Annotated in this window: 116 protein-coding genes and 4 pseudogenes (2 of these 120 only partly in view); 21 read left to right on the forward strand and 99 right to left on the reverse strand. The window is 42.5% G+C overall.

All coding sequences use genetic code 11. The features are described from left to right. On the forward strand, positions 1–2,336 hold the 3' portion of the coding sequence (locus tag LIT25_24850) for a DEAD/DEAH box helicase (GenBank protein USK33691.1). The gene continues 421 nt to the left of window position 1, outside the view; 2,336 of the gene's 2,757 nt are visible here — the last part of the coding sequence; its start codon lies off the left edge, out of view; its stop codon occupies positions 2,334–2,336. 462 nt (positions 2,337–2,798) lie between these two features. Here the strand turns inward: LIT25_24850 and ssb are convergent, their stop codons facing one another. Then, entirely contained in the window at positions 2,799–3,146 is a 348-nt protein-coding gene (ssb, locus tag LIT25_24855; GenBank protein USK33692.1) for a single-stranded DNA-binding protein, read from the reverse strand. A gap of 157 nt (positions 3,147–3,303) precedes the next feature. Then, positions 3,304–3,702 (reverse strand): hypothetical protein, encoded by a 399-nt coding sequence (locus LIT25_24860; protein ID USK33693.1) that lies wholly within the window; start codon positions 3,700–3,702, stop codon positions 3,304–3,306. Between the two features lie 259 nt (positions 3,703–3,961). On the opposite strand from LIT25_24860, the gene LIT25_24865 reads away from it, so the two are divergent. Continuing rightward, entirely contained in the window at positions 3,962–4,417 is a 456-nt protein-coding gene (locus LIT25_24865) for a YwpF-like family protein (protein USK33694.1), read from the forward strand. A gap of 24 nt (positions 4,418–4,441) precedes the next feature. Here the strand turns inward: LIT25_24865 and LIT25_24870 are convergent, their stop codons facing one another. The 9 genes from LIT25_24870 to LIT25_24910 form a co-directional block, all read right to left on the reverse strand. After that, complete coding sequence (locus tag LIT25_24870; protein ID USK33695.1) at positions 4,442–4,717, reverse strand: hypothetical protein; 276 nt, start codon at positions 4,715–4,717, stop codon at positions 4,442–4,444. A gap of 137 nt (positions 4,718–4,854) precedes the next feature. Beyond that, on the reverse strand, positions 4,855–5,826 hold the full coding sequence (locus tag LIT25_24875; protein USK33696.1) for an NERD domain-containing protein: 972 nt from the start codon (positions 5,824–5,826) through the stop codon (positions 4,855–4,857). A gap of 1,126 nt (positions 5,827–6,952) precedes the next feature. Then, complete coding sequence (gene fabZ / locus LIT25_24880) at positions 6,953–7,387, reverse strand: 3-hydroxyacyl-ACP dehydratase FabZ (GenBank protein ID USK33697.1); 435 nt, start codon at positions 7,385–7,387, stop codon at positions 6,953–6,955. Between the two features lie 66 nt (positions 7,388–7,453). Next, complete coding sequence (locus LIT25_24885) at positions 7,454–7,711, reverse strand: DNA-directed RNA polymerase subunit beta (GenBank protein ID USK33698.1); 258 nt, start codon at positions 7,709–7,711, stop codon at positions 7,454–7,456. Positions 7,712–7,728: 17 nt separating this feature from the next. Further along, positions 7,729–8,520, reverse strand: a complete 792-nt coding sequence (locus tag LIT25_24890) for a flagellar hook-basal body protein (GenBank protein ID USK33699.1) — start codon at positions 8,518–8,520, stop codon at positions 7,729–7,731. Between the two features lie 16 nt (positions 8,521–8,536). Further along, on the reverse strand, positions 8,537–9,355 hold the full coding sequence (locus tag LIT25_24895) for a flagellar hook-basal body protein (protein ID USK33700.1): 819 nt from the start codon (positions 9,353–9,355) through the stop codon (positions 8,537–8,539). 186 nt (positions 9,356–9,541) lie between these two features. Beyond that, complete coding sequence (locus tag LIT25_24900; GenBank protein ID USK33701.1) at positions 9,542–10,543, reverse strand: rod shape-determining protein; 1,002 nt, start codon at positions 10,541–10,543, stop codon at positions 9,542–9,544. A 149-nt stretch (positions 10,544–10,692) separates the two neighbouring features. Continuing rightward, the gene (gene spoIIID, locus LIT25_24905) at positions 10,693–10,968 is read right to left on the reverse strand and encodes a sporulation transcriptional regulator SpoIIID (protein ID USK33702.1); all 276 of its coding nucleotides are present in this window, start codon (positions 10,966–10,968) and stop codon (positions 10,693–10,695) included. A gap of 448 nt (positions 10,969–11,416) precedes the next feature. Then, positions 11,417–12,373 carry a peptidoglycan DD-metalloendopeptidase family protein gene (locus LIT25_24910; protein ID USK33703.1) on the reverse strand — a complete coding sequence of 319 codons (957 nt, stop codon included), beginning with the start codon at positions 12,371–12,373 and terminating at the stop codon, positions 11,417–11,419. A gap of 175 nt (positions 12,374–12,548) precedes the next feature. On the opposite strand from LIT25_24910, the gene LIT25_24915 reads away from it, so the two are divergent. Beyond that, positions 12,549–12,977, forward strand: a complete 429-nt coding sequence (locus tag LIT25_24915) for a VanZ family protein (GenBank protein ID USK33704.1) — start codon at positions 12,549–12,551, stop codon at positions 12,975–12,977. Between the two features lie 6 nt (positions 12,978–12,983). Next, a complete protein-coding gene (locus tag LIT25_24920; GenBank protein ID USK33705.1) occupies positions 12,984–13,481 on the forward strand; it encodes an N-acetyltransferase family protein in 498 nt (165 codons plus the stop codon). Between the two features lie 246 nt (positions 13,482–13,727). Here the strand turns inward: LIT25_24920 and spoIID are convergent, their stop codons facing one another. From spoIID to LIT25_25000, 16 genes are all read right to left on the reverse strand, one after another. Continuing rightward, complete coding sequence (gene spoIID, locus LIT25_24925; protein ID USK33706.1) at positions 13,728–14,747, reverse strand: stage II sporulation protein D; 1,020 nt, start codon at positions 14,745–14,747, stop codon at positions 13,728–13,730. Between the two features lie 124 nt (positions 14,748–14,871). Continuing rightward, positions 14,872–15,309: a VanZ family protein gene (locus tag LIT25_24930; GenBank protein USK33707.1), complete on the reverse strand. Its 438-nt coding sequence runs from the start codon at positions 15,307–15,309 to the stop codon at positions 14,872–14,874. A 329-nt stretch (positions 15,310–15,638) separates the two neighbouring features. Then, positions 15,639–16,943: a UDP-N-acetylglucosamine 1-carboxyvinyltransferase gene (gene murA, locus LIT25_24935; protein ID USK33708.1), complete on the reverse strand. Its 1,305-nt coding sequence runs from the start codon at positions 16,941–16,943 to the stop codon at positions 15,639–15,641. Between the two features lie 32 nt (positions 16,944–16,975). Further along, complete coding sequence (locus LIT25_24940; GenBank protein ID USK33709.1) at positions 16,976–17,716, reverse strand: YwmB family TATA-box binding protein; 741 nt, start codon at positions 17,714–17,716, stop codon at positions 16,976–16,978. Between the two features lie 187 nt (positions 17,717–17,903). Next, positions 17,904–18,134: a DUF1146 family protein gene (locus LIT25_24945; protein USK33710.1), complete on the reverse strand. Its 231-nt coding sequence runs from the start codon at positions 18,132–18,134 to the stop codon at positions 17,904–17,906. A 149-nt stretch (positions 18,135–18,283) separates the two neighbouring features. Beyond that, positions 18,284–19,774, reverse strand: a complete 1,491-nt coding sequence (gene nuoN / locus LIT25_24950) for an NADH-quinone oxidoreductase subunit NuoN (protein USK33711.1) — start codon at positions 19,772–19,774, stop codon at positions 18,284–18,286. Positions 19,775–19,780: 6 nt separating this feature from the next. Next, on the reverse strand, positions 19,781–21,298 hold the full coding sequence (locus LIT25_24955; protein USK33712.1) for an NADH-quinone oxidoreductase subunit M: 1,518 nt from the start codon (positions 21,296–21,298) through the stop codon (positions 19,781–19,783). Next, positions 21,295–23,163, reverse strand: a complete 1,869-nt coding sequence (gene nuoL, locus LIT25_24960) for an NADH-quinone oxidoreductase subunit L (protein USK33713.1) — start codon at positions 23,161–23,163, stop codon at positions 21,295–21,297. The genes LIT25_24955 and nuoL overlap by 4 nt, the downstream gene beginning before the upstream one ends. Before the next feature lie 30 nt (positions 23,164–23,193). Beyond that, positions 23,194–23,508, reverse strand: coding sequence for an NADH-quinone oxidoreductase subunit NuoK (gene nuoK, locus LIT25_24965; protein ID USK33714.1), 315 nt, complete (start codon positions 23,506–23,508; stop codon positions 23,194–23,196). Continuing rightward, positions 23,505–24,017: an NADH-quinone oxidoreductase subunit J gene (locus LIT25_24970; protein ID USK36403.1), complete on the reverse strand. Its 513-nt coding sequence runs from the start codon at positions 24,015–24,017 to the stop codon at positions 23,505–23,507. Before LIT25_24970 ends, nuoK begins: the two co-directional genes overlap by 4 nt. Before the next feature lie 2 nt (positions 24,018–24,019). Beyond that, positions 24,020–24,439, reverse strand: coding sequence for an NADH-quinone oxidoreductase subunit NuoI (nuoI, locus tag LIT25_24975; protein ID USK33715.1), 420 nt, complete (start codon positions 24,437–24,439; stop codon positions 24,020–24,022). Positions 24,440–24,821: 382 nt separating this feature from the next. Further along, positions 24,822–25,826, reverse strand: coding sequence for an NADH-quinone oxidoreductase subunit NuoH (gene nuoH, locus LIT25_24980; protein ID USK33716.1), 1,005 nt, complete (start codon positions 25,824–25,826; stop codon positions 24,822–24,824). Further along, complete coding sequence (locus LIT25_24985; GenBank protein USK33717.1) at positions 25,826–26,926, reverse strand: NADH-quinone oxidoreductase subunit D; 1,101 nt, start codon at positions 26,924–26,926, stop codon at positions 25,826–25,828. Before LIT25_24985 ends, nuoH begins: the two co-directional genes overlap by 1 nt. A gap of 3 nt (positions 26,927–26,929) precedes the next feature. Next, entirely contained in the window at positions 26,930–28,258 is a 1,329-nt protein-coding gene (locus LIT25_24990) for an NADH-quinone oxidoreductase subunit C (protein USK33718.1), read from the reverse strand. Then, complete coding sequence (locus tag LIT25_24995; protein ID USK33719.1) at positions 28,248–28,769, reverse strand: NADH-quinone oxidoreductase subunit B; 522 nt, start codon at positions 28,767–28,769, stop codon at positions 28,248–28,250. The genes LIT25_24990 and LIT25_24995 overlap by 11 nt, the downstream gene beginning before the upstream one ends. After that, a complete protein-coding gene (locus LIT25_25000) occupies positions 28,760–29,134 on the reverse strand; it encodes an NADH-quinone oxidoreductase subunit A (protein ID USK33720.1) in 375 nt (124 codons plus the stop codon). The genes LIT25_24995 and LIT25_25000 overlap by 10 nt, the downstream gene beginning before the upstream one ends. 533 nt (positions 29,135–29,667) lie before the next feature. Between LIT25_25000 and LIT25_25005 the strand changes: the two genes are divergently transcribed. Further along, positions 29,668–30,054, forward strand: a complete 387-nt coding sequence (locus LIT25_25005) for a hypothetical protein (protein ID USK33721.1) — start codon at positions 29,668–29,670, stop codon at positions 30,052–30,054. A 238-nt stretch (positions 30,055–30,292) separates the two neighbouring features. On the opposite strand, the gene LIT25_25010 is transcribed toward LIT25_25005, so the two are convergent. Both LIT25_25010 and LIT25_25015 read right to left on the reverse strand, forming a co-directional pair. Then, on the reverse strand, positions 30,293–30,430 hold the full coding sequence (locus LIT25_25010; protein USK33722.1) for a hypothetical protein: 138 nt from the start codon (positions 30,428–30,430) through the stop codon (positions 30,293–30,295). 178 nt (positions 30,431–30,608) lie between these two features. Beyond that, on the reverse strand, positions 30,609–31,595 hold the full coding sequence (locus LIT25_25015) for a Gfo/Idh/MocA family oxidoreductase (GenBank protein USK33723.1): 987 nt from the start codon (positions 31,593–31,595) through the stop codon (positions 30,609–30,611). A gap of 151 nt (positions 31,596–31,746) precedes the next feature. Between LIT25_25015 and LIT25_25020 the strand changes: the two genes are divergently transcribed. Then, complete coding sequence (locus LIT25_25020; protein ID USK33724.1) at positions 31,747–32,205, forward strand: FAD-binding oxidoreductase; 459 nt, start codon at positions 31,747–31,749, stop codon at positions 32,203–32,205. Here LIT25_25020 and LIT25_25025 read toward each other — a convergent pair. The 17 genes and pseudogenes from LIT25_25025 to LIT25_25105 form a co-directional block, all read right to left on the reverse strand. Continuing rightward, positions 32,155–32,427: a hypothetical protein gene (locus tag LIT25_25025; GenBank protein USK33725.1), complete on the reverse strand. Its 273-nt coding sequence runs from the start codon at positions 32,425–32,427 to the stop codon at positions 32,155–32,157. The two genes, LIT25_25020 and LIT25_25025, sit on opposite strands and share 51 nt — an antisense overlap. A gap of 117 nt (positions 32,428–32,544) precedes the next feature. Next, positions 32,545–32,688 (reverse strand): annotated as a pseudogene (locus LIT25_25030) (sugar ABC transporter permease). An 82-nt stretch (positions 32,689–32,770) separates the two neighbouring features. Next, positions 32,771–33,439 carry a TIGR03943 family protein gene (locus tag LIT25_25035; protein ID USK33726.1) on the reverse strand — a complete coding sequence of 223 codons (669 nt, stop codon included), beginning with the start codon at positions 33,437–33,439 and terminating at the stop codon, positions 32,771–32,773. A 50-nt stretch (positions 33,440–33,489) separates the two neighbouring features. Next, positions 33,490–33,675 carry an AraC family transcriptional regulator gene (locus tag LIT25_25040; GenBank protein ID USK36404.1) on the reverse strand — a complete coding sequence of 62 codons (186 nt, stop codon included), beginning with the start codon at positions 33,673–33,675 and terminating at the stop codon, positions 33,490–33,492. A 269-nt stretch (positions 33,676–33,944) separates the two neighbouring features. Further along, positions 33,945–34,349: a F0F1 ATP synthase subunit epsilon gene (locus tag LIT25_25045; protein ID USK33727.1), complete on the reverse strand. Its 405-nt coding sequence runs from the start codon at positions 34,347–34,349 to the stop codon at positions 33,945–33,947. Between the two features lie 26 nt (positions 34,350–34,375). After that, entirely contained in the window at positions 34,376–35,797 is a 1,422-nt protein-coding gene (gene atpD / locus LIT25_25050) for a F0F1 ATP synthase subunit beta (GenBank protein ID USK33728.1), read from the reverse strand. Between the two features lie 69 nt (positions 35,798–35,866). Further along, positions 35,867–36,724, reverse strand: a complete 858-nt coding sequence (locus tag LIT25_25055) for a F0F1 ATP synthase subunit gamma (protein USK33729.1) — start codon at positions 36,722–36,724, stop codon at positions 35,867–35,869. An 85-nt stretch (positions 36,725–36,809) separates the two neighbouring features. Then, complete coding sequence (atpA, locus tag LIT25_25060) at positions 36,810–38,318, reverse strand: F0F1 ATP synthase subunit alpha (GenBank protein ID USK33730.1); 1,509 nt, start codon at positions 38,316–38,318, stop codon at positions 36,810–36,812. Positions 38,319–38,333: 15 nt separating this feature from the next. Beyond that, the gene (locus tag LIT25_25065; protein ID USK33731.1) at positions 38,334–38,879 is read right to left on the reverse strand and encodes a F0F1 ATP synthase subunit delta; all 546 of its coding nucleotides are present in this window, start codon (positions 38,877–38,879) and stop codon (positions 38,334–38,336) included. Continuing rightward, a complete protein-coding gene (atpF, locus tag LIT25_25070) occupies positions 38,876–39,394 on the reverse strand; it encodes a F0F1 ATP synthase subunit B (protein USK33732.1) in 519 nt (172 codons plus the stop codon). Before atpF ends, LIT25_25065 begins: the two co-directional genes overlap by 4 nt. A 167-nt stretch (positions 39,395–39,561) precedes the next feature. Beyond that, positions 39,562–39,774, reverse strand: coding sequence for a F0F1 ATP synthase subunit C (atpE, locus tag LIT25_25075; GenBank protein USK33733.1), 213 nt, complete (start codon positions 39,772–39,774; stop codon positions 39,562–39,564). 67 nt (positions 39,775–39,841) lie between these two features. After that, positions 39,842–40,552 (reverse strand): F0F1 ATP synthase subunit A, encoded by a 711-nt coding sequence (gene atpB, locus LIT25_25080; GenBank protein ID USK33734.1) that lies wholly within the window; start codon positions 40,550–40,552, stop codon positions 39,842–39,844. Between the two features lie 20 nt (positions 40,553–40,572). After that, positions 40,573–40,941, reverse strand: coding sequence for an ATP synthase subunit I (locus tag LIT25_25085; GenBank protein ID USK33735.1), 369 nt, complete (start codon positions 40,939–40,941; stop codon positions 40,573–40,575). A gap of 7 nt (positions 40,942–40,948) precedes the next feature. Continuing rightward, the gene (locus LIT25_25090; protein USK33736.1) at positions 40,949–41,170 is read right to left on the reverse strand and encodes an AtpZ/AtpI family protein; all 222 of its coding nucleotides are present in this window, start codon (positions 41,168–41,170) and stop codon (positions 40,949–40,951) included. 187 nt (positions 41,171–41,357) lie between these two features. Continuing rightward, positions 41,358–43,472, reverse strand: a complete 2,115-nt coding sequence (locus tag LIT25_25095; protein USK36405.1) for a S8 family serine peptidase — start codon at positions 43,470–43,472, stop codon at positions 41,358–41,360. A gap of 332 nt (positions 43,473–43,804) precedes the next feature. Then, positions 43,805–44,434, reverse strand: coding sequence for a uracil phosphoribosyltransferase (upp, locus tag LIT25_25100; GenBank protein ID USK33737.1), 630 nt, complete (start codon positions 44,432–44,434; stop codon positions 43,805–43,807). Between the two features lie 261 nt (positions 44,435–44,695). Continuing rightward, positions 44,696–46,822, reverse strand: coding sequence for an IPT/TIG domain-containing protein (locus LIT25_25105; protein ID USK33738.1), 2,127 nt, complete (start codon positions 46,820–46,822; stop codon positions 44,696–44,698). 362 nt (positions 46,823–47,184) lie between these two features. On the opposite strand from LIT25_25105, the gene LIT25_25110 reads away from it, so the two are divergent. Next, a complete protein-coding gene (locus tag LIT25_25110; GenBank protein USK33739.1) occupies positions 47,185–48,012 on the forward strand; it encodes an undecaprenyl-diphosphate phosphatase in 828 nt (275 codons plus the stop codon). Positions 48,013–48,091: 79 nt separating this feature from the next. Here the strand turns inward: LIT25_25110 and LIT25_25115 are convergent, their stop codons facing one another. The 8 genes from LIT25_25115 to spoIIR all read right to left on the reverse strand — a co-directional run bounded on the left by LIT25_25115 (position 48,092) and on the right by spoIIR (position 54,348). Then, positions 48,092–49,327, reverse strand: a complete 1,236-nt coding sequence (locus tag LIT25_25115; protein ID USK33740.1) for a serine hydroxymethyltransferase — start codon at positions 49,325–49,327, stop codon at positions 48,092–48,094. 194 nt (positions 49,328–49,521) lie between these two features. After that, positions 49,522–50,094 carry a TIGR01440 family protein gene (locus tag LIT25_25120; protein ID USK33741.1) on the reverse strand — a complete coding sequence of 191 codons (573 nt, stop codon included), beginning with the start codon at positions 50,092–50,094 and terminating at the stop codon, positions 49,522–49,524. A gap of 6 nt (positions 50,095–50,100) precedes the next feature. After that, positions 50,101–50,550 (reverse strand): ribose 5-phosphate isomerase B, encoded by a 450-nt coding sequence (gene rpiB, locus LIT25_25125; protein ID USK33742.1) that lies wholly within the window; start codon positions 50,548–50,550, stop codon positions 50,101–50,103. 21 nt (positions 50,551–50,571) lie between these two features. Then, on the reverse strand, positions 50,572–51,024 hold the full coding sequence (locus tag LIT25_25130; GenBank protein ID USK33743.1) for a low molecular weight protein arginine phosphatase: 453 nt from the start codon (positions 51,022–51,024) through the stop codon (positions 50,572–50,574). Between the two features lie 105 nt (positions 51,025–51,129). Next, positions 51,130–51,684: a manganese efflux pump MntP family protein gene (locus LIT25_25135; GenBank protein ID USK36406.1), complete on the reverse strand. Its 555-nt coding sequence runs from the start codon at positions 51,682–51,684 to the stop codon at positions 51,130–51,132. 81 nt (positions 51,685–51,765) lie between these two features. Continuing rightward, positions 51,766–52,806 carry a threonylcarbamoyl-AMP synthase gene (locus LIT25_25140; protein ID USK33744.1) on the reverse strand — a complete coding sequence of 347 codons (1,041 nt, stop codon included), beginning with the start codon at positions 52,804–52,806 and terminating at the stop codon, positions 51,766–51,768. Between the two features lie 163 nt (positions 52,807–52,969). After that, the gene (locus tag LIT25_25145; GenBank protein ID USK33745.1) at positions 52,970–53,413 is read right to left on the reverse strand and encodes a hypothetical protein; all 444 of its coding nucleotides are present in this window, start codon (positions 53,411–53,413) and stop codon (positions 52,970–52,972) included. Positions 53,414–53,673: 260 nt separating this feature from the next. Then, positions 53,674–54,348 carry a stage II sporulation protein R gene (gene spoIIR, locus LIT25_25150; protein ID USK33746.1) on the reverse strand — a complete coding sequence of 225 codons (675 nt, stop codon included), beginning with the start codon at positions 54,346–54,348 and terminating at the stop codon, positions 53,674–53,676. Positions 54,349–56,088: 1,740 nt separating this feature from the next. Between spoIIR and LIT25_25155 the strand changes: the two genes are divergently transcribed. Beyond that, positions 56,089–57,081, forward strand: coding sequence for an NERD domain-containing protein (locus tag LIT25_25155; GenBank protein USK33747.1), 993 nt, complete (start codon positions 56,089–56,091; stop codon positions 57,079–57,081). Here LIT25_25155 and prmC read toward each other — a convergent pair. Then, positions 57,075–57,941, reverse strand: a complete 867-nt coding sequence (gene prmC, locus LIT25_25160) for a peptide chain release factor N(5)-glutamine methyltransferase (GenBank protein USK36407.1) — start codon at positions 57,939–57,941, stop codon at positions 57,075–57,077. The two genes, LIT25_25155 and prmC, sit on opposite strands and share 7 nt — an antisense overlap. 5 nt (positions 57,942–57,946) lie before the next feature. Then, the gene (gene prfA / locus LIT25_25165; protein USK33748.1) at positions 57,947–59,017 is read right to left on the reverse strand and encodes a peptide chain release factor 1; all 1,071 of its coding nucleotides are present in this window, start codon (positions 59,015–59,017) and stop codon (positions 57,947–57,949) included. A 242-nt stretch (positions 59,018–59,259) separates the two neighbouring features. Between prfA and LIT25_25170 the strand changes: the two genes are divergently transcribed. Then, positions 59,260–59,673, forward strand: coding sequence for a VOC family protein (locus LIT25_25170; protein USK33749.1), 414 nt, complete (start codon positions 59,260–59,262; stop codon positions 59,671–59,673). A gap of 128 nt (positions 59,674–59,801) precedes the next feature. Continuing rightward, positions 59,802–60,320, forward strand: a complete 519-nt coding sequence (locus LIT25_25175; GenBank protein USK33750.1) for a MerR family transcriptional regulator — start codon at positions 59,802–59,804, stop codon at positions 60,318–60,320. A 36-nt stretch (positions 60,321–60,356) separates the two neighbouring features. On the opposite strand, the gene LIT25_25180 is transcribed toward LIT25_25175, so the two are convergent. The 9 genes from LIT25_25180 to LIT25_25220 all read right to left on the reverse strand — a co-directional run bounded on the left by LIT25_25180 (position 60,357) and on the right by LIT25_25220 (position 68,571). Further along, the gene (locus LIT25_25180) at positions 60,357–60,767 is read right to left on the reverse strand and encodes a hypothetical protein (protein ID USK33751.1); all 411 of its coding nucleotides are present in this window, start codon (positions 60,765–60,767) and stop codon (positions 60,357–60,359) included. Between the two features lie 81 nt (positions 60,768–60,848). Further along, the gene (locus LIT25_25185) at positions 60,849–61,472 is read right to left on the reverse strand and encodes a thymidine kinase (protein USK33752.1); all 624 of its coding nucleotides are present in this window, start codon (positions 61,470–61,472) and stop codon (positions 60,849–60,851) included. Positions 61,473–61,700: 228 nt separating this feature from the next. Then, positions 61,701–61,901 (reverse strand): 50S ribosomal protein L31, encoded by a 201-nt coding sequence (gene rpmE, locus LIT25_25190; protein ID USK33753.1) that lies wholly within the window; start codon positions 61,899–61,901, stop codon positions 61,701–61,703. 134 nt (positions 61,902–62,035) lie between these two features. Beyond that, positions 62,036–63,319: a transcription termination factor Rho gene (rho, locus tag LIT25_25195; GenBank protein USK33754.1), complete on the reverse strand. Its 1,284-nt coding sequence runs from the start codon at positions 63,317–63,319 to the stop codon at positions 62,036–62,038. Positions 63,320–63,627: 308 nt separating this feature from the next. Continuing rightward, positions 63,628–64,590 (reverse strand): class II fructose-bisphosphatase, encoded by a 963-nt coding sequence (gene glpX / locus LIT25_25200; protein USK33755.1) that lies wholly within the window; start codon positions 64,588–64,590, stop codon positions 63,628–63,630. 151 nt (positions 64,591–64,741) lie between these two features. Then, positions 64,742–66,031, reverse strand: a complete 1,290-nt coding sequence (locus LIT25_25205) for a UDP-N-acetylglucosamine 1-carboxyvinyltransferase (GenBank protein ID USK33756.1) — start codon at positions 66,029–66,031, stop codon at positions 64,742–64,744. Between the two features lie 355 nt (positions 66,032–66,386). Continuing rightward, complete coding sequence (gene fsa / locus LIT25_25210) at positions 66,387–67,031, reverse strand: fructose-6-phosphate aldolase (protein USK33757.1); 645 nt, start codon at positions 67,029–67,031, stop codon at positions 66,387–66,389. A 121-nt stretch (positions 67,032–67,152) separates the two neighbouring features. Then, positions 67,153–68,010 (reverse strand): fructose-bisphosphate aldolase, encoded by an 858-nt coding sequence (locus LIT25_25215; protein USK33758.1) that lies wholly within the window; start codon positions 68,008–68,010, stop codon positions 67,153–67,155. 189 nt (positions 68,011–68,199) lie between these two features. Beyond that, positions 68,200–68,571 carry a response regulator gene (locus LIT25_25220; GenBank protein USK33759.1) on the reverse strand — a complete coding sequence of 124 codons (372 nt, stop codon included), beginning with the start codon at positions 68,569–68,571 and terminating at the stop codon, positions 68,200–68,202. A gap of 402 nt (positions 68,572–68,973) precedes the next feature. On the opposite strand from LIT25_25220, the gene LIT25_25225 reads away from it, so the two are divergent. After that, positions 68,974–69,507, forward strand: coding sequence for a DUF2529 domain-containing protein (locus LIT25_25225; GenBank protein ID USK33760.1), 534 nt, complete (start codon positions 68,974–68,976; stop codon positions 69,505–69,507). A gap of 660 nt (positions 69,508–70,167) precedes the next feature. On the opposite strand, the gene LIT25_25230 is transcribed toward LIT25_25225, so the two are convergent. The 9 genes and pseudogenes from LIT25_25230 to LIT25_25270 all read right to left on the reverse strand — a co-directional run bounded on the left by LIT25_25230 (position 70,168) and on the right by LIT25_25270 (position 80,665). Continuing rightward, positions 70,168–71,772 (reverse strand): CTP synthase, encoded by a 1,605-nt coding sequence (locus LIT25_25230; protein USK33761.1) that lies wholly within the window; start codon positions 71,770–71,772, stop codon positions 70,168–70,170. A 467-nt stretch (positions 71,773–72,239) separates the two neighbouring features. Continuing rightward, positions 72,240–72,794 carry a DNA-directed RNA polymerase subunit delta gene (rpoE, locus tag LIT25_25235; protein USK33762.1) on the reverse strand — a complete coding sequence of 185 codons (555 nt, stop codon included), beginning with the start codon at positions 72,792–72,794 and terminating at the stop codon, positions 72,240–72,242. A gap of 282 nt (positions 72,795–73,076) precedes the next feature. Beyond that, the gene (locus tag LIT25_25240) at positions 73,077–74,165 is read right to left on the reverse strand and encodes a toxic anion resistance protein (protein USK33763.1); all 1,089 of its coding nucleotides are present in this window, start codon (positions 74,163–74,165) and stop codon (positions 73,077–73,079) included. A gap of 26 nt (positions 74,166–74,191) precedes the next feature. After that, positions 74,192–75,799 carry a YceG family protein gene (locus tag LIT25_25245; GenBank protein ID USK33764.1) on the reverse strand — a complete coding sequence of 536 codons (1,608 nt, stop codon included), beginning with the start codon at positions 75,797–75,799 and terminating at the stop codon, positions 74,192–74,194. Positions 75,800–75,890: 91 nt separating this feature from the next. After that, a pseudogene (locus LIT25_25250) lies at positions 75,891–76,073 on the reverse strand (hypothetical protein). Between the two features lie 129 nt (positions 76,074–76,202). After that, positions 76,203–77,018, reverse strand: coding sequence for a haloacid dehalogenase (locus tag LIT25_25255; protein ID USK33765.1), 816 nt, complete (start codon positions 77,016–77,018; stop codon positions 76,203–76,205). 12 nt (positions 77,019–77,030) lie between these two features. After that, a complete protein-coding gene (locus LIT25_25260) occupies positions 77,031–78,149 on the reverse strand; it encodes a cysteine protease StiP family protein (protein USK33766.1) in 1,119 nt (372 codons plus the stop codon). Beyond that, entirely contained in the window at positions 78,142–79,509 is a 1,368-nt protein-coding gene (locus LIT25_25265) for a phosphoribosyltransferase family protein (GenBank protein ID USK33767.1), read from the reverse strand. Before LIT25_25265 ends, LIT25_25260 begins: the two co-directional genes overlap by 8 nt. Continuing rightward, positions 79,448–80,665, reverse strand: coding sequence for an HpcH/HpaI aldolase/citrate lyase family protein (locus tag LIT25_25270; protein USK33768.1), 1,218 nt, complete (start codon positions 80,663–80,665; stop codon positions 79,448–79,450). The genes LIT25_25265 and LIT25_25270 overlap by 62 nt, the downstream gene beginning before the upstream one ends. Positions 80,666–80,793: 128 nt before the next feature. Here LIT25_25270 and LIT25_25275 point away from each other — a divergent pair, with 128 nt between their 5' ends. After that, the gene (locus tag LIT25_25275; protein USK33769.1) at positions 80,794–80,976 is read left to right on the forward strand and encodes a hypothetical protein; all 183 of its coding nucleotides are present in this window, start codon (positions 80,794–80,796) and stop codon (positions 80,974–80,976) included. A gap of 58 nt (positions 80,977–81,034) precedes the next feature. On the opposite strand, the gene LIT25_25280 is transcribed toward LIT25_25275, so the two are convergent. From LIT25_25280 to LIT25_25325, 10 genes are all read right to left on the reverse strand, one after another. Continuing rightward, complete coding sequence (locus LIT25_25280; GenBank protein USK33770.1) at positions 81,035–81,613, reverse strand: TerD family protein; 579 nt, start codon at positions 81,611–81,613, stop codon at positions 81,035–81,037. Between the two features lie 40 nt (positions 81,614–81,653). Next, positions 81,654–82,262: a TerD family protein gene (locus LIT25_25285; GenBank protein ID USK33771.1), complete on the reverse strand. Its 609-nt coding sequence runs from the start codon at positions 82,260–82,262 to the stop codon at positions 81,654–81,656. 219 nt (positions 82,263–82,481) lie between these two features. Beyond that, positions 82,482–83,495, reverse strand: coding sequence for an ATP-grasp domain-containing protein (locus LIT25_25290; protein ID USK33772.1), 1,014 nt, complete (start codon positions 83,493–83,495; stop codon positions 82,482–82,484). A 278-nt stretch (positions 83,496–83,773) separates the two neighbouring features. Next, the gene (locus LIT25_25295) at positions 83,774–87,037 is read right to left on the reverse strand and encodes a methylmalonyl-CoA mutase family protein (GenBank protein ID USK33773.1); all 3,264 of its coding nucleotides are present in this window, start codon (positions 87,035–87,037) and stop codon (positions 83,774–83,776) included. Between the two features lie 25 nt (positions 87,038–87,062). Beyond that, positions 87,063–87,701: a TetR/AcrR family transcriptional regulator gene (locus tag LIT25_25300; GenBank protein ID USK33774.1), complete on the reverse strand. Its 639-nt coding sequence runs from the start codon at positions 87,699–87,701 to the stop codon at positions 87,063–87,065. A gap of 31 nt (positions 87,702–87,732) precedes the next feature. After that, on the reverse strand, positions 87,733–88,872 hold the full coding sequence (locus tag LIT25_25305) for an acyl-CoA dehydrogenase (protein USK33775.1): 1,140 nt from the start codon (positions 88,870–88,872) through the stop codon (positions 87,733–87,735). Between the two features lie 21 nt (positions 88,873–88,893). Further along, entirely contained in the window at positions 88,894–90,030 is a 1,137-nt protein-coding gene (locus LIT25_25310) for an acyl-CoA dehydrogenase (GenBank protein USK33776.1), read from the reverse strand. 24 nt (positions 90,031–90,054) lie between these two features. Further along, on the reverse strand, positions 90,055–90,909 hold the full coding sequence (locus tag LIT25_25315; GenBank protein ID USK33777.1) for a 3-hydroxybutyryl-CoA dehydrogenase: 855 nt from the start codon (positions 90,907–90,909) through the stop codon (positions 90,055–90,057). Positions 90,910–90,936: 27 nt separating this feature from the next. After that, positions 90,937–92,115 carry an acetyl-CoA C-acetyltransferase gene (locus tag LIT25_25320; GenBank protein USK36408.1) on the reverse strand — a complete coding sequence of 393 codons (1,179 nt, stop codon included), beginning with the start codon at positions 92,113–92,115 and terminating at the stop codon, positions 90,937–90,939. 156 nt (positions 92,116–92,271) lie between these two features. Continuing rightward, the gene (locus LIT25_25325) at positions 92,272–94,383 is read right to left on the reverse strand and encodes a 4Fe-4S dicluster domain-containing protein (GenBank protein USK33778.1); all 2,112 of its coding nucleotides are present in this window, start codon (positions 94,381–94,383) and stop codon (positions 92,272–92,274) included. Positions 94,384–94,596: 213 nt separating this feature from the next. Between LIT25_25325 and cls the strand changes: the two genes are divergently transcribed. Continuing rightward, positions 94,597–95,784: a cardiolipin synthase gene (cls, locus tag LIT25_25330; protein ID USK36409.1), complete on the forward strand. Its 1,188-nt coding sequence runs from the start codon at positions 94,597–94,599 to the stop codon at positions 95,782–95,784. 44 nt (positions 95,785–95,828) lie between these two features. Then, on the forward strand, positions 95,829–96,128 hold the full coding sequence (locus LIT25_25335; protein ID USK33779.1) for a hypothetical protein: 300 nt from the start codon (positions 95,829–95,831) through the stop codon (positions 96,126–96,128). A 1,003-nt stretch (positions 96,129–97,131) separates the two neighbouring features. On the opposite strand, the gene argS is transcribed toward LIT25_25335, so the two are convergent. From argS to speE, 4 genes are all read right to left on the reverse strand, one after another. Beyond that, positions 97,132–98,802: an arginine--tRNA ligase gene (gene argS / locus LIT25_25340; GenBank protein USK33780.1), complete on the reverse strand. Its 1,671-nt coding sequence runs from the start codon at positions 98,800–98,802 to the stop codon at positions 97,132–97,134. Next, a complete protein-coding gene (locus tag LIT25_25345; GenBank protein ID USK33781.1) occupies positions 98,799–99,230 on the reverse strand; it encodes a DUF1934 domain-containing protein in 432 nt (143 codons plus the stop codon). Before LIT25_25345 ends, argS begins: the two co-directional genes overlap by 4 nt. A gap of 184 nt (positions 99,231–99,414) precedes the next feature. After that, positions 99,415–100,296: an agmatinase gene (gene speB / locus LIT25_25350; GenBank protein ID USK33782.1), complete on the reverse strand. Its 882-nt coding sequence runs from the start codon at positions 100,294–100,296 to the stop codon at positions 99,415–99,417. Between the two features lie 16 nt (positions 100,297–100,312). Beyond that, positions 100,313–101,143, reverse strand: a complete 831-nt coding sequence (gene speE / locus LIT25_25355) for a spermidine synthase (GenBank protein USK33783.1) — start codon at positions 101,141–101,143, stop codon at positions 100,313–100,315. Between the two features lie 336 nt (positions 101,144–101,479). Here speE and LIT25_25360 point away from each other — a divergent pair, with 336 nt between their 5' ends. Further along, the gene (locus tag LIT25_25360) at positions 101,480–103,549 is read left to right on the forward strand and encodes a PBP1A family penicillin-binding protein (protein USK33784.1); all 2,070 of its coding nucleotides are present in this window, start codon (positions 101,480–101,482) and stop codon (positions 103,547–103,549) included. A 234-nt stretch (positions 103,550–103,783) separates the two neighbouring features. Here the strand turns inward: LIT25_25360 and LIT25_25365 are convergent, their stop codons facing one another. Further along, positions 103,784–104,299: a YwhD family protein gene (locus LIT25_25365; GenBank protein USK33785.1), complete on the reverse strand. Its 516-nt coding sequence runs from the start codon at positions 104,297–104,299 to the stop codon at positions 103,784–103,786. Positions 104,300–104,311: 12 nt separating this feature from the next. Then, the gene (locus LIT25_25370; protein USK33786.1) at positions 104,312–104,974 is read right to left on the reverse strand and encodes a site-2 protease family protein; all 663 of its coding nucleotides are present in this window, start codon (positions 104,972–104,974) and stop codon (positions 104,312–104,314) included. A gap of 98 nt (positions 104,975–105,072) precedes the next feature. Between LIT25_25370 and LIT25_25375 the strand changes: the two genes are divergently transcribed. Then, on the forward strand, positions 105,073–105,261 hold the full coding sequence (locus LIT25_25375) for a 4-oxalocrotonate tautomerase (GenBank protein USK33787.1): 189 nt from the start codon (positions 105,073–105,075) through the stop codon (positions 105,259–105,261). Positions 105,262–105,671: 410 nt separating this feature from the next. Here LIT25_25375 and LIT25_25380 read toward each other — a convergent pair whose 3' ends face one another. The 3 genes from LIT25_25380 to LIT25_25390 form a co-directional block, all read right to left on the reverse strand. Then, positions 105,672–106,178 (reverse strand): YwgA family protein, encoded by a 507-nt coding sequence (locus tag LIT25_25380; GenBank protein ID USK33788.1) that lies wholly within the window; start codon positions 106,176–106,178, stop codon positions 105,672–105,674. Positions 106,179–106,223: 45 nt separating this feature from the next. After that, a complete protein-coding gene (locus LIT25_25385) occupies positions 106,224–107,528 on the reverse strand; it encodes an HD domain-containing protein (protein USK36410.1) in 1,305 nt (434 codons plus the stop codon). 125 nt (positions 107,529–107,653) lie between these two features. After that, positions 107,654–107,878: a YuzB family protein gene (locus LIT25_25390; protein USK33789.1), complete on the reverse strand. Its 225-nt coding sequence runs from the start codon at positions 107,876–107,878 to the stop codon at positions 107,654–107,656. Positions 107,879–108,235: 357 nt separating this feature from the next. Between LIT25_25390 and LIT25_25395 the strand changes: the two genes are divergently transcribed. Beyond that, positions 108,236–108,982, forward strand: a complete 747-nt coding sequence (locus tag LIT25_25395) for an RsfA family transcriptional regulator (GenBank protein ID USK33790.1) — start codon at positions 108,236–108,238, stop codon at positions 108,980–108,982. 51 nt (positions 108,983–109,033) lie between these two features. On the opposite strand, the gene LIT25_25400 is transcribed toward LIT25_25395, so the two are convergent. After that, the gene (locus LIT25_25400) at positions 109,034–109,876 is read right to left on the reverse strand and encodes a lipoate--protein ligase family protein (GenBank protein ID USK33791.1); all 843 of its coding nucleotides are present in this window, start codon (positions 109,874–109,876) and stop codon (positions 109,034–109,036) included. Between the two features lie 112 nt (positions 109,877–109,988). After that, a complete protein-coding gene (gene pta / locus LIT25_25405) occupies positions 109,989–110,960 on the reverse strand; it encodes a phosphate acetyltransferase (protein USK33792.1) in 972 nt (323 codons plus the stop codon). Positions 110,961–111,209: 249 nt separating this feature from the next. On the opposite strand from pta, the gene LIT25_25410 reads away from it, so the two are divergent. The 3 genes and pseudogenes from LIT25_25410 (at position 111,210) to gerQ (ending at position 113,159) form a co-directional block, all read left to right on the forward strand. Beyond that, the gene (locus LIT25_25410) at positions 111,210–111,953 is read left to right on the forward strand and encodes a heme-dependent peroxidase (protein ID USK33793.1); all 744 of its coding nucleotides are present in this window, start codon (positions 111,210–111,212) and stop codon (positions 111,951–111,953) included. A gap of 339 nt (positions 111,954–112,292) precedes the next feature. Next, a pseudogene (locus LIT25_25415) lies at positions 112,293–112,672 on the forward strand (cell wall hydrolase). A 91-nt stretch (positions 112,673–112,763) separates the two neighbouring features. Beyond that, positions 112,764–113,159 (forward strand): annotated as a pseudogene (gene gerQ, locus LIT25_25420) (spore coat protein GerQ). A 49-nt stretch (positions 113,160–113,208) separates the two neighbouring features. Here gerQ and LIT25_25425 read toward each other — a convergent pair. The 4 genes from LIT25_25425 to LIT25_25440 form a co-directional block, all read right to left on the reverse strand. Continuing rightward, positions 113,209–113,652: a hypothetical protein gene (locus tag LIT25_25425; protein USK33794.1), complete on the reverse strand. Its 444-nt coding sequence runs from the start codon at positions 113,650–113,652 to the stop codon at positions 113,209–113,211. A 261-nt stretch (positions 113,653–113,913) separates the two neighbouring features. After that, entirely contained in the window at positions 113,914–114,285 is a 372-nt protein-coding gene (locus LIT25_25430) for a DUF423 domain-containing protein (GenBank protein ID USK33795.1), read from the reverse strand. A 97-nt stretch (positions 114,286–114,382) separates the two neighbouring features. Continuing rightward, positions 114,383–114,580 carry a hypothetical protein gene (locus tag LIT25_25435; GenBank protein USK33796.1) on the reverse strand — a complete coding sequence of 66 codons (198 nt, stop codon included), beginning with the start codon at positions 114,578–114,580 and terminating at the stop codon, positions 114,383–114,385. 15 nt (positions 114,581–114,595) lie between these two features. Continuing rightward, positions 114,596–114,877 (reverse strand): YwdI family protein, encoded by a 282-nt coding sequence (locus tag LIT25_25440; GenBank protein ID USK33797.1) that lies wholly within the window; start codon positions 114,875–114,877, stop codon positions 114,596–114,598. Positions 114,878–115,229: 352 nt separating this feature from the next. Here LIT25_25440 and LIT25_25445 point away from each other — a divergent pair, with 352 nt between their 5' ends. Then, positions 115,230–115,343, forward strand: the beginning of a protein-coding gene (locus LIT25_25445; GenBank protein ID USK36411.1) for a general stress protein. Its footprint extends 234 nt past the window's final position; 114 of the gene's 348 nt are visible here — the first part of the coding sequence; its start codon is at positions 115,230–115,232; its stop codon lies off the right edge, out of view.

Genomic DNA, 115,343 nt, shown 5'->3' on the forward strand with positions numbered 1-115,343 from the left:
CTGCAGCTGTGAGCGATTTGATTGAGAGGAATCCGGATCTGGGGCGCGCATGGAGTGACATTGTGGAAGCTTACGCCGCTACAGAGAAGTTTGAAGGTCATTTTCTCGATGAGCGCGACTGGTTAGAGAAGATTGGCTTCTTAATAGATGACGCTCCGTTTACGATTGGCCTTCGATTAAATGAGCCTGATTATGATGGCGACGATTGGAAGCTTGAGCTGTTTTTGCGTGACCGCAAGAACCCTGATTCGTTTCATCTTTTTCAGGGACTGAAGGATTTGCCGACTCCATGGAGAGGTTATATGGACCGGATTGAACGTGAGCAGCAGCGGTTTGAGGAAATTGTGCCGTGGCTCTCTTTTCAAAATGGAAACACACATATTACCGAGGATGAGGCGTGGCTCTTTTTAACAAGTGCGAGTGAAACGTTTGTAAATACTGGCGTCGAGATTCTCCTGCCATCATGGTGGCAGGTTGTCCGTGATTCAAAGGTGATGCTGAAGGCGAAGATGTCGTCGGCCCCGCGCGGACAATCCTTTGTCGGTATGAACTCGCTGATTGATTTCAATTGGCGCTTTGCGACGAATGGCGTTGAGATGAGCGAAGAAGAATTCATGGGGATGGTAAATGACAACCGCCGTCTTGTGAATTTTAAAGGACAGTGGATTAAGCTTGACCCTGCTTTTATTAAGCATGTGCAGTCGATTTTGAAAAAAGCAGAAAAAGAAGGGCTCCACTTTTCTGATATTCTCCAGCAGGAGCTGGCTGATGCACGTGATAAGGATGATGAGATTCTTGATTCAAGGGCATTTGCGAATATTCAAATTGAGCTTAGCCGTCAAATGAAGTCGATGCTGCGTCAGCTGACGGAGATAACGGATATTCCTAAGCATGATGTTCCATCGACGTTTCACGGTGATCTGCGCCCTTATCAGCAGCAAGGTGTTGACTGGCTGCTATTTCTCCGGAAATTCCATTTTGGCGCTTGCTTAGCGGATGATATGGGGCTTGGAAAAACGATACAAATGATTGCTTATTTCACGTATGTAGTGGAGCATGAGAAGCGTGAGGCGCCGTTTTTAATTATTGCCCCTACATCTGTACTTGGTAACTGGCAGAAGGAAATTGAGAAGTTTGCCCCTAGCTTGAAGGTTCATCTTCATTACGGTCCAAATCGGGCAAAGGGTGAAGATTTTAATGTATCGCTTGGCGATACGGATATTGTTTTGACGTCTTACGGCCTGTCTCACGCCGATCATGAAGAGATTGCTTCTGTTACGTGGAGCACGATTTGTTTAGATGAGGCACAGAACATTAAAAATGCGCATACGAAGCAGTCCCGTGCGATTCGGAAATTGAAGGGTCTGCATCATATTGCCTTAACAGGGACTCCGATGGAGAATCGCTTAACGGAATTATGGTCGATTTTTGATTTTATCAATACAGGATTTCTTGGCAGCTTGCATAATTTCCATAAGCGATTTGTGCTTCCGATTGAGAAGGATCGGGATCCGGCGATTATCGGAAACTTGCAGCAGATGATTAAGCCGTTCCTGCTGCGCCGGACAAAGCGTGATGAACAGGTTGCGCTGAATCTGCCTGAGAAGCAGGAGCAGAAAGAGTATATCCCGCTTACAGTTGAGCAGGCATCACTTTATGAGCAGCTGGTTAAGGATACATTTGATCAGGTATCACAGCTTGCTGGTATGCAGCGGAAGGCTTTGATTTTGAAGATGCTCGGAAAGCTGAAGCAGATCTGTAATCATCCTGCGCTTTATTTGAAAGAGGAACGTACGGTGTCAGTGACGACACGCTCTCATAAAATTGAGAAGCTGCTTGAGCTTGTGACTGCGATTCGGGAGCAGGATGAAAGCTGTCTGATTTTTACGCAGTATATCGGCATGGGTGAAATGATTCAATCCTTGCTTGAGCGTGAGTTTGGAGAGAAAGTCTTGTTCTTAAACGGCAGTGTGCCAAAAGCAGCACGCGACAAGATGGTAGAGCAGTTCCAGAATAAAGAGTATTCGATTTTGATCCTGTCACTGAAGGCTGGCGGAACTGGTTTGAACTTGACCGCTGCGAACCATGTTGTTCACTATGACCGCTGGTGGAACCCTGCTGTTGAGAACCAGGCAACAGACCGTGCTTACCGCATCGGTCAAAACCGCTTTGTTCATGTTCATAAACTGATTACAACTGGTACAATCGAGGAGAAAATTGATGGCATGCTGGATAAAAAGCAATCCTTGAACGATGAAATCATCCAAAGCGAGAGCTGGATCACAGAGCTGTCCACAGACGAACTGGAAGAGCTCTTCACCCTCTCCATGAGGTAGGAGGCGCGCGACATGAGCAAGAAAAAAGAAGATTTGAAGAAAGAAACAATGAGTGCAGAGTGGAAGAAGCTGTATGAGTTGATTGCTAAGAAGGTTGGAAAATAAGGTTTTGGGGGACCAGTCCGGGTTTGGACTGGTTTTTTTATGTTTGTTTAGTGGTTTTTCTAAATGCAGTTGGGTATTTAAGGTTTTGGAGGTAGCTGTTGGTATGGAAATTCCGTTAGACAGTTGGATTACTTTCCAATATGGGGTTTTTACTTGCCGGAATGGCTCTTTTACTGGCAGGAATCGGACAAATACTTGCCAGTTTGGATTATATACTATCTTTTTTCCAGATACCTCCATCTCTTCAAGCAATTTTTGTCCCTTCACAAGAAAGAACTAGCCGGAGAGGGCCGGCTAGTTAAGTGAGGAAGTGGGGAGTTCGTTGATTCTGTTTCTGTGAGGGGGTTTGAGGGTTTGTTATTTTTCCGTTACTGCAAGTTCACGGGTTTTGCCGCCCATGAAGCGTACGGAGTCAGCGACTACTTCTGTGACATAGACGCGCCTGCCTTCCGAGTTTTCGTAGCTGCGGGTCTGGATGCGTCCGGATACGCCTACGATTGAACCTTTGCGGCAATAGTTGGCTGTGTTTTCTGCCGTTTTTCTCCACAGGGTGCAGTTGACGAAGTCTATGTCCATATCTCCCGCTGCATTTTTAAATGATCGGCTCACTGCGAGTGTGATATTGGCCACAGGCGCCCCTTCTGCTGTGTAGCGCATTTCCGGATCTTTCGTTAAGCGTCCGACCAGCGTGACTGAGTTTATCACCTTATTCCTCCTCTCTTTAGCTTACAAGACTATTGTAGCGGGTATTTGGAATTAGGGAAAATCTTAAAAATGCTGTTTTAAAGTGTTAAAAAGTTATTTTCCTAGCAGAATTTTTGCTTTTTCTAAGAGCATTTATAACGAATTTTTATGTTAGCTGCTATTTTCTATGTATTTGAAATAAATAGGATTGCTGTTCATGGCCTGAAAAAGTGATGCTTTGGAGAATAGCTTGAAATGCTTGTGATGCGATGAGTTCATTTTGAATGGCTGTTTCTTCATAACGCTTGGTTTGATCTGTCCATACGAATGATTTGATGGACATTTCATTTTTTAATAAATCGAATAGGATTCTTACAATTTGAAGCTTGTCTTTAGTCTCGTATAATATTTCTACTGACGCTTCCCTATGCACTTGGAAGTGGTAGTACTTTGTTTTGCCGGCAGCGATCTCCCCTACTTTTAATAATAAAGGTTTATCATCTGATCTTTCCCTCACTATTTCACCTTTTGTTTGCAGATCTTTTACCGAAATTGTTTTTAACTTAATCGTTTCCATTGATCAGCCTCATTTCTTAAAGTTTGCTATTTTACCATAACAAATTTATGAGTTTATGAAAACAACCGAATATAGGCATTTTTACTCATATATTGTCATATTTTGTATTAATCCTTCCTTTTCCTCTTTTTTCCTCTTTTTTTCATCTGTTTAATTGATTCATTCTGCTCATCCCTCCGTTTAGTGCTTCACTCTTTCTGTATGATATAATGTAACAATAACCATACAGGAACGATACACTGGACCAAGGAGGGTATTTATGAAAACGTTTAGACTCGTAGGGCTGACTATTGAAGTGCATGGAGAAAATGGTGCTCGTTTAGAAGAAATCCCCTTATCGGGCGGATTGATCATCAACAAAGAAGACGGGGAAAATCACTGGATGATTGAGGCTCTTTTAACAAAGGAACACCGCTCATACTTTGAAACACTCTCGCAAAAGAATAATGAACTGCGTCTTTATGTGACGATTTCCAAGAAAACCAACAAACCCGCCGAGATCGTGGCGAAGATTAAATCCATCATGGTCCTGGAAGAACATATTTCTGTCTTATTTGAGGGGCGCATGCTCGCGCGAAAAGCAAAGCACGAGCCCGAAAAATTGCTTGATGATCTGCTGACAAAAGGTCTGCACGGTGAAGACTTAAAGCAGGCTTTCATACAAAAGCTAAATGAACAAAGAGAATTAAACGTGAAAAAATCCCCTCAAGTGTGAGGGGATTTTTTTTTATTTATGTGACTATTTGTTTTCGTCTTTCATATCGTTTTCCATGTCATGTTCCATATCTTTCTCGTCTTCTTCCATGTTGTTCTCATCTTCCTGCATGTCTTCTTCCATATCCTGCTCCATGTCCTTCTCTGTTTCTTCCTCAGCAGGAGGCGCATCATCATTTGGCACTTCTTCTTCCATATTGTTATCTTCCGGTGGTGCAGGATCCTGATCGTCCGCACAGCCCGCAATCAGCATAGCTGCTAATAATGTACCTGAAATTTTAAGTAACCACTTCTTATTCATAATCATACTCCTTCCTTAATTGGACCTTTATTCAGCGGTCGTGGTTAGGGTGTCCAGAATGATTAGGTTTATTCGGTAAATTTGTCTAAAATGGGTGCTACAGTATTTATTTACCACACGTCCGAAAATGTAAACGTTTATTTTAAAATGGGGAGCTGGTATTTGCGGTTTTTGTAGGAGCCAGTGTGGTGGAGGTTTAGTACTGTTAATAATTTTGACGCAGAGCTCATGGAGGAGATTCTTAGAAACTGCCTTATTTCTTTATTTGTAATGGTTGGCCCAAGCAACAAAGCGTAATCATTCAAAGAGGCAATATAAGCTTCTTTAGATGTAAACATACATTTTTTGCAAACCCAGCTTCCGCTAACTTTTTTCATCGGGATTGAAAAGCATTTTATGCAATGAACACCCGTTATTAAATCTGACTTTGATAGGTGAAATAGTTGAAGAAGATCTGGGTTATTTGGTGAGTGGTGTTTAATAAGCTGCCTTGACAGCTTATTTAAATCCTTAATTGTTAAAAGCTGGTCTTTATAACGATTATCTAATAAATGAATTTTATCTTGGAGTGAGCCTGCATGTATCACTTTTTTCAACACTGTTTCTGAGTAGTTTGGAATGGTTTTAAGAATCGTTGCGGGATTGCTGATGACGATATAAGAATGTAGTGGCATACTAGGGTAATTGTGTTCAGACAGCCATGTTTGAAGATTTTTCTGTTGGCGCCTCACTTGGAGAATTGGATCAGGAAACGCTTCTTCACGTCCATTTATTGTTCGTATTAGTTGTTTAAATGTTTGATCGAAACATAGTGTTCCACTCATATTTTTCACTTCAAGAATTAGAATATAGGATCTAGTTAAGATAACAATATCTAATTGAAAATAATATTCTTTATTCAGCAGTCGAATATCGTGCAGAACAAGGAACTCTTTCCTTAATAACGGAAGCAAATGATAATCAATAGACTGTTCACCGCGATAGCCTGCCATATTTTTAGCATACTCCTCTTCAATTTTAGCTCTTACTGTATGGTTCTGGGGCAGCCTCCTTAGTAAAGCCTGCAGTTTTTGAATTTTTATTGGTAATTGTTGTTCTTTTTTTATCAAAAAATCACTCCTCTTCTTTTTTAATTTTGTTTATTTCTAGATTTATTAGTAAACTCCTTTGTAGAACGCAAAATAGAATTTTATAATTGAGTTTTGGTTTTTTCTATCGTTTCAAGGGTTTTAAGTTTTGAATGTGATTTGCTGCTCAGATTCAAGGATGAAGGTGATTTACTTTCCAAAATGGGACTTTTACTTGCCGGAATGCCTCTTTTACTAGCGAGAACCTGGGAAATACTAGCCAGTTTGGGTGCAATATTTTCTTTTTTCCAGATACCTCCTAAATAGCGGAGCTGATCTTATTTTCAGGCTCAATTCCTCTATTTCTGCGCTAATATAGACTTTTTTCTAATTGCACTTGGCTATTTAGGCTTTTTCTTTTGATCTGGATGGAATCTGACTGTGGTTTGCCGCTCAGATCTTCTGATGTTTCAGATTTACTTTCCAAAATGGGACTTTTACTTGCCGGAATGCCTCTTTTACTAGCGAGAACCTGGGAAATACTAGCCAGTTTGGGTGCAATACTTTCTTTTTTCCAGATACCTCCTAAATAGCGGAGCTGATCTTATTTTCAGGCTCAATTCTTCTATTTCTGCGCTAATATAGGCTTTTTTCTAATTGCACTTGGCTATTTAGGTTTGTTCTTTTGAAAAGGAGGGAATCTGACTGTGGTTTGCCGCTCAGATCTTCTGATGATTCAGATTTACTTTCCATAATGGGACTTTTACTTGCCGGAATGCCTCTTTTACTAGCGAGAAACAGGTAAATACTAGCCAGTTTAGGTGCAATACTTTCTTTTTTCCAGATACCTCCTAAATAACGAAGCTGATCTTATTTTCAGGCTCAATTTCTCTTTTTCTGCGCTAATATAGGCTTTTTTCTAATTGCACTTGGCTATTCAGGCTTTTTCTTTTTGAACTGGATGGAATCTGACTGTGGTTTGCCTTTCAGATTCAAGGATGATTCAGATTTACTTTCCAAAATGGGACTTTTACTTGCCGGAATGCCTCTTTTACTAGCGAGAACTGGGGAAATACTAGCCAGTTTGAAAGTAATACTTCCCTTTTTCCAGATACCTCCTAAAATCAGCAAAAAAAAAAACGATCCCAACAAGGATCGTCTCAAAAATCTATTCTTTCTTTTCACCCAACGCAAACATCAATTCTGTTTCACATACGACTTCGCCGTTTACTGTAGCGACGCCTTTGCCTTTGCCGAGTGATCCGCGCAGACGGATAATTTCAACTTCGAGGCGGAGCTGGTCGCCTGGTGTTACTTGCTTTTTGAAGCGGCAGTTGTCGATGCCTGCGAAGAAGGCTAGGCGGCCGCGGTTTTCTTCTTTGATCAGCATGGCTACAGCGCCGACTTGGGCGAGTGCTTCAACGATTAAGACGCCTGGCATAACTGGGTATTCTGGGAAATGGCCGTTGAAGAATTCTTCGTTTGCTGTTACGTTTTTTAGCCCGATTGCACGCTTGCCTTCGTCTACTTCAAGGATTTGATCGATGAGCAGGAATGGATAACGGTGCGGAATGATTTCTTTGATTTGTGTGATGTCTAACATTTTAGTACCTCCTCCTAGTACAACCTATTAGTTCTATTATACACAAAAAGGAGGGGTTAGCCCTCCTTATTTTTCGGATTCTTTTTTCACTAGGTCAAAGACGTGCTGCCATGTTTGTTTATCGAAGACGTCTGTTGGCTTTCCATCACCGAGTACACCGTAGCCAATCATCGCACCGCTGATTGCCGCAATGGCCATGAAAAAAAGCAATAAAACAATGCGCAGCCAGATCGGAAATAGCCTGATTCTGATTTTGCTGCTGCTTATTTCTTCTGTTTTTTTCGTTTCTATCACTTCTTCACGAGACTGTTCGTTTGTACTCACTGTAAAAACCCCTTTGCTTATCTGACACTATTGATTAACCCGAGCATTTGATCACCCATGGTGATAGATTTTGAGTTTAATTGATAAGACCTCTGAGCTACCATCAGCTCGGTCATTTCTTTTGATAGATCGACATTTGACATTTCAAGTGCACCTTGCTGAACACCAATTTGATCACGGTTCAAAAACGTGACTGTGCTGTTTGGTGCGTTCTCATTTAAAGCGTACCGATTTCCGCCCTGTTTTTCAAGCATAGATTGCTGATTTACCCCAACTATTCCTAATTGAACGGACTGATTGCCCGGAACTGCCGTTAATCTACCATCAGGTGTTACCTTCAAATTTTCAAACGCAGCATCAAAGAAAATCGGATTTTGATTTTCATCAAGTACAGCGTGGCCTTCAGATGTGACAAGCTGAAGCTGGCCATTCTCTGCTGGATTCAAATATAGAGCCCCATCACGAGTATACTGCACCTCGCCGCCTGCTTCTACTTGCAGGTATTGGCCAGGCTTTGTCAGGGCAAGGTCAAGCTCCCTATCCGTCACCTTGATGCTGCCTTGGGTATACACGGTTTGTCCTGTTACCATCGCGCCGACTCCAGGCCGAACGCCAAGAGCTGTCGACCGCCCAGCAGGGTCGTCCTGAAGTCCGGCATTATTTACCTGCTGATTAAGGAGCTCCGAGAAGCCTGTTTGAGTGCGTTTGTAGCCTTGTGTATCAATGTTTGCCATGTTATTTCCGATCAGATCCAGCTGTTTTTGCAGCTGACCTAATGTATTTGCAGCCGGAATCATCGAACGCAGCATGCTGCTCATCCCCCTATTATCTTACCCTGCCGATTTCATTCACGGCTTTATCCATACTTCTATCGTAAGCCTGCAGCACTTTTTGATTTGCTTCAAAAGCGCGGTAAGCTGTCATCATTTCTGTATACGTTTTGGAAACGTCGACATTTGAGCCTTCCACATAGCCTTGCTTTAGCTGGTAAGAAATTTCAGGATTATTGACCGCAGTCGGCAATCCATTTCCACCCTCTGTCCGGTAAAGACCATTTCCTTCTTTCATCAAGGTTCTTGTGTCACCAGCAAAGACAATTTCGATTTGAGCCTGTTCAACCCCGTCCACTCTAACCGTTCCGTCTGGTGTGATTTCGAATTGATCAGCAGCAATTGAAATGGGCTGGCCGTTTGTTCCTAAAACAGGGTTGTCTGCAAGGGTAAGCTCGCCATTTTCATTTCGTGTAAATTGTCCATTACGTGTATAGCGCAATTCATTAGCTTGAGTCTGCACTGCAAAAAGCAAAGCACCTTTCGCATTCGTCTCCTCATTATAAGGAACAAGCTCTTCAACTAAGGCAACATCGCTTGAGAGACCTGTTTCACGAAGATCACCCTGAGTAAATTGGGGAATCATCTCTTGAAGATACACGCCGGTATTCAGCGTTCCGACAGTCTGCGTGGCAGGAGCAGAAACCTTGCTGCTTTCAACTCTTTTCAGCAGCATTTCCGGGAAGGCCTTTAGCGCTGCCTGATCCGATTTATATCCAGGTGTATTCGCATTGGCTATGTTATTTGACAGCATTTCTGTTCTTCGCTGCTGGGCAAGCATCCCTGCAGTCGCTGTATAAAAACCTCGCAGCATTCTTTCACCTCATAAGAGAGTCATTTTTCATTATATCTAACTATTTGGAACATCACCGTATAAATTTGTAAGCCTCATAAAAAATCGAAGGTACACTCTTAAAATCGGCTTGATTGGCGAAAGGTTTATAGGAAATGAGAAAAAACAAAAAAACACCAGTCCAAAAACTGATGTTTTTCCATACTATTATCCAAGCTTGCGTCTATTAATGCGATCGACGTTATCAAGCATGATGCCTGTGCCGATTGCTACACAGTCCATTGGATTTTCTGCGATTAAGACAGGAACCTTTAATTCTTCTGCCATCAGCTGATCCAGACCGTTCAGGAGGGCTCCGCCGCCAGTTAAGATGACGCCGCGGTCGATGATGTCCGCAGAGAGTTCAGGCGGTGTGCGCTCGAGTACGCTTTTTGCAGTTTGAATGATGAGGGCTACTGATTCACGCAGTGCGCCTTCAACTTCTTCAGAATTAACAGTAATGGTACGGGGCAGGCCTGATACCATGTCTCTGCCGCGAATGGCAATTTCTTCGTTGCGTGCGCCTGGGAACACTGTCGCTACTTGCGTTTTAATATCCTCAGCCGTACGTTCACCAATTAAGAGCTTGTACTCTTTTTTGATGTAATTTAAGATTTCCATGTCGAACTTGTCCCCAGCCAACTTAATAGAAGAGGCGGTGACAATATCGCCCATTGAAAGGACTGCGACATCCGTCGTTCCACCGCCAATATCCACTACCATATTTCCGCTTGGCTGAAAAATGTCCATACCGGCACCAATTGCTGCGACCTTTGGTTCTTCTTCAAGATAAACGTATTTTCCGCCGCTTTTTTCAGCAGCTTCTTTGATGGCTTTTTGCTCAACAGAGGTGATATTCGTCGGACAGCAGATAAGCATCCGCGGTTTCGTGAATAAACCCTTTACATTTAATTTGTTGATAAAATGCTTGAGCATAGCTTCTGTTACTTCAAAATCAGCGATGACTCCGTCTTTTAAAGGACGAATCGCAACAATATTCCCAGGAGTACGCCCTACCATTCTTCTTGCTTCTTCTCCAACAGCAAGAACCTTGCCCGTGTTCTTATTAAGTGCAACTACAGATGGCTCGTTTAAGACGATGCCTTTACCTTTTACGTGAATTAGTACATTTGCAGTACCAAGGTCAATTCCTATATCCCTTGCAAACATTCTTACCATATCCTCCTTGCAATCTGATCCCGGCAATTCCTACTTTGTGCCCTAATTTCATATTGTATCATAAATCACTAAAAAAAGTATGAATTTGTAAAATTTCATGTTGGGATTTGTCGAAATTGCAAGAAAGACAGGTAATTTCTTTATTTTACTGGTTCTTCCTGAAGGATATCCTCCTTCCGATACTTAAGCTTCGTTGCTTCCCCGCCTCTTAAATGGCGTATCGATTTATGATAATCAAGGATTTCTTTCACTTCAATCGCAAGCTCTGGATTAATTTCAGGCAGTCTTTCAGTCAAATCTTTATGGACAGTACTTTTAGAAACGCCAAATTCCTTCGCAATCACGCGAACAGTTTTCCTCGTCTCCACGATATACTTTCCAATCTTGATAGTACGTTCTTTGATGTAATCGTGCACACCACTCGACCTCCCTAAAATGGATGTGAGAAGTGTGAAATGAGACTCGCATACTTAGTTACAGCAGCTATTTTCCGCTTAGCTGAATGTATAATAGCACCATTGCTGCGTTTACGAAAAATATTCACGATCCCTCACCTCATACACTCTCTTTGTTAGGTTTGTAACATTTTATTAGCTTGGGTGAAGATATATGCTAAAAAGTCAAGAGGGACAAGGGATTTGTGCGAATTTTTTTATAAATTGCGGTTTTAGAGGCAGAAAATCGGGTTATTGCATCCAAAAATATGTGGAAAGAAATGAACTTTGGAGAAATTTAAACCAATTAGAATGTTTCATTGCTTTCGTTATTTCCCGAGAAATTTGTCGATTCAGGCCAGGGCACTGAACGTAAAACAAAAAAAATAGTCTATCCCTATTGGATAGACAATCTATATGTTGTAGCTTATTAAGCGTTTTTTGTGCTGATTGAAGCTTCAGATTGGTCTTGTGAATTCCCTTTTTCTGATCCTTCTTTACCAGCGTCTTCTTTTTCTTTTTCTTCTTCAGCACCTTTTTTGTCTTCAGTGCCTTTTTCAGCGTCTTCTTTTTCTTTTTCTTGTTCAGTGCCTTTTTCTTCTTCAGCACCTTTTTCTTCTTCAGCGCCTTTTTCTTCGCCTTCAATACCTTCTTCTTCTTTAACTGGCTGTTCTTTTACAGGCTTAGCTTCTTTTTCAACATTCACGTCGTTTAAAGAAGTAAGTGGTTTGTCCATGAAGTCTAATGGATTGACTGCAACGCCATCTTTGCGGATTTCAAAGTGTACATGTACGCCATCTTCTTCTTGGATCAGGCTTTTTCCGGCTTGTCCGATGATTTCGTTTTGCTCAACTTCGTCACCAGCTGCAACCATCATGCTTGCTAAAGATTGGTAAACAGTTGTCACGCCATCTTTGTGCTCGATTTCAATGACATTTCCAAGTAATGGATCTTTTTCAGCTTTCGTAACAGTTCCGCTTAGTGAAGCTGCAACTTCGAATTCCTTGCCATCTTCTTTTGCCAAGTCAATTCCTTTGCTAGGCTCGTACGTATTATTATAGGAAACGAGTGCTGCTTCTTGCTCTGCTGCTGTTGCATCTTTTTCATAGAACTTACGGATAACTGATACTGCGTCTGAATCAGCTGCCGGCATTGCGAAATTTTCTACAGCTGAGTTCACTTCTTGAGTCGGCTCATCTTGATAAGATGTTCCTTGGTCAATCGGATCATTTGCTGAATCTCCATTGCCTAAAGCCTGATACCATAACACGGCTGTCAAAATCAATGCTGCACTTACTAAGTAGATTGCTGGGAATACCCAACGCTTTCTGAAGAATTGTTGCATTTTCGAGTTTTGAGAAGTACGTTTAGTTTCTTCCTCTCTCATTCTATCATCACCTCAGCAATCATTCTGAACAAAATTCTGAAAATATATACACCTCTCTCAAAAAAAGTTAAAAACTTATTTTCTGCTTCCCTTTATAAAATTATGTATGGATTCTAAAATTTTTATTTCAGTCGTGGTATACTATGTTCCATCAGCAACCTGAAGGAGCACGAAAATGAAGAAACCTTTCCTTAAATGGATGCTGACTCTGGCACCCATCCTTTATATGATTCTCATATGGATTCTATCAAGCTTGCCGGCAGATGCAATTATCAACACGCCTTTTTCATTTGACCACTTAATGAAGGAATCGCTTCACTTGATTGAATTCGGCATACTCTATTGGCTGTTGGCTTTGGCGTTTGCGGCTCATCAAAGCTGGACCATGAAAGCAAGTATCCTTGCAGCCATCGTATCTATTCTATATGGGGCAACAGATGAAATTCATCAATCCTTTGTTCCGTACCGGTCTGCTGCAGTCATTGATTTAGTTAAGGATACTATTGGCGTCCTTGTATCTTTTTATATTATGAAGGTGACGTATTTTGCAAAACGCCATTCTTTTATAACTTCTAGTTTTCAAAAGTTAAATGATGCGGAGTGATCAGCTATGAGTTTACCTATTCGAAAAGCCATGATTGGCGACCTGCCTGCCATCGTTGAGATCTACAACTCTACGATTGAAAGCAGAGCCGTTACGGCAGACTTAACCCCTGTTGCCGTTGAAGACCGCGCGGGCTGGTTTCATCAGCACACAAATCAGCGTCCGCTTTGGGTCATGGAGGACGGAGATCTAATTGTTGCCTGGCTGAGCTTTGAATCCTTCTACGGCAGAGCTGCCTACCAATATACAGCAGAGGTCAGCATTTATATTGATCAGAACGTGCGCGGCAAAGGAATCGGCACCACGTTCATGCAGGCGGCGATTGATGCTTGCCCTAAGCTCGGCATTAAAACGCTGCTTGGCTTTGTCTTTGGCCACAACGAAGCAAGTTTGCGCCTTTTTAAACGCTTCGGCTTTGAGCAGTGGGCGAACATGCCTGGTGTCGCTGAGCTTGATGGGATTGAACGTGATTTGGTGATTGTCGGGAAAAGAGTAGCAGAATAACGCAAAAACGAGCTTCGGCGACTTCAAGCTCGTTTTTTTGCTGCTCCAATCCGTTTATTTTAATGGTGTTTACCGACAATTGCTGATTTACTTTCCAAAAGAAGACTTTTACTTTCCAAAATGCCATTCTTACTGGCGAAAATCGGTAAAATACTTTTCAATTTGAAAGAAACACTTCCCTTTTTCCAATCATTTCCTAAACCAGGATACAAAAAAGCGCAGGCAAAAATCCCCTGCGCTCTCCTTTTAATTCCTAGCCGTAAACTGCGTCACAAACGGCTCAACATTCGCCACTTGTGCTCCCTGGTAGTAGTAGCTGACAATGTCTTTGTATTTTTTTCCGTCCTGTGCCATGAAATTGGCTCCGTATTGGCTCATGCCGACACCGTGGCCGAAGCCTTTTGTGGTGATGAGGACTTGATCGCCTTTAAGCTGCCATGTGAAGTCGCTTGAGCGGAGGCCCAGCTTTTCACGGATTTCTCGGCCATTTAGTTTTTTCCCGTTGATATCGACTTGGGCCACTCGTTTGCCTGAGGTTCGTTCAATGACTTTCCCTACTTCGCCGTCTGAATCGAGCTTCACTCCAAGTTTTTTCTCGAAATCGCTCACTTTGATGGCCATTTGGTCATAGTATTTCGGTGACTTTTCGTCCCATGGACTTTCCACGCTCTTTAAATAAGGCAGGGATGCTGCCCAATAGTCTTCGGAGTTTTCGGTGTATCCGTTGCTGGTTGAGAAAAAGGAGGCTTCGATTGGTTTGTTTTCATATGTTAAGATTTGACCTTGTGTAGTGGCGACTGCATTGTACACCTTTTTGATTTTCCAATCATAATCCTTGCCCCATTGCCTTTTCAGCTCTGCATCACTTTTGAAAACCTGATGAGCTGTCGTGTCACTGACTACTGCACCTGTTGGAACACTTATGGTTTGTTCGCTCATTAATTGCTTTACAATATAAGTCCGGGCTGCCAGTGCCTGGGCTTTCAGCGCTTCGTCTTCAAAATCGGCAGGCATTTCTGAGGCAACGACACCAATGACGTATTCTTCTAATGGAATGTTCTCGATTTTTTCCGCACCGCTGCGATAGACCGGTACATCAATAATTGATTTGGCAAGCATGACTTGTTCATCCTTTTTGGCTTGAAGGTCTTCTGATAGTTCACCTTTGGTCTGGTTCATAAAAGGTGCGACTAACAATGTCGGGATCATTAATATGATGAGAAATAATCCGGCAAGAACTAAAAGTATTGGTTTCAAAGATTTCATCTAAGAGCCTCCATATCCGATATGTCGTTTACCGTCTCTACTCAATACTATGGAGGCGGACAACCATTTATGACTGAAAAGCTCTTAAATCTGAAGAATTCCCTTTTGCTTCCACTGTCTATTTCTACATTTTCCGCCGATTTCCTTCGACAATTTGCACGTGTTTTGAATAAGCTAAAATAATTTTTATTAAAATGATTCCTGCTAATGCCCCTGTCAGGTCGTAAATCATATCCACAATCCTGCCGCTGCGCATAGCATATAGCTGAAGGATTTCTGAGGATACGGCGAGAAATACTGCCCATAAAATCGCTGTACGCATCCGGTACATATAAGTCATGATAAGCGTAAAAAAGCAAAAGAAAAAGGCGTGCCCAATTTTTGTGACAACATAAAACTTACTGTGCAGGGCTATATCATGATAGAGAAACAAGTCGGAAAAATCGGGGTCTCTCCGAATGGTAAGACCGATATAATCTCCCGTCAGCAAAGACAGTAAATCACTCGTAAACGAGAACAATGAAAATGCGATAATCAAAAATAAAGCCGTTAAGAATTTCATGAAAACCCTCCTTCGCATTCATCGTCGTCCATTGCTGGGTATTTTATGCAAAAAACATGATATCTGATGTATAAATCATAGTAGAAACAGCAACACTAATAAAGTATTTTTCTTTTGAAACGAAAAGCGGAAACGCACGTTTAGCTCAGGCATGACAGATAAGAATCCGGCAGAAAAGTCCGGGTTTGACTTTTTTGCCGGATTTGTTCTGGCCGAGGAGTTGGGCGCTTCCGCTTGCCATCAATGCGCAAAATCTAAATACTTTCCTAAAACTAATATAAAAAGAAGCTGGAATCCGAGGACTCCAACTTCTTTAGATGTACGTATGTTTAAGCGTTCATGTCGCTTACAGCCTGCTCGGATTTAATCGTGGTTTCTTCAGTGATGCGTTCGATGTCAGCACCGATTGCAGCAAGTTTGCCGTGGAAGTCAACGTATCCTCGGTCAACGTGCTTAAGCTCAGTTACACGAGTGTAGCCGTCTGCAACTAAACCTGCAAGAACAAGTGCTGCACCAGCGCGCAAGTCTGTTGCTGCCACTTCTGCACCTTGCATATTAACTGGACCATTAATGATAACAGAACGGCCCTCAATCTTAATATCCCCATTCATGCGGCGGAATTCTTCCACGTGCATGAAACGGTTTTCGAAAACTGTTTCCGTGATCATAGAAGTTCCTTCAGCTTTCAACAACAATGCCATCATTTGAGATTGCATATCTGTCGGGAAGCCTGGATGCGGCATTGTCTTGATGTCAATGGATTTCAGTTTTTCTGGTCCGATGACACGAAGTCCGTCTTCTTCTTCAGAAATCTGAACGCCCATTTCTTCCATTTTCGCGATCAAAGAAGTTAAGTGTTCCGGCACAGCGCCGCGAACCAATACATTTCCGCCTGTAATAGCTGCTGCAACCATGAAAGTTCCAGCTTCAATGCGGTCAGGAATGATATGATGCTTAACGCCTTTAAGTGTTTCTACACCTTCAATGCGAATCGTGCCAGTTCCGGCTCCGCGCACTTTGCCGCCCATTGCATTAATGTAATTGGCAAGGTCAACGATTTCCGGTTCTTTTGCTACGTTCTCAAGGACAGATGTGCCTTCTGCAAGAGCCGCAGCCATAATAATATTTTCAGTTGCTCCAACACTTGGGAAATCCAAGTAGATTTTTGCCCCGCGAAGTCTTCCAGAGACTTCAGCGTCGATAAATCCGTTCCCAACCTTAATGGTAGCTCCCATTGCTTCGAAGCCTTTTAAATGTTGGTCAATTGGACGTGATCCAATCGCACAGCCGCCTGGCAATGCCACACGTGCACGGCCATTTCTGGCAAGTAATGGACCCATAACTAAAACAGAAGCACGCATTTTGCGTACATATTCGAAAGGAGCTTCCATATTTAGCTCTTTAGATGCATCTACAAACACTTGATTATTTTCAAAGTGTACTTCTGCACCTAAATGGCGCAGCACTTCATTGATTGTATACACATCGGAGAGCGTAGGCACATCACAAATTATGCTTTTTTGTTCACTGGCTAATAAAGATGCAGCGATTACTGGTAAAACGGCATTTTTAGCACCTTCTACTTTAACAGTACCGTTTAACTTACGACCGCCGCGGACGATGATTTTTTCCAAGGTCTTCCCCTCCGCGTCCCAATTTCTATATATTAATATTCAGACGTTATGATTGGTGTTCCTACTGTAACGCTAGTATTATTGCCCAATCCTGCGCCTCTGAGCGCAATTTGAATATTCATGCTGCCTTCATCTGTTGGAATCAGGTGATCCCAATCTGACGTACGTGCGGACACAGATATGAACGAATCTTCTTTAAGCTGTTCAACTGGCACCGCGTTAAATTGTTTAAGCAAACCATTTACCTTCACTTGCAAAACACTACTCATCTTATCATCAAGCTGTCCATTTACACAAGTGAAAATTGTAGGATTTTCATGGAAAATGTCGAAGCTGCGAGTTTGCGCATACTCATGCAGCTGAATCCAATTTTTCCCTGAACCTTCTCCACTGAGCTCATACAAGATATACGACTGTTTTTGTCCGTTTGTGTCGGTTGACTGAATTTGAAGCTTTTCTGTAAATCCCATCTTCTTGTTAAAAAAGATTCCCGATACTTTATGTATCTTGCCATCCACACTTTCATTCGACCACTTATAATGACGAAATTGAGTTTGTAAAAGTTTCATTATTTCTTTAAAAGACTGATTCTCTGCAGAAATCATTTCCTTTGAAAATAAAGACCACTTTTTAACGTCAATTCCCTGTGCTTCCATGCCTTCTACAATAGTTCCAAGTTCAGCTTCCTTCTTGTCAGACCCAATAGCTTGTGCAACAACCGCACCTGTAAGAAATAATAAAAAGATAATAATTGCCAGACTGACTTTTTTCATCGTAACCCACGTCCTCTCCTTAGTAACATTGTTACCGTTTGAGAGGGGCGTATACGTGGAAAAAGTCGTCATTGTTAGACAATCTCAAGGGTGTTCTGCAGTAATCTGTAGGTCATATTCCCCTGTTCTTTATTAGTTAAACGTTCAAATAACAAAAGCTGATGCCTTTTGCTGACTGAAAAGTTCGTTAAAATAAAAAAGGCAGCTGGCGGGACCATATTAAATAATCAAGAAAAAAGTTGCTTACAGCACCTGAGATGGCGATCGTGAGCAGGATCAGCAGCGCACGCGCTTGCATGATTTTTCCTTTTTTCATGGCCTTTTCAATATGCAGCGCCTGCAGTGCCCACCATGTAACCGGAATGAATACAAGATGTGACAAAAGGCCAAGTAATGCTTGCTGATTAAAATCAAGCATAGGTTTTAACAACTCCTATATGTAGCTATTCTTATAGCAAGCATAGCACTTTTTACGAAAACAAAAAAAGAAGAAGCTTTTACACCTCTTCCATTATATAAAATTCTGCCGGCACTTTGATGTTTTTTTTGTAAAAATTAGTGGCAAATTTATGAAATATTTAAGTTCAGAAAATCAAATGCTGCACCTGGGAAAATTCCAAGCAGCACGGTTGCAATCATACAGATGACCGTCACGATCAGAAGCGGTGCACTCCATTTAAATGGCTCCTCGGTTTCTTTTTTCCTGAAAAAGACCTGTGTGAGAATGCCGAAGTAATAAAAGTACGAGACAACGGTTGTGGCTATCATGATGGATGCAAGAACGATCTGCGGCGTGCTGTTGGTAAATGCATTCATGAAGATGGTTATTTTCCCGATAAAGCCCGCCGTGCCAGGGAGTCCTGCAAGCGATAAGAAAAAGATGGCGACGGCGATTGCCGCAAGCGGTGAACGGTGATACAGACCGGCAAAGGCTGTGACATCCTCTGAGCCTGTTTTTCTTCCGACTGCCTGGACAATCGCAAAAGCGCCGAGATTCATGATGACGTACGATAATAAATAGAACCAGATGGCGTCGAAGTAAAAGTAGCCGCCGAAGGATACAAAACCGACAAGCACATATCCAGCATGTGCAATGGACGAATAGGCAAGCAGGCGTTTGATGTTTTTCTGCCTCAGGGCGACTGTATTGCCGACGATCATCGTAATCGCAGCTAAGATGGCAATAAAGCTTTGATAGACCACCAGTATCGACTCCATGCCGTCTTCATCCGGAATGTTGCCAAAGACAGACAGACATAATCTCAGGATGATAATGAACCCGGCTGTTTTTGATACGGCACTCAGAAAAGCTGTGACAGGTGTCGGTGCCCCCTCGTATACATCCGGTGCCCACATGTGAAAAGGAACCGTTGCGATCTTAAAGGATAAACCGACAAAAATGAGCAGGAAAGAGATTCCGGCGATATAGAGATAGCCTGATTCTGTTAAGGCATTCAGCTGCGGAATCATTTCTGTCAGGCTTGTTGTGCCAGTCAGACCGTAGATATAGCTCATCCCGAATAACGTAATGGCCGTTGAGATCCCGCCGTTGATCACATATTTCAGGGCTGATTCATTTGATTGCAGATTTTTTTTGCGTAAGCCGGCAAGTATATAAGAAGAAATGGACAGCAGCTCAAGCCCGACAAATAAGGTGATTAAATCCCGGCTTGATGCCATCATCATGGCTCCTAGAAGCGCTGCGAGCAGCAAGTAATAGAATTCTCCCCGCTCTTTCAAGCCTTCCTGGGGTTCAAAATCGATTGCCAGCAAGAAAACAATCGCTGCTCCAAGAAGTAGAATGAATTTGAACGCTTTTGCAAAGGAATCCAGTACAAACGTGTCATAAAGAATTACTGCGTCCTTTGCACCGATCATAAAAGCAAGACTTATTACGGCGGCCGCAATACCGGCGAAACCTATCCATCCGAGCCATTTACGGCTTTTGCCATCATCCATAAAAAGATCAATAATTGACAGCAGCAGTGCCGTCCCGAGAATGATGAACTCCGGTGTCATGACACTCCATTTATAGCTGAGCAAGGTTTCCATATCCATTGTTCATCACCCCCCTATCCCTTTCATGATGGTCTCGATTGTCAGCTGCAATGGAACGGAAAGTCCATTCGGATAGACGCCAATCAAAATAATGAAAAACAGCAGCACGATGACCGGGATAATCTCATACCACTTCATATCAACGTGCACATGCTCTGATTTCTTTTCGGCTCCAAAGGTGATCGAAAGAACAGCCCTCAAAAGATAAGCAGCGGTCAAAATGATGCCGATTGCCCCGATTGCCCCAAGCTCCGGATGCTGATCGAAGACCCCCATGAACGCCGTCAGTTCACTGATGAAACCGGACATTCCCGGCAAGCCAAGCGAAGCCATTGCACCAGCTAATAAAAAGCCTGCAGCAAGCGGCATGGCTTTCGATAAGCCTGAAAGCTGATCCAATTGAGTTGTTTGAGTTCGTTCGATTAACACTCCCACTAAAAAGAACAGCAGCGCAGAAATTAGTCCGTGTGAAACGACCTGAAAGATCGCACCCTGTATACCAGCTTCATTTAGTGCACCAAGTCCGATGAGCACGATGCCCATATGTGAAATACTCGAATAGGCAAGCACCATTCTGAATTCATTTTGAATGAGCGCCAGGAAGGCTCCATACAGCAGATTCACAAGCCCAAGCACGATTAAAATGGTGCTTAGCTGTGAAAATTGGTCCGGGAATAAGCCAAGACCGAATTTAATCAAACCGAATGCCCCTATTTTCAGAAGGATACCTGAATGAAGCATGACAATGGGCGGCGGAGCCTGAACATGCACTCTCAGCATCCACGTATGCAGCGGGAAGATTGGAAGCTTCACTCCAAATGCAGCGATGAGGGCAATCAGCAAGCCAAGCTTAAAATCCTCTGAGATTGGCCCGATCAGCTGAACATCTGGCGTATTCAGCATTTGGCTCAGCAGGGCAATATTTGTTGTCCCTGTTTTTGAAAAGAGCAGGATGATCACAATCAGCAAGATCGCCGACCCAAATCCGTTATAGAGCAAAAATTGATACGCTGCTTTTTCACGGGCCATGAAGCCCCATTTTCCAATAAGGAAGAACATCGGAATCAGCGTAATTTCAAAAAAGATGAAGAAAAGAATCAAATTCTGGGCCATGAAGACGCCGAGCATGCCGACTTCAAGAAGGAGCAGCAGCATAAAGTAGCTTTTCCAGTTCTTTTTAATAGAAACAGAGGCCGCTGCAGAAAGAGCCGCAAGAATCGATGTGAGCAGAACCATAATCAGCGAAAAGCCGTCCAGCGCAAGCTCGTAATCAACTGTAAACAAGCCAGGCTGCTTGTCATGGTATTGCCCAAACGCAATCCATTCGCGTTTCTCGGCAAATCGCGCGAGATCATTGCCTATCTGATATTGTGCAAACACGATTCCAGACAAAAGGACGGCAGGCAAGGTCGCCAGAAACCCGACAAGTTTTAACGATGTTTCCTGGTCTTTTTTCATAAAAGCAAGAACGATGATTCCAAGTACAGGCGAGAAAACAAGGGCCGTAAGCAGAATGGATGTCATAAGAAGTTCCCCCCTGTCACTGCATATAGAACAAGTAAAATAGCGAGTCCGACAAAGGCAACGGTTCCATACATCTGCACCTGCCCGTTCTGCATTTTCGAACCGATGGCTCCGGCTGACCGGATAATCCCTGTCACTCCTTTTACAGCACCCTCAACCAGGAATTTTTCGAGGTACTTGCAGAAGACGCTGATTGTGTTCGTGAGCCAGACGATCGTCATTCCATAGAGTTCATCAATGAAATATTTGTTTTTAAGCACTGAATGAATCATCGGCACCCGCGATCTTATTTTTTCAGGAGAGATGGATAGTTTGCTGTACATCATGTAAGCAAGCAAGATGCCAAGCAGAGAGACAGCGGTTGCTGCGAACATAATCCATATTGGTCCTTCAATGTGTCCGTGCCCAAGCTGCGGCGAACCTTCCGTCAGCCAGTCACCAAGAAATGTTCCGAACCAGGGAGTGTTGCTGTAGCCTGAGAAAATGGCGAGCACGGCAAGGATACTCATTGGAATCAGCATATTGGACGGTGATTCTTTTACACTTGAAAGCTCTGTTTTCGGACGTCCAGTAAAAACGAGAAAGAAGAGCCGGAACATATAAAAGGCGGTGAAGAAGGCGGCAATGAGTGCCAGCCAGAAAAGGACAGGATTTCCATGTGTCCACGCCGCTATCAGGATTTCATCTTTACTGAAAAATCCTGAGAAGAGCGGGACTCCGCTTATAGCAAGCGTCCCGATCAGAAACAGCGGTCCCGTGAACTTCAGCTTTTTCCACAAGCCGCCCATCTCATCAATGTTTTGTGTATGAACAGCATGAATCACACTGCCCGCTGCGAGAAACAGCAGGGCTTTAAAAAAGGCATGTGTCATTAAATGAAAAACACCCGCGACATAGCCTGCGGAACCAAGCGCAAGCATCATATAGCCAAGCTGACTGACAGTAGAATACGCAAGCACGCGTTTGATATCTTTTTGCACAAGCCCGATGCTTGCAGCGAAAATAGCCGTGAAGGCTCCAATTGTTGCGACAATTAGAAGGGCCGTTTCACTTGCGGCAAATAGCGGATACATGAGAGCTACTAAATAAACACCGGCCGCTACCATTGTCGCCGCATGAATGAGGGCGGAAACAGGCGTCGGACCTTCCATCGCATCCGGCAGCCAGGAATGGAGCGGAAACTGACCTGATTTTCCAATCGCCCCGATGAAGATTAAGAGGCTGATCATGGTAATCATATCAAGTGATACCTTTCCATCTGCGACACTTGCAAAAATCTGGTCATATTCGAAGCTGCCAGCCTGCCAAAAGAGGAGGAGCATGCCGATGAACAGACCAACGTCCCCGATACGGGTCATAATAAAGGCTTTTTTTGCAGCTGCCTTTGCTTCTTCTTTATAAAAATAGAAACCGATCAATAAGAATGATCCGACTCCGACCAGTTCCCAGAAGATATAGAGCTGAAGCAGGTTTGTCGTCATGACAAGTCCGAGCATGCTGAAGGTAAATAAACCGAGATACGCATAAAAAACGGGAAAGCGTTCGTCTCCATGCATATATCCTTTTGAATAAATATGTACAGCTAAGCTTACAAGCGAAACAATCACAAGCATTAAGGCATTTAATTGGTTGATTTCAAAGCCTGCTGTCAGTTCAAAATCCCCAATTGTGAGCCACACGGTTTCCGCTTTAAAGGTGGGTTGTGTAAACCGCTCAAACAATACAGCTAGCGAACCCGCAAATGCAAGAATCATAAGAGTGCTTCCTACAAAGGCACTGCCCTCCCTCAGGCGTTTGCCGAACAGAAGCAGCACGAGGAATGAGACAAGCGGGAACAGCGGGATCATCCAGGCATATGGCATCATTGTATTCAATCCCCTTCTCGTTTAGAGGTTTTAGTGCTTCATAGAGTTATAGTCATCAATATTGACGGATCTCCGGTTACGGTACAGGGCAAATAGGATGGCAAGTCCCACGGCTGCCTCTGCTGCTGCGATCGTGATCGTAAAAAGAGAAAAAACCTGTCCGGTAATATCCGGAACGACGCCGTATTTGCTGAAGGCAACCAGATTAATGTTGGCAGCATTCAGCATAAGCTCGATCGAAATAAGGACGATGACCGTATTTCGTTTCGTTAGGGCTCCGTATAGACCGATGCAAAAAAGAATCAGCGCGAGAACAAGAAAGGCGGATAATGGAATCGAGCTCATTTTTTGTCCTCCTCATTCTCGTCTTTTTTCGCCAGAATAATGGCTCCGACCAATGCGACAAGCAATAGAACGGATGTTAGCTCAAACGGAATGACAAAATGTGAATAAAGGGAGATTCCGATTTGTTCCGTATTTTTCACATGCAGATTGGCAGTCGGCTCCCCAAGCTTGAGATCATAGATACCAAGATACATAACAAGCGCAAATGCAGCGATTCCGAGAAATGTAATAAGCTTTCTTCCGGTGCCCGCTGCGGACTGCTCCTCGTCCTCATGACGCGTGAGCATAATGCCAAACAGCATGATGATTGTAATCGCACCCGAGTAGATTAAGATTTGGACAGCTGCGACAAATTCCGCGGAGAGAAGAATATATAAACCGGCAATACTCACGAATGTGAACACCAGCGATACGACCATATGAACCACTTTTGTCACATTCAGCATGAGAATGCCGCCCCCGATTGCCACCATTGCGAGTCCGACAAAGGCTACATACTCTCCGGTTATACTCACACCTTATTCTCCTCCCTGATGTTCTCATCATTTTCATCCAGCCACTCAAGATTTTTAAAAAGCTGATCGCGGCTGTACTCCGCAAGCTCAAAGTTATTCGTCATTACGATTGCTTCTGTCGGGCAAACCTCTGTGCAGAGATCGCATAAAATGCAAATTTCAAAGTTGATATCATACGTATCAATGATTTTCCCTTTTTTCGCCGGATCCGGATGCTTCTTCCCTGTCAGTTCAATGCAATCCGTCGGACAAATATTCGCGCACTGATTGCAGACAATGCACTTCTCCGGATAAAACTTCTGAATGCCGCGGAACCTGTCAGGCAGCGCAAGTGCATCGTTCGGGTAATCATACGTCACTTTTTTCTTCGTCAAGTTGTTCAGGGTATACGTTAAACCTTTTGCTAAGCCTCGCATGCTCTCACCCCTTGATTTTGTGAGGATCCTGCCGCTGTGCCGGCTTTAGACCGGGCTGCGGCGGGTGTTTCCTGCTTTTACTTGCCGATTAAGGCTGAATACTGTCCAGAATGCTTCTTTTACTAGCCAAAATCCGGGATTTACTTGCCGATTTTTGGATTTACTTTCTATTTTCCAGCCGCCTCCTAAATCAGCGGATAAAATTCGAAGACGGTTTTGGGTATTTATCTTTAAGATTCACTCTGAATTGGGGTTTGACTAAGATTCCGCAGTTTACTCGCCAATTTCGCCTAAATACTTGCCGGAATGCCTCTTTTACTAGCCAAAATCCTTGATTTATTTGCCGAAATGACGAATTTACTTTCTATTTTCCAGCTGACTCCTATTTGAAGAAAATCTCTTTCACAATCGCCGTTATGAAAATATTCGCGAGTGCGACCGGGAGCAGCACTTTCCATCCGAATTCCATCAGCTGATCGGCGCGGATCCGCGGGAATGTGACACGGAACCAGATGAGCGTGAAGATGACCACACTGAATTTGAGGCCGAACCAGATTGCACCAGGAATGAAATCAAGAAATGCAACCGGATTCCAGCCGCCTAAAAATAAAACAGTTGTTAAGGACGCCATTGCGAAAAAATACACATATTCCGACAGCATGAAGAATGCCCAGCGGAAGCCGGAGTACTCGACATGATATCCGGCAACAAGCTCTGATTCCGCTTCTGGCAAGTCAAACGGGGTCCTGTTTAACTCTGCCACCGATGCAATCAGGAAAATGAGAAACCCGATCGGCTGAAGGAAAATAAACCAGACATCCTCTTGTGCATCTACAATCGTATTTAAGTTCAGGCTCCCGGATAACAGGACAACCCCGATGACCGACATGACAAGAGGGATTTCATAGGAAATCATTTGCGCCGCTGCGCGCATCCCGCCGAGCAGAGAGTATTTGTTATTCGAAGCCCAGCCTCCTGTTACAATGCCAATCGTCGTTAAACCCGATATGGCGATGTAAAAAAGCAGGCCGACACCTAAATCTGCAAACTGGAAGGCGTCAGTAAACGGAATCGTTGATAGAACGATAAACGCCGGAGCAAAAGCGATGACAGGAGCAAGAATAAACAGCGGCCTGTCAGCAAGCTTCGGAATTGTGTCTTCTTTTATCAGAAGCTTTAAAACATCTGCCACCGTCTGCAGCAGACCCCATTTGCCCCCTACCTGGTTAGGGCCGATCCGTCCCTGCATAAATCCCATAACTTTGCGCTCTGCCAGAATCCCGTAGGTGACGAAACCAAGGACGACAAACAGGAAAGCTGTTGCAAGCCCAAAGAATATCGCAAAGTTGCCTATGCCCGGTGATGATTGAAGCAAGCCTTCCACCATTATCCGTCCACCTCCCCAAGGACAATGTCAATGGCACCTAGAATGGTAATGAGGTTTGCCATATTTTCTCCTTCCAAAAGCTTTGGCAGGATCTGCAGATTGTAAAAGGAAGGACGCCTGAACTTCAGACGGTATGGCTCTTTTTTTCCTTCACTTGCAATGTAGCAGCCGATTTCACCGCGTGGAGATTCAATCCGTACATATGCCTCTCCTTTAGGTGCTTTAATGATTTTCGGCACTTTTGCGATGATCGGTCCCTCAGCCGGGAATTGTTCAACAGCCTGCTCTAGTATTTTCAGGGATTCCTCAATCTCTTCCATTCGGCATTCGTAACGTGCGAAAGCATCGCCTTTTGTCCGAACTGGCACGTCAAAATCAAACCGGTCGTAAATCGAGTATGGTTCATCCTTGCGAAGGTCCCATTTTACTCCAGTACAGCGCAGATTTGCCCCGCTTAAGGAGTAAGCAAGCGCCTCTTCTTTAGTGTAAATGCCGACCCCTTTTACACGATTTAAGAAGATTTCATTTCCTGACACGAGATCATGATAGCCCTTCAGCTGCTCTCTCATATAAGGAATGAAATCTGCAACCTTTTCAATCCAGCCCTCAGGCGCATCCCACTTCACACCGCCGACCCTCATGTAATTGAAGGTAAGCCTCGCTCCTGAAAGCTCCGTCAGCAAATTAATGATCATTTCCCGCTCGCGGAAGGCATATAAAAATGGACTTACTGCTCCAATATCAAGCAAATAAGTGCCCCACCAGACGAGATGGCTTGCAACTCTTCCAAGCTCCATCGCAATCACCCTTAAATACTCGCCCCGCTCCGGCACCTGAATGCCTGTCATCGTTTCCACAGCATGACAGATGACATAATTGTTCGTCATGGCAGAAAGATAGTCCATGCGGTCTGTATAAGGAATGATTTGTGTGTATTGAAGGTTTTCTGCAAGCTTTTCGGTGCCTCTATGTAAATAGCCGATAACCGGCGTAGCTTCTTTAATGATTTCTCCGTCAATCTTGATCACCAGCCGGAACACGCCATGTGTGCTTGGATGCTGCGGTCCGACATTCAGGAGCATTTCTTCTGTCCGTATCAAAAGCTACACCTCCACATCATAGGGTTCATAATCTTTGCGAAGAGGATGGCCAACCCAATCATCCGGCATCATAATTCTTGTCAGGTTCGGGTGGCCGGTAAAATGAATGCCAAGCAAATCAAATGCTTCGCGCTCAGGCCAGTCCGCTCCTTTCCAAAGCGGTTCAAGGGAATCAATTTCAGGCTTGTCGCGGTCAAGCTTTACTTTCAGCACAACTGTATGGCGATGGACGTAGGAAAAAAGATAAACGTACATTTCCATATGTGTTTCAAAATCAGTGCCATGCAGTTCAGAGACGTAATCAAATGCCAATTCTTCCTGTTCTTTTAAAAACTTGGCGATGGTAAAATAGGATTCTTTCTTTGCAATAAGTGTCGGAGCATCTTTAGACAGCCTATTAATATAGGATTCTTCCAAAACCTCTTTGCCGAGCTGCTCCTCAATTACTTTTACATACTTCTTTAAAGTGGGCTCATTTGGTGAAGGTTCTTCTTGTTGAGGCTGCTCTTCTGGAGTAAGTTTCTTCGCTTTCGCTACAGCAGCTGCTTTTGCTTTTGCGGCTGCGATGGCCTTTGCCTTTTCTTTAGCCAATTCGTCATCTGAAAGATTTTCACGGGAAGCCTTCGCTTTCGCGGCTGCTGCGGCTTTTGCCTTTGCGACAGCTGCTGCTTTTTGCTTGGCTAACTCATCTGCCGGGGCACCTTCTGATTTTGCTTTTTGCTTCGCGAGGGCTGCCGCCTTTGCTTTTGCAGCTGCGACTGCTTTTTGTTTCGCAAGTGCCAGGCCATCTGCTGATTCATTGCCGGCCCCCTCTTCTGCTTGCCTGGCTTTCTGTTTTGCCAGTGCGGCGGCTTTTGCTTTTGCGGCTGCAACTGCTTTTTGTTTCGCAAGTGCCAGGTCATCTGCTGATTCGCTGCCGGCCCCCTCCGCTTGCTTCGCTTTCTGTTTTGCAAGTGCGGCGGCTTTCGCTTTTGCGGCTGCTGCCGCTTTCTGTTTCGCGAGAGCTGTCTCATCTGCCGGTTCAGCTGTTTCCTTTGCCTTTTGCTTTGCAAGTGCAGCGGCTTTCGCTTTTGCAGCAGCTGCTGCTTTTTGCTTCGCGAGGTTAGCGTCATCTATCGTTTCATTCGCTTTAGCTTCCTGCGCTTTTTGTTTCGCAAGTGCCGCGGCCTTTGCTTTTGCAGCAGCTGCCGCCTTCTGTTTCGCAATCCCTGTGCTGTCTGTAGGTATGTTTTCTTGATTTGCCTGCTTTTCAGCCAGCTTTTTCAGGGCAGCTTCCTTTGCTTTTTGAGCGGCTTCACGTTTTAGCTGCTGGATGTCTTTCTCATCGCTCATGGATTATTTCACTCCCTGTTTTCGCCTCATAACGGATTTTTTCTTTCAGCTTGTTAATTCCGTAGATAAGAGCGGCAGGATTAGGAGGACATCCAGGAATGTACACATCAACCGGCACGATCTGGTCGACTCCTTTTACAACTGCGTAGGATTTAATATAGGGACCTCCTGCTGTTGCACAAGAGCCCATGGCAATGACCCATTTCGGTTCAGGCATTTGATCGTAGAGGCGCTTTAGAACCGGAGCCATTTTTTTCGTCACTGTTCCAGAGACGATCATGACATCGGACTGGCGGGGTGATGTCCGGAAAAAGGATCCGAAGCGGTCCAAATCGTAGTGGGACGAACCGACACCCATCATTTCAATTGCACAGCAGGCAAGCCCGAAAGTCAGCGGCCACAGGGAATTGCTTCTCGCCCAGCCCTTCAGCTCTTCAAGCGTTGTTAAAAAGACGCTGCGCTTCAGTTCTTCCATTTCATCCTGAGGAATATTCGTTCCATTTAAGTCCATTTCAGCACCTTCTTCTTCCATGCGTAGACTAGCCCGATGACGAGCATGATGACAAAAATGAGCATTTCAATGAGGGCAAACACGCCTAACTTCTCATATGCGACTGCCCACGGATATAAAAACACGGTTTCAACGTCAAAAATGACAAACAGGAGACCAAACATATAATAGCGGACATTAAACTGCACGCGTGAATCATGGTAGGGATCAATTCCGCTTTCGTATGTGGTTGCTTTTGCCTCGCTCGGTGCGTTCGGCCTCAAAATCCGGCCTATTCCGAGAGCGACAACAGGAAGCAAAATGCCAAGGAGCAGGAAAACGACAACGATTAAGTAATTATTCAAGTATACGTTTAGTGATTCCATCCATTTCCCCCGTTATATTAAAAGTAGTAGAATACTCAAAATATTATAAATGTAACCGCTAACATTATAACATCATTATCCAATTCGTGTATATAATCCGAAATGCGGAACCGCCCGTTTAGCTCCGACAGACAGATAAGGATCCGACAGAAAAAGCCGATTTTGCTTTTACTGGCGGAGCCGTTCTGGCCGAGGAGTTGGGCGGTGGAGCTGGACACCACGAAATGCGGAACCGACTGTTTAACCCAGGCACGGCAGATAAGAATTCACCGGAAAAGTCCGGTTTTGACTTTTTCGGGGAATTTGTTCTGACCGAGGGGTTAGGAGGTGAAGCTGGACACCACGAAATGCGGAACCGCCCGTTTAGCTCAGGCATGGCAGATAAGGATCCGACAGAAAAGGCGCTTTTTTGCCTTTACTGGCGTAGCCGATCTTAATTTACATATCCAAAATCCACCTCCTTTGTAGCTTTAATGTAAGCTGCTCTATTAAAGTCATCAGGATGCTATGAACAAAAGACGCGAGGTGACAGAATGCTAGAATCTTATAATCATCAAATTGAAACAGATTATGGCAGGAATTTGCCTGGCATTGAAAATGAAGAATTGGCCAAAGTGCATTACTATGATCAACGGAAAGAGAACTTGTCTCTATTAGAAGATATATATGCAGAACTCGGCTTAACATTAAACTATTCTGTAAAAAGTTTAATTAAACTAAAAGAAGTGTACTTTTCATTTTTTCAGGAAAATAAGTTTCGTGACTTTCTGCTGTCCATTGGGGACTTGGAAGTATGCATGAGCATTTACTTTGGTGAAGTCGTCACGATACACTTGGATGGTGCTTCATGGATCGTCAAAGAATATTCGTTTACTGAAGGCGCCTATGCAGTGCGGACGCAGGGCGACTTATTTTTCTAACCTTTTTGAATATCACTACATGACTGCAAAAGACGCTTCCGGACAGAAAATGCATCAATTGTATAAGCGATATGAGAGAAAAGCGATGTAAATGGGACCAAACAAATTTTTTGTTTGGTTCCTTTTATTTTATATGATTATGAATATTTAATCTATTTAAGATGATGGATATTTTTCATTATTTTTGAATTTATTGGCAGAAAAAAGAGCCATGAAAAATGATGGCTCCCTCACTTCCTTATTTGTTCCAAACAATTGAAAATGTGTTTCCTTGATCAGAGGTCTCTTTAAGGATGAGGTCAGCAAACCCAGCAAGCAAAGTAAACAGCAGCCTATATTCTTGATCGACATTCGTTAAATCGGAGGTGTTCTGCATCACAACCATCCAGCCCGTTTGGCTCTTCCCTGATTCAATCGGGGAATAATGCGCCTGCTAATGAAAATCCTGCTACTGATTTTTTCATATGACATCCTCATTCCTCTTCTTTTAGTTTGAGGTTAACATTTTGTCAACCTCGTACTATTAATTTAACGGGTGAATAAGTCAGCCAAATTTATACGCTGATCGTTATTCTCCGCTTTTCAGTATTTGACTGAATCGCTGCTTCGTTCACTGCCGTTAACAGCAGGGCATCCTCATTCGAAATAGATGGGGTTTTACCAGACTGGATGGCATCCGCCCATTGTTCCATTGGAATCGGAAGCTCTTTTGGCAGCTGTTCAATCACATGAGTACCTTCGCCATTTCTAAGCTCCACTTTTCCATCCTGAATCAGCAGGCATCCTTCTGTTCCGTATAATTCGAGATAAAACGGGCTTCCATGTGAAACAAACGAGGTTTCGAGCACGCCAGTTACACTGTTCTCATAGGAAATGAGGACAGAAGCCTGATCTTCAACTTCTTTTGAATAAACGCAATCAAAATGAGCGGATACTTCTTTAGGTTTTCCTGCAAGGCGGTTGAGCAAATAGATCGGATGAGCGCCTAGATCTATGAGAGCCCCTCCGCCGCATTGCTCAGCATTGTAGAAGTGCGCCGGCAGCCATCCTTCAGGGTTTTCCGCTGAAGGCACTGAACCGTTATGAGCGACTCGGCATCTTGCCATTTTGAGTTCTCCAATCAAGCCATCCTTCAGTGCTTTTTCAGCATACAGGTAATAGTTTGTGCTCAGCCTGGGCATTGAGACCACAAGAGAAACTCCCGCTTTCCGGACGGCTTCAAAGATTTCTTTGCAATCCGCTGTTGTTAACGCCAGTACTTTTTCTGTAAAAATATGCTTTCCATGCTGCGCTGCTTTTATGATGACTTCCTTGTGCATGTTAGTCGGCGTGTCAACAACCACCCCTTCAATAGCAGGATTGCTTAGAACCTTCTCAAGCTCAGGTTCAAATGAAACATTCAGTTCATTTGCCCACTGCTGCCCTCTTTCTTTGTCCTCATCCCATATATGCGTAATGTTCAATTTAGAACTGTTATGTATATCTCTTTCATAATCAACGGCATGAACGTGCCATTTGCTCAGCATGGCGACTGAAATCATTTTTTTCCCTCCCGAAAGTTTTTTTACTTATAGTAACTTCCTTTTCAAACACCTGATTTCCTTTTCATTTTTTGGAGTATTTTTTATTAGAGAGGTTTTTTCTTTGGATAAAAGAGGGAATATGCCTGTTATATCCTAAGGAGGAAAACGAATGAAGCTTCATAACGGTTCTCTATATTGGCCTCAAACGGTCAGCCATGTTCAGGCATATCCTGAGCTGCAAGATACAATAACATGCGATGTCCTCATCGTTGGAGGGGGAATGTCTGGTGGTTTGTGTGCTCACACCCTTTCAAGGTATGATTTAAATACAATAGCAGTGGAAAAAAGAACCGTCGGCAGCGGCAGTTCAATTGCAAATACAGGGCTCCTGCAGTTTTCAAATGATACGATGCTGCATGAATTCATCAAAAAAATAGGTGAAGAGAAAGCGGTCCGTTTTTATAAAATGTGTTTAAAAGCAGTAGATGAGCTTGAACTTGCAGCTAAAAGCTTATCGAAAGAAGTCGATTTTCAGCAAACAAAAAAACAGCACCGCCATCAGGCAATGCTGCTCTATTTATTTCTTCTTTTCATCATAGTATTGAACGGGATACATGGAGCCCTCTGAGACCATTTTATTATCTTCAACGTCGTGAGGATCTGGATGACCCGCTTTTTCAACAGGAAATGAATCTGTGTTTTTGCGCGCAAAGCAGGGAATCTTGTTTTTGGCGCTCTGAACGAATCCTGTTACCTTTTGACGGTTTGATTTATCCTTTAATAAATAGGATGTCACTCCGACTCCGACTGTTGATAAGGCAATTCCTGAAATTAATGTTTTCTGTCTCATACAAGTTGCTCCTTTCGTATTGAATTTGTTTCTTACTTTTAATTACCCGCTTCTTTCTTTTGCAAAACATAGAAACTTAAAGAATAAAACGCCGCACAAAAGTGCAAGCGTCAAAAGCTATCTTTTCTTCTTTTTGCGGCTGTATATATCAAACCACACAGCTAGGACCAGAATGCTTCCTTTTACAATCAGCTGCCAGTAGGCATCGATATTCATGATGCTCATGCCATTATCAAGACTTGCCATAACAAGGGCTCGGATGCTTCAAAGAGTTATCCGCCATAATTGAACTTTTTTCAGCCGTTTTTCCGATTTTTACAGACAAATTAAAGACGTTTCTTCTTCAATCAGAATGGGTGTCTTCATCTTTTTCCTCATAGACATAGGGCTGTGCCGGAGGTTTTATTTTTGATGACTTTTTAATTAGCAGATAAGGTACCTCAGCTCCGGAATACATACTTGTACTTAACTCTCCTGAGACGTTAACCCACTGTTTATCGTGAAGAGCTTTTCCATTTTCCATCTCAGAAAGAAGACCATATAAGCCATCATGCTCATCCGTACAGCAAGGATCTCCTTTTCTGGCAATAACAAATTGCGTTTCTGAAAAGTCTTTTTCGCGGAATACAAACCCAGTCATTTCAATTTGTTTTCCTGCAAACTCTTTTGGAAACCTATCTAGAACATCCAATATTGAGATGTAATTTTCATTTGAAAGAATGATTTTATCCATTTTCAGTAAATCATTTTTCTGATTTTCATAATATTCATCAGGTTTATCTTCAGCATGATGATCATCTTCATGCTCAGGTTCATATTTTTCATTTAACTTTTCCATATATCCATCAGGATCTTCTAAATACTCTTTAGCATTCGCTAATGGTTCTTCTTTTTCCTGAGATGCTGCTTGTTTTTCAGGTTCTCTCTCTTCCTTTTCTGGCTGCATACTTATGACAAATACAATACTTGCTATGATCAGAAGACCTAAAACTGCCGTTATAAACTTTTTCATATTTGTTAACTCCTACTCCATTGAATTCCCGGGAACTGCCCTCTTCTAGTTTAACAAAAAAAAGGGAAGTTTCGTTCAGAAGAAACTTCCATTAAAAGCATCATTTTTTTTACATGGAGTCCAATACCAAATAGTGAATCCTTATACTGACTTGGAGACTTCTTGCAGACTTTTTTGAACACACGGCTAAAGTAGTTCGGATCGTTGTAGCCGACTTCAAAGGCAAGCTGCAGGATCCTTTTTTATATGCTTGGTTTGAAACAATTTTTTTCGTGTTCGACCTTTTTTGTTGTGGAATATATTTAGTTTGCTGCACTTTTTTAGGTGCTCGACATTTTTTGTTGCAGCATAACTGGGTTTGTTGCACTTTTTTCGGTGTGCTCGGAGTCCATATTCCTGTGTAAATTAAATTAAGAATGTTCTTCTCCCCAAAACCATTATTTCGCCACTCATTCTGCTGCAAACAAAAAAACCCCCAGGAACCAATATCCCAGGGATTTCATTCTTAGATTTTATTCTGTGATACGTTAATTCGATTCATTGCTCGGCGCAAAGCAAGTTCGGCACGCTTGAAATCGATGTCGTCTGTACTTTTGTTCAGACGCTGTTCAGCGCGTTCCTTCGCAGATTGTGCACGAGTTAAATCAATATCTTCTACAGTCTCAGCAGCTTGTGCCAAGATTGTGACTTTGTCAGGCCGTACTTCTAAAAAGCCGCCGCTAACAGCCACGAGTTCCGTGGATTTTCCTGTTTTCAACCGAACTGCTCCGATTTGCAAAGGAGCAACCAACGGAATATGACCTGGCAAGATTCCGAGCTCACCGCTTTGAGCCTTTACGCTTACCATTTCGACGTCTGCATCGTAAACTGGGCCATCGGGAGTAACGACATTGACTTGTACTGTCTTCATACTCTATACCCTCCTGCGTCCCAAAATTATACTTCTACACCCATGTTCTTCGCACTTTCGATAACATCTTCAATGCGTCCCACAAGACGGAATGCATCTTCTGGAAGATGATCGTATTTGCCTTCAAGAATTTCCTTGAAGCCGCGAACTGTTTCTTTAACAGGAACGTAAGAACCTGCTTGACCAGTAAACTGCTCAGCTACGTGGAAGTTTTGGGATAAGAAGAATTGAATACGACGTGCACGGGACACGACTAATTTATCTTCGTCATTAAGCTCATCCATACCAAGGATCGCAATGATATCTTGTAATTCTTTGTAACGCTGCAGTGTTTGCTGTACTTGACGTGCAACAGAATAGTGCTCTTCTCCAACGATTTCAGGAGATAATGCACGAGATGTTGAAGCAAGTGGATCCACCGCTGGGTAAATACCCATTTCAGAAAGTTTACGCTCAAGGTTTGTTGTTGCATCCAAGTGAGCGAAAGTTGTTGCAGGAGCCGGATCCGTATAGTCATCGGCAGGAACGTAGATTGCTTGAATCGACGTTACAGAACCAACGTTTGTAGACGTGATGCGCTCTTGCAATTGACCCATTTCAGTAGCAAGTGTCGGCTGGTAACCAACGGCAGATGGCATACGGCCAAGAAGGGCAGATACCTCTGAACCTGCTTGAGTGAAACGGAAAATGTTATCCATGAAGAAAAGAACGTCTTGTCCTTGATCATCACGGAAGTATTCAGCCATTGTAAGACCTGTAAGAGCTACACGCATACGTGCTCCAGGCGGCTCATTCATTTGACCGAAAACCATCGCTGTTTTCTTGATAACACCAGAATCAGTCATCTCATGGTAAAGGTCATTTCCTTCACGAGTACGCTCTCCAACACCAGCGAATACAGAGATACCGCCATGCTCTTGAGCGATGTTGTTGATAAGTTCTTGGATAAGTACGGTTTTACCAACTCCCGCACCACCGAAAAGACCGATTTTTCCGCCTTTGATGTAAGGTGCAAGAAGGTCTACTACTTTGATTCCCGTTTCAAGAATTTCTACCTCAGTAGAAAGCTGATCGAATTTAGGTGCTAGTCTGTGAATTGGATCACGACGAGATCCAGCAGGAATTGCTTCATCCAAATCAATGTTATCACCTAATACGTTAAATACACGGCCTAGTGTAACATCTCCAACTGGAACTGAGATTGGAGCACCTGTATCTAAAACTTCACTTCCGCGAACAAGGCCATCTGTTGATGCCATCGCTACGGTACGAACCGTGTCGTCACCTAGGTGAAGGGCAACTTCTAATGTTAATTCTGACGCTGCTTCATTTTCGCTTCGTCCTTTGAATGTAACTTTAAGGGCGTTATAGATTTCAGGAAGCTGACCGCTTTGGAACTTTACGTCAACAACCGGACCCATAACTTGAGTAACGCGTCCTTTATTCATCGTTTTCCCTCCTAACTTGCTAGTGCAGAACATTTCTGTCTATGGAACCCATATATTGGGCCTGTTTGTCTATTCTAGTGCCGCAGCTCCGCCGACGATTTCCGTAATTTCCTGTGTAATCGCAGCCTGACGTGCACGGTTATATGAAAGAGTAAGACTGTTGATAAGTTCTTTCGCATTGTCTGTCGCATTTTTCATCGCTGACATACGCGCAGCATGCTCAGAAGCTTTACTGTCTAAAAGTGCTCCGTAGATGAGACTTTCAGCATATTGTGGTAATAACACTTCTAAAATCTCTTCCTCAGAAGGCTCAAATTCGTAAGATGTTTTCTTAGTAGAGCCAGCTAGATCAGAAAGAGGAAGAAGCTTCGTTTCTGTTACGTCCTGCTGAATAACACTTGCGAAATGATTGTAATACACGTAGATTTCGTCAAATGTTCCATCATTGAACATATTAACTGTGTTTGTTGCAATATCTTTAATCTCAGCAAATGATGTGTCATCTGCAATACCAGTCACTTCAAGAGCGATTTGAACACCGCGCTTCTTGAAGAATTCACGTCCAATCTTACCGATTGCAATTACAGCGTACTCATCTTTCGACATGTGGCGCTTTTGCATTGCCTGGTATACGGCACGCAAAACGTTACTGTTAAGGGCACCAGCTAATCCCCGGTCAGACGTGATCACAAGATACGCTGTTTTCTTAACGGGACGGCTGACAAGCATTGGATGAGACACACCCGTACTGCCTAAAGCTATGTTTGCAACCACCTCTTGTATCTTATCCATATAAGGCACAAACGCTTTTGCGTTGTTTTCGGCGCGGTTCAGCTTTGCGGCTGAAACCATCTCCATTGCCTTAGTAATCTGGCTTGTTTTCTTCGTTGAGGTGATTCTTGATTTAATGTCGCGTAATGATGCCAAAGGTTCTCACCACCTTTTTATAAAAATCAACCTGATTCATTATCTTAAGATGAAGTATGAAGGCCGGCCTTCATACTTCACCTCATTATTCAGTAATCGCGAATGTTTTTTTGAATGCAGCAATAGCAGCATTGAAGTCGTTGTCTTCAGGAAGTCCGCCAGTTGTTCGAATATGATCAAGCAATGCTTTATGGTTTTGATCTAAGAATACATAGTACTCTTCTTCAAAGCGTTTAATATCTTCAACTGGGATATCATCAAGGAATCCGCGAGTTAAAGCGTAAAGAATCGCAACTTGCTTTTCAACTGCAAGAGGTTTGTTCAAGCCTTGTTTCAAAACTTCAACCGTACGTGCTCCGCGGTTTAATTTCGCTTGAGTTGCTTTATCAAGGTCAGATCCGAATTGAGCAAATGCTTCTAGCTCACGGTAAGAAGCAAGGTCAAGACGCAGTGTACCTGATACTTTTTTCATTGCTTTGATCTGTGCAGATCCTCCAACACGGGATACAGATAGACCGGCGTTAACCGCTGGACGTACACCTGAGAAGAATAAGTCAGACTGCAAGAAGATTTGTCCATCAGTGATGGAAATTACGTTTGTTGGAATGTATGCAGATACATCTCCAGCTTGTGTCTCAATGAATGGAAGAGCTGTTAATGAACCAGCGCCTTTTGCATCACTAAGCTTTGCAGCGCGCTCAAGAAGGCGTGAATGCAAGTAGAATACGTCACCAGGATATGCTTCGCGGCCTGGAGGACGGCGTAATAATAATGAAAGTTCACGGTAAGCAGATGCTTGTTTTGTTAAATCATCATAAACAACCAAAACGTGCTTGCCGTTGTACATGAAATGCTCACCCATAGTAACACCAGTATAAGGAGCTAAGAATAATAGCGGTGCCGGCTGTGAAGCAGATGCTGTAACAACGATTGTGTAGTCTAATGCGCCATTTTTGCGAAGAGTTTCAACTACGCCGCGGACAGTAGATTCTTTTTGTCCGATTGCAACGTAAATACAGATCATATCTTCGTTCTTTTGGTTTAGGATTGTATCGATGGCAACAGATGTTTTACCTGTTTGACGGTCACCGATAATTAACTCACGCTGGCCGCGGCCAATTGGAATTAGAGAGTCAATCGCTTTAATTCCAGTTTGTAATGGTTCATGAACAGATTTACGATCCATAACGCCTGGAGCCGGGCTCTCAATTGGGCGAGTATGTGTTGTTTCGATTGGACCAAGGCCATCAACAGGCTGTCCTAGAGAGTTTACGACGCGTCCGATTAACGCTTCACCAACCGGAACCTCCATGATGCGTCCAGTACGGCGAACTTCGTCACCTTCACGGATATCAGAGTAAGGTCCAAGGATAATGATACCTACGTTGTTTGACTCAAGGTTTTGAGCCATACCCATTACGCCGTTTGAAAATTCAACAAGCTCTCCAGCCATGACATTGTCGAGGCCATGAGCACGGGCGATACCGTCACCAATCTGGATAACTGTACCTACATCACTAACTTTGATATCAGACTGATAGCTTTCGATTTGCTTTTTAATCAGTGCACTAATTTCTTCTGCTTTGATGCTCATGAGTTTCACCCCTATCTACGATCTTTTTGCAACAAGTTGTCGCTCTATACGTTCAAGCTTTCCGCTTATACTTCCATTATAAATGCGATTGCCGATACGAAGCTTCACTCCGCCGATCAGATTCTGATCAATAACATTTCTTAAACGAAGAGATGTTTTGCCGATTTTTTTGGCAAACGTATCAGACAGCGCTGTTAATTCATCTTGATCCAGCAGTCTGACAGAATAGACAATGGCGTCTTCTGTGCCGCGTTCGTCATTTGCAAGCTTCACAAAATGATCAGCAAGCTCAGGAATCACATTGATTCTTTGACGTTCAATCAAGAGTAAAATTGTACTTAAAACAGGTTGAGATAAAGAAGCAAACGCTTCACTCATCATGGATTTTTTCTTTTCTAGAAGCACTTTTGGATGTGTAAGCACGTTTAATAATTCAGGATTTTCTTTCGTTACCTTCTGGATAACAAGCAATTCCTCTTCGAACTTGTCAATCGTGCGGTTTTCCTTTGCGATTTGAAAAAGAGCCAATGCATAGCGAGCTGCAACTATTTCTTTACTCATCGGCCTTCGCCTACCTCTTTGATATAATCCTGGATAAGCTTCTCTTGTTCTTTTTCGTTTAATTCTTTTTCAATAACCTTCGTAGCAATTAAAATAGATAATGAAGCTACTTGCTCACGAAGAGCGGCAACAGCTTGCTCTTTTTCCTGAGCAATTTCTTTAAATGCAGACTGCTTCAGGCGGTCTGCTTCTGAACGAGCGACTTGGATGATTTCTTCCTTTTGCTTTTCACCAAGCTTCTTCGCACTTTCAACTAATCCCTGTGATTCAATTCTAGCCTGCTTTAATAGTTCACGCTGCTCTTCAGCAAGCTTCTTAGCTTCCGCGTGTTTAGCTTCAGACGCACTGATTTCAGATGCAATGTGCTCTTCGCGCTGTTTCATCATATTCATAACAGGTCCAAGAGCATATTTTCTCAGCAATGCAAGTAAGATTAAGAAAATGACCAGCTGGAATACAATGTCTCCAGTATTTAAAGATAAGCCTGCACCAACTACTAGATTTGACGTTAACATTGCCCGGTTTCACTCCCTTCAAGAGTTCCATGATGGGTTACTATCAAAAAAAAGCACGAGATTGTTCTGTTTGATTCTCGGCCGCATATTTAAATAGAAACATAAAGCAATGGCGAAGAAGGGTAAAAAACGATCTTCGCCATTTATGTAGAGAACCTGTCTCTTTATTAACTTCCTAATACGATAAACGCGATAACTACTCCGATGATAGGAAGTGCCTCAACTAATGCGATACCGATGAACATGATTGTTTGAAGCTTACCTTGTAGTTCAGGCTGACGAGCAACACCTTCTACTGTACGTGAAACGATAAGACCATTACCAATACCAGCACCAAGTGCCGCTAAGCCGATTGCAATTGCAGCTGCGATTAAATTCATTATATAAATCCCCTCTCAAATTATTAAAAAGTTTTTTGATTCTGATGAAACTGTTGAAACATATTAATTAATGGTCGCTGCTCACTTTGTGAGACATATAAACCATTGTTAACATTACAAAGATAAATGCTTGGATGGAACCTACAAAAATACTGAATGCCTGCCATAACATCATTGGCAATGCGGCAGATAAAGCGCCGATTGGACCAGTTACTGCAAGTCCCGCGAGAAGTCCCAAAAGGATTTCACCGGCATAGATGTTACCGTAAAGACGCAAGCCAAGAGTCAGCGTGTTAGCGAACTCTTCAATGATCTTGATTGGGAAAAGGAACGCCATCGGTCGGAAGAAATCCTTCCCATACTCAGCTGTGCCCTTCATTTTCACACCATAATAGTGTGTCAAAGCCACGACCATAACAGCAAGAGTCAGTGTAATCGTTGGATCTGCTGTAGGTGATTTCCACCATAGCTCATGGTTTACAGCAATTGAAAACGGCAGCCCGAGCATATTTGATACAAATATGTACATTAGGAGCGTCACGCCAAGCGTCAAGAATTTCCCGCCTGTATGCCAGTCCATTGAACTGTTGATGATTCCCTTGACGAAATCAACGATCCATTCAAAGAAATTCTGCATCCCTGTCGGCTTCATTGCCAATTTGCGAGTGGCTAGTACCGCTATTAGAAAAACGATAACACTTGCAACAGTGATCATTAAAACATTGGATAAGTTAAAAGTAAGGCCTAAAAACTCTACTATAGGAGCTTCGTGATGCAATAGATTCACCTCTCTTCCGGCTAAGCGCGTGAGTGTTGAAAAACATAATCTATCATAATGACAATATAAACTGTCATTAATCCAATAATGACACTAACCATATTCAGATATTCGGGAAACTTGATCGCGAGCAGGGCAGCTAAACCAGCTGACGCCAATCGGGATGCAGTACCCAATGACCTGACCTTCCTATTCTGCTGAATCGCTTCACCGAACTGAACTTGCTTGCGCACCATTGACCATAAGTTGAACAAACTGAGTGCTGTTCCAAGCGCCAGCCCCAAAAAGACAGACTGATACTCGGTAAATCCCCAGCCTACGGCATAAAAGGACATTAGGTAGAACATATACTTGCGATATCTGTGGTACATCTGGTGCAAATCAAACATGAATGATTCAGTCTCCTGAAAAAAAGTGGTGGACTAGCTTGATCATCGCGGAAATACCTATTCCGAGCCCAATGAGCAGTCCTATGATCATAAAAAGCGGTTCAGTCTGGAAATATCGGTCGAGCCATCTTCCTGAAAAGATGCCAATTAGTGTTGAACCGACTAGCTGAGATAGAATGCCTGTCATTAGTGCCATGGCCTGCATTGGATGACGCTCTTTTTTGCGCATTCACAAGTCCTCGCTAATAGATTAATAAAGGATTTTTCTGGGGATAAAAGCGGTATATGAAAGCGTTATGAAAACCTTATCATTTACCCTCGTCTAGCATACAATAGGCTCTAGTCAATGTCAATTGCTTTAAAACCAAAAAACTGACAATCAAAAAAGCCTATCACAAAAAGTTCACATTTGATTTTCAGTGCTCTTTTCCCTCAGGGTTTTCGAGGATAAGATCTGTTTCCATTGTATCTTCCTTGCTGCCTTTTCTTGCAAAAATGACCGCTTTATAAAGTCCGTCTTTCAGCTTTAGATCGTCTTTATTAAACGTCTTCCTGACAGCTCCTCTTTGAAGATTCCTGCCCCAGTCAAGAAAGCCCTCAAATCTGAGTGTATCGGGGTCATACAATGCAATACCCATTTCATCAGCTCCGCCCGGCAGATAAAACTCATACTTATACGTTCCTGCAGTATCACCGAATCCAAATTCAAATCCCATCACACGTGGATAATCCGGTTCATCTACTACATATAGATAAGGAAGCTTTTCGATTCGGCCGCCTGCTTCCACATCCATCCATCCATGATGAAGTCCCGCTTCCATCCCATTTGAATAAATATCCAAAGTTACGAATACATCCTTTTGCTGTTTTGGTTCAACCTCCACTTTTTGCGGAATCCCCCATTGAAGACCTTTTGTATACTGGGGGTATTTAAAAGTATAAGCCTTTTTTTCATCTGACTGATTATCAAGAGTCAGCTTCACTTTTTTTCGGATACGGTCACCTCGCAGGGAAACTTGTCCGAATGACAATGAACCGGGATAAAGAAGCGCTTCTGTTTCCAGTGCACGTGTTAAATTGATCCTCCCCGTTCCCTGCTCGACGGGTTCATAGTAGACTCCGTCCTTGTCTTTCAGAGGCTCTGCTGAATTCATTAAGGCAGCTTTGATTTGCTCCGGGTTCCAATCTGGATGCGCCTGTTTTAATAGAGCACTGGCTCCTGCAACATGCGGCGCTGACATGCTTGTTCCCTGAAGACTTAAATATCCCTCCGGAACTGTGCTGTCAATTGCGACACCGGGAGCCACGACATCCGGCTTGATTTCCCACGTATAGGTGACCGGACCTCTTGAACTGAAATCTGCAAGCTGATCAGATTCATTCTGATAGACTGTTCGAACAAAAGCACCATTGCCCAATTGTTTTTTAAGCCATAAACCATCCTCTTTTGAAATGGAGACGACCGGAATACCTGCTTCAATTTCAAGGTTTCCCGCAAAATTACCTTTCATGTTGTTGTAAATGATAATAGCCTTGGCTCCAACTTTTTCCGCAAAAAGGGCTTTTTCAGTAAACGTAATCTTTCCTCTCTCTACAAGAACAATTTTCCCTTTCATATCCGCTTTATACTGATGCTCTTCACCGATGCCGGCAAAGACGATTTCTTCCCCTTGATTAAGTATCCACTCTTTAGACCCTGCAAGGGCTGTGATGGGAACCATTTTTCCCGTACCGCTAAGCTTTAAATAAGGTATTTTTTGCGGAGGAGTGGAAGCCCCGACGGAAATGGATTTGCTTGAAGTGCCGGGCGAGCCGATTGTCCAGACTCCAGGACCTGAATTCCCGCTTGACGTCACGGCTACAATTCCGTGTTCAACTGCTCGATCTAAAGCGAGACTTGTTGGCCAGTCAGGTCCATTGACTGTATTACCAAGCGATAAATTTAATACATCCACTTTATCTTCAATGGCCTTTTCAATTGCTGCTATCACTTGTTCGCTAGTGCCGTATCCTCCAGGACCCAGCGCACGATAAGCAATGATTTCCGCTTCCGGTGCTACGCCCTGAAGTTTCCCATTCGCTGCAATGATACCGGCCACATGTGTACCGTGCAGTGTTTCCGTTCCATCTGTCGCTTTTGTTTCCATCGGATCGCTGTCACCGTCTATGAGATCTGCTCCGCCGTGATAGCTTCGGTTCAAATCCGGATGCGTATAATCTATCCCTGTATCAATAATGCCGACCTTCACTCCCTTGCCTGTCAGCCTTTTATGGTGAGAATCGAATTTTCCGCGAACTTCATTACCGCCGATAAACGGGACACTCTCTTCAAGGCCGGCATGATAGGCCGTAACCGGACTCGCGTGCAATACATGGGGTTCTTTCTGAAGAGCTGCCAGATCTTTATGCTTTCCTGCAACTGTGAAGCCGCTGAATACTTTTTTATAGGTACGGCGAATGTGAACATTTGGATAAGACTGCTTAATTTTTTGGGATACGGCCTCTGTATATTCTTTTTCAACTACGATCATGATCGTTTCTGTCTTATCCGGTGATTCCTCAGGAATAGCCGGGATGGCGGGGAACGTTTCTGCCTGTCCTGAAAAAGAAATCAGCATGAAAAATATTAAAGAAATCGTGCATTTTCGGCCCATTTTTGTCACCTCGCTCTTATTCTTTTCTAAGGAAGGTTCTTTCATGTAAGAAAAGCGGAAGCGCCAAAGCCCGCTCCGGCAGAAAAGTCCGGGTTTGACTTTTTTGGCGGTGCATTTCTTATGTGCTGCAGATTGACAGCGATGTGCAATTTTTTATCCTGTATAAAACTAAAAATCCCCCTTTTTTATAAAGGAGGATTTCGTTTCTATTATTTCGTTCCGAACATTCGGTCTCCGGCATCACCAAGGCCAGGGACAATATATCCATGATCGTTTAATTTTTCATCAAGTGCTGCAATGTAAATATCAACATCAGGATGTGCTTCCTTCACAATCTCCACACCTTCTGGAGCCGCGATTAAACACATGAATTTAATATTTTTAGCGCCGCGTTTTTTCACACTGTTGATTGCTTCAACAGCAGATCCGCCTGTTGCAAGCATTGGATCAACAACGATAAATTCGCGCTCTTCCACGTCAGAAGGGAGTTTCACATAATACTCGATTGGCTTTAACGTCTCTGGATCGCGGTATAAACCTACATGTCCGACTTTTGCTGCCGGGATCAGTTTAATGATTCCGTCAACCATTCCAAGACCAGCTCGGAGAATAGGGACAATCGCAAGCTTTTTGCCAGCCAAAACCTTTGATTTTGCTACTTGCACCGGTGTTTCAACTTCCACTTCTTCAAGCGGCATGTCTCTTGTAATTTCAAACATCATCAAGCTCGCAACTTCATCAACAAGCTCACGAAATTCTTTCGTACCTGTCTTTACATCACGGATATATGTTAGCTTATGCTGAATAAGTGGATGATCAAAAACGTATACTTTGCCCATCGGCTCATCTCCTTTTCTATGACACTTCAATAGATTTTACAGAAAAAGAAGAGCTGTTTCAAGAAGGATGGGAGATTTATTTGCAGGAATTCTTTAAAAGGACCGTTAGAGTGCAGATATTTACCGTTTTTTTATAAATATGAGTTCTTTCAAACATTTATCGGTGTAACTCCGAGATTTATCAATGTAATTCTCCCTTTTATCGGTCTTATTCATGAATGAAAAAACAGCTCACCCCTCAAACAGGCGAGCTGATCTTTTTTAGTTCTGGAAATTAGAAATAGATGTCCCCGGACCGCTTGATGGGGTCGTGTATAAATGGTTCGCTCCGCTTTCCCAAACAACATTTCCGCTTGCATCCTTTTTAATAAACTTAAATTCAATATCGCGCCCAGCCGGCACGCTGACGTCATAATACCAGCCCGGATACTTTGTGATTACCTGGTTATACATCGGTCCAATAGCCCTCGCTGCATCCCAGTTTCCAAGCTCGCTTACATTTCCTACTATATATACTGACTGGCCAGGACTAGTTGTTGCATTGTTCACCATAAACCGTACAGATGACTGCTTTCCGGATAAAACCTCAACTGGACCGTACGTATTGCTTACTGTCCCTCCTGATAAAGTGACAGACACCTGATAATTGCCTTCAGCTAAAACTGGCACCTGTGCACGAATTTCAGTATTCGACCAGGATAATACGGCTGCATTTCCTGTTCCAACCTTCACTGAACCAACAGATGTGCCGAAGGATTCTCCGCTGATTGTGATGGTTCTTCCAGGGACTGCCATGACCGGACCGATTTGACCGATTGTCGGTGCGGCTGCGGTTCCATTGGAAGAATAGACGCCTGCTTCCCCTGGTGATAGGTCAAATGCAGAAACAGCTCCTCCGCTGCCCACTGATAAACTGTTGCCATTCAATAAGGAAGTCAGCTGATCAGAATAACTCCCTGCAGGCAGGGCCGTTGAAAGATTTGTTATGTTGTAAGCTGCTGTTTTGCTTTTATTCACCGCTACCAATACTACATCTTTGCCAAATGTTCTTTCATAGATATAGACATCATTATTAATCCATCTTTCTTTTGTTTTTCCATAGCCTAAAGCCTGGTTCGATTTACGCAGGGCTGAAAGCTTGCTGATGATCTGATAGGCTTTCGTTGTTTTATTGAAAGATGTTTGTTTTTTCCGGTTGTTTGGATCTCCATTGCCTGTCATATATTGCTCGGTTCCGTAATACACGTTCGGCACGCCTCTTGAAGTGAGCATGACAGCTAAAGCAAGATCTGTATTTTTTACATCCGCCCCGTCAAAGTGAAAGCGGTCCATATCGTGATTATCAAGGAAGGTGACCTGATCGGCAGCCTGTTCATACTTCGCTTCCGACTCAGTGATCATCGAGTTAAAGCCATACCAGCTGTCAGAGCCGTTTCTTAATACCTGTCTCAGTTTTTGGCCAAAACGGAAATCAAGCAATGACATTCCTGTGGTGTTGGCAAAGTTATAATAGTTTTGATCCACCTCATTTTCCCCAAGGAACCATTCTCCGAACGTAAACACCGGTTTATAGCTGTAGATGGTTTCCATGAACGTCTTTTGCCAGCCGAACGGCATATGCTTAACTGCATCTACCCTGATCCCGTCGATTCCCATATCGAGCCAGAGCTTCACAGAATCCTTTAAGTATTTATCCACTGTCGGGTTCTGATGATTGAAATCTGCCAGATCATAGAGATTTCTGTATATCCCATCTTCAATAGAAGAAAAATTCGTTCCGCCATTATGATGGAATAAGTCTTTCGTATCGTTTGTATAGCCGCCCACAAGCGTACCGTTATCATATAGCTTCCCGTTTTCCATATAAGACGGAGTGTCTTCTGATGCTTGTGAGGTGTGATTTGGCGCAAAATCGATAATGACCTTTATTCCCTTCTGATGTGCTGTATTGATAAGGGCTTGAAACTCTTGCATCGTGCCGTAAAATGGGTTTGGCTTTTTAAAATCCCGCGCCCAATATCCGTGATAGGATGCCGTGCCTGCTGCATCATTCAAAACGGAATAGACATTTTCGACAGGCTGAGATATCCATAACGCCGTAATCCCCATATCCGTGAAATATCCTTCATTCAGTTTATTGATAATTCCCTGCCAGTCACCGCCGCAGTATTTTCTTAAGTTTGAGCAGTCGGCGCTGAACAAGCTGCCTGTCGGATTATTATTAGCATTCCCATCACTGAATCGATCCGTCATAATTTGATAGATAATATCGTTTGAATAGTTTACTTTGTTATTTATGGAAGCGTTTGCATAATTATCCGCAAACGGTCCATACAAACTAAAAATAAGAACAAATGCAAATAGTAGACTCATTGCTTTTTTTAACATCCAGCCATCTCTCCCTTGATCATGTTTTCCTGAACTTCCTTTAGCTGCTTCCTCCTTTCCACAATAAAACCCCGTTATTCATAAAGAATAACGGGGTTGTTGTCCATATCAGGACAATGCATAGCCCTCAGGTTATGTTGCAGGTATCTAAGAATGATATTAAATAGATTTAATCGTTTACACAATATTCTAAATACTCATTTTCCACTTTCAGATTTTAAGTATTTTGGCCCATCCTCAGTGAATTTCACTTTACACAAATTTACCATTTTCATGAAATTCATAGACTTCTAACTATGAAACGTTTAAAATCATCAAAGAGCGTTTTTTAAATTGAACTAGTTAAAGAGGTGGATTTAAACTTGAATTTATGGGAGATTTTTGTTGCTGTTGTTTTAGGCATTGTGGAAGGTTTAACGGAATTTGCTCCAGTATCCTCTACTGGACATATGATTATATTTGATGATTTGCTGTTTCAATCTAAAGAGCTTTATGGTGAACATGTTGCAAATACGTTTAAAATTGTGATTCAGCTGGGATCCATTCTTGCGGTCGTCATTATTTTCAGAGAGCGTTTTATCAGCTTGCTCGGTCTGAAAAAAGAAACAGCTGAGGTAAAACGAACAAAGTTAAAATTAACAAAAGTCATCGTAGGTTTGCTGCCTGCTGCTGTTCTTGGTCTTCTATTTGAAGATTATATCGATGAACATTTATTTTCTATCCATACAGTTTTAATTGGCCTAGTCATTGGCGCGTTCTTGATGCTGGCTGCTGATTTCGTTCAGCGCAAAAGAACCATTACAACAGAAACCGTGGATAAAATCACATACAAACAGGCTTTGCTTGTAGGGCTGATCCAATGTTTATCGTTATGGCCGGGATTTTCTCGTTCTGGATCGACGATTTCCGGAGGCGTTATGCTTGGCATGAATCATAGAACTGCTTCTGACTTCACCTTCATCATGGCCGTTCCAATTATGGCAGGCGCAAGCGGACTTTCTCTTCTAAAGAACTGGGAGCACTTCACGCTGGACGCACTTCCATTCTTTATTGCAGGATTTATCAGCGCATTCGTAGTCGCTTTAATTTCGATTCGCTTCTTCCTTGACCTTATCAACAAAATTAAATTAGTGCCGTTTGCCATTTACCGCATTATTTTAGCAGCAGTAATTTATTTTGTATTTCTATAAGAGAAAAGAGCAAATCCGGCTCATCTGGATTTGCTCTTTTTTCGGTCAAAAAAAGGGCTGAACGAGTCAGCCCAATCTATTACACATACAAAGAAAACTTAGAAGTTAAAGCTTCTACTCTGCTCTTTGCTTCTTCTAATTTCGCTTCATCTTCAGGGTTGCTGAGTGCAAGACCCATGATCGCAGCGATTTCATCCATATCTTCAAGACCGAAGCCTCTGCTTGTTACAGCAGCAGTACCGATACGGACTCCGCTTGTCACGAATGGACTTTCTGGATCAAATGGAATTGTGTTTTTGTTCACTGTAATTCCGATATCATCCAACACTTTTTCTGCAACTTTGCCAGTCAGATTCAATGAACGCACATCAATTAAAATCAAGTGATTGTCTGTTCCGTCTGATACTAGCGTTAATCCTTGGTTCTTCAAGCTTTCAGCAAGACGATTTGCATTAGCAATGATGTTAGATGCATATGTCTTGAAGTCGTCTTGAAGGACTTCTCCAAATGAAACAGCTTTTGCAGCAATTACATGCATAAGCGGTCCGCCTTGGATTCCAGGAAAAATTGATTTATCAATCTTTTTCGCGAATTCTTCTTTGCAGAGAATCATACCGCCGCGAGGTCCGCGCAATGTTTTATGCGTTGTTGTTGTAACAAAATCAGCATAAGGAACAGGATTTTGATGCAGGCCTGCCGCTACAAGTCCTGCAATATGAGCCATGTCTACCATGAAATAAGCTCCGACTTCATCCGCAATTTCACGGAATTTCTTGAAATCAATTGCACGAGGATATGCACTTGCGCCTGCAACAATCAGCTTCGGCTTATGCAAGCGGGCTTTTTCTAATACATCTTCATAGTTAATGCGATGTGTTTCTTGGTCCACACCATATTCAACGAAATTGTACTGCACGCCGCTGAAGTTAACAGGGCTTCCGTGTGTTAAGTGACCGCCATGAGATAAGTTCATGCCAAGAACTGTATCTCCCTGTTCAAGGATTGTGAAGTACACAGCCATATTTGCCTGTGCACCTGAATGAGGCTGCACGTTAACATGCTCTGCACCGAAAATTTCTTTTGCACGGTCTCTTGCAATATTTTCTACAACATCCACATGCTCACAGCCTCCGTAATAACGGCGGCCAGGGTAACCTTCTGCATATTTGTTCGTAAGGACTGAGCCTTGAGCTTCCATTACGGCTTCTGTAACAAAGTTTTCAGAAGCAATCAATTCGATTTTCGTGCGCTGACGCTGTAATTCATCCTGAATTGCTTCAAATACGCTTGTATCCTGCTTGCTTAAATGTTTCATGTTTAGAATCCCCCTATCCATTTCATCTGATTTTGCAGACAATTTTCACATTCAATTCAACTTTATTGTACACGTTCATGATCAAGATTGTAATAGATTTATGTATATTTTTTATCAAGAACGGTGATTTTTGAGGAAATAGCACTAAAATAACGAATAATAACCACATAATTTTTTTATATTGTTCGTATTTATTATGTACACTTCCTGTTTTCTTCCTTGGCTGCATACACGGCTCTTTCTCCGCCGATCAGCTTCGGACGTGTCTTTGCCATTGTAACACGGGCATGTCCAACCTGATTTACAGAGCTCCTGACAGGAACCGCTACATGCAAAAGATGCATACCGATAAAAGTATCACCGATATCAATGCCGCCGTCAGCTTTTATGAATTCAACCACAACAGGCTCTTTGAAAGCTGAATAAGCATATGTCGCCATCGCTCCGCCAGCCGCTCGTACAGGTGTAACCGTTACTGCTTCAAGGTTATAGGAAGCAGCTGTCTCATGCTCAACAACTAATGCTCTGTTCAAATGCTCGCAGCATTGAAAAGCAAGATGCATGCCTGTTCTTTCTTTAAACGCCTTTAATTCCTCAAAAATCATTTCCGCGGCTTCAATCGTACCAGCCGTACCAATCTTTTCTCCAATCACTTCACTCGTGCTGCAGCCAACCACAAAGATGTTTCCCGCGCGAAAGGAAGATTGCTCTTCTAAATCAGCAAGCATCGTGCGCAGCTGATTCTTCCACTCCCCAATCGTTGTCATTTCGCTTCACCCTTGCCGTTTATTTTCAAATGCAGTGATTTTACTGACGCGATTTTCGTGTCTTCCGCCTTCAAATTCTGTTGTCAGCCAGATTCTTGCAATTTCACGGGCCAGACCAGGACCGATAACACGCTCGCCCATAGCAAGCATATTGCTGTTATTGTGCTCTCTTGTTGCTTTTGCACTGAATGTATCATGGACAAGCGCGCAGCGGATCCCTTTTACTTTATTGGCAGAAATGCTCATGCCGATGCCCGTGCCGCAAATCAGAATTCCGCGGTCAAATTCCCCGCTTGCCACTTTTTCTGCTACCGGCAGCGCATAGTCCGGATAATCTACCGACGTTTCGCATTCACAGCCAAAATCTTCATACTGTATTTTCATTTCATCCATTAGCTGCTTGATTTCCTCGCGGAGATTCAGCCCGCCATGGTCAGAAGCAATTGCAATTTTCATTTTTTTAACCCTCCAGAACGCTTAATTTTCTAATTTTTTAATCAGAAGCATAATCATTTTTTCTAAATCTTCACGGGTCATTCTGTAAATCTCAAGTGAACCGCCGAACGGATCCATGACATCGCGCCGATTCTGTTCATCCTCCATCACAAATTCAGAGAGGGTAAAGGCTTTTTCGATCGCCTGCGGATATCGTTCAAATATCAGCTCTTTATGACTTTCAGTCATTGTTAAAATGTACGTTGCCCAGCGGATGTGCTCTTCATTCAAAAGAGACGAGCGGTGATTGCATACGATTCCTTTTTCATCAAGGGCCTGTTTCGCATGAAAGGAAGCATCACTGCCGCCGCTTGCATACACACCTGCAGATTTGACCGAAAGGAGATGATCGTTTTCTTTCATATGATTCAATAATGCTTCCGCCATGGGGCTTCTGCATGTATTTCCTGTACAAACAAAAAGGATATTAATCATTCATCTGCCTCCTTTCTTTTATTATAATCCAATTAGGGTTAGGAAAGTAGTCATTGGGACTTTTCAGAAAAACAAAAAACAGGCCATTATTGGACCTGTTATCATCTATATTGGAAAAATCAGCTTCAAGCCAAAACCTAATAGAATGCTTCCGCCGAGAGCTTCACCGTATGTACCCAGCCAGTTTTGAACTCTTCTTCCAATCAGAAGGCCAATCCATGTGAGCACCATGCTGACAATGCCGAACATTGCGATTGTCAGGAACGTTCTTGCACCGTAAATTCCAAGACTTAAACCGACTGAAAAGCTGTCCAGGCTTACGCTGAGCGCAAAAAAAAGGAGACCAAAGCCTACCGGTGTAATCATAGGTTCATTATCTTTTTTTAATGAAGCGAAAATCATCTGCACTCCGAGAAGGATCAGCAGTGCACCGCCTGCAATCGAGGCAATATTCCCAAACGTACTGGAGAGCACTTTTCCGATCCACATCCCGGCAAGCGGCATCCATAAATGAAACAGACCGATCGTCAGCCCAATATAAAAAATCTGCCTTAACCGGAGTTTGATCAGCCCCATCCCAAGTCCGACTGAAAAAGCATCCATTCCAAGCGCAAATGCCATCATAAATAAGGTAATGAGTTCCCCAATTAATGCCTCTATATTCATTCTAAAGCCTCCTCGGACACGCTTCATTCAAACTTATGCACGTCCGAGTTTTCTTAGAACATCTTCTAAGTCTTCTTATTCCTTCACAATCTGCTGTCCTGCAGCCTTCAGTAAACGGTTCATCACCGCTTGCCCGACACCTTCATTTGAAAAACTTTCACTGTAAATACAATCTACTTCCGCATCGTCGAATTCACGCAGCACATCGTAGAGTCCGGCTGCAACTGTCTGAATGTCCTCTCTGCTTCCGCAAACTAAAACAGTGTCGGCCTGATAGCTTTCTGCTTTTTCTTTTGTTGCAAGCACACCTACTTTTTTCCCTTCTCGTTTTGCAGCATCAATTGTTTTTTGAAAAAAAGATAATGAGCCTTCAACAATCATTAATGGTGCTTTCGGTGCATAGTGGGTATATTTCATTCCAGGAGACTTTGGAGTAAGCCCTTCCTCTATTAACGCCTGATCCATTAGAACCTTTCCAATTAGGCTTTCAAGCTGTTCCTGCGTCACTCCGCCCGGTCTTAAAATGACCGGAATCTGCTGAGTGCAGTCTAAGACAGTAGATTCCACACCTACACCAGTTGCGCCTCCGTCCATAATGCCGGCGATTCTGCCATTTAAATCATCGTATACATGAGCAGCGCGTGTAGGACTTGGCTTTCCAGAAAGATTCGCACTAGGTGCAGCAATCGGCAGGTCTGTTTCTTTGATAATGGCAAGTGCCAGCGGATGATCTGGCATTCTTACTGCTACCGTATCAAGTCCTGCTGTTACACGATCAGACAGCCCGGGTTTCTTCGGCAAGACAAATGTAATCGGTCCCGGCCACAAAACATCGATTAACTTTTCCACATAAACAGGCACTTCAGCTGCAATTTCATGCAGCTGTTCTTTTGTCGCAATGTGGACAATCAGTGGATTATCGCTCGGCCTTCCTTTTGCTTCATAAATCTTACCCACAGCGAGATCCGATTTAGCGTTGGCGCCAAGGCCATATACGGTCTCTGTTGGGAAAGCCACAACCTCATTCTCTCTTAATTTGGCTGCCGCCTGTGCAATTTGTTGATAACTTAAGGATAAATCCTTTAAATTATCCACAATCCAAACTTTTGTTTCCATTCTTATAACTCTCCTGTCTAACATGTGAATAACTTTGTATTTCCCGACCTTTTCTTCCATTCCTCATGAAAGTATAAAAGATGACCCCAAATAAAACAAGCTTTATCCACATTTTGTGGATAAAGCTTGAGAATCAGTGGATAACTGTGTGGATATATCCACATCATGAGGTTTTTACCATCACAACGGCATGTTCTTTTTCCAATGATTCTTTAAAATGAGCCGAATTTAATAAGTGCTCAGGAATCTCGTTTTGTTCCACTGACTGAAAACCAATCAGCGTAAGAAATTCGATTGAATTTTTCTTATTGGTGACAAGGTAGCTTCCGCAGAGGCCCTTTTCTTTTCCTAATGCATGGATACTTTCAAATAAGGAAAGAAGATGAGCCTGATTTATATTTTCAGAAACGACAAGGGAACGCAGCAAACCGTCTCCATTCACAGGTTCAATTCCCAAGCTTGCAACGATTGTATTTTCATCACTTTCCATTACGACAAAGTATTCGGCAATGTCCTCTATTCCTTCAGAGATCAAACCCGCTTTTTCGATAAATGATTTTATGGCTTGTACATCTTTTTTCTCTGCAATCCGCAATTGATAGTACATCATTTCACCCCGTTTTTCTTTTCTACTTCAAATCTATGACGGGGAATGACTTTTATGCACTCAATAATAAGAAAAGCGGAATCGCCCGTTTAGCTCCGAAAGACAGATAAGAATCCGGCAGAAAAGTCCGGGTTTGACTTTTTTGCCGGATTTGTTCTGGCAGAGGAGTTGGGCGCTAGAGCTAGACATCAAAGCGCAAATTTTTATAATTTCTTAATACTAGAAAAAAAGAAAGACTTAAGGATTTCCCCTTAAGTCCATCATGAGAATAAGTTCGAAAACCATTCAACCAAAAAGAATTTGACTTCTACTTCTTCTTTTTCTTCTTCTTCTTCATCTACAATTAGAGCACTAAGCTCTTCGGACGTTTTTTCAGCCTCTGCACTTTTGTCCTCTTCTTCGATCTCTGCTGCCTTGACAGCCTGTCCGTTAGAAAAATCAAGAAAGCAAAGCGGCGGAAACAGCACGCACCACCAGTTGGCGCCTTTCCCTTCGCCGAGCGTGATCAGGATGGCCTCATAGTCACCTGCCGGGTAAATATAGCTGCCATACATCTTTGTCGGGAAACTGACATTATCAAAATCAACGCTGAATTCCTGCTCCATGTTCTCTTTCACTAAAACAGACTGAACAATTTTCTCAATCTCAGGAAGTCTTGACTGAATTAGTTCGCGTGCCGCCTCTATAGAAGTGAGCTTCGCAACCCACACCGTGATCTCTTTATTCACTTCGTCGCGAATTTTTCGTTTTAAAGCCTGATCCTCATCAGAATCGCTGTTGGCCAAAATGCGGAGGCGAATCGCCTCATCCGGAATCACAACCGGTTCCGATCCCTGCTGCTCGGCACCAGCCGAAAGCGGTTCTTTATATACGTTCATTATTGCACCAATTAATAATAATAAAATATAGATAAATGCGATATGCTGTTTCTTCATTTCCCTCACCATCCCCTTCTAGGAAACAGTATGGACAGGGATTTAGATTCTTAAACTAGTTTTTTGTTTTCTAGTAATCTATTTTTTTGCTGAAAACCTGATTGCGAGTTGGAAGGCCATTTGTGTGAATTGAAACATAATTTCTGCGAATTGGAGATGGTTTTTTGCTAATTGGATGGCGGTTTCTGCGAGTTGGGTGCTCCGGATCCAAGTCTGATACCCTATATAGCTGAATTTCTTTTATTCTGGGCTGCATCTACGATAGAATGGCCAACGGCAGCTAGTAACTGGCATTTTTATCGTCCGAAATCAAGGTTTGTGAGTTGGATGTCTGTTTTTGCGAGTTGAAGCGTAATTTCTGCGAATTGGAGTTGGGTTTTTGCTAATTGGATGGCGGTTTCTGTGAGTTGGGTGCTTCGGATCCAAGTCTGATACCCTATATAGCTGAATTTCTTTTATTCTGGGCTGCATCTACGATAGAATGGCCAACGGCAGCTAGTAACTGGCATTTTTATCGTCCTTTGTGAGTTGGATGTCTGTTTTTACGAGTTGAAGCGTAATTTCTGCGAATTGGAGATGGGTTTTTGCTAATTGGATGGCGGTTTCTGTGAGTTGGGTGCTTCGGATACAAGTCTGATACCCTATATAGCTGAATTTCTTTTATTCTGGGCTGCATCTACGATAGAATGGCCAACGGCAGCTAGTAACTGGTATTTTTTTCGTGCGAAATCAAGGTTTGTGAGTTGGATGTCTGTTTTTGCGAGTTGAATTGTAATTTCTGCGAATTGGAGATGGTTTTTTGCTAATTGGATGGCGGTTTCTGCGAATTGGGTGCTTCGGATCCAAGTCTGATACCCAATGCAGCTAGATTTCCTTAATATCTTTAGCTGCATCTACGATAGAATGGCCAACGGCAGCTAGTAACTGGCATTTTGTTTTCGTGCGAAATCAAGGTTTGTGAGTTGGATGTCTGTTTTTGCAAGTTGAATCGTAATTTCTGCGAATTGGAGATGGGTTTTTGCTAATTGAATGGCAGTTTCTGCGAGTTGGGTGCTTCGGGTCCAAGTCTGAAACTCAATTCAGCTGAATTTCCTTAATATCTTTAGCTGCACCTACGATAGAATGGCCAACGGCAGCTAGTAACTGGCATTTTTATCGTCCGAAATCAAGGTTTGTGAGTTGGATGTCTGTTTTTGCGAGTTGAATCGTAATTTCTGCGAATTGGAGTTGGGTTTTTGCTAATTGAATGGCGGTTTCTGCGAGTTGGGTGCTTCGGATCCAAGTCTGATACCCAATTCAGCTGAATTTCCTTAATATCTTTAGCTGCATCTACGATAGAATGGCCAACGGCAGCTAGTAACTGGCATTTTTATCGTCCGAAATCAAGGTTTGTGAGTTGGATGTCTGTTTTTGCGAGTTGAATCGTAATTTCTGCGAATTGGAGTTGGGTTTTTGCTAATTGAATGGCGGTTTCTGCGAGTTGGGCACTTCTCATCCAATTCTGATCCCCGATGCAGGTGATTTCATAAATATTTTAGCTGCATCTATGATTAATTAGCGATCGTTATTTAGAAAAAGCTAATTTTCAAGTGAAAATGGATGGTGAATGTCCGATATATTGAATAATTCACCTATAAAAAGTTAAATTTTCATCTATAAAAATCCTAATTTGCAGAAGAAGAAGGATTCCAAGCCCTGCCGCAGAAATAAAAAGCAGACTAAAATAAAAGGAGCATTCCATTGATTAAAAAGGAACGTGAAATACCAATTAAATTAAGAAAACTAGAGGCACTTCTTAGAAGATTACCTTCAAACCATCTAAAGAGAAGTAAAATTGAGGAGGAATATGCCAAAATTCGAGCTGGATATCGAGGAGAAAAATCTATTGACTATTATCTAAATGCAATGGATGAAAAGAGATTTTTTATATTTCATGATATTAGACTCCAACATTGTAATAATGAGTATTTTCAAATCGATATTTTATTACTGACAAGCAACTATCTTGTCATTCTTGAAATAAAAAATATGAACGGAACATTGTGCTTTGATCAAAAATTTCACCAACTGATCAGGGCTTTGAACGGTAAAGAAGAAGCATTTCCAGATCCTATAACCCAAGTAAAACGGCAGAAAAAGCATTTGCATCAATGGCTAATTTCTAATCATTTCCCCTCGCTCCCTATCTATCCACTAATTGTTATCAGTAATCCTGCAACCCTTATTAAATCGATTCCAGCATATTCAGACGAAGTAACAAGAAAAGTGATACATGCTTCACAGCTTCACTCAAAAATTGAACAAATCAATCAACGAGTAAAAGATGATGTGCTAAGTACCAGAGAGGTAAATAAACTTTCCCGATTGCTATTAAAACTTCATTCTCCTCATAATCCAGATATACTGTCTCACTTTCAATTACAGGAAAAAGATCTCCTAAGAGGTATTCAATGCCCGAATTGTAATAACCTTGAGATGCTAAGAGTAAACGGTTCCTGGACCTGTTCAAGTTGCAAAATCTCGAGTAAGGATGCACATTTGGCAGCCTTAGATGATTATTGTCTTTTGATTTCAGCTACCATCACCAATCAAGAATTACGCAATTTTCTAAAAATCACGTCTGTTTCCTCTGCTGCATATCTGCTGAAACAGTTAAAGCTTGAAACCACAGGCTCCTACCGCCACCGCAAATACCATCTCCTTCCTAACACAACAAAAACGCCTCATCACTGAGACGTTCCGTTCACTACAGCAAATACCATGCGATCTTTGCCATTTATATCGTATTTTACTTCTGCTTCTGCATGTGGCAGCTTGTCCAGCAGCAGAGCTTTTACATCTTCTCCTTGTCCGGCTCCAACTTCAAATGCGATCAGGGCGCGTTCGCTGATGACGAGCGGAATTTCTGCGGCGAGTCTGCGGTAAAAATTCAGTCCGTCCACACCGCCTGCCAGTGCGCGAAGCGGTTCATGGTCCTTCACAACTGGAGACAGCTCCAAAATGTCAGCATCCGGGATGTAAGGCGGATTAGACACGACGACATCAAGCTTCTTGCCGCTATTTAAAATCGGGGATAACAGATCACCGTGTAAAAATTGGACTTCTGCTCCTAGATTTTTTGCATTCAGCTGAGCAACTTCAAGTGATTCGGGTGCAATGTCGACCGCACACAACTTGAACATCGGATTTTCCAAAGCAAGGGAAATGGCAATGGCACCGCTGCCTGTCCCGATATCTGCTGCTTCTACTGAAGAATATCCGTTAAACAAGTATTTTGCTTTTAACAAGATTCCTTCTACCAGCTCCTCGGTTTCCGGGCGCGGTATGAGGACTTCTTTGTTGACCAAAAACGAACGGCCGTAAAATTCTTCTGATCCGATCATGTGCTGAACAGGTATTCCTTCAGCATGACGGTTTACATCTGTTTTAAAGCTTTCCCAGACTCCGTCAGAAAGATCGGTTCTAAGGTTAGCCAGCATCTCTGCACGGCTCATATTTAGATGATGGCGCAAAAGGAGCTCTCCCGCATTGTGGTCCCGTTCTGCTTCTGCCAAAAAAGAAGAAGCCCACTTCAGGGCTTCGTATATCTTAATCATGCTTACTGGTCTGCCTGATCAAGTCTGCTCGATTGATCTTCAACGATAAGAGCATCGACAAAATCATCAAGTTTCCCTTGCAAAATCTGGTCAAGCTTTTGGATCGTCAGGCCAATGCGGTGGTCTGTAACACGGTTTTGCGGGAAGTTATACGTGCGGATCCTTTCTGATCGGTCACCTGTACCGACAGCAAGCTTGCGGGTTTGGTCGTATTCAGCCTGTGCTTCTCGCTGAAATTTATCATAAACGCGTGCGCGCAATACTTTCATTGCTTTTTCTTTGTTTTTGATCTGGGATTTTTCATCCTGACATGAAACGACCGTTCCTGTTGGAAGATGCGTTAAGCGAACAGCTGACATGGTCGTGTTTACACTTTGTCCGCCCGGTCCGCTTGATGTGAATGTATCTACACGAATGTCTTTTTCATGGATCTCAATCTCTACTTCTTCTGCTTCCGGCAAGCATGCAACGGTAGCTGTTGAAGTATGGATTCTTCCGCCTGATTCTGTTTCAGGAACGCGCTGTACACGGTGTGCCCCATTCTCATATTTCAGCTTCGAGAATGCGCCTCTTCCGTTGATCATGAAAATAATCTCTTTGTAGCCGCCGACTCCTGTTGAGTTTGCTTCCATCACTTCTGTTTTCCAGCCTTGTGCTTCAGCAAAACGGCTGTACATGCGGTAAAGATCGCCTGCAAATAATGCTGCCTCGTCTCCGCCTGCTGCACCGCGAATCTCCATGATTACGTTTTTGTCATCGTTCGGGTCTTTTGGAACAAGAAGGATTTTCAAACGTTCAGAGAGCCCTTTTTCCTGTGCCTGAAGCTCAGAAAGCTCTTCTTTCACCATTTCGCGCATATCTGCGTCAAGCTTGTCATCAAGCATCATTTTTGCGTCATCGATCTGCTCTTTCACAGATTTATATTCACGATATACTTCAACAGTTTCCTGCAGGTCAGATTGTTCTTTTGAATATTCACGAAGCTTCTTAGAATCGTTGATAATATCAGGATCCATCAGCAGCCCATTTAATTTTTCGTAGCGGTCTTCTACAGATTGTAAGCGATCTAACACGTTATTCACCTCAATTTTCGTCCATAACGTTATAATTATAGTATAGGTTAACCCAAGCGTCAAAAGCAAATTGACCAAGAAAAGCCCAAGCGCCTGTTTAGCGCAGGCAGACAGATAAAGATTCGCCAGAAAAAGCGCTTTTTGCCTACAGGCGAATCCGTTCTGGCCGAGGAGTCAGGCGATTCCGCCTGCCATCGAAGCGCAAAATTCATTCTTAAAACCCCAGAAAGAAAGGAAGAAAAATGAAAATAAGAAAAGTGCATCATGTTGCCGTCATTTGTACTGATTATGCCGTGTCGAAGGACTTTTATGTCAATAAACTCGGGTTTGAAGTCATCCATGAATTTTACCGGGCTGAAAGGGATTCTTATAAATTGGATCTGGCTGTTGGGGATCATACTCAAATTGAGCTGTTTTCTTTCCCGTCGCCCCCGGAGCGTCCTTCACGTCCAGAATCAGCAGGCCTTCGACATCTGGCTTTTTCTATTGAAAATATTCATGAGACAGTGAGTCATTTGAATGAACTGGGAATCGAAACAGAGCCGATCCGGGTCGATCCCTTTACAAACAGGCTCTTCACCTTTTTCAAAGATCCAGATGGATTGCCGCTCGAGTTGTACGAGGATCCCGTCGAAACAGAGAGTCACATTTCGTAAAATCTGCACTTTCTTTGACGAATCCATTCTTCTTTTGTCTGCATAGAAGGGATGCATCTTCCCCTTATCGAACATGTTGATTATTGTGTTTCGTATGTTTCGGATCGATTAAGATAGGGGGAAAACCGATGAATACAAGCCAGGTCGCGAAGTTATTGGGTGTGTCGCCGAAAACCGTACAGCGCTGGGTAAAGCAGCTTAATTTGCAGATGGATCGGAATGAGCTCGGCCATTATTTGTTTACAGATGAAGATATTAATACCTTAAGAGATATTAAAGATCAATTAAATCAGGGAATCCTTTTTCATGAAGTAAAGGTTGCGGAAAAGAAACCTCCAAGAATAGGGATTGTGAAAACAGAAGCAGCTGAATCCGGCACTGATTTCGATGAATTATTGCAAAAGATTGCTGAGCTTGATCAAAAAGTAAACAGCAAAGCAGACAGTGTTGTCTCTTATCAGCTTTTGCAGCATCGCAGGGAAATTGAGGAATTAAATGGACGAATTGCCGAACTGGAAGCTAAGATTGAAAGCTTGGAAAAACAAAAAGATAAGCATCCAATCGAGCATGCTCTTGTTTTTGATCATATCAAAACACCTAAAAAACAAAAGCGCAGAAATCTGATCAGCTCCATCTTCAGCTTCTAGCATGGAAAAAACTCGTTTACTATAGAAACGAGTTTTTTATTTTGTTTCAAGGTTCACTTTAATATCGTAGCGCGGAATGATATTCTGCATTTTTGTTTGAAGTTCTGCCTGCTTCTTTTGTTCTTCATCATCTGTGAGTTCTTTATCAGATGTTACATCCACCCATATTGTGTTTCCGTTCATCATAACATTCTCGATTTTAAGAGACTTGTCATTCCGGATCGCTTCTTGAAGCTTATCCATTTCATCTTCATTTTGCTCACGGTTTTTTGACAGATTTAAAAAGTTGGGATTTTGTTCCGTCGTTCCGCGTTCATTTGATACACCTTCCCCTGTTTGTTTCAGCTCACTGCCTTTATGCGACTCAGGGTGAATTTCGGACTGCCTGCTGGGATTTGAGCATGCTCCCAGTAAAAGCAGGATAATAACCATCCATGCAACTTTCATAATGAACACCTCCATTTTTAAGGTGCCCAAATTTCCCATAAAAAAAGCTGCCTGATAAAAAATATCGGCAGCTTTGGTGTTTTATTTTAAGTTCTGAGTTTCCTGCTCACTTCGAAAAGCTTTAGCAGGTTTTTCGGGTACTTCATGATGATGGCGGCATCTTGGCTCGTACGATTCAGATGCACCGACAAGAATGATTGGATCGTTGTACGATGCCGGTTTGCCATTAATCAGTCTTTGGGTGCGGCTTGCAGGAGATCCGCAAACAGAGCAGACAGCCTGAAGCTTTGTTACGAGCTCAGCGACAGCCATTAGTGCAGGTACCGTGCTGAATGGCTCTCCTCTGAAATCTTGATCAAGTCCTGCAGCAATCACACGGTATCCATGATTGGCAAGCGTTGTGACAACATCCACGATGTCTTCATCAAAAAATTGAACCTCATCAACAGCGATAACGTCTGTTTCGGGTGTAATATATTTAAATAGGTCACTTGAAGAGGCAACGGCATGACTGATCATCGCAGTCCCATTATGTGAAACAACCTCTTCATCACTGTAGCGATTATCGATGGCAGGCTTAAACACCTTCACTTGCTGTTTGGCAAATTGCGCCCGGCGGACTCTTCTGATCAGCTCTTCAGATTTCCCCGAGAACATGCTTCCGCAGATGACCTCAAGCCACCCGCTTTGTTTCATAATATACATGAAAACGGCCTCTCCCTTCATATTAAACCTGTTTCTATGGTTGAGCGCCCTTTATGACGTCACATTTCTATCGTAAAATAAACCGCAGCGGTTTATTAGGATCGTATGAATCCATATGTAAAAGTGCTTATTCCACTCTTATTATGGCTGTTTTTCCCAAAAATTCGCGGGAAATGGCGTAAAAAAACAGGCAAGACAGAAATCTTGCCTGTTTCCTTTAATCTATGATTATTTAAGACCGTATTTTTTGTTGAAGCGATCAACACGACCGTCAGCAGAAGCGAATTTTTGACGTCCTGTGTAGAATGGATGGCACTCAGAGCAAACCTCGATGCGCACCTCGTCTTTTACAGAACCAGTTTCAAATTCATTTCCACAAGCACATTTAACCATAACTTTTTTGTAGTTAGGATGTATAGCTGCTTTCATTCCGTTTCATCTCCTTCCGCCCTGAATCGTTTGTCGAAACAGAGTTATCAATTCCAGAAGATTGACTTCCGGAAAAGCACATAAAAAAATTATAACAAGCTTCCAATTTATTTGCAACTAGTTCGGAATAAAATTTACAATCGTTTTCCCGAGACACCTGCCGCTTTCCATTCAGCATCTAAAATGCTGAAGAATTCTTCATTGGATTTTGAATTACGCAATTTTTTAAGGAATTTTTCAGCAAAGTCAGGTGAATCTGACATTGATTTGCGGATCGCCCATAGCTTTTCAAGATGTTCTCTAGGAATAAGCAATTCTTCTTTACGCGTTCCAGAACGGCGGATATCGATTGCCGGGAAGATGCGTTTTTCAGCAAGAGAACGATCAAGGTGAAGTTCCATGTTGCCCGTTCCTTTAAACTCCTCATAGATCACATCATCCATGCGTGAACCTGTATCTACTAGAGCTGTTGCAAGAATTGTCAGGCTGCCGCCTTCTTCAATGTTTCTTGCCGCTCCGAAAAATCGCTTCGGACGGTGAAACGCAGCAGGATCGATACCGCCTGACAGGGTACGTCCGCTTGGCGGAATAACAAGGTTATAAGCACGCGCAAGACGGGTGATGCTGTCCATCAGGATGATTACATCTTTCTTATGCTCGACAAGGCGCATTGCACGTTCAAGTACAAGCTCTGCGACTTTGATATGGTTCTCAGGAACTTCATCAAATGTTGAGCTTACGACATCGCCTGCTACAGAACGTTCTATATCCGTTACTTCCTCAGGACGCTCATCGATCAGAAGAACGATCAGTTCAGCTTCAGGATGATTCGTTGTCACACTGTTAGCGATTTCTTTTAATAACATCGTTTTACCAGCTTTAGGAGGCGCAACGATTAGTCCGCGCTGTCCAAATCCAACGGGAGCAATCACGTCCATGATGCGTGTCGAAAGGTCATTTGGTTTTGTTTCAAGAATAATTTGTCTGTTCGGATACAGCGGTGTCAAAGCCGGGAAATGAACACGCTCTTTTGCAGATTCAGGGTCGTCCCCATTTACTGCCTCTACGTGAAGCAATCCGTAATAGCGTTCGTTTTCCTTCGGCGGACGCACTTTACCGGAAACCTTGTCCCCATTTCTTAAATCAAAACGGCGGATTTGCGAAGCTGAAATATAGATATCTTCAGAACTCGGGGAATAATTGATAGGTCTTAAGAACCCAAATCCCTCTGATTGAATAATTTCAAGAACGCCTTCCATGAACAATAAGTCCTCTTGCTCAGCGTTTGCTTTTAAAATGGCAAAGATCAATTCTTTTTTTGTCAGTTTACTGTAATATGAAATTTTATAATGACGCGCAAGTTCATATAACTCTTTTAATTTCATATGTTCGAGATTGGAAATTGAAACCTCGCTCATGTCAACACCACACTTTATAAATTATAAAAAACATTGTTCTTCCATCTATATTCGTGAAAAAATTAGAAAATGGATCAGATATAGAGAAGAAATAGAAGATAGGCTTGAAGTAGGAAAAGCAGTGTGAAAGATAATCTTTCATTTTCGCAGCACTCTTTAGTTTTACCTTATTTGCTGAATTTAATCAATATATTTCAGATATTGAAATGATTTTGAAATAAAGCCAGAAAAGCAGAACAGACCTTAGATGATTCTACAAAAAAGAAGCGAGCAGCCGGAGCCGCTCTGCTTTTTTCATTATTGTGGTTTTATTTCATTACTAGATTCGGTTTTTTGCTTAAGCTGTGTGTGCCGTCAATGAAACGAACGGTTCCTGATTTTGCACGCATAACAAGTGTTTGAGTTGTTCCGATAGAAGCTTTGAACTGAACCCCTTTAAGGAGTTCCCCGTCTGTTACGCCTGTTGCTGCAAAAATGGCGTCTTCGCCTTTAACCAGGTCTTCCATGCGGAGTACCCTGCTAACGTCTAGGCCCATCTTTTCGCATCTTTCGCGTTCTTCATCATTTTGCGGAAGCAGTTTGCCTTGGATTTCTCCCCCAAGACATTTTAGCGCAACTGCTGCCAGAACGCCCTCAGGCGCGCCGCCTGATCCAAACAGGATATCTACACCCGTATGATCAAATGCTGTATTAATCGCACCAGCAACGTCTCCATCATTGATCAACTTAATTCGGGCGCCCGCCTCGCGAAGCTCTTTAATGATATGCTCGTGTCTTTCACGGTTTAAGATCGTTGCAACGACATCTTCAATGTTTTTGTTCTTCGCTTTTGCAACAGCCTTTAAGTTATCGATGATTGGAGCATTAATATCAATGCAGCCAACTGCTTCAGGTCCAACCGCAATTTTATCCATGTACATATCCGGTGCATTCAGAAGATTTCCGTGATCTGCAATCGCAATGACTGCAAGTGCGTTCCAGCCTCCTGATGCAACGATATTTGTACCCTCAAGCGGATCAACAGCAACGTCTACACGCGGTCCATAGCCTGTCCCAAGCTTTTCGCCGATGTAGAGCATTGGCGCTTCGTCCATCTCGCCTTCTCCGATTACGACTGTGCCTTTCATCGGAATAGTATCAAATACGTCTCTCATTGCGGATGTTGCTGCATCATCAGCTTCATCTTTTTTGCCTCTACCCATCCAGCGTGCAGAAGCAAGTGCTGCTGCCTCCGTTACGCGAACTAGTTCCATCGATAAACTTCTTTCCATTGTTCGTTTCCTCCTCATGTATCCCATGTTGTGATTTTTATTTATTTAAGCTCTTTTCATAATTATTGTCACTTATATCGAAAAAAGAGCACGATATATACGAGAAAATCAAATACGGAAAGCAACTATCTCTGTGAAAACAGCTTTTTATTTATGAGCTTTGCAGCTGCTCAATTTCCTGCTCTGTCAGCTTTTCACGCCAAATTGTTGCCCCGAGGCTTGTCAGCTTTTCTTCAAGCTGGCTGTAGCCGCGGTCAATGTGCTCGAGACCCGTAACCTCTGTCACTCCTTCTGCAATCAAACCCGCTGCCACCAATGCGGCCCCTGCGCGAAGATCGCTCGCCTTTACTTTGGCGCCTTGAAGCTTTGTTGGCCCTGACACAATCGCTGATCTGCCTTCCACCTTAATCTTTGCTCCCATCCGGCGCAATTCATCAATATGCTTAAAGCGCGCAGAATAGATTGTATCCGTTACAACGCTTGTCCCAGTAGACTTCGTTAACAAGGATGTAAAAGGCTGCTGCAGATCTGTCGGAAAGCCTGGATAAACAAGTGTTTTAATATCTACCGCTTTTAGTTCCTTCTGACCGCCGACAATCCAGATCTGATCATTATTTGTTTCAACGTGGATGCCCATCTCTCTGAATTTTGCAATGAGAGATTCAAGGTGAAGCGGAATCACATTATCAATCAGCACTTCATGACCCATTGCTGCCCCGATAATCATATACGTCCCAGCTTCAATTCTGTCCGGAATAATCGAGTGTCTGCAGCCATGAAGACTTTCAACACCATCAATGCGGATGACATCTGTACCTGCGCCTTTTATTCTTGCACCCATGCTGGATAAAAGCGTAGCAACATCAATAATCTCCGGCTCTTTCGCCGCATTCTCAATAATCGTCTGTCCTTTTGCAAGCACAGCAGCAAGCATAATATTAATAGTTGCACCTACACTTACAACGTCCAAATAGATTCGTGCACCTTTTAATTCCTCAGCGCGCAAATAGATGGCACCTTGTTCATTTGTTACCTGTGCCCCTAAAGCTTCGAAACCTTTAATATGCTGATCAATAGGACGAGGGCCAAGATGGCATCCTCCAGGCAAACCGATAACTGCCTTTTTAAAACGTCCAAGCATTGCACCCATTAAATAATAGGAAGCGCGCAGCTTTTTGACCTTCCCGCTTGGAAGAGGCATGGAGATCATCTCTGCCGGATTCACATACATTTCGTTATCCTTAAATTCAGCTGTCCCTCCTATCTCTTCGAGAAGCCCTTTCAAAATATGTACATCCGAAATATCGGGTAAACCTTCAATCGTCACGGGTGATTGCGCGAGGATGGTAGCGGGTATTAACGCAACCGCACTGTTTTTGGCACCGCTTATATTAACCGTTCCTTTTAAAGGATATCCGCCTGCTATTTTTAACTTTTCCATGATAGTCTCCTTTCTCAGAGAAGTTGGCTTTTTGCTCAAGCTAAAAGCCATCGTGTTATGAGATTAAAATGGTGGTTCTTAAGTCTAAAAACCTTAACCTGCACGATTAAAAATGAAAGAGACTCTGGAAAAGATCTCTTTTCAACAAATATTTTCCATTAATGCGGCAAAGAATACAAGTTCAAGTTTTTTTTCTTTTATTCATTATGACATATGAAATTTTTTTAGATACCATTTAATTTAATGAAGAGGTCATTTGGCAGGGGCAAATAATAAGCGAATGGAAGGTTCTTAATTTAAGAGACAAATGGCAAGCACGATGCTTGCCATTCATTTAATCTATAGTCATTGCAATCTATTGTTTACGATTATTCCAGTCTGCTAAAAACTTTTCGATTCCTTGATCTGTTAAAGGATGCTTGCAAAGCTGATTAATAACGTTGAATGGAATTGTGGCAATATGTGCACCGTGCAGAGCTGCTTCTGTCACGTGCATTGGATGTCTGATGGATGCTGCTATGATTTGAGATTCGATTCCGTGAATATCAAACATTTGCGCGATTGTAGAAATCAGCTCCATGCCATTTTGTCCAATGTCATCCAATCTGCCGACAAATGGTGATACATATGTAGCACCGGCTCTTGCTGCAAGCAATGCCTGATTTGCATTGAAAATCAGCGTAACATTCGTTTTAATGCCAAGGTCCGTTAATGCTTTGACAGCCTTCAAGCCGTCTGGCGTCATTGGAACTTTCACTGTGATGTTCGGTGCAATCTTAGCAAGCTGCTTGCCCTCTTCAATCATTTCCTCTGCCTTTAAGGAAATAACTTCTGCACTGACTGAACCTGAGACGATTTCTGTGATCTCTCTTAGGCGATCATGAAAGGATACATTTTCTTTTGCTACTAAACTCGGATTCGTTGTAACACCTGATAAAACTCCGAGAGACTGAGCTTCTTTAATTTCTTCGACATTTGCCGTATCAATGAAAAATAACATTCTTCCATCCTCCTAAGATATCAGAAAAATTGATATTGTTTACGCTTACTTCTTATTGGAAGAGAAACCGCCTTGTCGTTTCTGATGTGTATCAAAGGCGGTTTTATCTTTTTTTGAAAAATTAAGCTCTGCCAGCAGAACCGAATTCCTTCATTTTGCCTGCAACTGTAGCTTTAATTGCATCGCGTGCTGGTCCTAAGTATTTACGTGGATCGTATTCGTTAGGCTTAGCTGCTAATGTTTCGCGAACTGCTTTAGCAGAAGCGATTTGATTTTCAGTGTTAACGTTGATTTTAGCTGTACCGAAAGAGATCGCTTTTTTGATATCGTGTGTTGGGATACCAGTTCCGCCATGAAGAACTAAAGGCATACCTGTAAGGTTACCGATTTCTTCCATCTCTTTGAAGCCTAAGTTAGGCTCGCCTTTGTAAGGGCCGTGTACAGATCCTAGTGCAGGAGCAAGGCAGTCTATGCCTGTGCGTTTTACCATTTCGTCGCACTCTTTAGGATCAGCGTAAATAACGCCTTCAGCAATTACGTCGTCCTCTTGTCCGCCGACAGTTCCAAGCTCAGCTTCAACAGAAACGCCTTTTGAATGAGCATAGTCCACAACTTTAGCAGTTGTTTCGATGTTTTCTTCAAATGGGTGGTGAGAAGCATCAATCATAACTGAAGTGAATCCAGCATCGATTGCTTCTTTACATTTTTCAAAGCTTGAACCATGGTCAAGGTGAATCGCAACTGGAACAGTCACTTTCAAGTCTTCCATAAGTCCTTCTACCATTTTAACAACTGTTTTGAAGCCGCTCATGTAACGTGCAGCGCCCTCAGATACACCAAGGATTACAGGTGATTTTTCTTCTTCAGCAGCTTGAAGAATTGCTTGAGTGAACTCAAGGTTGTTCAGGTTAAATTGACCTACAGCGTAACCTTCGCTTTTTGCTTTATTCAACATTTCTGTCATTGATACTAAAGGCATGTCGAAATATCCTCCCTATGCAGCTAATTTGCTAAACCGAAAAGCTTACGTAACATCTAGCATGACCAGAACGATTGCAATGTATGTAATCTGATGAAATGATATACGGGCTTTTCTCATTAACTAGCATACCAACTTATAAGAAAAACGGCAACTTTTCGACATAAATCTGAATTTTTCGTTTAATATTTAATTCGATCTGATTGGAAGGTACTTTCTCACAGCATCACGAATCTCATCTATATCAAACGGTTTTGCGAAATGCGTAAGCGCGCCAAGGTCTTTCGCTTCCTGAATCATATCGAGCTCTCCGTACGCAGTCATAATGATAACGCGGATGTCGGGCTCAACCACCCTCATGCGTTTTAGGATTTCAATTCCATCCATTCCAGGAATTTTCATATCTAAAAGCACTAAATCAGGTGAATGCTTGTCTACAATTTCCAAAGCCTGAAAGCCATTTGCCGCCTGAAATGTCTGATATCCCGCTTTTTGAAAAACCTCATTCAGCAAAATTCGGATTCCGTACTGATCGTCCACAATTAATATTTTTTCATTCATGTCCCTGCACCTCTTCATATTATGATATTTAGCAAAAACTGCCGATCGTTTTTATTTAAGCTCTTTTCTGAAACATTGTTGCTTTTAAATGATATTTAAGGTGCTCAAGCAGCACTTTCAAGACTCTAATGCTTTACTGGCAAAGAGCACGAAAACCATTTTATATACGTGGTTTTACTGCGAAACAACAATCTATGCGAAACAGCTATGTTTACTTAAACCTGCGGAGAGCTTCCTCTCTAATATAAGACAGTCCGCTGAAACATACGATATTTATTCGGTTCTGCGTATTCTTATTCCTGCTTAAATAAGAAGAACTTTATCGACAAATTCTGAAATGCCCTGTTAGGAGTTCTATTTATTATTCGTTATAATAATGGATGTAAAGGAGTGTATTTTTTTATGATGAAAATTTTCATGACACAATTAAATGGCCACTTCAGCCGGATCCATGAGCAGGAAGAGGCTGCAATAGAAGACGGCGCAAGACTGCTCGCACAGGCTGCAGTCGGAAGCGGCACAATTTATATACATGGATTTGATGAGCTTGGCGGCATTATTGGTGAAGCTGTGTTAAGCGCTGAGCCTCTGCCCGGTGCAAAACCTTTATTCCTTGAGGACGGTACAATGAATAAGCTGACAGATGCAGACCGCGTGCTGCTGTTTACCTATCGGTCGAATGACCTGAAGGCGATAGAGCTTGCTCTGAAGCTGCGTGAAATCGGCGCTGGCACAGTCGGCGTATCATGCTTTATGAAGGATGAAGAAGCAAGTCTTGATGAGCTTGTGGATGTTCATATTGATTCAAAGCTGAAAAAGGGTCTGATTCCCGATGAAGATGGCAGCCGCTATGGCTATCCTGCTTTAATGACTTCGCTATTTGCCTATTATGCGCTGAGTTTTACACTGAAAGAAATACTTAGCGAGTATGAATAGATAAGTGAAGCTGGGCTGCGCAGAAAAACGAAATCTGCTGCATCTTCCAAACAGGCAGAAGCAGTTTTTAGCGAAATTCGCCCTTTTATTAGCGAAAAAGTCATAATTTATAGCCAGTTTTCTATTTTTATTAGCCGATTTTGAGTTTTATTTAGCCGGCGATTTTTTTGATTTATCCGATACATTTAATAATGTGCATTTTTTCTTATTTCCGAGCTGAAATTGCCCTTTATTAGCCAAAATCACAATTGGGGTATGGAATCCATCAAAGCGTATTGCGAATGCATTTTTTTCAGCGGATAATAAGAATAAATGGTCTTTTACTAGAAAAGATCACTCTTTAATTGGATACCCATACTGCTTCAAGCAGCGCGGACGTTTATAGAAAATACGAAATTTCTGAAACAGGCAGATCTTGACCAGGCTGAATCTTATCATACCGCCGAAATAAAGATTTTATCAGCCGATTTATCATTTTTTACAGCCGGTGTTCCCATTCATTCGGCCATTTTCGGATTTTTTTCGGCCAAGCTGATTTTTCTTTCAATCATATAGCTTTTTTCAGCCGATACATTCTGATTCAAAGACCACTTTTCACATGAAACAATTCCGATATAACAAAAAACCCTGACAGCTCAGCTGTCAGGGTTTTTTTTATGATTATTTTTCAGAAGCCATCAATGATGCATTCACGAATTCACGGAATAATGGCTGCGGTCTTGTTGGTCTTGATGTAAATTCCGGGTGGAACTGGGAAGCCACAAACCAAGGATGATCTTTTAATTCGATAATTTCAACTAGCCTGCCGTCAGGGCTTGTACCTGAGAAGATGAATCCTGCGTCTTCCATTGCTTGACGGTATTCATTGTTGAACTCATAGCGATGACGGTGACGCTCATAGATAACTTCATCCTGATATGCCTCAAATGCACGTGATGATGGATCAAGCTTAGCCGGGTAAAGTCCAAGACGAAGTGTGCCGCCAAGGTCCTCGATATCTTTTTGCTCTGGAAGCAAGTCGATAATCGGGTATGGTGTTGCCAGATCAAGCTCAGATGAATGTGCACCCTGCAGTCCAAGAACGTTGCGTGCATATTCAATTGAAGCTACTTGCATGCCAAGACAGATTCCGAAGAATGGAACTTTGTTCTCACGAGCATATTGAGTTGCAAGGATTTTGCCTTCTACGCCGCGATCACCGAATCCGCCTGGAACAAGGATTCCATCCACGTCTGAAAGCAGTTCTTCCGTGTTCATTGCAGTTACTTCTTCAGCGTTGATCCATTTGATGCTGATGTCTGCATCAAATGCATAGCCTGCATGACGCAATGCTTCAACAACGGAAATGTAGGCATCCTGAAGCTCTACGTATTTACCGACGATTGCGATGCGAACTGTTTTAGAAAGGTTCGTTACTTTTTGAACTAGCTCGATCCACTCAGACATTTCAGGTTCGCGTGAATCAAGTTTTAAGTGATCGCAAGTGATTTGGTCAAGATGCTGTTCTTGAAGTGCCAATGGAATGGAGTAAAGAGTATCTGCATCACGGCATTCAATAACTGCGTTTGTATCAATATCACAGAATAAGGCAATTTTGTCCTTCATGTCCTGTGAAATTGGCATTTCTGTACGAAGAACGATTACGTTTGGCTGAATGCCCAAGCTTCTTAGTTCTTTTACACTGTGCTGAGTCGGCTTTGTTTTCATTTCGCCTGCAGCTTTGATGTAAGGAACAAGTGTACAGTGGATGTACATGACATTGTCACGGCCAATGTCACTCTTCATTTGACGGATTGCTTCAAGGAATGGAAGTGACTCGATATCCCCTACCGTTCCCCCGATTTCAGTAATGACAACATCCGCATTTGTTTCTTTTCCTGCACGGAATACACGATCTTTAATCTCATTTGTAATATGGGGAATAACCTGTACTGTTCCGCCAAGGTAATCGCCGCGGCGTTCTTTCTTTAATACAGAAGAATAAATTTTACCAGTTGTTACGTTGCTGTATTTATTTAAATTTATGTCAATGAAACGCTCATAGTGTCCTAAGTCCAAGTCTGTTTCAGCACCATCGTCCGTTACGAAGACCTCTCCATGCTGATAAGGACTCATCGTTCCCGGGTCCACGTTGATGTATGGATCAAACTTTTGGATTGTCACCTTTAATCCGCGATTTTTTAGCAAACGTCCAAGAGATGCAGCTGTTATCCCTTTTCCTAATGAGGATACAACTCCTCCTGTAACAAAAATATACTTTGTCATATGTTCTTCTCCCTTCAAGTGATGTATAAGATTAATGTGCACAAAAGAAAACATTCCCAATCTAATGGGAACGATTTTACTTTATAAGTTTTGATTGGGGGCTATAAAGAAAAGCGGAAGCGCATTGTTCAGCTCCGACAGGCAGATAAGGATCCGGCAGAAAAGGCGCTTTTTGCCTTTACTGACGGAGCAGTTCTGACCAAGGAGCTAGGTGCTGGAGCTAGACATGAATGCTCAAACTTTCTCTCGCCTGTAAATAAATAAAGCGGAAGTAACTTGCCCGGCAGTACAAATGCCCGCTTCCGGCTGCCTATTTATGGCCAGCAGGATATGATCCCCGCTTTGTAAAAATAAGAAAGCTCCCTTTCCGCTTTACGAAAGGGAGCATGGTATATAGAATCCATAGGTATTGCTTTTAAAGAGCCCAAATAAGATTCTACCTAGTTGGTTCCTGAAAGTCAAGATGATTATAAATCTTCTTCCTCATCTTCTTCAAGATCCTCGTCCAGGTCTTCATCTAACTCTTCTTCTTCAAGATCGAACTCTTCTTCTTCAATGACTTCATCGATTTCTTCTGCATCGTCATCCAGATCATCGTCATCATCAAGGTCATCGTCAGTATCGTCTTCGTACTCTTCGATGTCATCATATTCTAATTCTTCTTCATCCACTTCATCGAAGTCATCAAGCTCAAGGTCTTCCGCAACCGCTTTTTTCGCTTTTTTCTTCTTAGGCTTAGCGACTGGCACAACCTCTTCTTCGATTTGTTCATATGGGTACCAGCTGCGCAGTCCCCAAGTATTTTCTCCAACACAAATATAACGTCCGTCGATATTTAAATCTGTGTAAAATTGTGAAATTTTATCTTCAACCTGGCTTTGAGTCAAGCCGATAATTTGGCTGATCTCTTTTACTAAATCTTTAAAAAGATATGGCTGTTTTTTTTCTGTCATCAGGTCGTATGCAACTTCAACCATTGACAATTCTTTAAGCTGGTCCTTGGAATATTGTGAAATACTCAAAGTGAGGCACTCCCTTTCTCGTCGTTCATCTATTGGAGGTGAAAAAACGCAAGCGGCTTTGTCAGCTGGACAGCCTGTTTTTTCTCACCCTATAAGAAATCCGGAAGTGAGATTGATAGCACCGTCCGAATCCTATGTATTCAAGTCATACCATTCATTATAAACAAATTCTAACACTTTATGCTACCTTAATCTTCTTCCTTGAAATAAATCAGAATAATTTTCAGCATTTCTATTAGAATTTAGAACTTCATAGAAAAACTCGGAAGATTTCCCGAGTTTTCAGCGGCTGTTTTTGATTTGTTTAAAGTTGTTCTGAAGCTCCTGAAGGCGGACGCGGCCTTGTTCGCGAAGCTGTTTGTTCTCGTCTTCAATGGCCTTTGTTTCCTGCATTCCTTTTAGGATAATGCTCCAGGTTTCTTCTATTGTTTCCATTTTAATGCTTGGACTTCCTGAAAGTCTCGCAATATCAACACTTTGCTTTGATATATTTTGAGCGTTACGGACAAGCATTTCATTTGTGCGTTTTTCAAGCTCGTTCATAGAATCGGCCACAAGCTTCTGTCTTTTTGCAGCAATCGCGTTGATAAGACCTGTTTTAAAGATTGGAATGGTTGTGACGAAAGCAGAGTTGATTTTTCCTATCAGCTTTGTATTTCCTCTTTGCAGAAGCCGTATTTGCGGCGCTGACTGATAGGCCACTTGTTTGGCAAGCTCCAGGTCATAAACTCTTTGCTCAAGGACTTCTACCGCATTTCGCATTGTATCAAGCTCCATTTGTGCAAGCTGATCCCCTGATGCTGCTTTTGTTTCTAAAGCCGGAAGCTGCTGCTTCAGTTCAGCTGCTTTCATATCTCCGGCCACGATATATTTTTCAAGCTCCATATAATATTGGAAGTTTTGTTCATACAGCTGTTCAAGTGTATTGGTTGAACGCTTCATTTCATCTTCATATTTGACGATTTCCATGTACACTTTATCAATTTCTCCGCCCATCGTCTGGTACTTGGACATGATTTTCTCTACCATCTTCTGACCGCGGTTAAAGATTTTCTTCATAAACCCTTTATCTTCTGCAAAATCCTTTGGATCAAAGCGGTCCATGATTTTGCCAAGATGTTTGAGGAGAGCGCTTGACTCTTCCATACTGCTTGACTGCATCGTATTTAATATTTTTCCTGAAAAAGCGGAAATTTCATCCGCCGGTGCTTTTCCATATTCAAGCATGCCGACTTGATTGCGGTAGTCAATCATTTGCGCAAGCTTTTGAACTTCCGGCTCTTTTTGCAGCTGCACTTTCATATTGTTCGGCCCTTGCTGCAGAACCTCTTCCATTTGATCCACTTTACCCAGTCCTGGTACTTGAGACATATTGGTATCCTCCCTCGATAATAAAATCAGAACATTTTGCGGATGAATTTTTTCAGCCGCGAAGGCTCCTGAAACTCTTCTCCAAAGCTCATTTCATCCAGCCAATGACTGTCAAAATATCGTTCATCTACAAAGTTTTCTATGTCATTATGACCCGGCGGATTATAAATCACAATATCCAGCCCGAATTCATTCATTAAAAGCAGAATGGCTGCATCAGCACGTGTCATAAAGCCGTTATTCTCATTATTGTAAAGCACAACCCGCGGCACATATTGAGAGTAATCGAAATTCTGCAGCAGCTTGATCATGCTGTTTGGAATATTCACTGCTTGATTAAACAAATATAATTGCAGATCATATAAGCTTTCCTGCTCTAGTTTTTTCAATTTAGGATGTGCGCAATATCTCGAGATTGCTTCAGCAATTCCCTTTTGCAGGCCGGTTGGAAGGTTGCTGTATCTCCACCAATGGCTGTTCATCATTTTTTCAGCCTGCAGCTCCTGCTTTTCACCCAGGGCATTTTGATAATGAAAGTGAGGGTTTCCTTTGGCTTCCCAAGTAAAAGGAAATTGTTTAATAACCTCTGCATATTCATAATCGGTCAAGTCCTGAATCTTGCTCCAGTAAGCCCGCCGGTTTTTTGTCATCCCAAAAATTTTTGAAAAGATGGACGGTATATTCACTGTATTGTTCCGGACTTCAAAATTCGGCCTTAAAAATGCTCTTTCTTTTATAAGAATGAAAAGTTCGTCGTATGTTGTTTTCAGCGTAATGGCATTAGGAGAATAATTTCTGAATTGCCAAGGCTTATAAAGCAGGGAATCATCTGAATGAAGAACCTGGTCGATTTCTTTTGATGCTTTGTAAGCAATAGTAGAAGTTCGCTCAGGTCTTGTTTTTGGAAACGCTGTCAGCTGGTGAGTCCCCGGATAGCGAATGATCTTGCTGTTCGCTTCATCCGGATCTGCATCAGCCAGTATATCTGTTCCCTCCGGATGGGCAATAATGACGTCACAGCCGAAAAGAATAAGGAACTTAAGAAAGGATTGCTCGCTTGCCGTCGCATTTCCATACCAGAAAAACGCTGGTATTCCGTCTTCTTGCCTGGCAGTTTTTTCAAGTTCTTTATATAAATGATTCCACGTCCATTTAACAAGATCCACAATGACTCTTCTGAAATCTCCTGTTTCATCCTTGCGCTCCTCGAAAAAGGGAGTCAGCACTTTGATGACACAAGCTCTCAAATGGCGGTTCAATTCAGGATTTTTCAGCATTGGAAGCAGCTGGTCACGGTCCATAAAAGCAACAAACCGGTTCACTGACAGTTTTTCTTTTCCATGCAGAATTAATAAGTTCTGAATCGCCTGGAATTTTTCCTGCGGAATGGTTTTGTCTAGATTTTCACTGAGAAAGTGAAGGTCCAGTTCGTCGTTATGAACAAGATCAAAGAGCATTTGAAAATACTCATCTTCCACTAAAGGTGTTCCCAGCATGCGAATGGCTATTTGAGGGATTTTCATTTCAGAGGGAGTATTCACAAATCCCGAGCGCTCAGGTAACGGCTGAAAAAGAAGCGCTTGCCAATCTGTTTCAAGATTAGCCGCTGCTACTGGCTGATATGTTCGAATCATCTCTCTTCCCTCCCCCAAAAGTCACTTCCAGCTATCTATTTTTTATTTTTACGTTTCATTCGAGCAGAAATTTACCGTTCCAGAAAAGAGCCTATCTGCATGTTCTCTTTTCGCCAAATACGTGCTGCATTCCTTCACCCGTTACAACCCATGTTTTCCCGAATTTCCGAATGGTGCCTTTAGGGAATTCAATCCGTTTACGCAGGGTAGAATTGTCTATTCCCCATTCCCGGCAGGCCTGAGTGGAACTCATAATATTCTTATCCAATAAATTTGTATGGTTCTTTTCTAATGTAACCAATACGTTCACTCCAATAATATCTAAAGAAAATCAATCTTGCAGCCATTTGACATTGGAACACCTATTTTATTATTGTACCAGCACAAGGTAAATATTTCTATTTTACAACTCAGCTGGTGCCGGGCTTACCTTCGCCAATATGTTTTCCAAAATTTCTTCGGAGGCAAAAATCCCATTTTTGTTCGTTCTTTTAATCGTTTCTACTAAACGTGTATTTGATTCGCCCAATTCTCCGTGCAGCGGTGAGAAGGCATGATCTGCACCTTCTAGCATGCATAGATCTAGCAGTGAATCCCCCGCAGTAATGACCGTTTTTGCACCAATTGCTTCTTTGACATATGCAACGGCATCCCATTTGTTGATCGGCTTTGGTACAAAGTACAGCTTTCTTCCTTGCAGAGAGTGCTTCCAGCCATGGCGATCGAGCCACAGGATAAATTCCTGCAGTCGCACTTCAGGGATGAGAGTGCGATCGATTATATTATATAGAAAGAGATTTTCAGCATTTTTTTGTTTTAACACCCAATCATCTGCTGCAATCTCCTGAAACTTGAGGGAAACCTCTTCTAAACTTGTGCACTCATTTTTCATCAGGTTTTCTAAATGTTCTTTCCACTCCGAGTCGAGCTTCCCGTTCTTGAACACATGTCCACCATTGCTTGTGACAGCATAGCCTGGGATGATTTCTTCCTGGAAAACAGTGATGCGCTCGTATTGTGAGGGTGTTCTTGTAGTAACGGGCACAAATGTCATTTGCTCCGCAATTTCCTTCAGCATGGAAATCGCTTTTTTCGTCATAAATGAGATTTCCTGACCTTCGAGCGTTTCGATCAGGCGAATATCAGATTCGCTCACCGGCTCCCGGAAGGACCTTCTTGAATAAATGAGTGTTTGATCCAGATCACTTGCAAAAATCACAGATTGTTCCTCCTAGTTTAGGGGCTTAATAATCCCGCAGCATGAATATGACATGTTCTTATATTCGATTACCGGTACGTTTCTTTCTTTTGCAAGCAGGAAAATGTGTTCAAGATCCTTATTGTTTAAATCTTTCACAAGAATTTTCCAAGGTATTCTGCGCAAAAGTACACGAGTTGTTTCTCCGACTCCAGGTTTAACATGATGAATATTTTCTATGCTGAAATCATCCTGAATTTGTTTAATATCCCGGATGCCTTTCCAAGTCGGTTCTTTATCCTCTGCCTCAAGCTTTAACACTTGCTCGCCGATTTCACCCGAAACATGCGCAAACTCTGAAACGACAACGTCAATAAAATGATTCGAAACATCCTCAGGAAGCAGTTCAGAATAATATTTAGCCCCGTGAAAATCATCAGGTCCAATGAACTGGTCATTTAATACGGTCCTGCTGACCAATCCTGAAACGGTAGAATTTAAGCAGGCACTTGGAATTAAGAAGTCTTCTCTGGTTCCGTAAATCTCCGTGCAATAGCCAGGATCTGCCAAGACAGCAAGTGAATCATTGATATTCATTTCGTATTTCCTGTTGAAGCCGGCGACAGCCTCTGTCAGTTCTCTCGTAATAGCGCCTTTCCCAGTCCAGCCGTCCACAAACTGCACATGATCATTCGGATGATTCTGAGCAATATATCTCATCGCATTTTCATCAATGCCGCGGCCTCTGACGATGGAAACACTATAATGAGGAACGTTAAGATTATAGGTTTCTAGCAGATATCTCTTCATCAAAATGCCGATCGGCGTACCTGCTCTTGCAAGTGATACAAGAACGATGCTGCGGCCCTTCTCTTTAAGGATGCGCTCTGCAACGGCTCCTACTGCAATCGCCAGTTTTTGTTTGTACATATCTAAGGAATGATGAAAAAGCTGTAAATATTCATCTGTCGGCTTGTATTCAATCGGAAGCATTTCTGAGTAATGGGTTCCGCTTTGAACAGCCTGCTCTCTTTCTAAGGTTGATTTTTCAAGGCTGGCCTGACTCAGGTCCTTTAATAAGAAAATAACGTCCTGCTCCGAATAGCTTCCCATTGCTGCCGGTTTTGGCAATTGCTGCTCCACCTTATTCATCTGCTGCACTTCCTTTTTTGTTTGTACTGAAAAAGACGAGATTGATGATTGGAAAAACTCTTTTCAGCTGGTTCATTATTGATCTCATATTGTCACTTAAAACAGCACGTTCAAAAAAGACAAAGACTTCGTCGTATTGACCTTGTTCTGCATTATAAAAGAAATTAGCTGTTTCTCCGTCTTCCGGGTTTGTAAAAGGATAACCGCTTTTCACTGCGTAATCTTCCCTTTCAACCGGGTGAATCGGACTTCTGGTCGTTGATTGATAGAAGATCCCTTCTCCCATAAAGGATGCCGTTTTCATAGGCACATACATAAATTCCCCTGTACCAAGGCATAGAGTTTTCTTTCCTTTACGGAATTCAAGGAGCTTGGCTGCTGCACTTTGACAATAATCATCGACACTAAGCTGCTCCTGATCTGAAAGACCGAATCTGCCTGTGTGTATTAAATAGGGTGCAGAAAGAAGTTCAGAAGAATACGAAGTCGTATCATTACTAGATATATAGATTTCATTTATCTCAGATTCAAACGCTCGTTCTGATCTTTTTTCAGCCTGGTTCTCTGCTACCGGATCCCCGGTTGTTGAAATAAGACCTGTTATTAAAGAAACCGTATGGATCGCAACACCAAGTCTTTCTTCTGTTTCTCTGAATCTTTTTTGGTCCTCTTCTGAACGCCAATCTAGAATAGACACGACTGTATATTCACGGCGAGGATACTTCGATTGGATAGATTCAATGATATTCAGAGCCGTTTTACCTGTTGTTACTTCGTCATCCACTAAAACGATCGGACGGTCATTTTCAAATAGACTCTCGTCCACATAACAGCGGTGAGAGGTCGCATGTGAGTGCTCTTCTTCAAAATTGATGATGGAATCCATTCCAGATACCATTTCCCTTGTTGTATGAAAAAAAGAAGCATTTTCAAAGTTTTCAAAGACTGCATGTCCAAGGGCAGTTGCTGTTTCAGCGAATCCTATAAATAGAGCCTGATCGTTTAATGTGTGGCGGTACTCACTCTTTTGAATCGCTTCCCCGTTTAAACCAGCAAGAATTTGGTCTCTTTCAGGATGTGTTTCTCCGTGTACAACCTCCATATATCTTGCTGCAAGAGCTTGTCCAGTTAAAAGAGCAAGCGCAGGATCAACTGGAATATGTTTGCCGAGGACTTTGCTCACAAATAAGAAGCCGCGTTTTTTATTAATCCGTGCTGCCATTGAAAACAGATTTTCCAAAGGAAGAAGATAAGGATTGCTTGTCAGTTCAATTTCAACAGAAAGCTTTCCTAATAAATCAAATGTATAATTGCTCGTTTGTTGTTTCGCTGATAAGGTCAATAAATGATTGCTGCTCATGGAACACCCCGTATATTTTTGATTTCAAGATGATTTTCCGCGCCCAATTGTAATGGGGTTTGATTTCGTTCATTTTATTTGAAAACTCACTTCTGATGACGCCGTTATAAGATTGCGCCTGATCAAGGATCGACGATGCATCCAAATATTCTTCTTTTGTCACGGCATTCAGCGCGTTTACTATTTTAATATGCAGCGGATGAATAATGGTCTTGCCTACAAGGCCATTCGTATTATCAAGGACGAGTTCATGGATTAATCCATCGTCATAACGGTCGATCAGGTTTGCTCTGAACTCAAGACCCTCGGTGCCGTATGCCTTCTGAAAAGGCGTTTGTCTGATTTGAGGCTTTAAAATCCGCTGGCCTCCGCCAAAATATTCCCAAACGGGTCCTGAAATGACATATTCTTTTTCACATCTTCCAAACACATTAATGATGTCTGTAATGCAGTCACGAATGACGGAAATATCATAAATGGTTGTATCGCGGCTTCTTCTGATGCCGAATAATCCTGATAAATCCGTTCCGCCGAGGCGGACATTCAGAACGAGTTCATAGTAATCATCAAGAATCTCTTTGATGACGAGCAATTCTGCCATACGCGACTCTTTATAAATAATTTCCTTCGTCTCTAAAATTGGCATCCCATACAAAGTGACAGAATAAAGAGCGGCGATCTCCTGCAGGGCTGCATAATAGCCTCTTCCATTTTCAGAAGAGAATTTCGGGAAGACAAACCCGCTTAAAAGCTGGATATGATGCTTAAGCTTTGAGGCAAGGCGTTTCATTTGGTCTTCATTTCTGATCCGCACAAAAATAAGCGGCAGATTTCTCTGATCAAACTGGCCTTTTAAGATGCTGTTTGAGATTACTTCGATTTGCCTGACTGTATTTTCTTCCGCTGATTCTACTTCCGTATCACCGATTGAATCCTCAAGACAAATAACCATTGAAGTTAATCCTTCATGCTTTCCATTAAGAAATTTACCAGATAGTACATCGCTTGAAATAGCTGTCCGATTACCAGGCATGTAGAGAGTCGCACCTAACGTATAGGCCAATGTTTCCCGTTCTGTTTCTTTTGAAAAATGAATTGGTTCGTATAAAAAGATTTCATTTCGCTTTTCTTGAGATAAATATTGAAAATGCTTCAAGCTTGTTCCTCCATTCAGACCCTCTGCGTGATGTACTAGGTGGTAAATTGCTTATTAGAAAAGCGGAGGCGCCTGGTTAGCTCCGACAGACAGATAAGAAATCACCCGAAAAGTCCGGGTTTGACTTTTTGGGGGATTTTGTTCTGGCCGAGGAGTTAGGCGCCGCAGCTGGACAATCGAAAAGCGGAACCGCCCTGGGCAGACTCGGGCAGGCAGATAAGGATCCGGCAGAAAAGGCGCTTTATGCCTTTACTGCCGGAGCCGTTCTGACCGAGGGGCTTGAGCGGTGCCTTCAAACTTTTCCTTTTTAAAAAGGCGCGTTGTTTATAAAAACAACGCACCTCTCATCATGATTTTACTGTCCGGTTATTAAATGTCTAAACCGTAGTCTTTAACAAGTGAACCTAAGCCGCCCTGGTAGCCGCTTCCGATTGCATTGAATTTCCATTCAGCGCCGTGACGGTATAACTCGCCAACTACAACCGCTGTTTCGATTGAGAAATCTTCTCCTAAATCGTAGCGGATTAATTCTTGATTGCTCTCTTCGTTTAAAATGCGTACATATGCATTTGAAACTTGTCCAAAGTTTTGGCTGCGTGATTCAGCATCATGGATCGTGATTGTGAACGCAATTTTATCTATTGTTGATGGTACTTGAGAAAGGTTTACTTTGATTACTTCATCATCGCCTGTGCCTTCTCCTGTACGGTTGTCGCCAGTATGCTCAACAGAACCGTTTCCGCCTATAAGGTTGTTGTAGAAAATGAAATCTGCTTCGCTTGCAGCTTTGCCGTTTGCATCTAATAGGAAAATAGACGTGTCCAAGTCAAAATCATTTCCGCCGTCATACTTGTTTGTGTCCCAGCCAAGACCTACTAATACTTTTGATAAACCAGGATTTGATTTTGTTAAATCGATTTTTTGACCTTTAGATAAACTGATTGCCATTTCGATTCGACTCCTTTTATGTATAAGTTTATTTTAATAATTATGAGTGACGATTTGCAATTTCAGTGATTGATGCATCTTTTGTGCCTGATCCGACTGCTGCGAATTTCCACTCGCCGCCGTGACGGTAAATTTCTCCCGGAATAAGAGATGTTAAGCCGGAATAGTCATCAGACAGGTTGTAATGGACAAGTTCTGTTCTAGTTGCTGAATCCACAACACGGATAAACGCATTTTGAATCATTCCGAAATGCTGCTTTCTTTGTACAGCCTGATAAATGTTTACAACAAACACAATCTTATGCACGTTGGGTGGCACTTTGCTGAGATCGATTAAAACCTGCTCATCGTCTCCATCGCCATCACCTGTTAAGTTGTCGCCTGTATGTTTGACAGAACCGCATTTGCTTGTAAGGTTGCCGAAATAAATCACACTTTTCTTGTCAAGCAGAAGGTCATTTTCATCCAGCATCAATACAGATGCGTCACAATCCACATTGCTTCCGCCTCCGCCGCCGAATAAACCGCCAAGCATTCCGCCGCTTTTTTTCTGTACAGGGTCCCAGCCAAGGCCTACCATTAAATTCTTCAGGCCCGCATTGCCTTTTGTCAGATCAATTTTTTGACCCTTTTGTAATGTAATTGCCATTTCTTCACTCTCCCTCTTGGGTAATGTGGAAACTTGCAAGTCTGAAACCAAGACCAAAGTCACTTTTATATAACAAATGGACCATTTGGTCTACCATCACGATACCGTGACCACAAGTTTAATACTACCAACAAAATAACAAAATTCAAAATAAAAACCTTTTTCAAAGGTGTTAATCTTTCATACGATTTAAATAAAAAAAAGTTTCATATTAAATACTTACAAAATGATTTCTTTTTCTAGGAAAGTCGCTTTAATATCAAGCTTCATTTCTTGCTTCTCCACATTTTCCCCAAGAAGCAATCTGACAGCAAGATACGGGAAGTTCACTCCGGATAAACAGCTGAAATAGAGTCCGCCTGACATTCTTGGGTTGATTTCCAGTAATTTTGGCAATCCCTGATTGAATTTCACTTGAATGTTAAAGATATAATCCAGCTTAAATTCCTTTGTGAAATCCTCGGCAAGTCTGATAAGCTCTTTGTTATTCTCTAAAATCCGGATCCTGCCCCCGCCTTTTTTCCGCGGAACCGCAGCAAGCAATTCCCCGTTATAAGCCAGGCAGTCAATGCTGTATTCTTCGCCTTCTAAAAACTCCATCACCATCAACTCAGGAAATTCCGGGACAGCTCTCAGGCCATCGTACGCTCTTTGAAATGGAATGCGGTAGCTCGGCGCCATTACTTCTTTTAAAGGATCTAGCTCATTATCAATAATCCGAAAACCATAGCCGCCTTCTCCTACAACCGGCTTATAGCAAACGCCAAGGCCCTCGTTTTTCAGTTTTTCATATGTTTCTTTAAATTCTTCAGCTGTGCTTGCCGTATAAAAAGAGGGAATTTCAAAGATACCTTTTTCTTTGCATATATCATAAAATTCATCTTTATTTTCGATTGTTTCTAATAGATTTGCGTCTCTATTTACTAATACCTTTGTGCCGATTGCTTCAAACTCTTTTATGGCTTTGGCAATCGGCAGCATTTTATATCTTGGAACAAACAGTTCAATTCCATATTTTTTACAAAAATTCAGACAATACCGGACGTACTCATCTTCTGTTTCTAGCTTTGGCTCTACTTCAGAATAATCGCAGTTGGCAAGCATAACGTGGTCAGGATCCGGGTGCGTACCGTACACTTCGAACTTTATGCCGTCTTCATTGGCCCGGATCATGTCGATGTAATGATAGGCAACTGAGAACCAGCGATTAAACCATATTTTATATGTACTCATTTTTATGAAAACCCCTCTCTTCAGCGTCTGCCGAAGTTTTCTATGTTCTTTCATTTTATACTAAATATGGGATGAACTAAATGAAAAATTCAAGAAGAATTGTGCTGTCATAAAGGCCTTCAGCTTTGTTTTTGGGTCAGATTGATTCGGGAGCACCTCACAAAAACTGCCTTTCTATTGGCAAGAATACAGAAAAAAATAGATAGTGACCGATTTAATGGCACTCGACGGATAAAAAATAAAAAATCCTCCCCGGAAAATCGGGGAGGCTCTAACACTTACATATTGCGGCGATACTGCCCGCCTACTTCATATAAAGCCTGCGTGATTTGACCCAAGCTTGCGTATTTTACCGTCTCCATCAATTCAGCGAAAATATTTTGATTGTGGATGGCCGCCTGCTTTAAGCGGTCGATTGCTTCGGCTGCGTATGCCTCATTGCGCTCCTGGAACGCTCTTAAGTTTTGAATCTGAGTTTCTTTTTCTTCTTTGGATGCGCGTGCGATTTCCATGTTATCAACTGATTCTTCGGACGGCTTATTTGGATTGATGTACGTATTTACGCCTATGATCGGCAGCTGTCCTGAATGTTTTTGCATTTCATAATGCATGGACTCGTCTTGAATTTTTCCGCGCTGATACTGAGTTTCCATGGCACCCAGAACACCGCCGCGCTCATTGATGGAATCGAACTCCTTCAGAACCGCTTCCTCTACAAAATCTGTTAGCTCTTCAATAATAAAGGATCCTTGAAGCGGATTTTCATTCTTCGTTAATCCGTGTTCTTTTGTAATAATCAGCTGAATGGCCATCGCTCTTCGGACGGATTCTTCCGTCGGTGTTGTGATTGCTTCATCATAAGCGTTCGTATGAAGCGAGTTGCAATTATCCTGCAGGGCCATTAACGCCTGCAAAGTAGTGCGGATATCGTTAAAGTCGATTTCCTGTGCATGCAGAGAGCGGCCTGATGTCTGCACGTGATATTTCAGCTTTTGGCTTCGGTCGTTGGCGCCGTATTTTTCTCTCATAACCGTTGACCAGATGCGGCGTGCGACGCGACCGATCACCGTATACTCCGGATCTAATCCATTGCTGAAGAAGAAAGAGAGATTCGGTGCGAAATCATCGATTTTCATGCCCCGGCTTAAATAATATTCAACGTAAGTGAAACCATTGGCGAGAGTAAAGGCCAGCTGGGAAATCGGATTAGCTCCGGCTTCAGCAATATGATAGCCCGAAATAGAAACAGAATAGTAGTTCCTTACTTTTTCATTGATAAAGTATTCCTGAATGTCACCCATCATTTTAAGAGCGAATTCAGTAGAGAAAATACATGTGTTTTGACCTTGATCTTCTTTTAAAATATCTGCCTGAACCGTACCGCGGACAGTTTGCAGCGTTTTCTCCTTCACTGCTTTTTGCTCATCTGCAGTCAGTGTGCGGCCAAGCTCTGTTTCCTGTTTTTGAATCTGCTGTGCTATCGCTGTATTCATGAACATTGCAAGAATGATAGGTGCAGGACCATTGATGGTCATTGAAACTGAAGTTGCAGGAGCACACAGATCAAATCCGGCATAAAGCTTTTTCATATCATCCAGTGTACAGATGCTTACACCGCTTTCACCGATTTTCCCGTATATATCAGGGCGGTAAGCAGGATCTTCCCCGTACAGTGTAACAGAGTCAAATGCTGTGCTAAGGCGCTTCGCAGGATCGTCTTTGGACAAATAGTGAAAACGGCGATTCGTCCGTTCAGGTGTTCCTTCTCCGGCAAATTGGCGCTTCGGATCTTCTTCTGCACGTTTGAATGGAAAAACGCCAGCCGTATACGGAAATGAACCCGGAACATTTTCTTTGTATACCCATTTCAAAATTTCACCGTAATCTTTGTATTTCGGCAAAGATACTTTAGGAATGGATAATCCTGAAAGAGAAACCGTTTTTAATTTTGTCACGATTTCTTTATCACGGATTTTGGTCACAAATTGATCAGCTTCATATTTCTCTCTTAATTCAGCCCATGAATCTAAAATCCGTTTTGATTCTTGTGAAAGTTCTTCCTCTACACTCTTTTTAATAGCTTCCAATGATTCCAGCACTTCTGGTGCAGCGTCTCTTTCTTTCACACTTTCGATCGCGCCCTGCAGCTGAAATAACCTTCTCGCAATGTCAGCCTGATATTCAGCTTTTTGATGATAGGTGCGTACAGATTCGCTGATTTCTCTTAAATAGTAGCGGCGATCTGTCGGGATAATGACGTTTTGCTTTTCTACATCCTTCACGACTGGAAGGGTTGAAGACCAGCTTTTGTCTGCCTTTTTATTGATTAGATCTAAAAGGGCCACAAACAGTGTATTTGTTCCGGGATCATTGAACTGGCTTGCAATTGTTCCATAAACCGGCAAGTCTTCGAATGGGCTTTCAAACAGCAAGTGGCTGCGCTGATATTGCTTTTGCACCTGGCGCTTTGCATCCTGAGATCCTTTTCTTTCAAACTTGTTGATCACAATCAAATCTGCATAATCGATCATATCTATTTTTTCAAGCTGGGACGGGGCGCCGAATTCGCTTGTCATGACATATAAAGAGAGATCACAGATTTCAGTAATTGCTGCATCACCCTGGCCAATTCCGCTTGTTTCAACAATAATCAGGTCATAGCCCGCACCTTTGACAACAGCAATCGCATCATTTATCGCAAGAGACAATTCAGATCTTGATTGTCTTGTCGCAAGACTTCTCATGTAGACCCTTGGCGAAAAGATAGCGTTCATGCGGATACGATCACCCAGGAGGGCGCCGCCTGTTTTTTGCTTTGTCGGATCGATGGAGATGACGGCAATTTTGATTTCAGGGACTTCATTTAAAAATCTGCGGATCAGTTCATCTGTAAGCGAACTTTTCCCGGCTCCGCCAGTACCTGTTATCCCTATAACAGGAGCGTCTGAAGAAAGCTGCTTCACTTCTGAAATCACCCTTTCGGCTGTTGCCGCTGCTTCGTTTTTGCTTCCGAGCTGTGATTCAGCAACCGTAATCAGCTTGGCAATCGCTCCAACATCACCCGTTTTCAGCTTTTCGATTTCGTCCTCAATTTTAGTAACTGTTTGAAAATCGCACTCTTTCATCATGAGCTCAATCATTCCCTGAAGACCAAGCTCCCTGCCGTCTTCAGGAGAAAATATACGCGCAATGCCATATTCATGCAGTTCTTTTATTTCACGCGGGATGATGACACCGCCTCCTCCGCCATACAGACGGATATGCGAGGCTCCTCTTTCTTTTAAAAGGTCATACATGTATTTAAAAAATTCTACATGTCCGCCTTGATAAGAAGAGATTGCAATCCCCTGCGCATCCTCCTGAATAGCTGCATTTACGATTTCCTCTACCGAACGATTGTGACCAAGATGGATGACCTCTGCTCCGCTTGCCTGCAGAATTCTCCGCATAATATTAATCGAAGCATCGTGTCCGTCAAACAAACTTGAAGCCGTTACAAAACGAACGGCATGTTTCGGTTTATAGGTCTCCTGTGTATGCATACGTCCCGCATCCCCTTTACTCTCGTTATTTCGTTTGATTCCCGTTTTTTCCTACCCCTTGAAGAATCAGTTTTGTCTGAACTTCAATATACTCATCCAGCGTGTAATTTCTTTGCAGAGCCCATCTTCTGAACCCCCACATTTGCCCCTGAACGAATATATTGTGCGCTAATAACTCCCTCTCTCTTGAGGAAAGCGAAATTTCCCCTTTATCCACGCAGCCTGAAATCACTTTTTCAAACATCCCGACCATTTCGATTTCTTTTTGCAGGACGTACGGGAGAGCGTCACGCGACAGTGACTTTACCTCCTGGTACATGACAAGCACCTCATCCTGCATTTCATCGACAACTTTGAAGTAGTTGGCAATGGCAACCTTTAAGCTTTCAATTGTGCCCTGCTTAATATCAATGTCTTTCTCCAGTCTGTCGCGAACCTGGTCATAAATCGTGTCACAGACAAGATACAGCACATCTTCCTTTTGTCTGATGTATTCATACAGCGTACCAATGCTGAATCCCGCCGCCTTAGCAATTTCCCTTGTGGTTGTACGGTGGAATCCTTTTTGCTTAAAGAGATTTACCGCACCTTTAATCATTTGGTCACGTCGTATTTGAACAAGCCGCTCATCTTTGACAGAAGCATGCACTTCACGTTTCGTCATCTTCCACCGCCTCCCTGTTTGAATTGTCCTCTTATTTTGTAATCATCCTCGAGATCACAAGTCTTTGAATCTCCTGTGTTCCCTCATAGATTTGAGTGATTTTTGCATCCCTCATGTACCGTTCTACTGGGTAATCTTTCGTGTAGCCGTAGCCGCCGAAAACCTGAACAGCTTCAGTTGTCACCTTCATTGCCGTGTCTCCTGCAAAAAGCTTCGACATGGCTGATTCTTTTCCATAAGGCAGTCCTTCTGATTCAAGCCATGCTGCCTGATAAGTTAAGAGACGGGATGCTTCTACCGTTGTAGCCATATCAGCCAATTTAAAGCCAATACCCTGCTGCATCGCAATCGGTTTTCCGAACTGCTGGCGTTCTTTCGCATAAGCTACAGAAGCATCAAGAGCGCCTTGAGCGATTCCGACAGCTTGAGCTGCAATCCCGTTTCGGCCGCCGTCAAGTGTCATCATGGCAATTTTAAAGCCTTCTCCTTCTTGACCAAGCAGGTTTTCTTTTGGCACAATGCAATCTTCAAAGATGATTTCTGTTGTCGGCGAGGAACGAATGCCAAGCTTGCTTTCTTTCTTGCCCACAGAGAAGCCCTTGAAGTCTTTTTCAACGATAAACGCACTCGTGCCTTTATGCTTGCTTTCAGAATCCGTTACAGCAAACACGATATACGTATCGGCAATCCCTCCGTTTGTGATGAAGATCTTAGAGCCATTAAGAACGTAATGGTCGCCGTTTAATTTAGCCGTCGTTCTCATGCCGCCTGCGTCAGAGCCTGAACCTGGCTCAGTTAATCCGTAAGCGCCGATCTTCTCGCCCTGTGCCATTGGCTTCAAATACTTCTGTTTTTGTTCTTCTGTGCCGAATTTGAAAACAGGCCAGCCCGCAAGTGATGTATGGGCAGATAATGTAACCCCAATCGACGCGCACACTCGTGAAAGCTCTTCAATCGCAATGACATACGCTAAGTAATCGCTGCCAATGCCGCCGTATTCTTCCGGCCAAGGTATGCCTGTTAAGCCAAGCTCAGCCATTTTGTCAAAAAGTTCACGGTCAAAACGCTCTTCCTCGTCACGTTCTGCAGCTGTAGGCTCTACTTCATTTTTAGCGAAGTCTCTTACCATTTTACGAATCATTTCATGCTCATCTGATAGTTTAAAAAACATCTATTTCATCCCCCGTTTTGATTAATTTAAGATATGTTTACTGATGACGATTCTTTGAATCTCGCTGGTTCCTTCATAAATCTCGCACACTTTTGCATCCCTGAAGTAGCGTTCAACCGGATAATCTTTTGTATAGCCATAGCCGCCATATACTTGAATCGCTTCTATGGCAACCTCCATCGCTGTTTTAGAGGCGAACAGCTTGGCCATTGACGCTTCTTTTCCGCATGGAAGTCCGTTCTGCCTTAAGAAAGCGGCTCTGTATGTCAGAAGTTCAGAGGATTCTACACTTGTTGCCATGTCTGCCAGTTTAAAACCGATGCCTTGCTGAACAGAGATTGGCTTGCCGAATTGAACACGCTCTTTTGCATAGTTGATGGAGTTCTCAAGCGCCGCCTGCGCGATGCCAAGTGATTGGGCAGCAATTCCGATTCTCCCCACATCCAGATTGGCCATGGCAATTTTAAACCCGTCTCCTTCTTCCCCAAGAAGGTTTTCAAACGGTACCTCGGCATCTTCGAAGGAAAGCTGGACTGTCCGTGATCCATAAAGCCCCATTTTGTGCTCATCTTTCCCAATCACAAGACCCTCGGTATTCTTTTCAACTACAAATGCTGAAATCCCCTTTGTTCCACCCTCGGGATTTGTGGACGCGAACACGATATACGTGTCTGCTTCTCCCCCATTTGTAATAAACACCTTTGATCCATTCAAAATGTATTTGCCGTCTTTTTTGACGGCTTTTGTTTTTAAACTGCCTGCATCAGATCCTGATCCTGGCTCTGTTAAACAGAAAGCCCCTAAGTATTCGCCGCTTGCAAGCTTTGGAATATATTTCTTTTTCTGCTCTTCTGATCCAAAATAAAGAATCGGATTTGTGCCGACTGATGTATGAACGCTTAGAATGACCCCGACTGTCGCACTTACTTTTGAAAGCTCGTGGATGGCAATAATGTAAGAAGTAAAATCCATACCTGCCCCGCCGTATTCCTCAGGTATTGGAATCCCCATTAGACCAAGTGAGCCCATTTTACGGAGAATCTCTCTTGGAAATTCTCCCTGCTCCATTTTTTCAACAAACGGCTCGATTTCTGTTTGAGCAAAATCCCGTACCATCTTCCTCATCATTTCCTGCTCTTCTGTGAATTGAATATTCATGTCCCGTCCCCCTGTGATGTCTGATTAACCCTCGTATGAATAAAAACCTCTGCCTGTTTTCCGGCCAAGCCATCCAGCTTTTACATATTTTCTGAGAAGCGGACATGGGCGGTATTTATCATCGCCAAAGCCTTCGTGAAGCGTTTCCATAATATAGAGACATGTATCAAGGCCGATAAAGTCAGCAAGTGTGAGCGGGCCCATCAGATGATTCATTCCAAGCTTCATCACTTCATCAATCGCTTCTTTCTCTGCAACCCCTTCGTACAGAGTGTAGATGGCTTCATTGATCATCGGCATCAGAATTCTGTTTGAGACGAAACCCGGAAAATCATTGACTTCAACCGGAACCTTTTTCAATGTTTTCGTCATATCTTCAATCGCCTGATAGACTTCTTCACTTGTTGCAAGACCGCGGATAATTTCAACCAGCTTCATCACAGGCACCGGGTTCATAAAATGCATGCCGATTACTTTTTCAGGACGCTTTGTTGCTGCTGCGATCTCTGTAATTGGCAATGAAGAAGTATTTGTCGCAAGAATGGTATGCTCTGGTGTAATCTCATCAAGCTTCGCAAAAATATCTGATTTGATTTTCATATTCTCAACAGCTGCCTCAATCACTAAATCTGTTTGTGCTGCATCCTGAAGATCTATGGAAGCAGTCAATCTGCCTAAGATTTCGTGTTTTTGCTCTGCTGTCATTTTTTCTTTATCTACTTGTCTTTGAAGATTTTTATTAATCGCAGCAAATCCCTTTTGAACGAATTCTTCTTTTAAATCATTCAAGTAAACCTTGTACCCTGCCATTGCACAAACCTGCGCTATGCCTGAACCCATCTGACCTGCCCCGATAACCATTACATTTTGAATACTCATGTATATCCCCCCTGATCGTTTTAACGCTTATACTTCTACCATAATTGCGTCACCCTGGCCTCCGCCGCTGCAGATTGCCGCAATGCCGATTCCGCCGCCTCGTCTTTTCAGCTCATGAATTAATGTAATAATAATTCGCGCCCCGCTCGCTCCAATTGGATGCCCGAGAGCAACGGCTCCACCGTTTACATTTACTTTTTCAGGATCGAGCCCCGCCAGCTGATTGCTTGCTAAAGCGACTGCTGAAAATGCCTCATTTATTTCAAACAAATCAATTTCTTCAAGCTTCTTCCCCGTTTTATTCAGAAGCTCAAGAATGACAAGTCCTGGTGTTTTCGGAAAATCCTTTGCTTCAAGCGCAATGGATGTATGGCCGATTATCGTCGCAATCGGCTGCTTCCCTTCTTGCTTTGCACGTTCTTCGCTCATCAGTACAAGAGCTCCCGCGCCGTCATTGACCCCCGGTGCATTTCCTGCTGTAATGGTGCCGGCTTGATTAAAAACTGGTTTTAACTTAGACAATCTTTCAATCGATGTATCTTTTCTCGGTGCTTCATCGTGCTCTATTTTAAGGGGATCGCCTTTTCGCTGCGGAATCTCTACACTCACGATTTCTTCGCTAAGTTTCCCTGATTCGATCGCTGCAACTGTCAGCTTATGGCTTCTTAGTGCCCACTCATCCTGTGCTTCTCTTGTAATTTCCAAGTCTGATGCTGTTTCATTTCCGTACGTGCCCATGTGAACCCCTGTAAAGCTGCACGTAAGACCATCATGGACCATTAAATCCTGAATCTTGGCATCTCCCATGCGCAGGCCCCATCTTGCTTTAGGCATGATGTACGGAGCATTGCTCATAGATTCCATCCCGCCCGCTACAATGACCTCCTCATCTCCGGCACGGATGATTTGATCAGCAAGCGTGACGCTTCTCATTCCTGATGCACATACTTTGTTGATCGTTTCTGTTTTTACGTTCCAGGGAATGTCTGCATGTCTTGCAGCCTGACGGGAAGGAATTTGCCCCTGACCGCCTTGCAGAACAGACCCCATAATGACTTCATCCACCTCTTCCGCGTTTACATTTGCACGCTTTAAGGCTTCTTTAATGGCAATTCCTCCAAGCTCTGAGGCCGTAAGGGAACTGAGGCCGCCTCCAAATTTTCCAAAAGGTGTTCTAACACCGCTTACGATCACTGTTCGATTCATCATTCTTCATCCCCTCAATTTAATTTATAAGAAAACGTTTCCAAAATTCCGATTGAACGCTCGCTCAGGTTACTCCCAGGGAAGAAGGTGAAACGGAATCGCTCCACCTTCCTATATATCTATCTCTGTCATTCTCCATTTATGCTGAAATTCCTTTTAAGCAACGCTCTCTTTTTTCTCGCCGAGAACCGCTTTTTCAAGAAGCTCTGCTACGTCATACGTGCTGACTGTTTCTTCAACCTCTTTTGCCTTCGTTCCGTCGCTCAGCATCGTTAAGCAATATGGACAGCCTGAGCTGATAACGGTCGGGTTCACTTCTAGCGCCTGATTTGTTCTTGCCACATTTACACGTGAACCGGCATCTTCTTCCATCCACATAAGTCCGCCGCCTGCTCCGCAGCACATTCCCGTTTCACGGTTGCGGGTCATTTCAACAAGCTTTACACCCGGTATGGACTTCAGAATTTCGCGAGGCGGCTCATATACTTCGTTGTAGCGTCCCAAGTAGCAGGAATCATGGAAGGTAATCGTCTCATTCACTTCAAATTCAGGAACAAGTCTTCCTTCTTCTACAAGCTTGGCTAGAAGCTCTGTATGGTGGTACACTTCTGCCTCGAGTCCAAAATCAGGATACTCATTTTTGAAAATGTTGTACGCATGCGGATCGATGGTGACGATTTTCTTGATCTCATTCTTCTGGAATTCATCAATATTTTTCGTCGCAAGCTCCTGGAATAAAAATTCGTTTCCAAGGCGGCGAGGCGTGTCTCCTGAGTTCTTTTCCTTGTTACCAAGTATCGCGAACTTCACTCCAGCTTCATTTAAAAGCTTCGCAAAAGATAATGCGATTTTCTGGCTGCGGTTATCGTAAGATCCCATGGATCCAACCCAAAACAGGTACTCAAACTCTTCGCCTGCTTTACTCATTTCTTTTACCGTTGGAACATGAACGTCGTCGCGCACCTCGCGCCAATCTTCACGCTCTTTTCGGTTAAGGCCCCATGGATTGCCCTGGCGTTCGATGTTTGTCATCGCGCGCTGAGCATCCGGATCCATTTTTCCTTCTGTCAAGACTAGATAACGGCGCATATCAATGATTTTGTCTACATGCTCGTTCATAACAGGACACTGATCTTCACAGTTGCGGCATGTTGTACAAGCCCAGATTTCTTCTTCTGTGATGATTTCGCCAATCAGGCTTGGGTTATACTCAAGCGTCGCTGCTGCTTCCTGAGAACCCTGTCCTGATGCCATGGCTGCAAGCTGATTGCCCTTAGTGCCGGCAAAAGCGTACGCTGGCACCCATGGTGACATTGACGTTACTGCTGCCCCTTTTTCCGTTAAGTGATCACGCAGTCTTAAAATTAAATCCATCGGAGAAAGCATTTTGCCTGTTCCCGTTGCAGGACACATATTTGTACAGCGTCCGCATTCAACACACGCATATAAATCAATCAGCTGTGTCTGCTTGAAATCTTCAATTTTCCCAACACCGAATGTTTCCTGTGATTCATCCTCAAAATCAATCTTCTCAAGCTTTCCAGGGTTTGAAAGACGGCCGAAGTAAACATTCGCCGGACCCGCAAGCAAGTGAGCATGCTTTGATTGAGGCACATAAACTAAGAACGTTAAAAGAATCAGCAAATGCACCCACCATGAAATGTAGAAGATAACAGCAGCACCCGTTTCGCCGACAAAGCTCAGCAAATAGGCAAAGCTTGAAGCAATTGGTTCTGTCCATGTTAATTCATGATTGTGCCAGATCAGGTTCATTCCGTTTCCAAGCAGAACGGACAGCATTAAGCCGCCGATAAAGATTAAAACAAGACCTGCTTTAAAGTTTTTCTTTAACCGCACAAGCCTCTCAATGTACCTGCGGTAAAAAGCCCATACTACCGCAACCAGGATCATCAAAGTGACAATTTCCTGAAAGAAAGTGAAGCCTGGATAAAGCGGTCCAAGCGGAAGATGCTTGTCTGGCAGTAAGCCTTTAATAATAAAATCAAGCGCTCCAAATTGTACTAGAATAAACCCGTAAAAGAACATCACATGCATGATGCCGCTTTTTTTATCCTTAAGGAGCTTCTTTTGACCGAAAACATTGATCATAATGTTCTTCAGTCTTTCATTTAACTGCTGATCAAACTCTGTTTTCTTACCGAGCTTGATGTATGCCATTCTTGAACGGATTAAGTAAATAAATAAACTCGCTCCGTAAGCGGTTACAAGTATGAATGCAGCAAAATTGATCCATAACAGTGCTTCCAATTTGTCTCCCCCATTTCTGTGCTGAAATACTCCCATTGCCCCATCATTCTAAAAAATTAAAATCCATGTAATTTTCTGAATCTTACCCTATATTTACATGATAATAATGAATGAGCATTCAGTCAATGGTTTTATGCTGATAATTTTTCAGCCAGACGTAAAACATAATAGGTAGATGATCTAAATCGATAAGGAGGGCTTACGTTGAACGGCATGTTACTAATAGGATTAATCGCATTGATATTTGTTGTTTGGCTGAGGCTCGACTATTACTTGGGAAGAAAAAAGCATCTTCAGAATGAAATGAAGTATCCGCTGAGAAAAAGTGATATTGAACTATTTATTGTGGGTGAACGCTTTTATAAAAGATTGTTTGAGGACATTGAAAATAGCACTCATTCGATCCATGTGTTATTTTATATTGTAAAAAATGACCCTGACAGCGACGAATTTCTTGCCCTTCTCATAAAAAAAGCAGAACAGGGCATTCAGGTCAGACTCCTTCTGGACTATGTTGGAAGCAAATCACTTAAAAAAGAGAAAATTGAAGAGTTAAAAAAGAGCGGAGTTTCGTTTTCGTATACACATAACCCTGCTCCTCCTTTCTTTTTTTATACTCTTCAAGCACGCAATCACCGTAAGATTACTGTTATTGACGGAAAAATCGGTTACTCTGGAGGATTCAATATTGGAAAAGAGTATTTAGGAAAGGACCCGAAGCTTGGATTTTGGCGGGATTATCATCTGCGCATAACAAGTGAAGGTGTGCAGGATCTCCAAACACAATTTTTACGTGATTGGCATGAAGCGACAGGTGAAGACCTTAAGACTGTTCAAGCTTACTTTCCTCCCCTCTCACAAGGGACGCTTGAACATCAATTCCTTTCTACCTACGGTCAAAGTTTAGAAGGTCATTTCTTATCATTCATCAAGCAGGCACAAAAAGAGCTAATAATTTGCACGCCTTATTTTATTCCGGGCAAACAAATACAGGATGAACTGATAAAAGCAAGGAGGCGCGGAGTAGATATAAAAGTGCTTGTTCCTATGAAGGCGGACCATCCTTTTGTCAAAGAGGCTTCCTTTCCTTACTTTGGCCCCCTGATTCTTTCGGGCTGTGAGATTTATCAATATTATTATGGTTTTTATCATGCAAAAGTCATTGTTGTAGATGATAAGCTATGCGATATTGGAACAGCTAATTTTGATAAGCGAAGTCTTTATTTAAATGATGAGATGAATTGTCTTATTTATGATAAGGATTTTATTAAATATGTGAAGGCTACGGTGAACGATGATATTAGAGGCTCTGTGCAGCTGACCTATGACAAATTTACTCAAAGACCTATTTCACAAAGAGGATTGGAAGCAGTTGCCACCATGATTGCTCATTTTTTATAGGCATTTGGGAGCGTTGATTCGGATATGTATCAAGTGCATTAGACTTGCGGGACTGCTCTCCTTCAAAATCACTTACGTTTGCCCGCTATTCCAGGCTTGATGAAGAGTCTGGAATAGAAGCGCTCCATTCGGTTACAAAGCAGAATTTGGAGCATACTCAGCGGATGATTCATTACAATATCGCACATCAAATCGAACTTTACCGTTTCTCATCATCTCTGGTTCCGCTTGCCACTCATCCAGATGTGAAATGGGATTTTCTCACTACTTTCCGGGACAATTTAAAAGAAATCGGGGACCTTGTACGAAAAAACAGCTTTAGAACAAAAAATTCCTATTTCTAACTGCATTTGGCCATTTTATCGTTGATGCAGCTACTTTATAAAAGAAATTCAGCTGCATTGGGTTTTAGACCTGGTCCCAAAGCACCCAACTCGCAGAAATCGCCATTCAATTCGCGAAAAAGGGCATCCAATTCGAAAACATAGATTTGAAACGAAAAAACAATATTAAAATGCCTATTTCTAACTGCAGTTGACCATTTTATCGTTGATTCAGCTATCTTTAAAAAAATTTAACTACATTGGGTTTCAGACCCGGTTCCAAAGCACCCAACTCGCAGAAAACGTCATTCAATTAGCAAAAACCCTTCTCCAATTCACAGGAATCAGGGTTCAACTCGCAAAAAAGGACATCCAATTCGCAAACTTCGATTTCAAACGAAAAAACTACATAAAAATGCCTATTTCTAACTGCAGTTGGCCATTTTATCGTTGATTCAGCTATCTTTATAAAAAAAATTTAACTGCATTGGGTTTCAGACCCGATTCCAAAGCACCCAACTCACTGGAAACGCCATTCAATTAGCAAAAACCCTTCTCCAATTCACAGGAATCAGGGTTCAACTCGCAAAAAAGGACATCCAATTCGTAAACTTCGATTTCAAACGAAAAAACTACATAAAATGCCTTTTTTCTAGATGCCGTTGGCTATTTATCGTTGATGCAGATAACTTTATAAAAGACATTCAGCTGCATTGGGTTTCAGACCCGGTTCCAAAGCACCCAACTCGCAGAAAACGTCATTCAATTAGCAAAAACCCTTCTCCAATTCACAGGAATCTCGATTCAACTCGCAAAAAAGGACATCCAATTCGCAAACTTCGATTTCAAACGAAAAAACTACATAAAAATGCCTATTTCTAACTGCAGTTGGCCATTTTATCTTGATTCAGCTAAAAAAAATTTAACTGCATTGGGTTTCAGACCCGATTCCAAAGCATCCAACTCGCACACCTATCTTCTTCTGTGAACAAAAAAAGAACGGCCATTGGCCGTTCCCACAAAATTACATTTTTTCTGGTGCAGATACACCGATTAGCGACAGTGAATTTTTTAGCGTAATTTGCGTTGCTCTCATTAGAGCCAAGCGCGCTTTACTTTTCTCTTCATTTTCTGGATCAAGTACTTTTTCTGCATTATAGAAGCTGTGCAGAGCAGATGCCACATCATACACGTAATTTGTGATGCGATGCGGAATGCGTTTTGTTGCTGCTTCTGCCACTGCCTGCGGGAATTCTCCGAGTTTTTTCAGCAGTTCGATTTCTTTTTCAGATGAAATATCTGTGAAATTCAAAACAACGTCATAAGATAATCCTAGTTCTGCTCCTTGACGCAGCATGCTTTCAATCCGTGCATGTGCATACTGTGCATAGAATACTGGATTTTCATTGGATTGTGATGCAGCGAGATCCATATCAAAGTCCATGTGTGTGTCTGCGCTTCTCATTGCGAAGAAATAACGAACAGCGTCAAGACCTACTTCTTCCATCAGGTCACGCATTGTAACAGCTTTGCCTGTACGTTTGCTCATTTTCATTTTCTCGCCGTTTTTGTAAAGATGAACAAGCTGAATAATTTCAACCCCAAGAGTATCCTTTTCATAGCCAAGGGCCTCAATAGCGGCCTTCATGCGCGGGATGTATCCGTGATGATCTGCGCCCCAAATGTTAATCAGCTTCGTAAATCCGCGGTCAAGCTTGTCTTTGTGGTAAGCGATATCCGGCGTTAAATACGTGTAAGAACCGTCATTTTTAATTAATACACGGTCTTTGTCATCTCCGAATACAGTTGAACGGAACCATGTTGCGCCATCTTCTTCAAAAATGTGGCCTTTTTCACGGAGTACTTGAAGAGCCTGATCAATTTTTCCGTTATGGTAAAGTGAGGTTTCTGAATACCACACATCAAATGGTACACGGAATTCTTCCAGGTCCCTTTTCAATTTATCCATCTCGAATTTCAAGCCGTATTCACGGAAAAATCCAAGACGCTCTTCTTTGCTTTCATTTGCAAAACGATCGCCGAATTCATCAGCAAGCTTCTTGCCGATTTCGATGATATCCTGACCATGGTAGCCGTCTTCAGGCATTGCTGCATCTTGTCCGAGAGCCTGCAAATAACGGGCTTCAACTGAAAGTGCAAGGTTGTTAATCTGGTTTCCTGCATCATTGATGTAGTATTCACGTGAAACATCATAGCCCGCTTTTTCAAGGATATTGCAAAGAGAATCGCCGACTGCTGCGCCGCGCGCATGTCCTAAATGCAAAGTTCCAGTCGGATTAGCAGATACAAATTCAACTTGAAGCTTTTCTTTGTTGCCGATATTGACCTCGCCATAAGAGTCACCAGCTTCAAGAATAGATGGGATAAGATCTGTTAAATATGAGTTGTTCATATAAAAATTGATAAATCCTGGTCCTGCGATTTCAATTTTTTCTATAGATGCTTTTCCTTTATCAAAAGAAGCGACAATGTCTTCTGCAATTGCGCGAGGTGCTTTCTTGGCAACGCGTGCAAGCTGCATCGCCATATTTGTGGAATAGTCTCCATAGGCTTTATCTTTAGGCAGCTCAAGAATAGCATCCGGAATTTGAGTTTCTTCTGCCAGGCCTGCCTTAATTACTGACGCTTTAATTTCACCTTTTAACCGTTCTTTTACTTGCTCAACGATGTTCATCCTTTTTCCTCCCTAAACATGATATGTAAAGTATGTAAATGCGAATCTTTTTCGCCGATCTGCAATTCATAATCAACTTTGATGATGCCGTTTGACTTCCCTTCCATCGTGCGGACGGAAATCCCTGTAGTATTGGTTTCAAGCTGGAGCTGTCCGAATTGTGTCTGATAATTCGTGATCGTTTCCGTTCCTACAATAAAGCGCTGCTTCATTGAGATGGATCCTGACCTCATAATAAAAACCTCGTCGTCTCTGAATTTAACGACGGTTTTTACTTTTCCGTACTCGTGTTCCTCGTGATAGCTTAAATAGGAGGCGTTATTTTTAACATAGTGTTCACCGTTCGTAAAAAGCTCCAGGTTCTCTGAATCATCACCCTGGCGGATCTCGGTTTTCACGATAATTTGAACTGGTTTACTGACCGTCATTATTTGACACATCCTTTTAAAGTATCCGCTATTAACTTATCTAGTATAAAGATTTCATGGAAAAAGTTCAATAGGATGTCGGGTCGTATTCATGGTTGACGTTCTGACATTATTTATACGTTCCTAAGCAAATCTTCCAATATAAGAAAAAAGCCCCAGTCACACCTGGAGCTTCTCCTCAAATTTAAGGACGCTTTTGCACCCAACCTAAAATCATTTCACGAATCAATTTGCTTGCTGTATTAGCCGTCTGCTCAGAGTTATCATAGATTGGTGCTACCTCTACAAGATCAGCGCCTACTACGTGGATATCCGACTTTGCAATGGCATGGATTGACGCCAGCAATTCTCTTGATGTAATACCGCCAGCGTCTACCGTACCTGTACCGGGTGCGTGAGCCGGATCTAGTACATCAATATCAATTGTTACATAGACAGGGCGTCCTGCAAGCTTTGGCAGCACTTCTTTTAAAGGCTCAAGCACTTCAAACTTAGAGATGTGCATGCCGGCTTCCTTCGCCCATTGGAATTCTTCCTTCATACCGGAACGAATACCGAATGAGTAGACGTTTGCTGGTCCAATCAGATTTGCCGCTTTGCGGATTGGCGTTGAGTGAGAAAGAGGCTCTCCTTCATACTCTTCGCGCAAATCCGTATGTGCATCCATATGGATAATCGCAAGATCTGGGTATTTCTTGTACATCGCTTTGATAACAGGCCATGATACAAGATGCTCCCCGCCCATACCGAGCGGGAACTTGTCCTCTGCCAAAACTTTATCAATGAAATCTTCGATCATATCGAGGCTTCGCTGCGGATTTCCGAATGGAAGCGGAATATCTCCTGCATCAAAATACTTCACTTCTTCAAGCTCGCGGTCTAAATACGCGCTGTATTCCTCAAGACCGATTGAAACCTCGCGGATGCGGGTTGGACCGAACCTTGAACCCGGGCGGTAGCTGACTGTCCAGTCCATCGGCATTCCGTAAAGAACAGCTTCACTGTCTTCAAATGTTGGATGACTTTTAATAAAAACATTGCCTGAATAGGCTTCATCAAAACGCATTCGTGTTCCCTCCCAATTATTTGATTAAGTCTGCTACAAATTTAGGCAGGACAAACGCTGCTTTATGAAGCTCTTTTGTATAATATTTTGTTTCAATCTCATGGAAACGCTCTTCGCTTACTTCTAATGGATCATATTTTTTTGAACCGATTGTAAATGCCCAAAGACCGCTTGGATATGTTGGGATGTTTGCTGTATATAAACGTGTAATCGGGAAGATTTCTCTTACATCACGCTGTACGTTTTGAATAAGCTCAGGCGTAAACCAAGGGTTATCCGATTGGGCAACAAAGATGCCGTCTTCTTTTAACGCTTTTGAAATGCCTGCATAGAATCCTTTTGAGAATAGGTTAACAGCAGGTCCAACTGGCTCTGTTGAGTCAACCATAATGACATCATACTCATTATCGCTCTTTGCGATATGCATGAACCCGTCGCCTACTTTCACTTCAACGCGCTCGTTTTCAAGCTCTCCTGCAATTTCAGGCAAGTACTTTTTAGAGTACTCGATTACTTTGCCGTCAATATCGACAAGTGTTGCTTTCTTAACGCTTGGGTGCTTCATGATCTCACGGATTACTCCGCCGTCTCCGCCTCCGACTACAAGTACGTTTTCAGGATTTGGATGTGTAAATAAAGGAACGTGCGCAACCATTTCATGATAAACAAATTCATCTCTTTGTGAAGTCATAACCATGCCGTCTAAAAGCAGCATGTTGCCGAACTCCTCTGTTTCTACCATATCTAATTTTTGAAACTCTGTTTGCTCTGTATGTAAAGTGCGGTTAATTTTGATCGTGATGCCGAAATTCTCGGTTTGCTTTTCTGTAAACCAATGTCCTCCCATTTTAAAACTTCCTTTCTATATCAATTTTTTCTTAAAGCCCTAGTTACGATTATACCCTATTCAACAAATACAATTCGCCAAAATTCGAGTTCAAAACCTCAGGAAAAAGTATAGATGAATCTAGCAAAATTGCAAGAAGAATTTTAATAGAGAAGGTTTAAAAAACCTTGGAAATTCTCATACTGGTAAGAAAAGCGGATTGCCTTGGTCAGTTCGCGAAGAAAATAGGAATTTCACAGCGAGTTAACCGCTTGAGCTGAACAATAATTCAGGACATGATCTAATACGCTTAATTTAAAAAGAAACAGAACAGATGAGGAAACGAGGTGGAGAAACTTGGAAATCATCACATCCAGACGATTGAAAATCACGATAAAAGCTGTGCGTGCCGCTATTTTTATTGGTCTTATTTTATTTTTCTTAGCATCAATCGTCCTAGCAGCGATTTTGCTCACGGCGAAATGGCAGGGAGCTCCTTCCCTGACTGTTCAGCAATCTTCTATTATGTACGCAAATGATGGATCTGAGATGGGAAAGACCCATCACGGCGGTAAGAGGTACTGGGTTGATTTAGATGAGATTTCTCCTTCCTTAATTGAAGCTACTGTTGCGATAGAAGACCGTCATTTTTATGATCATAACGGCTTTGACTACAAACGGATAGCAGGTGCTGCTCTTGCTGATTTAAAAGCAATGGCCAAGGTTCAGGGAGCGAGCACAATCAGCCAGCAATATGCGAGAAACCTGTTTTTGGTTCACGATAAAACATGGAAACGCAAGCTGACAGAAGCGTTCTACACTGTCAGGCTTGAGCTGAACTACAGCAAAGAGGAGATTCTAGAAGGCTATTTAAATACGATTTATTACGGTCATGGCGCTTACGGCGCAGAAGCTGCGGCCAATTATTATTTTGACAAATCCGCAAGTGAATTATCCATCAGCGAAGCAACCATGCTTGCAGGTATTCCAAAAGCGCCAAGCCTCTATTCGCCCCTTGATAATGAAGAGCGGGCAAAAAGCAGGCAGGCTCTTATTTTGAAAACGTTGGTGAATCAAAAAATAATCAGCCAAACAGAAGCTGATCAGACATATAATGAAGCACTCAGCTACCGTTCTGTGAAAGATGTGAAAACAGCAGACATTGCTCCTTATTTTCAGGATGCGGTTATGAATGAGCTGTCAAAAAAGCTGAATCTTGATCAGACAACAATTGAAACACGGGGTTTAAGAATTTTCACCACCTTAGATCCAGATATGCAGAAAATAGCTGAAGAAAAGATTGCAGATGTCATTGATGAAGCATCTGACATCCAGGTCGGGTTCATGGCAATGGATCCCAAAACCGGCAGTGTGAAGGCTCTTGTTGGCGGCCGTGATTATGCAGAGAGTACGTTTAATCGCGCTACACAGGCAAAAAGACAGCCTGGTTCAACGATGAAACCGTTTCTGTATTATGCTGCCGTAAATAAAGGATTCACCCCTTCTACCCTTTTAAGGAGCGAACCTTACACGTTTAAGTTTGAAGACGGCAAATCAAGCTATAAACCTAGCAATTACAACGGGTATTATGCAAACGGCGACATTACATTGGCTCAGGCAATAGCACTTTCGGATAATATATTCGCCGTTAAGACTCACCTTTATCTTGGAATGGATGAGCTGATTCAGGCATCTAAAAGCTTTGGAGTGACAAGCAAATTATCACATGTGCCATCACTTGCTCTTGGAACCTCGCCGGTGCGATTGGCTGAAATGGTGAACGGCTATGGAATGCTCGCAAATGGCGGCAAGTGGATTGAACCTTCTTTTATTAAAAAGGTTGAGGATGCAGAAGGAAACGTGATTTATCAGAATGAAAAAGTGCAAGAACAAATCTTAAATAAAGAGGCGGCGTTCGTTACCTCGCATTTGATGACTGGCATGTTTGATGAACAATTGAATGATTATACGTCCGTAACAGGCCACACCATTATTCCGAAGCTCTCCCGCGAGTATGCAGGGAAATCCGGAACGACAAAAGCTGACAGCTGGATGATCGGCTATGCTCCTCAGCTGGTGGCAGGCATCTGGACGGGCTATGATAAAGACAAAACGATTGATCTTGTTGCTGAAAGAGGATACGCCAAACAAATATGGGCCGATTTTATGGAAGAAGCATTAGAAGATCAATCAGTTAAAGCATTTAATCCTCCTAAAGGCGTTATTGGCGTTTATATCAATCCTAAAACAGGCAAGCTTGCCTCAGACGATTGCCCGGTTAAGCGATTTGCTTATTTTGTAAGGGGGACTGAGCCGACTGAGTACTGCACTGAGCATCTGGAGCATGGAAAACAGAGCGAACCTGCAAAAGATCCTAAAAATCAGGATGAAACATGGTATAAGAAGGTCTTGAGATGGTGGGATTAACATTTATTCTTGATTTTCCGGATTATCAAAAAAACCATATATGATCGAAAAATCCATTTTAAATAATTATTCAGCAAAAACCGTCACTTTTCTCGCAAACCACATGAAAAACCCCGGACCTCATACGGTCCGGGGTTTTTCGTGTCCTAGCTTTATAAGCTATATTCAGTTTACTAATAAGCGATTTAAAGCTCAAGAATTTGACAATTTGTTCACATAAACGTCACAGAATTGTCACGCTTCCCCGAGCCCTGCTTTTAGCTCCTGATTGGAGTTTTTCCACATTTCTGCATTATGGTTTTTCAGGAAGTTCATTAAAATACCTTTTGACACATCATCCATATGCTCGACCATAATGTGGCGCTTTAAGGATTTATCCATTTTATTTACATGCTCTGGAAGTGATTTGTAGCCTCTTCTGATTTCACGGTCTACTGTCATTTCACAGGCTGTAACACCTGCATAATAAGGTCCCTCAGGCTTGCGGTCGATGGTCACCCATACGAGCCAGAACGGCTTTCCGTTTGGCACCTCTTCTTTGTTCGGAAGAAACTTGATTCCTTTTTCGACAACACTTCTGGCGTGCATCGCACCAATGTCCACAAATGCTTCCCCTTCGGTTACATCAACGAAAACCGGTGAAATGTTATCGAGGCTGAGTGCGCCGACTCCGTATCCGCCGTGACCGTCCGTCGGATCGCTTTTAATGATGTTAAAACCAATCTTTTTTTTCTTTTTATCTTGTTCCAAAGAAATGACCTCCTAGAAAAACGGGTTAAGTATCAATTCAAAAACAGTCATCACGATATCAGTCCCATAAGAGAAAACAGGCTGTATCGTGTATTTGTCCAAAGGTGTTAACACTAAAATTAAAAAGACAACCATTCCGTAACTTTCAAACTGCGTCATTTTTGCCCGGACTCCAGATGGCGCAAGATCTTCAATAATCCGGTATCCATCAAGCGGCGGAAACGGAAAAAGGTTAAAAATGAACAGCGTAATATTCAGGAAGATTAAAATATTGAAAAACTGATGCACGCCTTCCGCCATCCCGGATGATAAGGAAGATAAAGCACCTGTACTTAAAAGTATATACCAAACAGCAAGCCCAATAAAAGCGATGACCAAATTGCTTAATGGGCCTGCTGCTGATACAAGCACACCCGCAAGGCGCGGATTTTTAAAATAAAACCGGTTCACAGGCACCGGCTTCGCCCAGCCAAAACCGGCAATGAAGATCAGCAGTGTACCAATCGGATCAAGATGGGCAAGCGGCGACAGCGTCAGTCTCCCCTGATTCTTCGCAGTCGGATCTCCAAATTTATATGCTACATATGCATGTGCAAATTCATGAACCGTAAACGCAATCGCCAAAACAATCACCACGTACGGAATAAGCTCTAAATCAAACGCCAAAAACTCCACAAATCATTCTCCTTTGCAAGCGGCTTCGCTAAACATTCTATTCTCTATCAAGTATACTATAGAAGAATCCAACTACGATAGAAAAAGGAGAGATCAATATGCCATACGTAACAGTCAAAATGCTTGAAGGCCGCACAGAGGAACAAAAAAAGGCTCTAGTTGAAAAAGTAACGGCTGCTGTATCTGAAACAACAGGTGCTCCTGCAGAAAAGATTGCGGTTTTCATTGAAGAAATGAGCAAAAATCATTATGCGGTGAACGGCAAGCGTTTGAGTGACGAGGATTAAGTACATATGAGGAAAACCGGCCGCTTTGGAGTGAGGGTCGGTTTTTTATTTCTAAAGAGCAGAGAAATTTCGTTTTAAGATTTCGGATTTGCTCCAGCAAATAAACTTTGTTTTCAGCTAAAAAGGGGCATATATAGGTACAAAACTTCAGTAATGGCGAAATACACAAATATGAATTCATCTACTTGGCTTAATGATTCCGGATTTCAGCTAAATAATAAAAGATTTACGCTATAAATCATGGGAATTAAGCTAATAAAATGTCATTTTAGGCTATAAATAAGGTACAGGACTATTCAAATCTGCTCAATTCCAAGTCATTATCATAACTGCTGCATCTTCTTCTTGCGCTTGCGCTGCCCCTCCCTGAGAATAAAAATCCCGCAGCCAAATAGGACCGCGGGAACTCTTTATTGAACAACCTTCGTGCGAATCGACTCTATGTACGCATACGCCTGTTCAATTTCTTCTTCTGTGTATTTCTGCTTGCTCTTCAGGGTAAATACCTTCTCTTTCACTTCTTCTTTTTCAAGAGTGTCAAAGAAAAGGACCGTAGATACGAGCTCCAGGAATCTTGCTGACTGGCTGTTTAAGTCTTCCATACAATCTTTAAGAGGAGGCATCTCAAGGTCATAATGAGTTAAAAATTCCTCGCCTGCTTCTGTCAGGGAGTAGCGGTATTGAAAATAGCCGCCTTTTTTCTCATGCATTTCGTTCAGAAAGCCCAAATTGCACAGCTCTTCAATTCTGAGCGTAAGCTCCTCCGAATAAGGTCCGTAAAAATGAAAGTCATACTTTTCATAAAAAGGAAGATTGATTTTTTTTGCGATATAGATCATTTTCTGCAGCTTTTTCCGTCCGGTGATTTCCCCTGATGAAGAGAACACCTTCATCAGTTTTGCGTGTTCGTTAAGCAAACCCCAACACTCCTAACCTTGTATTTTCACACTATCTCTCTTTTTTTATAAGTTTAACAATTCCAAAATCCGTTTTTTTGCCGTTCGTTTTACTGACATATCTTGAATGAGATCTAATGGAAAATACAGCTTATGGTCTGTTCTGCGTTTTCCGGATATCGCATCTACTATTTCAGACTGACGGGAAAGCTCGCGCAGGTCCCCATTCGGCAGCTGCAAATGAATCGGCAGCCTCTCCTCTTCCTCTCCCGGACGATAGAAGTCATACGGAAGATCTGAAGATGAATCAACAACCAAATAATAGTCAGGATCAATGCCAGCTTTTTTAAAGAGAGCCGTAAGCTCCATCAGCTTTTTCATTTCCATTGTGGCTGCCGGATTAAACTCGGCATATTGAAACAGGTTCCGGTTCATAAATCTTGTGCAAAGATCTCTCAATATAGGATCAGTCTCTTCCTGCCACTGCTGAAAATAATACAGAACAACTGATTCATCCAATTTCAGATAATCCTGAGTTGTCACTTCCTCTTCAAAAATAGAGTAAAAGTGAATGGGATCCTGCTTAAATGTGTAATAGTCTTTGTGCAGCTGTTTTGCACGATGAAGGATTTTTGTCAAAATTACTTCTGCACTGCGGGTTACCGGGTGGAAGTACACCTGCCAATACATCTGGTAACGGCTCATAATATAATCCTCGACTGCATGCATGCCGCTTTGCTTAATCACGACCTGATCCTCGCGGGGCCTCATGACCCTGAGAATCCGCTCCATATCAAAATGACCATAGCTGACGCCTGTAAAATAGGCATCCCGCTGCAGGTAATCCATGCGGTCAGCATCAATCTGGCTTGAAATAAGACTTACAACCTGTTTATTTTCATACGTTTTAGCAATGACTTCCGATACCTTCTTCGGAAAATCATCTCCCATGCGGCGGAGCACCTCATTTACTTCTGTCTCTCCGACAAGAATGTCACGCGTTAACTTTTCATGATCCAAATGAAACACTTTTTCAAAAGAATGCGAAAACGGACCATGTCCGAGATCATGCAGCAGTGCTGCACAAAGCGAAAGCAGACGGTCATCCTCATTCCATTCAGGACGCCCTTTAAACACATCGTCTACAATTCTCCGTACAATTTCATAGACTCCTAAAGAATGATTAAAGCGGCTGTGCTCTGCTCCGTGGAAGACTAAATAGGTCGTCCCTAATTGACGGATTCTGCGGAGTCTTTGAAATTCTTTCGTTCCGATTAAATCCCAGATCAGCTTGTCCCTTACATGAATGTATCTGTGAACAGGATCTTTAAATACTTTTTCCTCAGATAACTTGCCGCTCCGATATGCCATCGCTTTCCCTCTTCCATCTTGACTTGTTTCCATTATATCGATTCTTTTTTGATGCAAACAACCATTTTCGGAAAGGAATTGGCTGGATAAAAAAATCACCACTGCATAATGAGCCAATGGTGATATTATTTACTGATTTTCGTTTCGATCTTAACCATTAATTCGTCCTCATTTGGTGCTGAGAGCGGACGATTATTTACAAATGCAAACGATTTTTTTCTTCCCGGACCGCAGTATGATTGGCACCCGATATCAATTTTCGCTTCGGGATCAACCTTTTTCAGGCGGGGGAGCAACGTCTTAATGTTGGTTGCCTGGCAATCGTCGCATATTCTGAATTCATTTGCCACCTTATTTACAACCCTTTCCTTCTATTGAATCACGTTCAAACACTATTTGGTATTTTACCGTTAATCGACCCTCATTGCAAGCCGGGGGAAATAACTTCTATTATAGACAAATGTAAAAATAAAGAAAATCTAGTATCCTTGTAAAGTTTTTGTATAAAGCCCAGAGTTTCTGGTCAAAATGATAACAGGAAAATACACAACTATCTATCTAAGAAAAGCGCAAGCGCCATGCCCCGCTCCAAAGGTCCGCCAGAATTTTTTGGCAGTGCCGTTCTGTCCAAGGATCTAGGCGCTGAAGCTAGACATCAAGACGCAATATTTTATAGTTTTTAAAAACTTTAAAAGGGAGTTGAGACCATGAAGCAAAGACAAGATGCCTGGTCAGAAGAAGATGATTTATTATTGGCTGAAACCGTACTCCGCCACGTTCGCGAAGGCAGCACACAGCTAAACGCATTCGAAGAAGTTGGCGACAAACTCAACCGCACATCAGCAGCCTGCGGTTTCCGCTGGAATGCAGTCGTCAGACATAACTATGAAAAAGCGCTTCAGCTTGCAAAAAAACAGCGCAAACAAAAGATGAGAGCAACCGGCAAGGGTCAGCCTGCCAAAAAACAATTGCTTTATTCTCCGGAAGAATCAGAAGCAGCACCGGAAATGACAGAAGTTGAATCTTTTGAGATTGATAATGAGGAATTGCCTGCAGTCACCCATCCTGTCTACAAAGAAGAAGTATATAAAGAAGAAGTATATGAAATTCCATATACAGCACGGAGAACACCTGCCGCATCTGCAGATCTTACAATGAGCCATGTTATCGCATTTTTAGAATCTTATTCTTCAAACAATGAACATGTAAATGCCTTAAAACTTGAGAATGAAAGATTGAAACGTGAAAACTATGAGCTATCTAGACGCAATCAGGATCTGGCAGTAAAGGTTTCTCAGCTTGAACAGGATACGGTTATGGTTCAAGAAGATTATGAAACATTAATGAAGATTATGAATCGTGCAAGAAAACTAGTTTTATTTGAGGAAGAGGAGCGTCCGGCTACGAAGTTTAAAATGGACCGCAACGGCAATCTTGAAAAGCTCGCCGAATAGTACGAAAAATGGAAGCAGAAAACGCATCAGAAAGAAACCTGATGCGTTTTTCTATTGCACAGTTCCAAACACTTTTTCATTCCGGTCATACATGCGAAGCAGATTTTTTTCAAACAGCACCTGTTCATCGACAGACAGTGAAGCAGCGTAAATTCTGCCGCTCAGGTCCTTTAAGGTTTTCAGAAACGACAGCATAAGAGTTTGAACAGTAATTTCATCATGAAGCAGTTCGCTCAAGGATGCCATTGTTTCAGGAACAATTTGAGGATATACAAATTTCGTCGGCTCGCCTTTTTTCGCCAGCTCATAAAATCTGCGTATCAATTCCGCCCTCCAAGCTCCGCTGCCGTCGGCACATAGATAAATTTGAACAGCGATGCCCCCGCGCAGTCTTCGCTGTGAAATTCCGGCGAATTTTTTCCCGCCTATGCTTAAGTCATAGCTGCCTGGGCAATAAGATCCCGAAATTTCTCTTGCTTCTATCTCAGTACCATAGTCCGCAAGCATCCGCTTAATCAGATCCCACATCGTGTCATAGCCGCGATTGATATCGATTCCTTTTTCAGTTTCAGGAAAAATCAGCGATATATTAAGAACCCCTTCATCTAAAACAACAGCGAGGCCGCCTGAATTTCGGACGATCACGCGATACCCCTGTTCTTTTAAATAAGTGATTCCATCCTGTAAATATGGAAGCTTCGTATCTTGAATGCCAAGCACAATCGTTTTATGATGAACCCATGTCCGGGCCGTTGCAGGTGAAGTGCCGTTCCCGACCGCTGCACATAACGTATCATCCATCGCAAAGGACTGTCTCGCATCAAAATGAGGTCCGAGACTGGACTGATCGACAATCTTCCATTCATCTTGTTTTAATAAGGTTTCAAATGACATGTTGATGAAATCCTCCCAAGTTTATAAGCATGTATATTATAGCATGAACAATCGGAAATATAGATGCATAAAAAGAGACAGCCTGCAATCGGCTGTCTCTCATTTCTCACTATTAAACAGCTTGTCCCGCAGTAATCAGTGCAAGCTTATAAACATCTTCAGCATTACATCCGCGTGAAAGATCGTTCACAGGAGCATTCAAGCCTTGCAGAATCGGTCCGACTGCTTCAAAGTTGCCTAAGCGCTGTGCAATTTTGTATCCGATGTTCCCTGCTTCAAGGCTTGGGAAAACAAATACGTTTGCATCGCCTTTGATGACAGAGTCTGGTGCTTTTGATTTTGCCACGGAAGGTACAAACGCAGCGTCAAATTGGAACTCACCGTCTAAAACAAGGTTAGGCTGCATTTCTTTTGCCATTTTTACCGCTTCAGCTACGCGCTCTGTTTCAGGTGATTTTGCAGATCCTTTTGTTGAGAAGCTGAGCATAGCAACTCTTGGTTCGATATCAAACATATCGGCTGTTTTTGCACTTTCGATTGCAATCTCAGCAAGATCCTGGCTATCAGGTGAAATGTTGATTGCACAGTCAGCAAATACATATTTCTCGTCGCCGCGAACCATGATGAAGACGCCTGATGTTTTTTTGATACCCTCTTTTGTTTTAATGATTTGAAGCGCCGGGCGAACTGTGTCTGCCGTTGAATGAGCAGCACCGCTTACTAAGCCGTGAGCTTGTCCAGTGTATACAAGCATTGTTCCGAAGTAGTTCTCATCAAGCAGGATTTTTTGCGCCTGCTCTTCTGTAGCTTTGCCTTTGCGGCGTTCTACGAAAGATTGAACAAGCTCGTTCATGCCTTCAAATGTATGAGGGTCATAAATTTCGACGCCATCTAATGTAAGATTCAGCTCCATTGCTTTTTTCGTAATCTCATCATTGCTGCCAACAAGAATCGGTTTTAAAATCCCCTCTCCAGCCAAACGGTTTGCAGCAGTAAGAATACGTTCATCCATTCCTTCAGGAAAAACGATTTTAAGCTCTTTTCCAGTTACTTTTTCTTTTAAAAGAGTAAATAAATCAGACATTAAAAAACCTCCTAATTAGTATAAAACCATTGATCTAAGATTAAGGATACTCCACTTACAGGCAAATTCAAACAGCCGCGGACTGATAGAGCGCTTACAACTTAAATTCTTTATTTTCACAATTAACTAACATTTAAACTTATGTACTTCTTTTATAATATGGACAATGAAGTCTGTTTCCATTATGGAATGGACAAACTATGGTATAGTTAATAGGTAATTAAGAATGATGAAACGGAGTGAACTTATATGAGTGAAGCTGCACAAACGTTAGATGGCTGGTATTGTTTACATGACTTCCGCGCAATAAACTGGGCGCTTTGGAAAACGGTAAGCAGTGACGAGCGTCAAGCAGCAATTTATGAGTTTCAGGGTTTGCTTGAAAAATGGGGAATTGCTGAAGATCAAAAGCAAGGCAGTCAGGCATTATATTCGATTGTCGGACAAAAAGCTGACTTTATGCTGATGATTTTACGACCTACTATGGAAGAGTTAAATGTTATTGAAACAGAGTTTAATAAATCGAAGCTTGCTGATTATACTCTGCCTGCTTATTCATATGTATCTGTTGTAGAGCTCAGCAACTACTTGCCTGCAGGTGAAGATCCATACCAAAATCCTCAAGTGCTTGCCCGTCTTTATCCATCCCTTCCGGAAGCAAAGCATGTCTGCTTCTATCCGATGGACAAACGCCGAAATGGCCAGGATAACTGGTACATGCTCCCGATGGATGAGCGCAAAAGCTTGATGCGCAGCCATAGCATGATCGGCCGCCAATACGCTGGAAAAGTAAAGCAGATTATTACAGGCTCTGTCGGTTTTGATGATTTTGAATGGGGTGTCACGTTATTCTCAGAAGACGTTCTTCAGTTCAAAAAACTTATTTACGAAATGCGTTTTGACGAAGTCAGCGCACGTTACGGCGAGTTTGGCACATTCTTTGTAGGAAACATTCTTCCTGCCGATAAATTGTACGGATATTTTCATATCTAATGAACGATAGTATAAGCCCTTGCCTAAGCCGGCAAGGGCTTTTTAAATATAATAAAACATGATTATGCACATCGATCGCAAGCTTCAGCGCCTAACTCCCCGGTCAGGACGGCCCTGCCAAAAAAGGCAAACTAGGGCCTTTTTCAGCAGATCTTTATCTGCCTGTCGAAGCTGACCAAGTCATTTCCGCTTTTTCTTAGTGTCATAACACTGCCTTTCCCTTCATACCTATTAATGAGTGAGACCTAAATTTTTTTCATCTAATCACCTTATACAACCAGATGTTTTTTCATAAGGCAGGTGATGACATGGGAGTAATTCCCTATACATCAGAGGTGCATGATTGATCGTGCAGAGGGAGAAAAAGATGGCATGCTCGGCATGCTCATGGCTGGAAATGTTGGAGTAAATCTGGCTTGTGCTGCATGTCCCTGACCTTAGGGATATAACATCGCTTGCCAAGATGATCTTCCAAAAGCCGGGTGGATTTGAAGCAACACAAAAGGGTTATTTTTATCAGGCTGCAAGGCAAAGCGATATTAATTTGGCCAAAAAAAGTCATCAGCGGTCAAAGATTTCAACCGGCAGGCAACTCCCTTTGGTTTTTCAGACCTTTCGGAGAATGTCCGGGCACCTGGTATAACCAGCCGAATACAGGAAGATTCAAATCGCACTTCTTCTTTTCGCCTACTCGAGCAAATTGTCCTGGCGTTTATTAATTTTTTCTATCTAAGGAGGTACAACATGAATTCAGCGTACAATCAGTTTGGAGCAGGCTTCAATCCATATGGAGCCGGATATGATTACCGTCAGCAGCAGCCGCAATATCAGCAGTATGGCTATCCTCAACAGCAGCAACAGCAGAGCGGCGGCGGTCAGGGGATGCCCCAGGGCGGCCAGCAGCAAACACCCACTCAGGCTCAAGGCGGAATGCTGCCGCTAGAGGAATCGTACATTGAGAATATACTGCGTTTAAATCGCGGGAAAGTAGCTACAGTCTATATGACCTTTGAAGCCAGCAAAGAGTGGAACTCTAAAATCTTTAAAGGTGTCATCGAAGCCGCAGGACGAGATCATATTATTCTAAGCGATCAAAAAACGGGAAAAAGATACCTGCTGTTAATGGTTTATTTAGACTATATTACATTTGATGAGGAAATTGCTTATTATTATCCGTATGATATGACTTCATATCCTCCTAGATAATCGTACCGGGCATACATTTGAAATGTATGCTCTTTTTTCTTTGTATCTCCTATCCCTTCCAATAATAGCGCTCATCCTTCTCCGGATCTGCGTGGGTTTCTTCAAAGTCACTCTCATTTCTGCTTTGAAACAGGGTAAGCGTCTGTTTTTCGATTTCAGGCGGGGATTCAGCGACTGCCTGTTCTGCCTGTTCTGCCTGTTCTGCTTGTCCTTCTTTTCCTTTAAATGCATCTATTAATCGCTCTATCAGAACGTTGCGCTTTTCTTGCTGTTTTAAAAGAGCTGTGAGACCGAGCAAGAGGCTTCCGGCTGCAAGTAAAGTGACGTAGACGGAGAAGGACGGAATGTACTGCCATATCACTAAAGACGCGGGACTTCCATATTCACCAAGTTCTTCTTCCAGCGACTTAAAAATAAGAGATACATGATTTAATGCACCTAAAACACCTGATAAAATCATCAAACTGCCTAAAATCAAAAGCACTTTCTTCACGCTTCAGCCCACCTTTTTTTCCTATTTTACCATGTATTGTATGATTGGGATAATAGATTTGCAGCTAAAACTCTCTTGATTTTTTGCTCCGATTCAATTCTCGACAGGCAGATCCTGATTCGGAACACTCTTATTATCGAATTCACAGGCTTCTTATCGATTTCTAAGATTTATTATCGAATATCACTGTTTTATTTCGAATTGATTACCACTTCCCTTTTTCAAAAAAAAGAGAGTCCCGCAAAGGACTCTTCTCCAATTTTATAAAAACTTCACAACTGCGATGATCATCATTACCCAGGCAACTAAAAATGAAAGGCCTCCGAGCGGTGTGATTGCGCCAAGAACACTGATTTGAGTTACAGTTAATACGTAAAGGCTTCCGGAAAATAAGAGAATTCCGATGAACATGAGCCAGCCCGCCCATGTCAGCATGCCTGCCTGCGGAAGTTTGTCGATTAAAAACGCGATAACGAATAAACCGCCGGCATGAAACATTTGATAAGTGACGCCTGTCTGCCAGATTTTCAAGTATTTCTCAGGAACCTTACCTTCAAGCCCATGAGCTCCGAATGCGCCTAATGCGACGGCCAGAAAAGCGTTTGCTGCAGCAAGTATTAAGAATAGTTTCACGATTATCTTCTCCTCGATTTTGAAATCAGCCTCTAGTTTTCATCTTACCCTATCATTTCTTTAAATCAAGACAGACAACTGATTCGTCAACAGATGTTCAAATCTTTGAATTCTTGTTTTTATTTTTATCATCACCTTGTCCATCCTCATCCTCCTGCATGTATTTTTCCTCGTGAAAGGCGGCGGGTGCCTGGCGGTCTGCTTTTTCACAAAAATTTTGTATAATCCTATGAAAACCAGGATGATGATGATGATTGGAAATGACGGCTAGGTTTACAAAATCACTCGGACTCATAAAACCGCCTCCTGTTTAAAAATCAAAAATAGAATCCCCGTTCACGCCGTCCTCTTCTTTTTTCTTGTTGTTAAAATTAGATGCCCCCATCATTTTTTGAAGCTGAAGGGAATCTACTTGATTCGGAGAAGTCTGCTTTGTTTCATAACGCTCTTCCGCTTGCTCTTCAAGCACCAGATCACAGAGCGTTTTCACTGCAAGCAATCTTTCTCTTACTTCTGAATCACTTGATCCGTGCATGGCACGGTGAATTTCTTTTTCCATTTTTGCAAGCAGCTTTGAAATATGTATATCCATCCTTATCGTTCCTCCATTTCTTTGGTATATCTATATCGCATGGCACATTATCTTTGAAGTATATTTCATACAGGCTTCACCTGATGATTTCATCACGGTTAAGGAAGGTCTTTCGGCAGATTTAAAACCGTAAGCCCTGCAGCCGTTTGGAAAATCCCTGTCCCAAGTGACATAGTAAAACGTGCCTTTTAAGCAGTTGACCGATTGATTCTTCATCATATCTCCTGCCTTTTTCTTATCCTTGTAACCTATTATAGCAATAGTCGCTGAACATCGCCTGAAAAAAAGTGGTTTAACTTTTACCGGTTCGTGCTATTTAAATACTATGAAACCTAAAGGAGAGTGAATGAAAATGAAACCAGCTGTAAAAGAATACACAAATGACGAAGTATTAAAAAATGACGTAATGGAACTGAAAAGTAAAGGTGTGGACAAGCACGACATCTATATTCTCTCACATGACGAT

Source organism: Bacillus sp. F19, from assembly GCA_023823795.1.
Lineage (GTDB): Bacteria > Bacillota > Bacilli > Bacillales > Bacillaceae > Bacillus_P.

Bases quoted from the DNA above. Each gene is read 5' to 3' on its own strand.
- LIT25_24860 (USK33693.1), bottom strand. From the start codon at position 3,702: ATGGAAACGATTAAGTTAAAAACAATTTCGGTAAAAGATCTGCAAACA.
- LIT25_24865 (USK33694.1), top strand. From the start codon at position 3,962: ATGAAAACGTTTAGACTCGTAGGGCTGACTATTGAAGTGCATGGAGAA.
- LIT25_24870 (USK33695.1), bottom strand. From the start codon at position 4,717: ATGAATAAGAAGTGGTTACTTAAAATTTCAGGTACATTATTAGCAGCT.
- fabZ (USK33697.1), bottom strand. From the start codon at position 7,387: ATGTTAGACATCACACAAATCAAAGAAATCATTCCGCACCGTTATCCA.
- LIT25_24890 (USK33699.1), bottom strand. From the start codon at position 8,520: ATGCTGCGTTCGATGATTCCGGCTGCAAATACATTAGGTCAGCTGCAA.
- LIT25_24895 (USK33700.1), bottom strand. From the start codon at position 9,355: ATGCTGCGAGGTTTTTATACAGCGACTGCAGGGATGCTTGCCCAGCAG.
- LIT25_24900 (USK33701.1), bottom strand. From the start codon at position 10,543: ATGTTTGCAAGGGATATAGGAATTGACCTTGGTACTGCAAATGTACTA.
- LIT25_24910 (USK33703.1), bottom strand. From the start codon at position 12,373: ATGAGAGAGGAAGAAACTAAACGTACTTCTCAAAACTCGAAAATGCAA.
- LIT25_24915 (USK33704.1), top strand. From the start codon at position 12,549: ATGAAGAAACCTTTCCTTAAATGGATGCTGACTCTGGCACCCATCCTT.
- LIT25_24920 (USK33705.1), top strand. From the start codon at position 12,984: ATGAGTTTACCTATTCGAAAAGCCATGATTGGCGACCTGCCTGCCATC.
- spoIID (USK33706.1), bottom strand. From the start codon at position 14,747: ATGAAATCTTTGAAACCAATACTTTTAGTTCTTGCCGGATTATTTCTC.
- LIT25_24930 (USK33707.1), bottom strand. From the start codon at position 15,309: ATGAAATTCTTAACGGCTTTATTTTTGATTATCGCATTTTCATTGTTC.
- LIT25_24940 (USK33709.1), bottom strand. From the start codon at position 17,716: ATGAAAAAAGTCAGTCTGGCAATTATTATCTTTTTATTATTTCTTACA.
- LIT25_24945 (USK33710.1), bottom strand. From the start codon at position 18,134: ATGCTTGATTTTAATCAGCAAGCATTACTTGGCCTTTTGTCACATCTT.
- nuoN (USK33711.1), bottom strand. From the start codon at position 19,774: ATGGATATGGAAACCTTGCTCAGCTATAAATGGAGTGTCATGACACCG.
- LIT25_24955 (USK33712.1), bottom strand. From the start codon at position 21,298: ATGACATCCATTCTGCTTACGGCCCTTGTTTTCTCGCCTGTACTTGGA.
- nuoL (USK33713.1), bottom strand. From the start codon at position 23,163: ATGATGCCATATGCCTGGATGATCCCGCTGTTCCCGCTTGTCTCATTC.
- nuoK (USK33714.1), bottom strand. From the start codon at position 23,508: ATGAGCTCGATTCCATTATCCGCCTTTCTTGTTCTCGCGCTGATTCTT.
- nuoI (USK33715.1), bottom strand. From the start codon at position 24,439: ATGCGAGGCTTAGCAAAAGGTTTAACGTATACCCTGAACAACTTGACG.
- nuoH (USK33716.1), bottom strand. From the start codon at position 25,826: ATGGTGGAAGGCTTGCTTCAATCATCACCGGGCATAGGCAACTTTGCG.
- LIT25_24990 (USK33718.1), bottom strand. From the start codon at position 28,258: ATGAGCGATGAGAAAGACATCCAGCAGCTAAAACGTGAAGCCGCTCAA.
- LIT25_24995 (USK33719.1), bottom strand. From the start codon at position 28,769: ATGGACTTAAATGGAACGAATATTCCTCAGGATGAAATGGAAGAACTG.
- LIT25_25000 (USK33720.1), bottom strand. From the start codon at position 29,134: ATGGAATCACTAAACGTATACTTGAATAATTACTTAATCGTTGTCGTT.
- LIT25_25005 (USK33721.1), top strand. From the start codon at position 29,668: ATGCTAGAATCTTATAATCATCAAATTGAAACAGATTATGGCAGGAAT.
- LIT25_25010 (USK33722.1), bottom strand. From the start codon at position 30,430: ATGCAGAACACCTCCGATTTAACGAATGTCGATCAAGAATATAGGCTG.
- LIT25_25015 (USK33723.1), bottom strand. From the start codon at position 31,595: ATGATTTCAGTCGCCATGCTGAGCAAATGGCACGTTCATGCCGTTGAT.
- LIT25_25020 (USK33724.1), top strand. From the start codon at position 31,747: ATGAAGCTTCATAACGGTTCTCTATATTGGCCTCAAACGGTCAGCCAT.
- LIT25_25025 (USK33725.1), bottom strand. From the start codon at position 32,427: ATGAGACAGAAAACATTAATTTCAGGAATTGCCTTATCAACAGTCGGA.
- LIT25_25035 (USK33726.1), bottom strand. From the start codon at position 33,439: ATGAAAAAGTTTATAACGGCAGTTTTAGGTCTTCTGATCATAGCAAGT.
- LIT25_25045 (USK33727.1), bottom strand. From the start codon at position 34,349: ATGAAGACAGTACAAGTCAATGTCGTTACTCCCGATGGCCCAGTTTAC.
- atpD (USK33728.1), bottom strand. From the start codon at position 35,797: ATGAATAAAGGACGCGTTACTCAAGTTATGGGTCCGGTTGTTGACGTA.
- atpA (USK33730.1), bottom strand. From the start codon at position 38,318: ATGAGCATCAAAGCAGAAGAAATTAGTGCACTGATTAAAAAGCAAATC.
- LIT25_25065 (USK33731.1), bottom strand. From the start codon at position 38,879: ATGAGTAAAGAAATAGTTGCAGCTCGCTATGCATTGGCTCTTTTTCAA.
- atpF (USK33732.1), bottom strand. From the start codon at position 39,394: ATGTTAACGTCAAATCTAGTAGTTGGTGCAGGCTTATCTTTAAATACT.
- atpE (USK33733.1), bottom strand. From the start codon at position 39,774: ATGAATTTAATCGCAGCTGCAATTGCAATCGGCTTAGCGGCACTTGGT.
- LIT25_25085 (USK33735.1), bottom strand. From the start codon at position 40,941: ATGTTTGATTTGCACCAGATGTACCACAGATATCGCAAGTATATGTTC.
- LIT25_25090 (USK33736.1), bottom strand. From the start codon at position 41,170: ATGCGCAAAAAAGAGCGTCATCCAATGCAGGCCATGGCACTAATGACA.
- LIT25_25095 (USK36405.1), bottom strand. From the start codon at position 43,472: ATGATCGTAGTTGAAAAAGAATATACAGAGGCCGTATCCCAAAAAATT.
- upp (USK33737.1), bottom strand. From the start codon at position 44,434: ATGGGCAAAGTATACGTTTTTGATCATCCACTTATTCAGCATAAGCTA.
- LIT25_25105 (USK33738.1), bottom strand. From the start codon at position 46,822: ATGTTAAAAAAAGCAATGAGTCTACTATTTGCATTTGTTCTTATTTTT.
- LIT25_25115 (USK33740.1), bottom strand. From the start codon at position 49,327: ATGAAACATTTAAGCAAGCAGGATACAAGCGTATTTGAAGCAATTCAG.
- LIT25_25120 (USK33741.1), bottom strand. From the start codon at position 50,094: ATGACAACGATTGGGGAGTGGAAGAATCAGCTGCGCACGATGCTTGCT.
- rpiB (USK33742.1), bottom strand. From the start codon at position 50,550: ATGAAAATTGCAATTGCTTCTGACCATGGCGGGCTGAATCTCCGCGAG.
- LIT25_25130 (USK33743.1), bottom strand. From the start codon at position 51,024: ATGATTAATATCCTTTTTGTTTGTACAGGAAATACATGCAGAAGCCCC.
- LIT25_25140 (USK33744.1), bottom strand. From the start codon at position 52,806: ATGGAAACAAAAGTTTGGATTGTGGATAATTTAAAGGATTTATCCTTA.
- LIT25_25145 (USK33745.1), bottom strand. From the start codon at position 53,413: ATGTACTATCAATTGCGGATTGCAGAGAAAAAAGATGTACAAGCCATA.
- spoIIR (USK33746.1), bottom strand. From the start codon at position 54,348: ATGAAGAAACAGCATATCGCATTTATCTATATTTTATTATTATTAATT.
- LIT25_25170 (USK33749.1), top strand. From the start codon at position 59,260: ATGAAAATAAGAAAAGTGCATCATGTTGCCGTCATTTGTACTGATTAT.
- LIT25_25175 (USK33750.1), top strand. From the start codon at position 59,802: ATGAATACAAGCCAGGTCGCGAAGTTATTGGGTGTGTCGCCGAAAACC.
- LIT25_25180 (USK33751.1), bottom strand. From the start codon at position 60,767: ATGAAAGTTGCATGGATGGTTATTATCCTGCTTTTACTGGGAGCATGC.
- LIT25_25185 (USK33752.1), bottom strand. From the start codon at position 61,472: ATGTATATTATGAAACAAAGCGGGTGGCTTGAGGTCATCTGCGGAAGC.
- rpmE (USK33753.1), bottom strand. From the start codon at position 61,901: ATGAAAGCAGCTATACATCCTAACTACAAAAAAGTTATGGTTAAATGT.
- rho (USK33754.1), bottom strand. From the start codon at position 63,319: ATGAGCGAGGTTTCAATTTCCAATCTCGAACATATGAAATTAAAAGAG.
- glpX (USK33755.1), bottom strand. From the start codon at position 64,590: ATGGAAAGAAGTTTATCGATGGAACTAGTTCGCGTAACGGAGGCAGCA.
- LIT25_25205 (USK33756.1), bottom strand. From the start codon at position 66,031: ATGGAAAAGTTAAAAATAGCAGGCGGATATCCTTTAAAAGGAACGGTT.
- fsa (USK33757.1), bottom strand. From the start codon at position 67,031: ATGTTATTTTTCATTGATACGGCAAATGTCGAAGAAATTAAAGAAGCT.
- LIT25_25215 (USK33758.1), bottom strand. From the start codon at position 68,010: ATGCCTTTAGTATCAATGACAGAAATGTTGAATAAAGCAAAAAGCGAA.
- LIT25_25220 (USK33759.1), bottom strand. From the start codon at position 68,571: ATGAATGAAAAAATATTAATTGTGGACGATCAGTACGGAATCCGAATT.
- LIT25_25225 (USK33760.1), top strand. From the start codon at position 68,974: ATGATGAAAATTTTCATGACACAATTAAATGGCCACTTCAGCCGGATC.
- LIT25_25230 (USK33761.1), bottom strand. From the start codon at position 71,772: ATGACAAAGTATATTTTTGTTACAGGAGGAGTTGTATCCTCATTAGGA.
- LIT25_25240 (USK33763.1), bottom strand. From the start codon at position 74,165: ATGTCTCAAGTACCAGGACTGGGTAAAGTGGATCAAATGGAAGAGGTT.
- LIT25_25245 (USK33764.1), bottom strand. From the start codon at position 75,799: ATGATTCGAACATATCAGCCAGTAGCAGCGGCTAATCTTGAAACAGAT.
- LIT25_25260 (USK33766.1), bottom strand. From the start codon at position 78,149: ATGAATAAGGTGGAGCAGCAATTGCCAAAACCGGCAGCAATGGGAAGC.
- LIT25_25265 (USK33767.1), bottom strand. From the start codon at position 79,509: ATGAGCAGCAATCATTTATTGACCTTATCAGCGAAACAACAAACGAGC.
- LIT25_25280 (USK33770.1), bottom strand. From the start codon at position 81,613: ATGGCAATCAGTTTATCTAAAGGTCAAAAAATCGATTTAACAAAATCA.
- LIT25_25285 (USK33771.1), bottom strand. From the start codon at position 82,262: ATGGCAATTACATTACAAAAGGGTCAAAAAATTGATCTGACAAAAGGC.
- LIT25_25290 (USK33772.1), bottom strand. From the start codon at position 83,495: ATGAGTACATATAAAATATGGTTTAATCGCTGGTTCTCAGTTGCCTAT.
- LIT25_25295 (USK33773.1), bottom strand. From the start codon at position 87,037: ATGCATACACAGGAGACCTATAAACCGAAACATGCCGTTCGTTTTGTA.
- LIT25_25300 (USK33774.1), bottom strand. From the start codon at position 87,701: ATGACGAAACGTGAAGTGCATGCTTCTGTCAAAGATGAGCGGCTTGTT.
- LIT25_25305 (USK33775.1), bottom strand. From the start codon at position 88,872: ATGTTTTTTAAACTATCAGATGAGCATGAAATGATTCGTAAAATGGTA.
- LIT25_25310 (USK33776.1), bottom strand. From the start codon at position 90,030: ATGAATATTCAATTCACAGAAGAGCAGGAAATGATGAGGAAGATGGTA.
- LIT25_25315 (USK33777.1), bottom strand. From the start codon at position 90,909: ATGAGTATTCAAAATGTAATGGTTATCGGGGCAGGTCAGATGGGTTCA.
- LIT25_25320 (USK36408.1), bottom strand. From the start codon at position 92,115: ATGAATCGAACAGTGATCGTAAGCGGTGTTAGAACACCTTTTGGAAAA.
- cls (USK36409.1), top strand. From the start codon at position 94,597: ATGTTACTAATAGGATTAATCGCATTGATATTTGTTGTTTGGCTGAGG.
- argS (USK33780.1), bottom strand. From the start codon at position 98,802: ATGAACATCGTTGAGCAAGTAAAAGAACGGTTAAAAGGTGAAATTAAA.
- LIT25_25345 (USK33781.1), bottom strand. From the start codon at position 99,230: ATGACGGTCAGTAAACCAGTTCAAATTATCGTGAAAACCGAGATCCGC.
- speB (USK33782.1), bottom strand. From the start codon at position 100,296: ATGCGTTTTGATGAAGCCTATTCAGGCAATGTTTTTATTAAAAGTCAT.
- speE (USK33783.1), bottom strand. From the start codon at position 101,143: ATGGGAGGACATTGGTTTACAGAAAAGCAAACCGAGAATTTCGGCATC.
- LIT25_25375 (USK33787.1), top strand. From the start codon at position 105,073: ATGCCATACGTAACAGTCAAAATGCTTGAAGGCCGCACAGAGGAACAA.
- LIT25_25385 (USK36410.1), bottom strand. From the start codon at position 107,528: ATGGCATATCGGAGCGGCAAGTTATCTGAGGAAAAAGTATTTAAAGAT.
- LIT25_25395 (USK33790.1), top strand. From the start codon at position 108,236: ATGAAGCAAAGACAAGATGCCTGGTCAGAAGAAGATGATTTATTATTG.
- LIT25_25400 (USK33791.1), bottom strand. From the start codon at position 109,876: ATGTCATTTGAAACCTTATTAAAACAAGATGAATGGAAGATTGTCGAT.
- pta (USK33792.1), bottom strand. From the start codon at position 110,960: ATGTCTGATTTATTTACTCTTTTAAAAGAAAAAGTAACTGGAAAAGAG.
- LIT25_25410 (USK33793.1), top strand. From the start codon at position 111,210: ATGAGTGAAGCTGCACAAACGTTAGATGGCTGGTATTGTTTACATGAC.
- LIT25_25435 (USK33796.1), bottom strand. From the start codon at position 114,580: ATGAGTCCGAGTGATTTTGTAAACCTAGCCGTCATTTCCAATCATCAT.
- LIT25_25440 (USK33797.1), bottom strand. From the start codon at position 114,877: ATGGATATACATATTTCAAAGCTGCTTGCAAAAATGGAAAAAGAAATT.